111 protein-coding genes (2 of these 111 cut by a window edge) are annotated in these 112,343 nt (G+C 62.0%); 55 read left to right on the forward strand and 56 right to left on the reverse strand.

The genetic code is table 11. The features are described 5' to 3' along the window. From BM234_RS02970 to BM234_RS03000, 7 genes are all read left to right on the forward strand, one after another. Positions 1-688: the 3' portion of an ROK family transcriptional regulator gene (locus tag BM234_RS02970; protein WP_281247926.1), read on the forward strand. It extends 536 nt beyond the left edge of the window; only the last 688 of its 1,224 coding nucleotides appear in the window; the start codon falls outside the window, past its left edge; its stop codon occupies positions 686-688. Between the two features lie 83 nt (positions 689-771). Next, a complete protein-coding gene (locus tag BM234_RS02975) occupies positions 772-1,842 on the forward strand; it encodes a dipeptidase (RefSeq protein ID WP_092060457.1) in 1,071 nt (356 codons plus the stop codon). Positions 1,843-1,896: 54 nt separating this feature from the next. Continuing rightward, entirely contained in the window at positions 1,897-3,498 is a 1,602-nt protein-coding gene (locus tag BM234_RS02980; protein WP_092060459.1) for an ABC transporter substrate-binding protein, read from the forward strand. A gap of 94 nt (positions 3,499-3,592) precedes the next feature. Continuing rightward, positions 3,593-4,654, forward strand: a complete 1,062-nt coding sequence (locus BM234_RS02985) for an ABC transporter permease (protein WP_092060461.1) — start codon at positions 3,593-3,595, stop codon at positions 4,652-4,654. Between the two features lie 2 nt (positions 4,655-4,656). Further along, complete coding sequence (locus tag BM234_RS02990) at positions 4,657-5,571, forward strand: ABC transporter permease (RefSeq protein WP_092060463.1); 915 nt, start codon at positions 4,657-4,659, stop codon at positions 5,569-5,571. After that, the gene (locus BM234_RS02995; protein ID WP_092060465.1) at positions 5,568-6,428 is read left to right on the forward strand and encodes an ABC transporter ATP-binding protein; all 861 of its coding nucleotides are present in this window, start codon (positions 5,568-5,570) and stop codon (positions 6,426-6,428) included. Before BM234_RS02990 ends, BM234_RS02995 begins: the two co-directional genes overlap by 4 nt. Beyond that, positions 6,425-7,180 carry an ABC transporter ATP-binding protein gene (locus BM234_RS03000; RefSeq protein ID WP_175501202.1) on the forward strand — a complete coding sequence of 252 codons (756 nt, stop codon included), beginning with the start codon at positions 6,425-6,427 and terminating at the stop codon, positions 7,178-7,180. Before BM234_RS02995 ends, BM234_RS03000 begins: the two co-directional genes overlap by 4 nt. On the opposite strand, the gene BM234_RS03005 is transcribed toward BM234_RS03000, so the two are convergent. The 5 genes from BM234_RS03005 to BM234_RS03025 all read right to left on the reverse strand — a co-directional run bounded on the left by BM234_RS03005 (position 7,161) and on the right by BM234_RS03025 (position 11,857). Beyond that, complete coding sequence (locus BM234_RS03005; RefSeq protein WP_092060467.1) at positions 7,161-7,820, reverse strand: aspartate/glutamate racemase family protein; 660 nt, start codon at positions 7,818-7,820, stop codon at positions 7,161-7,163. The two genes, BM234_RS03000 and BM234_RS03005, sit on opposite strands and share 20 nt — an antisense overlap. Then, on the reverse strand, positions 7,820-8,656 hold the full coding sequence (locus tag BM234_RS03010; RefSeq protein ID WP_092060469.1) for an ABC transporter permease: 837 nt from the start codon (positions 8,654-8,656) through the stop codon (positions 7,820-7,822). The genes BM234_RS03005 and BM234_RS03010 overlap by 1 nt, the downstream gene beginning before the upstream one ends. 1 nt (position 8,657) lies before the next feature. Further along, on the reverse strand, positions 8,658-9,521 hold the full coding sequence (locus tag BM234_RS03015) for an ABC transporter permease (protein WP_092060471.1): 864 nt from the start codon (positions 9,519-9,521) through the stop codon (positions 8,658-8,660). Positions 9,522-9,591: 70 nt separating this feature from the next. Then, positions 9,592-10,857, reverse strand: coding sequence for an ABC transporter substrate-binding protein (locus BM234_RS03020; protein ID WP_092060473.1), 1,266 nt, complete (start codon positions 10,855-10,857; stop codon positions 9,592-9,594). A 28-nt stretch (positions 10,858-10,885) separates the two neighbouring features. Further along, positions 10,886-11,857 (reverse strand): ABC transporter ATP-binding protein, encoded by a 972-nt coding sequence (locus BM234_RS03025; RefSeq protein ID WP_092060475.1) that lies wholly within the window; start codon positions 11,855-11,857, stop codon positions 10,886-10,888. Positions 11,858-12,088: 231 nt separating this feature from the next. Here BM234_RS03025 and BM234_RS03030 point away from each other — a divergent pair, with 231 nt between their 5' ends. From BM234_RS03030 to BM234_RS03045, 4 genes are read left to right on the forward strand one after another with little or no spacing between them, the layout of a single operon-like run. Further along, the gene (locus tag BM234_RS03030) at positions 12,089-12,766 is read left to right on the forward strand and encodes a GntR family transcriptional regulator (RefSeq protein ID WP_092060476.1); all 678 of its coding nucleotides are present in this window, start codon (positions 12,089-12,091) and stop codon (positions 12,764-12,766) included. Then, positions 12,763-13,584: a GNAT family N-acetyltransferase gene (locus BM234_RS03035; RefSeq protein ID WP_092060478.1), complete on the forward strand. Its 822-nt coding sequence runs from the start codon at positions 12,763-12,765 to the stop codon at positions 13,582-13,584. The genes BM234_RS03030 and BM234_RS03035 overlap by 4 nt, the downstream gene beginning before the upstream one ends. A 53-nt stretch (positions 13,585-13,637) precedes the next feature. Continuing rightward, complete coding sequence (locus tag BM234_RS03040; RefSeq protein ID WP_092060480.1) at positions 13,638-14,018, forward strand: ExbD/TolR family protein; 381 nt, start codon at positions 13,638-13,640, stop codon at positions 14,016-14,018. Between the two features lie 4 nt (positions 14,019-14,022). Continuing rightward, entirely contained in the window at positions 14,023-14,442 is a 420-nt protein-coding gene (locus tag BM234_RS03045; RefSeq protein WP_092060482.1) for an ExbD/TolR family protein, read from the forward strand. On the opposite strand, the gene BM234_RS03050 is transcribed toward BM234_RS03045, so the two are convergent. Genes BM234_RS03050 through BM234_RS03070 form a run of 5 tightly spaced genes read right to left on the reverse strand, consistent with a single transcriptional unit; the run spans position 14,439 to position 18,859 of the window. Then, positions 14,439-15,170, reverse strand: a complete 732-nt coding sequence (locus BM234_RS03050; protein WP_092060483.1) for an MBL fold metallo-hydrolase — start codon at positions 15,168-15,170, stop codon at positions 14,439-14,441. The two genes, BM234_RS03045 and BM234_RS03050, sit on opposite strands and share 4 nt — an antisense overlap. Further along, positions 15,170-16,207, reverse strand: a complete 1,038-nt coding sequence (locus BM234_RS17820; RefSeq protein ID WP_092060485.1) for an ABC transporter ATP-binding protein — start codon at positions 16,205-16,207, stop codon at positions 15,170-15,172. Before BM234_RS17820 ends, BM234_RS03050 begins: the two co-directional genes overlap by 1 nt. After that, complete coding sequence (locus tag BM234_RS03060; protein WP_092060487.1) at positions 16,204-16,971, reverse strand: ABC transporter permease; 768 nt, start codon at positions 16,969-16,971, stop codon at positions 16,204-16,206. The genes BM234_RS17820 and BM234_RS03060 overlap by 4 nt, the downstream gene beginning before the upstream one ends. Then, positions 16,968-17,816: an ABC transporter permease gene (locus tag BM234_RS03065; RefSeq protein ID WP_092060489.1), complete on the reverse strand. Its 849-nt coding sequence runs from the start codon at positions 17,814-17,816 to the stop codon at positions 16,968-16,970. Before BM234_RS03065 ends, BM234_RS03060 begins: the two co-directional genes overlap by 4 nt. Continuing rightward, on the reverse strand, positions 17,813-18,859 hold the full coding sequence (locus BM234_RS03070) for an extracellular solute-binding protein (RefSeq protein ID WP_092060491.1): 1,047 nt from the start codon (positions 18,857-18,859) through the stop codon (positions 17,813-17,815). Before BM234_RS03070 ends, BM234_RS03065 begins: the two co-directional genes overlap by 4 nt. A gap of 102 nt (positions 18,860-18,961) precedes the next feature. Between BM234_RS03070 and BM234_RS03075 the strand changes: the two genes are divergently transcribed. The 5 genes from BM234_RS03075 to BM234_RS03095 all read left to right on the forward strand — a co-directional run bounded on the left by BM234_RS03075 (position 18,962) and on the right by BM234_RS03095 (position 25,727). Then, entirely contained in the window at positions 18,962-19,585 is a 624-nt protein-coding gene (locus tag BM234_RS03075) for a TetR/AcrR family transcriptional regulator (RefSeq protein WP_092060493.1), read from the forward strand. Positions 19,586-19,668: 83 nt separating this feature from the next. Continuing rightward, a complete protein-coding gene (locus BM234_RS03080) occupies positions 19,669-20,994 on the forward strand; it encodes an aspartate aminotransferase family protein (RefSeq protein WP_092060495.1) in 1,326 nt (441 codons plus the stop codon). 378 nt (positions 20,995-21,372) lie between these two features. Next, positions 21,373-22,332, forward strand: coding sequence for a TAXI family TRAP transporter solute-binding subunit (locus BM234_RS03085; protein WP_092060497.1), 960 nt, complete (start codon positions 21,373-21,375; stop codon positions 22,330-22,332). Between the two features lie 229 nt (positions 22,333-22,561). Then, positions 22,562-25,288, forward strand: a complete 2,727-nt coding sequence (locus BM234_RS03090; protein WP_092060499.1) for a TRAP transporter permease — start codon at positions 22,562-22,564, stop codon at positions 25,286-25,288. 13 nt (positions 25,289-25,301) lie between these two features. Next, positions 25,302-25,727 carry a universal stress protein gene (locus tag BM234_RS03095; RefSeq protein WP_092060501.1) on the forward strand — a complete coding sequence of 142 codons (426 nt, stop codon included), beginning with the start codon at positions 25,302-25,304 and terminating at the stop codon, positions 25,725-25,727. A gap of 2 nt (positions 25,728-25,729) precedes the next feature. Here the strand turns inward: BM234_RS03095 and BM234_RS03100 are convergent, their stop codons facing one another. Beyond that, positions 25,730-26,263, reverse strand: coding sequence for a chemotaxis protein CheD (locus BM234_RS03100; RefSeq protein WP_092060503.1), 534 nt, complete (start codon positions 26,261-26,263; stop codon positions 25,730-25,732). A 103-nt stretch (positions 26,264-26,366) separates the two neighbouring features. After that, complete coding sequence (moaA, locus tag BM234_RS03105) at positions 26,367-27,374, reverse strand: GTP 3',8-cyclase MoaA (protein WP_092060505.1); 1,008 nt, start codon at positions 27,372-27,374, stop codon at positions 26,367-26,369. An 85-nt stretch (positions 27,375-27,459) separates the two neighbouring features. Between moaA and BM234_RS03110 the strand changes: the two genes are divergently transcribed. Then, on the forward strand, positions 27,460-27,912 hold the full coding sequence (locus tag BM234_RS03110) for a D-galactarate dehydratase (protein ID WP_175501184.1): 453 nt from the start codon (positions 27,460-27,462) through the stop codon (positions 27,910-27,912). On the opposite strand, the gene BM234_RS03115 is transcribed toward BM234_RS03110, so the two are convergent. From BM234_RS03115 to mazG, 12 genes are all read right to left on the reverse strand, one after another. After that, positions 27,909-28,643, reverse strand: a complete 735-nt coding sequence (locus BM234_RS03115; RefSeq protein WP_245752460.1) for a hypothetical protein — start codon at positions 28,641-28,643, stop codon at positions 27,909-27,911. The genes BM234_RS03110 and BM234_RS03115 overlap by 4 nt on opposite strands. A gap of 26 nt (positions 28,644-28,669) precedes the next feature. Further along, entirely contained in the window at positions 28,670-29,962 is a 1,293-nt protein-coding gene (gene serS / locus BM234_RS03120; protein WP_092060506.1) for a serine--tRNA ligase, read from the reverse strand. A gap of 205 nt (positions 29,963-30,167) precedes the next feature. Then, positions 30,168-31,223, reverse strand: a complete 1,056-nt coding sequence (locus BM234_RS03125; RefSeq protein ID WP_092060507.1) for a dihydropteroate synthase — start codon at positions 31,221-31,223, stop codon at positions 30,168-30,170. Then, the gene (locus tag BM234_RS03130) at positions 31,220-31,888 is read right to left on the reverse strand and encodes an HAD family hydrolase (RefSeq protein WP_092060509.1); all 669 of its coding nucleotides are present in this window, start codon (positions 31,886-31,888) and stop codon (positions 31,220-31,222) included. Before BM234_RS03130 ends, BM234_RS03125 begins: the two co-directional genes overlap by 4 nt. Beyond that, complete coding sequence (locus tag BM234_RS03135; protein WP_245752462.1) at positions 31,881-32,840, reverse strand: methylenetetrahydrofolate reductase; 960 nt, start codon at positions 32,838-32,840, stop codon at positions 31,881-31,883. Before BM234_RS03135 ends, BM234_RS03130 begins: the two co-directional genes overlap by 8 nt. Further along, positions 32,824-33,120, reverse strand: a complete 297-nt coding sequence (locus BM234_RS03140; RefSeq protein WP_092060511.1) for a virulence factor — start codon at positions 33,118-33,120, stop codon at positions 32,824-32,826. The genes BM234_RS03135 and BM234_RS03140 overlap by 17 nt, the downstream gene beginning before the upstream one ends. 164 nt (positions 33,121-33,284) lie before the next feature. Next, on the reverse strand, positions 33,285-33,980 hold the full coding sequence (locus BM234_RS03145) for an endonuclease/exonuclease/phosphatase family protein (RefSeq protein WP_092060513.1): 696 nt from the start codon (positions 33,978-33,980) through the stop codon (positions 33,285-33,287). Position 33,981: 1 nt separating this feature from the next. Beyond that, the gene (locus BM234_RS03150; protein WP_092060515.1) at positions 33,982-35,400 is read right to left on the reverse strand and encodes a protein adenylyltransferase SelO; all 1,419 of its coding nucleotides are present in this window, start codon (positions 35,398-35,400) and stop codon (positions 33,982-33,984) included. A gap of 46 nt (positions 35,401-35,446) precedes the next feature. Then, positions 35,447-35,899, reverse strand: a complete 453-nt coding sequence (locus tag BM234_RS03155) for a GNAT family N-acetyltransferase (RefSeq protein ID WP_092060516.1) — start codon at positions 35,897-35,899, stop codon at positions 35,447-35,449. Then, positions 35,896-36,837 carry a nucleoside hydrolase gene (locus BM234_RS03160; RefSeq protein ID WP_092060518.1) on the reverse strand — a complete coding sequence of 314 codons (942 nt, stop codon included), beginning with the start codon at positions 36,835-36,837 and terminating at the stop codon, positions 35,896-35,898. The genes BM234_RS03155 and BM234_RS03160 overlap by 4 nt, the downstream gene beginning before the upstream one ends. Positions 36,838-36,993: 156 nt before the next feature. Beyond that, on the reverse strand, positions 36,994-37,998 hold the full coding sequence (locus BM234_RS03165; protein WP_092060520.1) for a Fe(3+) ABC transporter substrate-binding protein: 1,005 nt from the start codon (positions 37,996-37,998) through the stop codon (positions 36,994-36,996). 80 nt (positions 37,999-38,078) lie between these two features. Next, entirely contained in the window at positions 38,079-38,897 is an 819-nt protein-coding gene (mazG, locus tag BM234_RS03170) for a nucleoside triphosphate pyrophosphohydrolase (protein ID WP_092060522.1), read from the reverse strand. 192 nt (positions 38,898-39,089) lie between these two features. Between mazG and speB the strand changes: the two genes are divergently transcribed. Beyond that, a complete protein-coding gene (gene speB / locus BM234_RS03175; RefSeq protein WP_092061338.1) occupies positions 39,090-40,055 on the forward strand; it encodes an agmatinase in 966 nt (321 codons plus the stop codon). Here the strand turns inward: speB and miaA are convergent. Continuing rightward, positions 40,046-40,909 (reverse strand): tRNA (adenosine(37)-N6)-dimethylallyltransferase MiaA, encoded by an 864-nt coding sequence (gene miaA, locus BM234_RS03180; protein WP_092061340.1) that lies wholly within the window; start codon positions 40,907-40,909, stop codon positions 40,046-40,048. The genes speB and miaA overlap by 10 nt on opposite strands. Positions 40,910-40,987: 78 nt before the next feature. Here miaA and pyrH point away from each other — a divergent pair, with 78 nt between their 5' ends. From pyrH to rseP, 6 genes are all read left to right on the forward strand, one after another. After that, positions 40,988-41,722 (forward strand): UMP kinase, encoded by a 735-nt coding sequence (gene pyrH, locus BM234_RS03185; RefSeq protein ID WP_092060524.1) that lies wholly within the window; start codon positions 40,988-40,990, stop codon positions 41,720-41,722. A 64-nt stretch (positions 41,723-41,786) separates the two neighbouring features. Further along, entirely contained in the window at positions 41,787-42,353 is a 567-nt protein-coding gene (gene frr / locus BM234_RS03190) for a ribosome recycling factor (RefSeq protein WP_092060526.1), read from the forward strand. Between the two features lie 42 nt (positions 42,354-42,395). Beyond that, positions 42,396-43,121 (forward strand): polyprenyl diphosphate synthase, encoded by a 726-nt coding sequence (gene uppS / locus BM234_RS03195; RefSeq protein ID WP_092060528.1) that lies wholly within the window; start codon positions 42,396-42,398, stop codon positions 43,119-43,121. 3 nt (positions 43,122-43,124) lie between these two features. After that, positions 43,125-43,919 carry a phosphatidate cytidylyltransferase gene (locus BM234_RS03200; RefSeq protein WP_092060530.1) on the forward strand — a complete coding sequence of 265 codons (795 nt, stop codon included), beginning with the start codon at positions 43,125-43,127 and terminating at the stop codon, positions 43,917-43,919. Beyond that, positions 43,916-45,091, forward strand: coding sequence for a 1-deoxy-D-xylulose-5-phosphate reductoisomerase (gene dxr / locus BM234_RS03205; protein WP_092060532.1), 1,176 nt, complete (start codon positions 43,916-43,918; stop codon positions 45,089-45,091). The genes BM234_RS03200 and dxr overlap by 4 nt, the downstream gene beginning before the upstream one ends. 7 nt (positions 45,092-45,098) lie before the next feature. Beyond that, on the forward strand, positions 45,099-46,430 hold the full coding sequence (gene rseP / locus BM234_RS03210; protein WP_245752463.1) for an RIP metalloprotease RseP: 1,332 nt from the start codon (positions 45,099-45,101) through the stop codon (positions 46,428-46,430). Between the two features lie 40 nt (positions 46,431-46,470). Here rseP and truA read toward each other — a convergent pair whose 3' ends face one another. After that, positions 46,471-47,250 carry a tRNA pseudouridine(38-40) synthase TruA gene (gene truA / locus BM234_RS03215; RefSeq protein ID WP_092060536.1) on the reverse strand — a complete coding sequence of 260 codons (780 nt, stop codon included), beginning with the start codon at positions 47,248-47,250 and terminating at the stop codon, positions 46,471-46,473. A 116-nt stretch (positions 47,251-47,366) separates the two neighbouring features. Here truA and BM234_RS03220 point away from each other — a divergent pair, with 116 nt between their 5' ends. The 3 genes from BM234_RS03220 to BM234_RS03230 are packed head-to-tail and all read left to right on the forward strand — an operon-like array spanning position 47,367 to position 50,253. Then, positions 47,367-48,782 carry a YcjX family GTP-binding protein gene (locus BM234_RS03220; RefSeq protein ID WP_092060538.1) on the forward strand — a complete coding sequence of 472 codons (1,416 nt, stop codon included), beginning with the start codon at positions 47,367-47,369 and terminating at the stop codon, positions 48,780-48,782. Beyond that, the gene (locus BM234_RS03225; protein ID WP_092060540.1) at positions 48,779-49,207 is read left to right on the forward strand and encodes a GNAT family N-acetyltransferase; all 429 of its coding nucleotides are present in this window, start codon (positions 48,779-48,781) and stop codon (positions 49,205-49,207) included. Before BM234_RS03220 ends, BM234_RS03225 begins: the two co-directional genes overlap by 4 nt. Next, a complete protein-coding gene (locus BM234_RS03230; RefSeq protein WP_092060542.1) occupies positions 49,204-50,253 on the forward strand; it encodes a YcjF family protein in 1,050 nt (349 codons plus the stop codon). The genes BM234_RS03225 and BM234_RS03230 overlap by 4 nt, the downstream gene beginning before the upstream one ends. A gap of 4 nt (positions 50,254-50,257) precedes the next feature. Here BM234_RS03230 and BM234_RS03235 read toward each other — a convergent pair whose 3' ends face one another. Beyond that, positions 50,258-52,753, reverse strand: a complete 2,496-nt coding sequence (locus tag BM234_RS03235) for a penicillin-binding protein 1A (RefSeq protein WP_092060544.1) — start codon at positions 52,751-52,753, stop codon at positions 50,258-50,260. Positions 52,754-52,869: 116 nt separating this feature from the next. After that, positions 52,870-55,455: an aminopeptidase N gene (gene pepN / locus BM234_RS03240; protein ID WP_092060546.1), complete on the reverse strand. Its 2,586-nt coding sequence runs from the start codon at positions 55,453-55,455 to the stop codon at positions 52,870-52,872. Between the two features lie 153 nt (positions 55,456-55,608). Here pepN and BM234_RS03245 point away from each other — a divergent pair, with 153 nt between their 5' ends. The 4 genes from BM234_RS03245 (at position 55,609) to BM234_RS03260 (ending at position 59,469) form a co-directional block, all read left to right on the forward strand. After that, complete coding sequence (locus BM234_RS03245; protein WP_092060548.1) at positions 55,609-55,845, forward strand: hypothetical protein; 237 nt, start codon at positions 55,609-55,611, stop codon at positions 55,843-55,845. A gap of 129 nt (positions 55,846-55,974) precedes the next feature. After that, the gene (locus BM234_RS03250) at positions 55,975-58,113 is read left to right on the forward strand and encodes a malate synthase G (RefSeq protein ID WP_092060550.1); all 2,139 of its coding nucleotides are present in this window, start codon (positions 55,975-55,977) and stop codon (positions 58,111-58,113) included. An 89-nt stretch (positions 58,114-58,202) separates the two neighbouring features. After that, positions 58,203-58,631: a GlcG/HbpS family heme-binding protein gene (locus BM234_RS03255; RefSeq protein ID WP_092060552.1), complete on the forward strand. Its 429-nt coding sequence runs from the start codon at positions 58,203-58,205 to the stop codon at positions 58,629-58,631. Between the two features lie 61 nt (positions 58,632-58,692). Then, a complete protein-coding gene (locus BM234_RS03260; RefSeq protein WP_092060554.1) occupies positions 58,693-59,469 on the forward strand; it encodes a gamma-glutamyl-gamma-aminobutyrate hydrolase family protein in 777 nt (258 codons plus the stop codon). A gap of 3 nt (positions 59,470-59,472) precedes the next feature. Here BM234_RS03260 and kynU read toward each other — a convergent pair whose 3' ends face one another. Continuing rightward, positions 59,473-60,666 (reverse strand): kynureninase, encoded by a 1,194-nt coding sequence (kynU, locus tag BM234_RS03265; protein WP_092060556.1) that lies wholly within the window; start codon positions 60,664-60,666, stop codon positions 59,473-59,475. A 347-nt stretch (positions 60,667-61,013) separates the two neighbouring features. Here kynU and BM234_RS03270 point away from each other — a divergent pair, with 347 nt between their 5' ends. After that, on the forward strand, positions 61,014-62,588 hold the full coding sequence (locus BM234_RS03270; RefSeq protein WP_092060558.1) for a Re/Si-specific NAD(P)(+) transhydrogenase subunit alpha: 1,575 nt from the start codon (positions 61,014-61,016) through the stop codon (positions 62,586-62,588). A gap of 12 nt (positions 62,589-62,600) precedes the next feature. Further along, positions 62,601-64,034, forward strand: a complete 1,434-nt coding sequence (locus BM234_RS03275) for an NAD(P)(+) transhydrogenase (Re/Si-specific) subunit beta (protein ID WP_092060560.1) — start codon at positions 62,601-62,603, stop codon at positions 64,032-64,034. Between the two features lie 91 nt (positions 64,035-64,125). Here the strand turns inward: BM234_RS03275 and BM234_RS17405 are convergent, their stop codons facing one another. Together BM234_RS17405 and purB are read right to left on the reverse strand one after the other, a co-directional pair. Beyond that, on the reverse strand, positions 64,126-64,284 hold the full coding sequence (locus BM234_RS17405) for a hypothetical protein (RefSeq protein ID WP_175501185.1): 159 nt from the start codon (positions 64,282-64,284) through the stop codon (positions 64,126-64,128). Between the two features lie 88 nt (positions 64,285-64,372). Then, positions 64,373-65,677 carry an adenylosuccinate lyase gene (gene purB / locus BM234_RS03280; RefSeq protein ID WP_092060562.1) on the reverse strand — a complete coding sequence of 435 codons (1,305 nt, stop codon included), beginning with the start codon at positions 65,675-65,677 and terminating at the stop codon, positions 64,373-64,375. A 75-nt stretch (positions 65,678-65,752) separates the two neighbouring features. Between purB and BM234_RS03285 the strand changes: the two genes are divergently transcribed. Further along, positions 65,753-66,196: a DUF6314 family protein gene (locus BM234_RS03285; RefSeq protein WP_092060564.1), complete on the forward strand. Its 444-nt coding sequence runs from the start codon at positions 65,753-65,755 to the stop codon at positions 66,194-66,196. Here BM234_RS03285 and BM234_RS03290 read toward each other — a convergent pair. Further along, positions 66,186-67,394: a bifunctional alpha/beta hydrolase/OsmC family protein gene (locus BM234_RS03290; protein ID WP_092060566.1), complete on the reverse strand. Its 1,209-nt coding sequence runs from the start codon at positions 67,392-67,394 to the stop codon at positions 66,186-66,188. The two genes, BM234_RS03285 and BM234_RS03290, sit on opposite strands and share 11 nt — an antisense overlap. A 139-nt stretch (positions 67,395-67,533) precedes the next feature. Here BM234_RS03290 and BM234_RS03295 point away from each other — a divergent pair, with 139 nt between their 5' ends. Together BM234_RS03295 and uvrA are read left to right on the forward strand one after the other, a co-directional pair. Then, positions 67,534-68,730 (forward strand): MFS transporter, encoded by a 1,197-nt coding sequence (locus tag BM234_RS03295; RefSeq protein ID WP_092060568.1) that lies wholly within the window; start codon positions 67,534-67,536, stop codon positions 68,728-68,730. A gap of 80 nt (positions 68,731-68,810) precedes the next feature. After that, positions 68,811-71,669: an excinuclease ABC subunit UvrA gene (uvrA, locus tag BM234_RS03300; RefSeq protein WP_092060570.1), complete on the forward strand. Its 2,859-nt coding sequence runs from the start codon at positions 68,811-68,813 to the stop codon at positions 71,667-71,669. Between the two features lie 6 nt (positions 71,670-71,675). Here uvrA and BM234_RS03305 read toward each other — a convergent pair whose 3' ends face one another. Together BM234_RS03305 and mmsB are read right to left on the reverse strand one after the other, a co-directional pair. Further along, entirely contained in the window at positions 71,676-71,873 is a 198-nt protein-coding gene (locus BM234_RS03305; protein ID WP_092060572.1) for a YgaP family membrane protein, read from the reverse strand. Between the two features lie 69 nt (positions 71,874-71,942). After that, a complete protein-coding gene (mmsB, locus tag BM234_RS03310; protein ID WP_092060573.1) occupies positions 71,943-72,818 on the reverse strand; it encodes a 3-hydroxyisobutyrate dehydrogenase in 876 nt (291 codons plus the stop codon). A 98-nt stretch (positions 72,819-72,916) separates the two neighbouring features. Here mmsB and BM234_RS03315 point away from each other — a divergent pair, with 98 nt between their 5' ends. Next, the gene (locus BM234_RS03315; RefSeq protein WP_092060575.1) at positions 72,917-73,891 is read left to right on the forward strand and encodes a glycosyltransferase family 2 protein; all 975 of its coding nucleotides are present in this window, start codon (positions 72,917-72,919) and stop codon (positions 73,889-73,891) included. Here BM234_RS03315 and BM234_RS03320 read toward each other — a convergent pair whose 3' ends face one another. The 5 genes from BM234_RS03320 to BM234_RS17410 form a co-directional block, all read right to left on the reverse strand. Further along, positions 73,892-75,010 (reverse strand): carboxylate-amine ligase, encoded by a 1,119-nt coding sequence (locus BM234_RS03320; protein WP_092060577.1) that lies wholly within the window; start codon positions 75,008-75,010, stop codon positions 73,892-73,894. It lies immediately after the preceding gene. 305 nt (positions 75,011-75,315) lie between these two features. After that, on the reverse strand, positions 75,316-76,623 hold the full coding sequence (locus tag BM234_RS03325; RefSeq protein WP_092060579.1) for an HlyC/CorC family transporter: 1,308 nt from the start codon (positions 76,621-76,623) through the stop codon (positions 75,316-75,318). A gap of 187 nt (positions 76,624-76,810) precedes the next feature. Beyond that, a complete protein-coding gene (locus BM234_RS03330) occupies positions 76,811-77,782 on the reverse strand; it encodes a site-specific tyrosine recombinase XerD (protein ID WP_092060581.1) in 972 nt (323 codons plus the stop codon). Next, positions 77,779-79,314 (reverse strand): hypothetical protein, encoded by a 1,536-nt coding sequence (locus BM234_RS03335; RefSeq protein ID WP_092060583.1) that lies wholly within the window; start codon positions 79,312-79,314, stop codon positions 77,779-77,781. Before BM234_RS03335 ends, BM234_RS03330 begins: the two co-directional genes overlap by 4 nt. Further along, positions 79,304-79,453 carry a hypothetical protein gene (locus BM234_RS17410; protein WP_175501186.1) on the reverse strand — a complete coding sequence of 50 codons (150 nt, stop codon included), beginning with the start codon at positions 79,451-79,453 and terminating at the stop codon, positions 79,304-79,306. Before BM234_RS17410 ends, BM234_RS03335 begins: the two co-directional genes overlap by 11 nt. 116 nt (positions 79,454-79,569) lie before the next feature. Here BM234_RS17410 and BM234_RS03340 point away from each other — a divergent pair, with 116 nt between their 5' ends. Together BM234_RS03340 and aroB are read left to right on the forward strand one after the other, a co-directional pair. Beyond that, complete coding sequence (locus BM234_RS03340) at positions 79,570-80,121, forward strand: shikimate kinase (protein WP_092060585.1); 552 nt, start codon at positions 79,570-79,572, stop codon at positions 80,119-80,121. After that, entirely contained in the window at positions 80,118-81,233 is a 1,116-nt protein-coding gene (gene aroB / locus BM234_RS03345; RefSeq protein WP_092060587.1) for a 3-dehydroquinate synthase, read from the forward strand. Before BM234_RS03340 ends, aroB begins: the two co-directional genes overlap by 4 nt. 39 nt (positions 81,234-81,272) lie before the next feature. Here the strand turns inward: aroB and ssb are convergent, their stop codons facing one another. Then, positions 81,273-81,827 carry a single-stranded DNA-binding protein gene (ssb, locus tag BM234_RS03350; RefSeq protein ID WP_092060589.1) on the reverse strand — a complete coding sequence of 185 codons (555 nt, stop codon included), beginning with the start codon at positions 81,825-81,827 and terminating at the stop codon, positions 81,273-81,275. Positions 81,828-81,975: 148 nt separating this feature from the next. Here ssb and BM234_RS03355 point away from each other — a divergent pair, with 148 nt between their 5' ends. After that, positions 81,976-82,554: a lytic transglycosylase domain-containing protein gene (locus BM234_RS03355; protein ID WP_092060591.1), complete on the forward strand. Its 579-nt coding sequence runs from the start codon at positions 81,976-81,978 to the stop codon at positions 82,552-82,554. Positions 82,555-82,602: 48 nt separating this feature from the next. Here BM234_RS03355 and BM234_RS03360 read toward each other — a convergent pair whose 3' ends face one another. After that, complete coding sequence (locus tag BM234_RS03360; protein ID WP_092060592.1) at positions 82,603-84,102, reverse strand: CoA-acylating methylmalonate-semialdehyde dehydrogenase; 1,500 nt, start codon at positions 84,100-84,102, stop codon at positions 82,603-82,605. Between the two features lie 99 nt (positions 84,103-84,201). On the opposite strand from BM234_RS03360, the gene BM234_RS03365 reads away from it, so the two are divergent. The 3 genes from BM234_RS03365 to coaD all read left to right on the forward strand — a co-directional run bounded on the left by BM234_RS03365 (position 84,202) and on the right by coaD (position 86,181). Further along, entirely contained in the window at positions 84,202-85,089 is an 888-nt protein-coding gene (locus BM234_RS03365) for a LysR family transcriptional regulator (RefSeq protein WP_092060593.1), read from the forward strand. A 58-nt stretch (positions 85,090-85,147) separates the two neighbouring features. Next, the gene (locus tag BM234_RS03370) at positions 85,148-85,582 is read left to right on the forward strand and encodes a CBS domain-containing protein (RefSeq protein WP_092060595.1); all 435 of its coding nucleotides are present in this window, start codon (positions 85,148-85,150) and stop codon (positions 85,580-85,582) included. Positions 85,583-85,686: 104 nt separating this feature from the next. Beyond that, complete coding sequence (gene coaD, locus BM234_RS03375; RefSeq protein WP_092060597.1) at positions 85,687-86,181, forward strand: pantetheine-phosphate adenylyltransferase; 495 nt, start codon at positions 85,687-85,689, stop codon at positions 86,179-86,181. A gap of 86 nt (positions 86,182-86,267) precedes the next feature. Here the strand turns inward: coaD and BM234_RS17205 are convergent, their stop codons facing one another. The 3 genes from BM234_RS17205 to BM234_RS03380 all read right to left on the reverse strand — a co-directional run bounded on the left by BM234_RS17205 (position 86,268) and on the right by BM234_RS03380 (position 87,472). Beyond that, positions 86,268-86,435 carry a YjiS-like domain-containing protein gene (locus BM234_RS17205; RefSeq protein WP_139226761.1) on the reverse strand — a complete coding sequence of 56 codons (168 nt, stop codon included), beginning with the start codon at positions 86,433-86,435 and terminating at the stop codon, positions 86,268-86,270. A gap of 25 nt (positions 86,436-86,460) precedes the next feature. Further along, on the reverse strand, positions 86,461-86,622 hold the full coding sequence (locus BM234_RS17210; protein WP_139226762.1) for a YjiS-like domain-containing protein: 162 nt from the start codon (positions 86,620-86,622) through the stop codon (positions 86,461-86,463). Positions 86,623-86,779: 157 nt separating this feature from the next. Continuing rightward, positions 86,780-87,472: a M48 family metallopeptidase gene (locus BM234_RS03380; RefSeq protein ID WP_092060599.1), complete on the reverse strand. Its 693-nt coding sequence runs from the start codon at positions 87,470-87,472 to the stop codon at positions 86,780-86,782. 202 nt (positions 87,473-87,674) lie between these two features. Between BM234_RS03380 and BM234_RS03385 the strand changes: the two genes are divergently transcribed. Further along, the gene (locus tag BM234_RS03385) at positions 87,675-89,315 is read left to right on the forward strand and encodes a BCCT family transporter (RefSeq protein WP_092060601.1); all 1,641 of its coding nucleotides are present in this window, start codon (positions 87,675-87,677) and stop codon (positions 89,313-89,315) included. Between the two features lie 55 nt (positions 89,316-89,370). Here the strand turns inward: BM234_RS03385 and BM234_RS03390 are convergent, their stop codons facing one another. Next, positions 89,371-90,570: a cytochrome b/b6 domain-containing protein gene (locus tag BM234_RS03390; RefSeq protein WP_092060603.1), complete on the reverse strand. Its 1,200-nt coding sequence runs from the start codon at positions 90,568-90,570 to the stop codon at positions 89,371-89,373. A 154-nt stretch (positions 90,571-90,724) separates the two neighbouring features. On the opposite strand from BM234_RS03390, the gene fabD reads away from it, so the two are divergent. The 3 genes from fabD to BM234_RS03405 all read left to right on the forward strand — a co-directional run bounded on the left by fabD (position 90,725) and on the right by BM234_RS03405 (position 92,962). Further along, on the forward strand, positions 90,725-91,657 hold the full coding sequence (fabD, locus tag BM234_RS03395) for an ACP S-malonyltransferase (RefSeq protein WP_092060605.1): 933 nt from the start codon (positions 90,725-90,727) through the stop codon (positions 91,655-91,657). Positions 91,658-91,707: 50 nt separating this feature from the next. Continuing rightward, a complete protein-coding gene (gene fabG, locus BM234_RS03400) occupies positions 91,708-92,445 on the forward strand; it encodes a 3-oxoacyl-[acyl-carrier-protein] reductase (protein WP_092061342.1) in 738 nt (245 codons plus the stop codon). 283 nt (positions 92,446-92,728) lie between these two features. Further along, on the forward strand, positions 92,729-92,962 hold the full coding sequence (locus tag BM234_RS03405) for an acyl carrier protein (RefSeq protein ID WP_092060607.1): 234 nt from the start codon (positions 92,729-92,731) through the stop codon (positions 92,960-92,962). A 16-nt stretch (positions 92,963-92,978) separates the two neighbouring features. Here BM234_RS03405 and BM234_RS03410 read toward each other — a convergent pair whose 3' ends face one another. Then, positions 92,979-93,962 (reverse strand): PilZ domain-containing protein, encoded by a 984-nt coding sequence (locus tag BM234_RS03410; RefSeq protein ID WP_092060609.1) that lies wholly within the window; start codon positions 93,960-93,962, stop codon positions 92,979-92,981. A gap of 191 nt (positions 93,963-94,153) precedes the next feature. On the opposite strand from BM234_RS03410, the gene fabF reads away from it, so the two are divergent. The 4 genes from fabF to BM234_RS17215 all read left to right on the forward strand — a co-directional run bounded on the left by fabF (position 94,154) and on the right by BM234_RS17215 (position 99,475). Next, positions 94,154-95,413, forward strand: a complete 1,260-nt coding sequence (gene fabF, locus BM234_RS03415) for a beta-ketoacyl-ACP synthase II (RefSeq protein WP_092060611.1) — start codon at positions 94,154-94,156, stop codon at positions 95,411-95,413. Further along, positions 95,413-96,567, forward strand: coding sequence for an endolytic transglycosylase MltG (gene mltG / locus BM234_RS03420; protein ID WP_092060613.1), 1,155 nt, complete (start codon positions 95,413-95,415; stop codon positions 96,565-96,567). The genes fabF and mltG overlap by 1 nt, the downstream gene beginning before the upstream one ends. Positions 96,568-96,770: 203 nt before the next feature. Continuing rightward, on the forward strand, positions 96,771-98,570 hold the full coding sequence (gene lepA, locus BM234_RS03425) for a translation elongation factor 4 (protein ID WP_092060615.1): 1,800 nt from the start codon (positions 96,771-96,773) through the stop codon (positions 98,568-98,570). Positions 98,571-98,740: 170 nt separating this feature from the next. Further along, positions 98,741-99,475 carry a hypothetical protein gene (locus BM234_RS17215; protein WP_139226763.1) on the forward strand — a complete coding sequence of 245 codons (735 nt, stop codon included), beginning with the start codon at positions 98,741-98,743 and terminating at the stop codon, positions 99,473-99,475. A gap of 248 nt (positions 99,476-99,723) precedes the next feature. On the opposite strand, the gene BM234_RS03435 is transcribed toward BM234_RS17215, so the two are convergent. After that, a complete protein-coding gene (locus BM234_RS03435) occupies positions 99,724-100,023 on the reverse strand; it encodes a hypothetical protein (protein ID WP_092060619.1) in 300 nt (99 codons plus the stop codon). Positions 100,024-100,150: 127 nt separating this feature from the next. Then, on the reverse strand, positions 100,151-101,401 hold the full coding sequence (tyrS, locus tag BM234_RS03440) for a tyrosine--tRNA ligase (protein WP_092060621.1): 1,251 nt from the start codon (positions 101,399-101,401) through the stop codon (positions 100,151-100,153). 64 nt (positions 101,402-101,465) lie between these two features. On the opposite strand from tyrS, the gene BM234_RS03445 reads away from it, so the two are divergent. The 4 genes from BM234_RS03445 to BM234_RS03460 all read left to right on the forward strand — a co-directional run bounded on the left by BM234_RS03445 (position 101,466) and on the right by BM234_RS03460 (position 106,410). After that, entirely contained in the window at positions 101,466-102,554 is a 1,089-nt protein-coding gene (locus BM234_RS03445) for an anhydro-N-acetylmuramic acid kinase (RefSeq protein ID WP_092060623.1), read from the forward strand. A gap of 114 nt (positions 102,555-102,668) precedes the next feature. After that, positions 102,669-103,208 carry a 2Fe-2S iron-sulfur cluster-binding protein gene (locus BM234_RS03450; RefSeq protein WP_092060626.1) on the forward strand — a complete coding sequence of 180 codons (540 nt, stop codon included), beginning with the start codon at positions 102,669-102,671 and terminating at the stop codon, positions 103,206-103,208. Continuing rightward, the gene (locus BM234_RS03455) at positions 103,205-104,227 is read left to right on the forward strand and encodes an FAD binding domain-containing protein (protein WP_092060627.1); all 1,023 of its coding nucleotides are present in this window, start codon (positions 103,205-103,207) and stop codon (positions 104,225-104,227) included. The genes BM234_RS03450 and BM234_RS03455 overlap by 4 nt, the downstream gene beginning before the upstream one ends. Then, positions 104,224-106,410, forward strand: coding sequence for a xanthine dehydrogenase family protein molybdopterin-binding subunit (locus BM234_RS03460; protein WP_092060629.1), 2,187 nt, complete (start codon positions 104,224-104,226; stop codon positions 106,408-106,410). Before BM234_RS03455 ends, BM234_RS03460 begins: the two co-directional genes overlap by 4 nt. 14 nt (positions 106,411-106,424) lie before the next feature. Here the strand turns inward: BM234_RS03460 and BM234_RS03465 are convergent, their stop codons facing one another. From BM234_RS03465 to BM234_RS03495, 8 genes are all read right to left on the reverse strand, one after another. Then, positions 106,425-106,844 carry a cupin domain-containing protein gene (locus BM234_RS03465; protein ID WP_092061343.1) on the reverse strand — a complete coding sequence of 140 codons (420 nt, stop codon included), beginning with the start codon at positions 106,842-106,844 and terminating at the stop codon, positions 106,425-106,427. Between the two features lie 100 nt (positions 106,845-106,944). Then, on the reverse strand, positions 106,945-108,219 hold the full coding sequence (gene eno, locus BM234_RS03470) for a phosphopyruvate hydratase (RefSeq protein WP_092060631.1): 1,275 nt from the start codon (positions 108,217-108,219) through the stop codon (positions 106,945-106,947). Positions 108,220-108,290: 71 nt separating this feature from the next. Continuing rightward, positions 108,291-109,199 (reverse strand): DMT family transporter, encoded by a 909-nt coding sequence (locus tag BM234_RS03475; RefSeq protein ID WP_092060633.1) that lies wholly within the window; start codon positions 109,197-109,199, stop codon positions 108,291-108,293. 62 nt (positions 109,200-109,261) lie between these two features. Further along, the gene (locus BM234_RS03480; RefSeq protein WP_092060635.1) at positions 109,262-109,681 is read right to left on the reverse strand and encodes a Fur family transcriptional regulator; all 420 of its coding nucleotides are present in this window, start codon (positions 109,679-109,681) and stop codon (positions 109,262-109,264) included. Between the two features lie 71 nt (positions 109,682-109,752). Then, on the reverse strand, positions 109,753-110,451 hold the full coding sequence (locus BM234_RS03485) for a DUF533 domain-containing protein (RefSeq protein ID WP_092060637.1): 699 nt from the start codon (positions 110,449-110,451) through the stop codon (positions 109,753-109,755). A gap of 125 nt (positions 110,452-110,576) precedes the next feature. Next, on the reverse strand, positions 110,577-111,758 hold the full coding sequence (locus tag BM234_RS03490) for a vWA domain-containing protein (protein WP_092060639.1): 1,182 nt from the start codon (positions 111,756-111,758) through the stop codon (positions 110,577-110,579). Between the two features lie 3 nt (positions 111,759-111,761). Continuing rightward, positions 111,762-111,926 (reverse strand): hypothetical protein, encoded by a 165-nt coding sequence (locus tag BM234_RS17415; RefSeq protein WP_175501187.1) that lies wholly within the window; start codon positions 111,924-111,926, stop codon positions 111,762-111,764. Positions 111,927-111,978: 52 nt separating this feature from the next. Further along, on the reverse strand, positions 111,979-112,343 hold the 3' end of the coding sequence (locus BM234_RS03495; RefSeq protein WP_092060641.1) for an AAA family ATPase. 475 nt of this gene lie beyond the right edge of the window; only the last 365 of its 840 coding nucleotides appear in the window; its start codon lies beyond the right edge, outside the window — the gene reads right to left on this strand; the stop codon is at positions 111,979-111,981.

Consider the following 112,343-nt stretch of genomic DNA (forward strand, 5'->3'; position numbering starts at 1 on the left):
GCCGGGGACGATGTCGTCATGGCGCGATGTGGATATCCGGGCGGAACTCGGCCGGTTCAGCGACCTTCCCGTGCATCTGAGCAATGATGCCTCGGCGGCCTGCGGGGCGGAGCTTGTTTTTGGGGCCAAGGATCGTCCCTCCAACTTCCTCTACTTTTATATCGGCTACTTCATCGGCGGCGGCATAGTCCTGCGCGACAATCTCTATACCGGGCTGTCGGGCAACGCCGGGGCGCTCGGCTCCATGCCTGTTCCGGGGCCGGATGGGCGTATGGCGCAGCTTATCGACGTGGCCTCGCTGTCGCAGGTGGAATCCGCGATGCAGGCGCAAGGGCTCGCGACGGCCAAGTTATGGTCAGGGGTTGAGGGGTGGGACGTGCCGAAGCCTATCCTCGCGGAATGGACCGAACGGGCTGCGCAGGGCATGGCCTATGCCATCGCTTCCGCGGCGGCCCTGATCGATTTGGATGCGGTTTTGATCGACGGCTGGATCTCGCCCGACTTGCGCCTCGCGCTGGTGGACCGCACCACAGCAGCGCTTGATCACATCGATGTCTCAGGGATCAGCCCTCCGGTAATTCGCCCCGGGACCGTCGGGCATGACGCCCGTGTCCTTGGCGCGGCAAGCTTGCCCTTGTCCGAAAGGTTCCTCGTTGAGGCGGGTGCGGGCTTCAATACCAAGACCTGAACCAAGACCTGAGCGCGTCTTTGCTTGCAGCCCGGGGCGAACCCGTGTGTTATGCCAGCGATAACGACCGCTCAGGAGGCTTCATGACATCCCAGCAGGACGCGCCGCAATGGCCGACTGTCTTCGATGGGCACAACGATCTGCTGTTGCGGATGATGCGCGGGCAGATCACGGCGGAGAATGTGGCGGACGGCTTGCCTGACGGGCATATCGACCTGCCACGTGCGCGCGACGGGGGCTTTGGTGGCGGGTTCTTCGCCATTTTCGTACCCAGCCCCTCCGACAAGGAAGAGCGCTACGCCGAGATGCAGAAGGCGAGCTATCGCATCGACCTTCCCGACCCAGTTCCACAGCACATCGCCGAAGAGTTCGCCGAAGGGGCCTTTGCCGCCATCTCCGCGCTTGAAGCCGCCGGAGCAATCTCCGTCGCCCGGTCGAGCGCCGAGCTTTATGCCGCGCTCAAGGGCGAGCGAATGGCCGCGATCATTCATATGGAAGGGGCAGAGGCCATCGGCCCCGGGCTAGAGCAACTTGCGGATTATCACGCGCGGGGCCTGCGGTCCCTCGGCCCGGTCTGGAGCCGGCCCACGATCTTTGCGGAGGGCGTGCCATTCGCCCATCCCGCGACGCCTGACATCGGCGGCGGGCTGACGGATGCGGGGCGTGCGCTCATTTCTGAATGCAACCGGTTGGGGATCATGATCGACCTGTCGCATCTCAACGAAAAGGGGTTCGACGATGTGGCCGCGATCAGCGACGCGCCCCTTGTGGCCACGCATTCCAACGCCTGGAGTGTCACACGCCACGCGCGGAACCTGACCGACCGGCAGCTGGAGGTGATCGCCGAGAGCGATGGGATGGTGGGGATCAACTTTGCCTCGGCCTTCCTGCGGCCCGATGGGCGCATGCAATCGGATGTGCCGGTGGAGGATTTTTTGCGCCACCTCGACCATTTGATCGATAAGGTCGGCGAAGATCGTGTCGGCTTTGGCTCCGATTTCGATGGGGCGCTTGTTCCTGACTGGCTTGTGGATTGCGCAGGTCTGCCGAATCTTTGGGCGGCGCTGTCAGATCATGGGATAGGTGCACGGCTTCGGGCCAAGCTTGGTCATGAAAACTGGTTGAGGGTCCTTTCCCAAACGTGGAAGGACTAACGACGAAGGCGCCGGGAAACGGCGCGAAACGAAGACCAACAGGGGAGTAATTTTATGAAACAGTTCAAATCGTTGGGGGCCGCGGCGGTGATTGCCGCATTGATGAGTTCCGCAGCACTTCCGGCCTTCGCGGAAACGCCGCCCAACATGCTCGTCATCGCCAACCGCATTGACGATATCAAGACGATGGATCCGGCCGAAAGCTTTGAGTTCGCCGGGGCGGATGTGTCGCGCAATGTCTATCAGAAGCTGGTCAACTTCGACCCGCTGGACCTTGATGCGGGTTATCAGCCTGACATCGCCGAAAGCTGGGAAATCAGCGAGGATGGCAAAACCATCACCTTCCAGATCGCCGAGGGCAACACATTTGCGTCCGGCAATCCGGTAACGGCCAAGGATGCGGAATTCTCGCTCCGCCGGGCGGTGCAACTGGACAAGACGCCCTCCTTCATCCTGACGCAGTTTGGTTTCACCCCTGACAACGTCGAGGAAACCATTGTCGCCACGGATGACAGCACGCTCACGCTGGTGCTCGACAAGCAATACGCGGTCTCCTTCGTGCTCAACTGTCTCACGGCGACAATCGGCGGCATCGTCGATAGCGAGACGGTCATGGCCAACGAGGTCGACGGCGATATGGGCAACGAATGGCTGCGGACGAATACCGCCGGCTCCGGCCCTTATGTTCTGTCCTCATGGAAGCCCAACGAAAGCGTTCTGCTGGATCTCAACCCCAATTATGGCGGCGAGAAGCCCGCGATGGAGCGGGTGATCGTCCAGCATATTCAGGAAAGCGCCACGCAGCGGCTCCAGCTTGAGCGCGGCGATATCGACGTGGCACGAAACCTGTCACCAGAGGACGTGGCCGGCGCACTCGAAGTCGATGGCGTCAAGATCGTTGACGAATTGCGCGGGCGGCTGATGTATTGGTCGGCGAACCAGAAGGCCGAGCCGCTGACTGACCCCAAGGTGATCGAGGCGCTGAAACTCGCCACCGATTATGAGGGCATGGCGAACAGCTTCCTCAATGGGCAATACACTGTTCATCAGGCGTTCTTGCCGCGCACCTTCCTCGGCGCGCTGGAGGATACCCCCTACAGCTATGACATGGATGCGGCCAAGGCGGCGCTGGCGGAATCGGGCTATGCGGATGGTTTCCCGCTGAAGATCTCCGTTCGTGATGCTCAGGAGCGTATCGATATCGCCCAGTCGCTTCAGAATACATGGGGCCAACTTGGGATCGACGTGGAACTCATCGTCGGAACCGGGGCACAGACGCTTGATCGTTACCGTGCGCGGGAGCATGACATCTATCTGGGGGCGTGGGGCCCGGACTATCCCGACCCCAACACCAACGCAGGGACTTTCGCGTATAACCCCGACAACTCCGACGAGGCCGGCGCAACAGGTCTTCTGGCGTGGCGCAATGCTTGGGGCATCCCGGACATGAGCGAAGAGACACTTGCCGCCGTGGTCGAAAACGACACTGAAAAACGTGCCGAGATGTACCGAGCGATCCAGACCGAGCATCAAAAGATCAGCCCCTTTGGCGTGATGTTCCAGCAGGTCGAACAACACGGGCTGCGTGAGAATGTCGAGAATTTCGTCGCGGGCGGCGCGACGACGGCGGTTTCCTACTGGGTCATCACCAAGTAAAACTGCCCTGAAATAAGCGCCGGCGGCACGGCTGTGTCTCCGGCGTTTCCCCTTCTTCTTGCAGAAGGTGGGAAAAGAAAGAAAGCGCCAGTCCATGACGCAAAGATCCTCTGTCCTCCAAGCCGCGCGACGTGCGCCTCTGGCGCCTCGCTGGCCCAAGAAGGTGGCCTCCACGCTGCTCACCATGGCGGTCACCGTGCTTGGCCTTCTGTTCGTGACCTTCATGATTGGCCGGGTGATGCCCATTGATCCGGTTCTTGCCGTGATCGGCGAACGGGCGACGCAGGCTCAATATGACGCGACCTTTCGCGAACTGGGGCTCGACAAGTCATTAGTGTCGCAATTCTTCATCTACGTGCGCGATGTGCTGCACTGGGATTTCGGCACTTCGATCCGCACCGGTCAGCAGGTCTCTACCGACATTGCGCGGGTGTTTCCGGCCACGCTGGAACTGGCCACCCTCGGTACGTTGATCGGCGTCATCATCGGCGTCCCGCTTGGCGTTGTCGCTGCTGTTTATCGCGGAAGCTGGATCGACCAGACGGCGCGCGTGGTCGGTCTTGTCGGCTATTCGATGCCCATCTTCTGGCTTGGTCTGATGGGGTTGTTGATCTTTTACGGGATCCTCGGGTGGGTCGCAGGGCCGGGGCGGCTTGGCGTCTTTTATCAGGGCGTGGTGCCCACGGTGACGGGCCTCATGCTGATCGACACCCTGCTCGCCGGGGAGTGGACGATCTTCAAGGATGCCTTCTCGCACATCATCCTGCCCGCCAGCCTTCTGGGGTATTTCAGCCTCGCCTATATCTCGCGGATGACGCGCTCCTTCATGCTCGAACAACTCAACGCAGAGTATATCACTACCGCACGCGTGAAGGGCCTGAGCGAATGGGAGGTTGTCTGGAAACATGCGTTTCGCAATATCCGCATCCAACTCATCACGGTGATCGCGCTCGCCTATGCCAACTTGCTGGAGGGCTCTGTTCTGACGGAAATCATCTTCGCCTGGCCGGGGCTTGGGAGCTATATAACCACCTCGCTGTTGTCCAATGACATGAATTCGGTTCTTGGGGGCACGGTGGTGATCGGCACGATCTTCGTGGCACTCAACATCTTTTCGGACCTGCTTTACCGGTTTTTTGATCCGAGGGCGAAATGAAGATGACCGATCCTTCGACCCTGCGGGCATGGTTGCTCGCAGAGGCACCGACCTCGCGCCGGCAGGCCCGCGCCTCTGCGTGGTATGTCGGCTGGCTCAACCTGCGCAGCAACACGCTTGCGATGGCCGGGTTGATCTTCCTCGCGCTCTTGTTGCTCGCCGCTGTTTTCGCGCCGTTCTTGGCAAGCCACGATCCCTTCGCGCAGGATCTGGGGGCGCGCCTGCTTGCGCCGGGCACCGACGGGCATCTCTTCGGGACCGACAGTCTGGGGCGCGACATCTACTCCCGCGTTCTCTATGGCGCGCGCATTTCGATCTATATCGTCCTTTTGGTTGCGCTGGTCGCGCCGCTGCTGGGACTGATCATCGGGACGGTCGCGGGATACGCGGGCGGTTGGCTCGATGTGGTGCTCATGCGGGTCACCGACATTTTTCTAGCCTTTCCACGGCTCATCCTCGCGCTTGCCTTTGTCGCCGCGCTCGGGGCGGGGATCGAGAATGCCGTTCTGGCGATCTCCCTCACCGCGTGGCCCCCCTATGCCCGGATTGCTCGGGCGGAGACCCTGACGATCCGCAATTCCGATTTCATCCACGCGATCCGGCTTCAGGGCGCAGGACCGGTGCGCATCGTGATGCGGCACATCTGGCCGCTCTGTATCTCCTCTCTCGTCATCCGCGTCACTCTCGACATGGCCGGGATCATCCTGACGGCGGCGGGCCTCGGGTTTCTTGGCCTTGGCGCGCAACCGCCCAGCCCCGAATGGGGGGCAATGGTTTCTGAGGGACGCAAATTTATCCTCGATCACTGGTGGGTCGCGACTGTGCCCGGCCTCGCCATCTTCTCCATCTCGCTGGCGTTCAACCTGTTGGGCGACGGGCTTCGCGATGTGCTTGATCCGAAGGAGGGCGGCGCATGACCCCTCTGCTTGATGTGCAAAACCTCTCCGTGAAATTCCCCACCCGTGGCGGGATCGCCGAAGTGGTGCGGGGCATCTCCTTTACGCTGGGCAAGGAACGGCTGGGGATCGTGGGGGAGAGTGGTTCGGGCAAGTCCATGACAGGGCGTGCGATCCTGCGGCTCATCCGCAAACCGGGTCAGGTCACGGCGGACCGGATGAGGATGGGCGAGGTCGATCTTCTCGCCGCGAGCGAAAAGCAGATGCGCGCCATTCGGGGCAGCCATATTTCCATGATCATGCAGGACCCGAAGTTTTCGCTCAATCCGGTCATGTCCGTCGGCCAGCAGATCGTCGAAGCACTGCGGGCCCATGACCGGCGCACTTCCAAGGTCGCGGCCCAAACGCGCGCGATCGAGATGCTGGACGCAGTTGCCATAAGAGACCCCGAGCGCGTCATGACGCTGTATCCGCATGAGGTATCGGGCGGCATGGGGCAGAGGATCATGATCGCCATGATGCTGATCCCCGATCCGGAAATTCTCATCGCCGATGAGCCGACCTCCGCCCTCGATGTCTCTGTGCAGCTTCAGGTGCTGGAAATCATGGACAAGCTGGTGCGCGAGCGTGGCATGGGCCTCATCTTCATCAGTCACGACCTCAACCTCGTGGCCAACTTCTGTGATCGGGTGGCCGTCATGTATGCAGGCAGGATCGTCGAGGTTTGTGAGGCGGGACGCCTTCATGAGGCGGTGCATCCCTATACCGTGGGACTGTTGAACTCTGTGCCCAATCTCCAAAATCCACGCCCGAGGCTTGAAGTGCTCAAGCGCGATCCCGCATGGCGCGACGCGCCGTCGGTGGTGGCGTCATCATGAGCGCGCTGACGATTGAAGGGCTGAACGTCTGGTTTGGCGAAGGGCGCGAGCATGTCTTTGCCGTGCGCGACCTTTCCCTCGATGTGGAGGAGGGCGCCAGCTACGGGCTGGTCGGGGAGAGCGGATCGGGCAAATCCACCGTGCTGCGGGCGATCACCGGCCTCGTTCCGACGTGGCGCGGCTCTATGAGCGTCATGGGAGAGGCGCTTGGCGTCGGGCGAACGCCAGCTTTCTACAAGACGGTGCAGATGGTTTTTCAAGACCCGTACGCCTCGCTTCATCCCCGCCACACCGTCGATCAGGTCCTGTCAGAAGTGCTCAAGCTACACGGGTTTCGCGATATTGACGCCCGCATTGACCAGTTGCTGGTGGATGTCGGTCTTGGGCCGGGATATCGCTTTCGCTATCCGCATCAACTCTCCGGGGGACAGCGACAGCGCGTGGCCATTGCCCGCGCCCTTGCGCCCGATCCGCGCATCCTGCTTCTGGATGAGCCGACCTCGGCGCTCGACGTTTCCGTACAGGCGGAGATCCTGAACCTGTTGACCGACCTGCGCGCGCGGCACGGCCTGACCTATCTCATGGTGTCGCACGATCTGGGTGTGGTCGGGCATATATGTGAGCGGATCGCGGTCATGCAGTCCGGTGAAATCGTTGAGACACTGGGCGTGGAGGAGATGCGCCGGCTGGAGGCCAAACACCCCTATACGCAGCACCTGCTGGACAGCAGCCTCAGAAGCGCGCGGGGCTGAGCCGGGCCAGACCCAAGGCGAGCGCCGCACCGGATCGCACACCGTCGACAAGGGGAACACCGGTGCGCCCGTAGAGCGCCGCCCGGTGCCGCGCCATACCGGCACAACCCAGAACGACGGAGGTGGCCCCGTCCTCCTTCGCCGCCAGAATTTCGCGGGCCAATCGATCAAGGACCGGCGGGGTTCCGGCCTCTACCTGCAACACCCCCAGCCCGCTGGGGCGCACGCCGGTGCAGAGGCGCGTGAAGCCCAAGGCGTCAATGTTTGCCTCTATCACGGGGGCCGCCTCCGGCACGGTGGTGACGACGCCGAACCGCCCGCCAAGCAACGCTGCCATGTGGAACGAAGCCTGTCCGATCCCGATCACGGGGCAATGCGCCGCTGCGCGGGCTTCGGTGAGGGCGACATCGTCGAAACAGGCAATGACGATCACATCGACGCCTGCATCCCGCGCCCGATCCAGTTGTGCGATAACACCGGGGATCGCGGCCTCTCCGTCCTTGGGGCCCTGTATTGCCGGGGGACCGTCGTGATTGGTCCAGCCGAGGATATCCGCCTCCGGCAGGACGTCTCGCGCGGTCTCGGTGATGCTTTGCGTCATGTGGACGGACGAGTTGGGGTTGAGGAAAAGGACCCGCATCACACGCCCCTGCCGGCATCCGATCCGTGCCGCGCACGCCGCCGGGCCATGACCATGAGGGCAAGCATGCAGGCCCCGATGATCACCAGCGAAAAGAGCGTCGTGAGCGTGCCGAGCGCATAGATCACCGGGGTCGTGACATTCGTCGTCATCCCGAAGATCTCCAGCGGCAGGGTGTTGTAGCTGCCCGCCGTGAGCAGGGTCCGCGCGAATTCGTCATAGGACAGCGTGAAGCCGAACAGGGCGACACCGATGAGCGAGGGCGCGATAATCGGCAGGACAACGTAGCGGATTGTCTGCCACGGGGTCGCGCCCTGATCTCTGGCGGCCTCCTCATAGCTTTTGTCGAAGCGGTTGAAGACGGCGAACATGATGAGCAGGCCAAAGGGCAGGGTCCATGTCAACTGCGACCCGAAGCCCGACGTGGCCCAGTGGATCTTGAACCCAAGCTGATTGAAGATGAGACCAACCCCGAGGGAGATGAGGATCGAGGGGATCACGAGGCTTGCGATGATCAGATAGAACAAGGCGCCAGAGCCGCGAAATCTCTTGCGAAAGGCAAGGCCGCCCATCACCGAAATGACCACCGTCGTGACCATGACCATCAGGCCGAGGGCGAGCGAACGTCTGAAGGCGCCCCAGATGTCGCCCACTGCCTGCTGCTCGAAGAGGTCGAAAAACCAGTGCATGGAGACACCGTTCATCGGGAAGGTCAGGCCGCCTTGCGGCCCCTGAAACGACAGGATGCCGATGGTCAGCGTGGGCCCATAGAGAAACAGGATGAACAGGGCGAAGAAGACCGTGAGAATGTAGAAGGAGCGGGGGCGCTGTTCCATCTCAGAGTTCCTTGCGAATGTCGACGAAGCGCAGCAGGATCGCGATCGTCAGCAGGACGGTGCAAAGCAGCACCACGGAAGTCGCGGCCGCCGAAGGATATTGCAACAGTGCTATGTCGTTGGAGATGAGCCGGCCCACGTTGGCCTTCTGACTGCCCGACATGAAGCGCACGGTGATGAAATCGCCCATCACCAGCGTGACCACAAAGATCGTGCCGATCATGATGCCCGGCTTGGTGAGCGGAAAGATCACATGCACCAGCGTCTGAAACCCGCTTGCCCCGGCGTCTCGCGCGGCTTCGAGCAGTGATCGGTCGATGCGCATCATGGTGTTGAAAATCGGCACCACCATGAACAGCGTATAGAGATGCACGAAGGCGAGGATCACGGAGAAATCCGAATAGAGCAGCCATTCCAGCGGCTCGTCGATCACGCCCCATGAAATCAACGTCTGGTTGGCGATGCCATTGCGCCCCAAAAAGGGGATCCAGGAGATCATGCGAATGATGTTGGAGGTCCAGAACGGGATCGTGCAAAGCAGAAACAGCGCGATCTGCATCGTCTGGCTGCGGATGTGGAAGGCGAGGTAGAAGGCTACAGTAAAGCCGATCCCGAGAGTCAGCGCCCAGGTGATCGCGGCATATTTGAACGTGGCAAAGAACACCCGATAGGTCACATCGGAGCCGAAGAGGAACGCGTAATTCTCAAGGCTGAAGGCCGGGATGATGGAAAATTCCGTCGCCCGCCAGAAGCTCACCACCGTGATGGTGAGGATCGGCAGGACGAGGAACCCGAACAGGATCAGCGCCAGCGGGCTGGCTTGGGCCCAGCCCATGACATTGCGGCTCTTCAAGATGCGGTCCATCCCGGCCTTTCTTCTTCGCTCTGGTCGTGGAGGGGATGCGGGAGGCCGGTGGCCCCCCGCGTGTACGGCATTACGCCGCGATGAACTCATTCCATTTGCGGACCATGTACTGGTTCTCGTCCATGACGGCGTTCCAGCAGGCAACTTCGCCCATACGCTCATAGAAGGAGCCGCCGTCGCGGACCTCTCCGGGTTGGGCCATCACGTCGCCGAAGGGGTTGGCAATTGGCTCGACCGCTTCCTTGCCCTCGAACCAATAGCCCCACTCGTTGGCGCTCATGTAGTTCTTGGAGGTTTCCGGCACGGCGGAGTAATAGCCTTGCCGCATCAGGAAGCCGCCGACCCAACCATCGAGATACCAGTTGATGTATTCATAAGCCGCGTCCAGCTCCATGCCCGTGAGGGCCTTGGACAGGCCGATGCCACCGCCCCAGCTGCGATAGCCCTCTTCGAGCGGTTGATAGACGCATGGAATGCCGCGGGATTTGACGGCGGTGATCGCCGGGGACCACATCGACTGGATCACCACTTCGCCGGAGGCCATCAGGTTGACGCTCTCGTCGAATGTCTTCCAGAAGGCGCGGAACTGGCCCGCGCGTTTGGCCTCGGTGAAGATCGCAAAGGTCTGGTCGATTTCGTTGCGGGTCATGTTGCCCTTGTCGCCATAGGCGATCTCTCCCATGGATTCGCAGACCATCGCCATGTCCATGATCCCGATGGAGGAAATGTCGAGGATCGACGCCTTGCCCTTGAACTCAGGGTTCAGAAGCTCGGACCAGTTGGAGATTGGGCGCTTGATGAGATCGGGGCGAATGCCAAGCGTATCGGCGTTGTAGATCGTCGGGATGAGCGTCATCCAGTTGGTCTCTTCGCTCGCGAAGGAGGTGGAGCCTTCGCTCTCGACGAAGCCGACGGTATGGGGGGCGGTGCCTTGGGCGACCACGCTCTCGGGGGTCAGCTTGCCGTCCTTGAAGATGCCGACGATCTTGTCGTAGTTCTTGATCTTGCTGACGTCCATCGCTTGCAGGTTGCCCGTCGGCCAGACCTTCTTGCAGATCCAGTATTCGATATCGGCGATGTCAAAGCTGCCCGGTTGTGTCGCGGCGCGCTGTGTCACGCTATCGGAATCGAGCGCGGTCATTTCCAGTGTAAAGCCAAGCTCTTCCTTTACCTTCTGGCCCACCTCGTTGAGGTTGGACACCCCGGTGCCGAACTGGCGCAAGGTGATGTCCTTGATCTCCTGCGCCCAGATCATCGGCGCGGGCAGGGCGGAGGCGGCAACGGCGGCGCCCCCGGATTTCAGGATCGAGCGTCGGCTATAGCGGATCTTGCTCATCGTTGGTCCTCTCTGTTGGTCGGTTGTATCAAGCTTGGAGACGGTGGAGCCGCCCCTCGTCCCAGGCCAGCCCCACGGCATCGCCCGGATTCTTTGGATCGGAAAAGAAGGTCGCCTCGGGAACGAGGGCGAGAATTTCGGTGCCGCTCATCTCGGCCGTGACGGCCACGTGGGCGCCCTGATATTCCACGGTGCGCACGATCGCGGGCCGCCCCGTGGGGCCAAGTCGCACATCATCGGCGCGCAGCGCATAGCGAACCCCGCCTTCCGACAGCACGTTGTGCCCCCCCATGAAACGGGCGACGAATTCGGTGCGCGGCGCGGCAAAGACATCGCGCGGGTTGCCTGCCTGTTCGATAACGGCGTTATTCATTACGACGATTTCGTCCGCGAGGGCGAGCGCCTCATCCTGTCCGTGGGTGACGTGCAGGAAGGAGATGCCCAACTCGCGTTGCAGCTTTTTGAGTTCCGCCCGGACGCGTACTCTCAGGAAAGGGTCGAGCGCTGACAAAGGCTCATCCAGCAGCAGAACCCGCGGTTTCGTGACCAGCGCACGGGCCAGCGCGACCCGCTGTTGCTGCCCGCCGCTGAGTTGCGCGGGAAGTCGTTCCGCATAGGTTCCCATATCGACCAGCTCAAGCATTTCACCCGCCGCCCGGTCCCGTTCGGCGCGGTCGATCCCCTTCATGCGCAGCGAAAAAGCGACGTTGTCGCGCACGGAGAGATGAGGGAAGAGCGCATAGCTCTGGAACATCATCGCCGTGCCACGGCGCGCGGGCGGCAGGTAGGAGACATCCTGTCCTTCCAGCACGATGGACCCGTCGCTGATATCCTCGTGGCCCGCGATCATGCGCAGAGTGGTGGACTTGCCGCAGCCAGAAGGCCCCAGCAGGCAGACATAGCTGCCCCCCTTGAAGACATGGCTGACATCACGGACGGCGACGGTATCGCCGTACCGCTTGGTCACATGCACCAATTCGAGATCTGCTCCGCTGCGCATCTTTGTTCCCCGTATTGCTGCATTTATGTGGAAGCGCCGAAGCCGGATTCGAAAGCAGAATGCGCCGTGATCTCCGTCTGCCGCGCGTGTTGCCTATTTTTTCGGCGCACCACATGCAGGGACGCGCAAAATCTGAACCAGAATTGTATACGATATTGGATTCGAACTGGCGGCGCTTGCGCGGCAATTGGTTTGGTCCCCATGCTCAGGTGAATCACAAGTGGGCGGTATATGGTGGAAATCCGGTCGTCGGGGAGCGAGAGGGTCGCGCAGGAACTGGCGCTGGCCATCCATGAACACCGGGTCGCACCCGGTGCGAAGCTGAACGAAGATGAGGTGGGCGAGGTTTTTGGCGTAAGCCGCACGGTCGTGCGCGCCGCGCTGCAACAGCTCTCTCATCAGCATCTCGTGGACCTACGCCGAAATCGCGGGGCCTTCGTCGCGCGGCCTTCGGTGCGGGAGGCGCGGGAAGTGTTCGAGGCGCGTGCCTTGCTGGAGCCGCGAACCGCGCGCTCTGCCGCCGAAAGGATCACCGGGTCCGACATCCTCGCGCTGCAACGGCATATCGACGACGAACACGCCGCGCTTGATGCGGGCGATATTGGCCGGGCGCTGCACCTCTCTGGGCTTTTTCATATAGAAATCGCGCGCATCGCGGATCAGAGCACGATCGCGGAATTCATCGCACAGCTCGTCGCGCGCTCATCGCTCATCATCGCGCTATATTGGGCGCGGCGCACGGCGCTCTGCGAAAGTCACGCCCATGATGCGCTGTTGCGCGCCTTGGCCGGTGGGGCAGGCGAGGAAGCCGAAGCACTGATGAAAAGCCATCTGCTCGACCTGCTGACCTCGCTCGACCTGCGCAACCGGAGTTCCGCACCGCAATCGCTGAAGGAGGCGCTGTCATGATGCGTGTGGCAAGGCCCGATGATATCGACCTCATGCTCGATTGGGCCGCAGACGAAGGGTGGAATCCCGGACTGGAGGATGCGGCCGCCTTTCGCGCCGCTGATCCGCATGGGTTCTTCGTGACCGAAGCAAAAGGGGTGCCCATCGCCGCCATCTCAGTGGTGAACCATTCGGCCAGTTTTGCCTTTCTGGGGCTCTATCTCTGCAAGCCGGAGTTTCGAGGGCTGGAGATTGGCTATGCGTTGTGGCGGCACGGCCTCGCCCATGCCGGGCCACGTACCGTTGGGCTCGACGGTGTCGCTGCGCAGCAAGGGAACTATGCCCTATCGGGATTTGTCCGGGCGGGGGCGACCCATCGCCTGCACGGCCGTATCGCGGCGCAGCGCGATCCTGCAATCCGCGCGGCGACCGCAGGGGACTTTTCTCGCCTGATGGAGCTTGACCGCCGTGCGACAGGTGTTGATCGGTCGCGGTTTCTCGCCGTCTGGTTTGTGCAAACGGCAACCCGGCGCACGCTTCTGTTGGATACGGCGTATGGGCCGGCTGGGGTAGTGACGATCCGGCAATGCCGGCAGGGGGTCAAGGTGGGGCCGTTGATCGCGCGCGACGCACCGGCGGCTCTGCGCCTGTTGAACGCGGCGGCGGAGATCTTTGACCCTGATCTGATCGTGGATGTTCCGGACAGCCAGAGCGACCTGATCGCCGCGCTCGAGAAGTCGGGATTTACGTGCGGCTTTTCCACGGCGCGGATGTATCGTGGCACGCCGCCCGACGTGAACGGAACGCTCTGGGGCGTCGCCACGCTCGAACTGGGGTGATTGACAAATCTGACTGATTTACTAGGACAAGGGAAACCTCGCAGGGAGCACCGATGTTTCAGCTTGAAAACCCAAGGCCGCGTCGCAAACCAAGCCTGACGCCGATGATCGATGTGGTCTTCCTGCTGCTCGTGTTCTTCATGCTCGCGTCACGGTTCGGGATGGACATGCACCTGCCGCTCAAGGTGGCGGGACAGTCAGGCGGGGAATACACCGGCCCCCCCCGACTGGTGGATGTACTGCCTGAGGGAATACGGCTCAACGGGGTGGAGATTGCCGCCGATGCCTTGGCCGCAGAAATCGAACGCCTGACCGAGAAGCCCGAAGACACGATCATCCTGCGCCCGAGAGATGAGGCGAGCCTGCAACGGATCGTCGAAGTGATGCAGACGCTCGGCGATGCCGGGTTCAATCAGATCGTTCTGGTGGAGTAGCCCCATGCGTTTCACAGAAGCCCCCCGCCGCGCGCCAAGCGAAAACATGGTGCCAATGATCAACGTGGTCTTTTTGCTCCTCATCTTCTTTCTGATGACGGCACAGATCGCCCCGCCGGAACCCTTCGAAGTCACGCCGCCCGAAGCGGCGGAAACCGAACAGCCTGTCGGGGAGTTCACGCTCTATCTCAGTCCCGAGGCGGAGCTAGGCTTTCGCGATGCACTTGGGGAAGAGGCAGCCCTCGCGGCATTGGAGGCGGAACGAGCCGCGTTTTGTGCCGCAGAAGATTGCGAGGGTGAGGCCGCACCGCCCCTGACACTGCGGGCGGATCAGGGGGTTCCGGCGACGGAACTGGCCAAGTTGCTCCCCAAGCTCGGGGCGCTCGGGTTTTCGGATGTGGAGCTTGTGACGGCGACGAACTAGGCGCGGTCCTTGGCGTCGAGCCACGCGCGAATGATTTCCCGGTGCCGCTCAGGGCCGTAGCTGGGAAAATGCCCGCCGTGAACCACCCGCACCGGCAGATCATAGAGCCGAACCATGGAGCTATGATAATCGGCGGCATCGGCGTGATACGTGTCTTCGATCAGCGGGCCATCATAGACGATGTCACCGGAAAACAGGATGCCGGTCGCCGCTTCCCACAGCGCGATGCCACCCGGGGAATGTCCGGGCGTGTGAATCACCTCGAAATGCCGATCCCCCAGATCAATCAGGTCGCCATCCACTACGGTACGTGTCGCGGGTGCGGCTTTCACGGCGTAGGTCGTGGATTGATAGGGTGCCGGCGGTAGCTGGTCGAAAATCTCATCGGTGACGTAAGGATCGGCGAGAGTGGCCCTGTTTGCGGGGCAGGCGAGGATCTCGGCTTCGGCCTCATGCACGAGACGGTCCTGAAATTCATGGTGACAGCCGATGTGATCGAAATGGGTATGGCTCGCCACCGCGCTCAGCGCCCGTTCGGTAACCAGCGGCACCCAGTCGCGCAGGGAGACGACCCCCATACCACTATCGACCAGCATATCGCGGTCGCGGCCACGAACATGCCAACAGTTGCAGCGATAGAATTCCTTGATGTGCGGCTCCGATATGAGCGAGACATCATCGCCCTTTCGCTCGACCTGCCACCAGTCCTCCGGTTTGGCGCGATCCATCACGCTGCCTCAAAGACGCTGGCCGCTGCGGGATCGGCGGCGAGGGTGATCGTCTCTCCCTCCGCCGGGCAGGATGCGGCGGGCAGGTGGGCAATCAGGGTAAGATCGGGCGCGGCCTCGGGCGACAGGTGCGCGCGGCAATGCGTGCCGAAGAAGGCCGCATCCCTGACCGTCGCAGGGCCGATGAACAGCGCCCCCGCACCGGTGCCAATTGCCTCCGGGCGCAAACAGAGGGTCAGCGGACCGGCCCCGGGCGCCGCAAGTGGCAGCTGGCCGAAGGGGGTTTCGATTCCATGCGCGCTGGCCTTGGCGGGGATGCGGTTCATCTCCCCCATGAAGCCAGCGGCAAAGAGGCTGGCGGGCTTTTGATAGATCCGCGCCGGGGGGCCCTGATCCTCAATCTGGCCAGCATTCATCACCACGATCCGGTCGGCAATGGCCATCGCCTCTTCCTGATCGTGGGTGACGTGCACAAAGGTCGTGCCCACGGCGCGCTGAATACGTTTGAGCTCGTCCTGCATCGCCCGGCGTAGTTTGAGGTCGAGCGCGCCAAGCGGCTCATCCAGCAGCAGAACGTCGGGAGACACAGCAAGCGCGCGGGCAAGGGCCACCCTCTGGCGCTGCCCCCCGGACAATTCATGCGGGCGCTTGTTGGCCGCGTCGGCAAGCCCCACTAGGCCCAGCATTTCCTCGGCTTTTGCATGGCGTGCTCGGCGGCCCATCCCCCCCATGCGCAGCCCGAAGCCGACGTTGTCGCGCAGGGTCATATGCGGAAACAGGGCGTAATCCTGAAACATCGTCGTGGTGGGCCGTTTGGCGGGGGGGACATGGGTCATGTCCGCGCCCCCGATCAACACGCGGCCAACCGACGGCGCGATGAACCCGCCAAGAACCGACAGCAAGGTCGTCTTGCCGCACCCGGAGGGGCCAAGCAGCGTGATGTACTCCCCGGCGGCGATCTCCATCTCGATATCGGTGAGGGCCTGATAGGTGCCGAACCAGTGGTCGACATGTTGGATCGAAACGGGGGCGGTCATGGGCGTTTCCTGAAGATGAGCAATTCGGCGAGAAAGACAGCGACGATGGAGACGAGGAAAACGAGGCTGCCGATGGCATTCAGACGCGGCGAGAGGCCAGAGCGCAGCAGTGACCAGATCTCGACCGGAAGCGTGACATCGAAACGGGTCAGCAGGAAAGAGATGATGAACTCATCCCAACTCAGCGTGACCGAAAGGAAGAAGGCCGCGAGCAGGGCGGGCATCAGCATCGGCACGGTCACGAGCGTGACCACCTGCCACTCACGCGCCCCGAGGTCGCGGGCGGCGCGCTCTGCATTCTGTTGCTGCGCCCCCATGGAGGCATAGATGATGGCAAAGCAGAGCGGCAGGTTGATGACCACATGGCCGATCCCCGCCGTCATCAGAGAGAGCGGAAGGCCGAGGCGCTGGAGCACCATCAAAAGCCCAAGGCCGACGATGAGGTAGCTGACGGTGAGAGGCGCGATCAGCAGGCCCCGCACCAGGGCCGATCCCGGCATGACATGCCGCGCAAGGCCGTAGGCGGCAAGGAAGCCCAAGGTGCAGGCCACGGCGGAGGACCCGCCAGCCACCGCGAGTGAGTGCAAAAGCGCGGCGACGAGGTCTTCATCCCCCAGAATGTCCGCATACCAACGCAAGCTCGGCCCGTCGAAGGGCGGCACCGGAAGCCCGCCCCCCTGAAAGGAGAACAGCACCAGTGCCCCGACGGGCAGGTAGATGAAGACGAAGGCGGCGGTGAGGTAGATCCACGGAAGCACTCTCATATCCGGTCAAGCCTCAACCAGCGGGCGCATCCGAGATACGCCAGTGTCACCAGCCCCATCAGCACGATGGCAAGCGCCGAGGCGAGCGGGAAGTCCGCGCGGCGGCCAAGCTGCACCATGATGACCTGCGGCACGGTCAATTCGTTGTTTCCCCCGAGGATCTGCGGCGTGATGTAATCGCCGATACAGAGCACGAAGGTCAGGAAGGCACCGGTCACGATGCCGGGCAGGGTGAGCGGCAGGATGACATGCCGAAACGTTTGAAACGCATTGGCCCCAAGATCCATCGCCGCCCGTCGGTAATTGGGCGAGAGTTGAATGAGGTTGGCAAAGATCGTCAGCGTCAGGAGCATGACGAAGAAATGCACAAAGCCCGTCACCGTCGCGATGCGGGTATTGGCCAGCGTGATCGGCTCCGCGATCAGGCCGAGCGTCATCAGCGCCTTGTTCACCACCCCTTCGCGCGAGAGCACCAGAAGCCACGCATAGGACCGTACCACATAGGAGGTCCAGAAGGGCAGGATCGCAAGCAGCAGGGCAAGCCGCTGCCACCGCGGCGGCACGCGAAAGGCGATGATCCAAGCCAGCGGATAGGCAAGCAGGATAGACAGGACGGTAACCGTGAGGGTGATTTCGAGCGAGACGAGCACCGCGCGCCAGAGGTACGCCTTCTGCGCAAGCTCGGCATAGTTCGCCAGCGAAAACCCCCAGACGAGCGTGCGCCCTTCGAGCGTGGCAAGGCTCATCGCCCCCATCACGACAAAGGGCACGACGAAGAACGCCAGCGTCCAGAGCAGAGCCGGGGCAACAAAGCCCCAACCCTTGAGTGTATCGCGCGCTATCACTGGCTCAGCGTCTCCAGCCACAGGTCCTGCATCTCTATATCGAGATCGATGTCAGGCGCGGGGTAAAGCTGCGTCCGGGCCAGATAGTCGGGCTGATCATCCCAGCGCAAAACAGCTTTCTGCGCGTCCGAAAGATGCGCCCCCGCTTCGGCATTCGCAGGCATCCCCCAGAAGCAGGAGGAGGTCGCAAGCCGCGCTTGCCCCTCTGGGGAGACGATGTATTTCACGAATTCCAGCGCAAGGTCGGGCTTTTCGCTATCGGCCAGCACCCCGATGGATTGCGCCCAGCGCACCGCGCCTTGTTCGGGGATGGTCCAGGTCAGTTCGGGTTGCTCTTCGGCCAGAACGGCAGTCAGCCATTCGCCGCCGCCCACGACGATATCGACCTCACCCGTGGCCAGGGCGGTCTGACTCGCGACGACGCCGGCGACGGAGGCCGCGCGTCCGCGCATGTCTGTCAGAACAGTGCCCAATTCTTCGAGGGTGTCGGCGCTGATGTCGGCGGTGTCGATCCCGGCGGACATGGCCGCGAGCCCCATGACAGGCAGGTAGTAATCGTAGATGGTCAGGCGACCGTCGTATTTCTCGGACCACACCTTGGTGAGGTCTTCCATATCCGCCGGATCGACCTTGTCGGAGTTGTAGGAAATCGTGTTGTAGCCGAACTTTTCGGTGACCGCATAGGTCTTGCCATCCGCGCCGTTGTTCTCCGCCATCACCACTTCGGGAAAGAAATCCCCGGTCGGAAGTTGATCGGCGGGGATCTCTGCCAGAAGGCCCGCATCGACGGCGCGGAACACGTCGATACCGTCGATCACCAGCACATCCCAATCACCGGGGCGCGACTGTTCCAGAAGGGCCAGAGCCGCGCCTGTACCTTCGTATTCGCGCAGGTTGACCTTGACCCCATGCGCCTCCTCAAAGGGTTCGATCAGCGCCGGATCAGTGTGATCGCACCAGACGAGCGCGTTCAATTCCTCCTGCGCCATGGCCGCTGGCGCGAGACAGGTGCTGCCCAGAAGGGCGAATGTCAGTTTCTTCATCGTTGTTTCCCCTGTTGGTGGTCGTTCTTGAGAAAAAAGTTGAACAGGTTCATTTTTATAGTCAACAATAAAATACACAGCGGGCAGGAGAGTTTGAGAAAAATGGCCGGTTTGCGCGAAAAACAGAAAGCGGCGCGGGAGACGCGTATCCTGCGGGCGGCCTCGTCGCAGTTTCGCCGTGAGGGATACCGCAAGGTGCGCATCGAAGATCTCGCCGAGGCGGCGGAGGTCTCTGTGGGGACGGTCTATAATTACTACCGCACCAAGGGCGACATCCTGATCGCGACAGTCGCCATGGAGGTCGAGGAGGTTCTTGCCGCTGGGGAGGGCATCGTCGCGGAGCCTCCCGACGGGGCGGAGGCCGCGTTGCTGGCGTTGATCTTTCAATACTACGACCATTCGCTCGAATACCTCTCCAAGGAGATGTGGCGCATGGCCATGGCCCTGTCGATCGAGGCGCCGGGCACGCCGAACGGTGTGCGCTACAGCGCACTCGACAGCAAACTTGCGGCGCAGGTCACCGACCTGATCGCCGCGTTGCAAGAGCGCGGCGAGGTGCGGGGCGATGTGGATGCGGGGCCGCTTGGCAGGGTCGTCTTCAACACGCTCAATCAGATCTTCATCGACTTTGTCCGCGATGAGGCGATGCCGCTCCATGCCTTGCGCGAAACCCTTGCGGAGCAGATCCGCCCCCTGTCGCGGCTCATGTCCCCCGGCAAGACCTGACGCGGGCGACAGATCCGCGTTGACAGGCGGGGCGGGGCGAATAGGCTGCGCCGAACCACGCGCATCACAGGTCAGGACGCCCCATGTCGCACGTCTTTCCCCGCCATTGTCACAAAACCTTGCCCACGGCTTCGGGCGGTGATGGCTGCTATCTGATCGATTCAACTGGCAAGCGTTATCTTGACGGGTCGGGCGGTGCGGCGGTGTCCTGTCTGGGGCATTCCGATCCGCAGGTTCTGGATGCGATCCGTGATCAACTCGACCGGGTTGCCTTTGCCCATACCGGATTCTTCACCTCCGACCCTGCCGAGAGCCTTGCCGATCTTCTGATTGCCAACGCGCCGGGCGATCTGGATCGCGTCTATCTGGTGTCGGGCGGGTCCGAGGCGACCGAAGCGGCGATCAAGCTGGCCCGGCAGTATTGGGTCGAGAAGGGTGAGCCGGAGCGCAAACACCTCATCGCCCGCAAGCAGAGCTATCACGGCAACACCATCGGCGCGCTTTCGGCGGGGGGCAACGAATGGCGGCGCAAACAGTTCGGCCCGCTCCTGCTGGAGATGAGCCATATCGACCCGTGCTATGCCTATCGCAACCAGCGCGGTGGTGAGAGCGCGGAAACCTATGGCGTGCGCGCCGCCGATGCGCTGGAGACGGAGATCCTGCGGCTTGGCCCAGAAACGGTGATGGCCTTCATCGCAGAGCCGGTGGTGGGGGCCACCGCCGGGGCCGTTCCCGCCGCACCGGGCTATTTCAAGCGGATCCGAGAGATTTGTGACCGCCACGGGGTTCTGCTGATCCTTGATGAGGTGATGTGCGGTATGGGCCGGACCGGCACGCTCTTTGCCTGTGAGCAGGATGGGGTCGCCCCCGACATCGCCTGTATCGCCAAGGGTCTGGGCGCGGGGTATCAGCCTATCGGGGCCATGCTTTGCACCAGTGCGATCTATGAGGCCATCTCTCAAGGATCGGGATTCTTCCAGCACGGGCACACCTATATGGGGCATCCGGTGGCCGCGGCCGCTGGTCACGCCGTACTGTCCGCCATTCTGGAGCGTGATCTTCTGGCCCGTGTCCAGACGCAGGGCGCGCTTCTTGACCGGCGCCTGCGAGAGGTTCTGGGCCCGCATCCCCACGTGGGTGATATTCGGGGGCGCGGCCTCTTTCGCGGGGTGGAGCTTGTGTCGGACCGGGAATCCAAAGCCCCCTTCGATCCCGCGCGCGGGTTGGCCGCCAAGATCAAATCGGCGGCGTTTGAGGCAGGGCTGATCTGTTACCCTATGTCAGGCACCATCGACGGGCGTCAGGGCGATCACATCCTGCTTGCGCCGCCCTTCATCATCTCAGACGCCCAGATCGATGAATTGGTGGGCATCCTTTCCGGGGCCATCGAGACCGCTCTGGCGCACTGAACGCGCCTGTCCCACCCTTTCGCGGTCCACCCGCACCGCGTCGCGAGGCGCGAAAATGGCGGCAACTTGGGCATCGATCACAGGGTTTATCCCCCCATGTCCGGCGCAGTCCTGCGGCGCGACGAGGTGATCCGTTTGGGAAATCCCCGTCGCTGGAACCGGGCGCCCCTAAGCAGGCTGGAGCGCCTTGATCACGGCCCCGCCGAGGCCCGCCGGGCAAGGCTGTGTTAACAAAAGGGTAAATCTTCGTTGCAGGCCAGATTTCCCATGCTATCGTCGGAGTTGTGAAAACGCGTGGGGTTCACGGATCCGGGCTTGCACTGGATGGACACACTCGCCGAACCTGCGAGAACGCCGCGCGCAACCAGGGAGACTTTCATGAAATTTCTAAAGCTGACCGCCCTTGCAGCCACTCTTGCAACCGGCGGCGCGGCCATGGCTCAGGACCAGTTCATCACCATCGGAACCGGCGGCCAAACCGGCGTTTACTTCGTCGTTGGCCAGTCGGTCTGTCGTCTGGTGAATCGCGGCTCCGCCGAGCATGGGCTCAAATGCACGGCCCCGTCGACGGGTGGTTCCATCGCGAACATCAACGCGATCAAGGCCGGTGACATGGATATGGGCGTCGCACAGTCCGACTGGCAGTTCCATGCCTACAACGGCACCTCCCAGTTCGAGGGCAACAAGTTCGACGATCTGCGCGCTGTCTTCTCCGTACATGGGGAGCCGTTCAACGTGATCGCCCGTATGGACGCGGGGATCGAAACCTTCGAGGATCTCAAGGGCAAGCGCGTCAACATCGGCAACCCCGGCTCCGGCCAGCGGGCGACGATGGAAGTCGTGATGAACGCTCTTGGCTGGACCGAGGATGATTTCGCGCTCGCCTCCGAGCTCAAGCCTGCGGAGCAATCCGCCGCGCTCGGCGACAACAAGGTGGATGCGATCATCTACACCGTCGGTCACCCCGCCGGGTCGATCCAAGAAGCGACCACCACGGTCGATGCCAAGCTGATCCCCGTCGAGGGACCGGAGATCGACGCGCTCGTTTCCGAAAACCCCTACTACGCCTATGCCACCATCCCCGGCGGCATGTACAACGGCAACGACGAGGACGTGAAGACCTTCGGCGTGAAGGCAACCTTCGTGACCTCCGCTTCGGTGTCGGATGACGTGGTCTATACCGTGGTCAAGGCCGTCTTTGATAACTTCAACCGTTTCAAAGGCTTGCACCCGGCATTTGCGAACCTCACCGAAGAAGAGATGATCTCGGGCGGGCTGTCCGCGCCGCTGCATCCCGGTGCGGAAAAGTACTACAAAGAGCAAGGCTGGCTCGAGTGATCCTTCCCTTGGATTTCTGAGTCATTCCGGCGGGCCCTTCACGGGGCCCGTCTCTCTGCCCCGCCGTTCGGTGCGGCACAGGTAATTTGCGGGCGGGTGCGTGTCGCCACCGACACGGCACAGGCCCAACCCAAGCCAAGACCCGAAAAACAGGGTCGGACATAACGACTGGACCTGCGACCGCGATACGCGGCGAACTGGACCCGGCGCCAACGATAGGGACGACAAGATGAGTGACCAGAGCCAAGGCGGCAAGCTGAATCAGGCGGAGCTCGATGAGCTTGTAGCCTCCAGCGACACGGGCGGGCGCAGTCCCTCTGGCCCAGTCGGGGCGTTTATCCTCGTGGTGGCGCTGATATGGTCGCTGTTCCAGCTCTGGATCGCATCGCCGATCCCCTTCATGGTCGGCTGGGGCGTCTTCAACGACACCGAGGCGCGGTCCATCCACCTCGCTTTTGCGCTGTTCCTCGCCTTCGCCGCCTATCCCGCGGTTCGATCTCCGGTCCAGCTTGTGCTGGCCATCGGCGTTCCCGCGCTTCTGACATTCCTCTTTATCTACGGCTCCAAGGAAGGGGTTCCCGTCTGGTGGATTCCGCTTCCCGGCATCGTTCTGGTGGGGGCGATCCTGCTCGGCTCCCCCAAGGATCGCATCCCGCCGTGGGAGTGGGCCCTTGCCATCATCGGGGCCTGCGCCGCGCTCTATCTCTATGTTTTCTATGACGGAATTGCAAACCGCGTCGGCGCGCCAATCCTACAGGATTACGTGGTCGCCGTGATCGGCCTGCTGATCCTGCTGGAGGCAACGCGCCGCTCGCTTGGTCCGGCCTTGATGATCGTCGCGACGCTCTTTCTCGCCTATACGTTCCTTGGACCGCTCATGCCGGGGATCATCGCGCACAAGGGCAACAACCTGTCCGAAGTCGTCAATCACCAGTGGATCACCACGGAGGGTGTGTTCGGCATCGCCCTTGGCGTTTCGACCTCCTTCGTCTTCCTCTTCGTTCTCTTCGGCTCGCTGCTCGATAAGGCGGGGGCGGGCAACTACTTCATTCAGGTCGCCTTCTCGCTCATGGGGCACATGCGCGGCGGCCCGGCCAAGGCGGCGGTCGTCTCCTCGGCGATGACCGGTCTCATCTCGGGCTCTTCCATCGCCAACGTGGTGACCACCGGCACTTTCACAATCCCGCTGATGAAACGCGTGGGCTTCTCCTCCGAGAAGGCTGGCGCGGTCGAGGTGGCCTCTTCGGTCAATGGCCAGATCATGCCGCCCGTGATGGGCGCCGCGGCCTTCCTCATGGTCGAATACGTGGGCATCCCCTATTTCGACGTGGTCAAACACGCCTTTGTACCGGCCGTCATCTCCTACATCGCGCTGGTCTACATCGTGCACCTTGAGGCGATGAAAGCGGGCCTTGAGGGTCTGCCCCGGTCCTACACGCCCAAGCCCATCGTCCAGCGGCTCATCGGCATCGCTTTTGCGATCATCGTGATCTGTGTCGTGTCCTTCGCGGTCTATTACCTGATGGGATGGATCCGTCCGGCCTTTGGCTCTTCGGCGGGATATGTTGTCTTTGCCCTGCTGATCGCGGTCTATCTCGGGCTGCTCTGGATCGCTTCCCGCGAAACCGCGCTCGAGATGGAAGACCCCAACGCGCCGGTCAAGGAATTGTCGCCTCCGGGCCCTGTTGTCCGGACCGGCCTGCACTTCATCCTGCCGGTCGTGGTGCTGGTCTGGGCGCTGATGGTCGATCGTCTCAGCCCCGGCCTCTCGGCCTTCTGGGCCTCCGCCTTCATGATCTTCATCCTCGTGACACAGCGCCCGATCCTCGCGGTGATGCGCGGCGTCGGTGATACCGGCACCGCGTTCCGGGGGGGGCTCATCGACCTGCTCGACGGGCTTGTTTCCGGCGCGCGCAACATGATCGGGATCGGCATCGCCACGGCGACCGCCGGCATCATCGTCGGCGCCGTGTCCCAGACCGGGGTTGGCTCCGCGCTTGCGGATGTGGTGGAGGTGCTCTCCGGCGGCAACATCATGGCGATTCTCGTGCTGACGGCGATCCTGTCGCTGATCCTCGGCATGGGCCTGCCCACGACGGCAAACTATATCGTCGTCTCCGCGCTTCTCGCCCCGGTCATCGTGACATTGGGCCAGCAGAACGGCCTGATCGTGCCTCTCATCGCCGTACACCTCTTTGTCTTCTACTTCGGCATCATGGCGGATGTGACGCCGCCGGTCGGGCTTGCCTCCTTCGCGGCGGCGGCTGTTTCGGGGGGTGATCCCATCCGCACCGGTGTCGTGGCGTTCTTCTACTCGCTGCGGACTGCCGCGCTGCCGTTCCTCTTCATCTTCAACACAGAGCTTCTGCTGATCGGGGTGAATTGGTTCCAGGGCATTTTCGTCTTCATAGTGGCGACGGTGGCGATGCTGCTCTTTGCGGCCGCGACCCAAGGGTGGTTCCTGACGCGCAACCGGTTCTATGAAACGCTCGCGCTGTTGCTCGTGGCCTTTACGCTCTTCCGTCCGGGCTTCTGGATGGACATGGTCGCGCCGCCCTATGACGTGATGCAACCGGCCCAGATCGAAGAGGCCATCATGATCGCGGACCCCGGCGAAACCCTGCGCCTACAGGTCAGCGGGCTCAACGCCATCGGGGAGCCGGTCAGCTTCACCGCGCTACTGCCCGTCGAGCAGGGAGAGACCGGGGAAGAGCGATTGCTCAATGCGGGGGTCGAGACGATCATGAATGGCGATGCGGTCGTGATCGACAACGTGGCCTTCGGCTCCGTCGCCGCAGAGGCCGGGTTGGATTGGGATCAGACCATCGAAGAGGTCAAGGTGCCCAAGGACGCGCCGTCGAAATACTGGATGTTCATCCCCGCATTGCTGGTGCTGGCCGGTGTCATCATGCTCCAGCGGGGGCGCGCCGGGCGGCACGTCCCGCAAACGGCTTGAAGGAGGGACGAGGATGTTCAACAAGATTTTGGTGCCCATCGACCTGAACCAGCCTGACAGTTGGGAAAAGGTTCTGCCCGCGGTCGACGCGCTCGCCGGTCCCGAGGGGGAGGTTCACCTGCTCGCGGTGCTGCACGATCTCGGCTCCGCCATGGTCGGCAGCTATCTTCCCGACGGGTTTGAGCGGCACGCGGTAGAAACCGCCACCGCGCAGCTTGAGGCCTTTGTCGCCGAGCATTTCCCGAACAGGAGCAACGTCACGCCGCACCTGTCGCACGGGCATGTGCCGGAGGTGGTGCTCGCCACGGCCAAGAAGATCGGGGCCGATCTGATCGCCATGGCCTCGCATCCGCCCGACGGGTTTCGCACGTTCTTCGTGGGGTCCTATGCCGACAAGATCGTCCACCACGCGCCGATGCCGGTGCTGGTGATGCGCTAGGTTCAGAAGAACTCGATATCGTCCTCTGGGGGCTTCGGCTTCGGGACGGAGATTTCTTCGCGGATCTGATTGGAGGTGAGGCGCTGCTGCGCCTTGCCGCTCGTGGGCCAGAACCGGATTTCCCGCGCCATGCGCCCGCCGGTATCCGAGCTGTCCACCGGAATACCCTCTGCGGCCAGAAACGCTCGGACAAACTCGGCATTCTTGAGCCCGATACCCGAGGCATGGCTCAGCATCTGAGAGCCGCCAAAGATCTTGGCCCGCAAGGATGATTTGCGCGCCCCGAGTTTCAGCAGATCGTTGATCAAAAGCTCCATCGCGTTGACGCCATGCGCCGCCGAGGTCCGGTCGGTCGAGGGGTTCGCGGGCAGGATGATGTGGTTCAATCCACCGACACCGCGATCAGGATCCCACAGACAGGCAGAGACGCAAGACCCCAGTGTGGTCGCGATCACCACATCCGTATCACCGGAGACAGCAAGATCCCCTTGTCGGACATAGACAGTCTTGGGGCGCGTATCCGGCATGTTGATCATCTGGCTGGCTCCCCTGGGTGCGTCGGCTAGAGGCCACCCTAGGGAGGAAAGGGTGAATCTCGCGTAAAGGAGCAGCCGAAAATCTGGGCAAGATCCGCGCGGCCTAGCCCCCGGTATGGCTCATGTGGCGCGAAACGCGGCCATCCACCGTCTGGCGCGAATAGTCGAAATCGTGCCCCTTGGGCTTGAGCCGGATCGCGGCACGGATCGCCTCTTCGAGCGGCGCATCGTCATGAGGAAAGTTGCGCAAGGCAGGGCGCAGATCGGCCATGTCCTCTTGCCCCAAACACATGAAAAGCTCCCCGGTACAGGTCAGCCGGACACGGTTGCAGCTTTCACAGAAATTATGCGTAAGCGGCGTGATGAACCCGATTTTCTGGCCCGTCTCCTCCAGCCGCACATAGCGCGCCGGCCCGCCCGTCCGTTCGCTCAGTTCGGTCAGCGTATAGTGTTGCCGTAAGGTGCCGCGCAGATCTTCCAGCGACCAGTATTGCCCGATGCGGCTTTCGTTGCCGATATCGCCCATGGGCATCACTTCGATCCAGGTCAGATCCATGTCCCGCGCGGCGCACCATTCGGTGATGGAGAAAAGCTCATCTTCGTTGAAGCCTTTCAGCGCCACGGCGTTCAACTTGACCCGAAGCCCGGCCTTTTGCGCCGCATCGATTCCCTTGAGCACCTGTGGCAACCGGCCCCAGCGGGTGACTTCGGCGAATTTCTCCTCGTCGAGCGTGTCGAGCGAGACATTCACCCGGCGCACCCCGGCAGCATAGAGATCGTCGGCAAAGCGCGAAAGCTGCGAGCCATTGGTGGTCAGCGTCAATTCCTTGAGCGCGCCGCTCTCGAGATGGCGGCTCATCGCGTCGAAGAAAGTCATGATCCCGCGCCGCACCAGAGGTTCCCCCCCGGTAATCCGCAGCTTCTGGACCCCCATCCGCACAAAGGCCGAACACATCCGGTCAAGCTCTTCGAGGGTCAGCAATTCCTTCTTGGGCAAGAAGGTCATGTTCTCTGACATGCAATAAACGCAGCGGAAATCGCAGCGGTCCGTGACGGAGACGCGGAGATAATCGATGGCGCGTGCGAACGGGTCAATGAGGGGTGCTGTCATGGGACTCAAACTAGGGCTTCACGAGAGCGGGAACAAGCCCGGACCGCGATTGCCGGGGCGGGCAGGGCGCACTAGATTGCGCCGCATGAACAGATATCTATGGCTCACGCTCCCGCTCATCCTCTCCTCCTGCACGGCGGCGATGACCCCGCAAACAGCAGTGATGCCCCGCGCCGAGATGCCCAAATCCGATGTGCCGCCTCCGCCGGAGACGGCCCGGACCGTCGCGGAATACGACACCACCAGTTCGGAGCAACGCGCCAAGGCCAAGGCGGGCGGCGGCGGGGCGACCTCGCTGGGGCGCACGATTGCCTCCCTCGGCAGCCCCTCTGTCCCCGGCATCTGGATGAAAACCCCGCTTGTGTCCTCCATCCAGCAGGGGGCCGTGCTCTATCCCCAAACCGGAGAGCGTGTGCGGTTGGAATTGCGCCCCGCAGGCACGGAAGCGGGCGCGGGCAGCCAGCTTTCGCTTGCGGCGATGCGGCTTCTTGGCGCGCCGCTCACCGGATTGCCGGAGGTGGAGGTCTTCGCCGACTAGCTCCAGTCGGAGAGGTTGCGCAGCGACATGACCGCCACCGCGATCATGCCCAGCACCGCCAGAATGCCCACAAGCACCGATCCGCCGGTGAGGTTCTGTACCAGCACCCCGATCAGCGCCCAGATGACGGCCGCGCCATAAAACGGCGCGCGCTTGGTGGTGGTAAGAAAGGTGCCCGCGATCGTCACCGCGATGACCAGCGCCACCAGCGCCCAGATCACCTGACCCGCCCCGAGCCAGCCGAAACCCGCCGCCACCAGCCCGAGCGCCACGCAGGATGCCGCCGTGAGCCACCCGGCATAAAGCGCCAACGGCACTTCGCAAAGCCACGGGTTCCCACGCGGCGCGCGCGCCAGCGCCACCAGCGCCGCGCCGAGCATGATCCAGATCATCACCGTGGCCAGCGCCACCGAGACCTGCGCCACCGGTATCCACGCGGCCCCAACACCGAGCGAGACGATCAGCGGCCAGCGCATCGCGTCCCACTCCCGGTCCTGTGCCCGGCGGAGCAGCCCGAACACCGCCGAGACGCCCAGCCAGATATAGATCAGCCCCCAGATCGAAAAGGCATAGCCCGCCGGCTGTACCGGGGGATCGACCTGTGGAATGGGGAATTGATCGGGGGTGAACCCGTTGAACCCGGAGGTGAGAAGCGGGGAGCACATGAAGGCGAGCGTGGCCGCGACCACGAGGATCGCCTTCATGCGGGATGTGTCGGTCTTGTTGTCCATGTGCCAAATATGGCGCGCGCCGTGGCTCAGACCAGAGTGCCCTCGACCGAGAGCGTCGTTTTGCCGCCAAGATAGGGGGCAAGAACCTCCGGCAGCGTGACCGACCCGTCTTCCTGCTGGCCATTCTCCAACACCGCGATGAGGCAGCGGCCGACCGCAAGGCCCGATCCGTTCAGCGTATGGAGGAACTGTGGCTTGCCACCATCGGCGGGCTTGAATCGCGCATTCATCCGGCGCGCCTGAAAATCGCCCGTGGTGGAGACGGAGGAAATCTCGCGATAGGTGTTCTGCCCCGGCAACCACGCTTCGATGTCATAGGTGCGCTTCGCGCCAAAACCCATGTCGCCGGTGCACAGGATCACAGTGCGATAGGGAATGCCCAGCGTCTCCAGAATCCCTTCGGCACAGCGCAGCATCCGCTTTTGCTCCGCATCCGACTCCTCGGGTTTGGTGATGGAGACCATTTCGACCTTTTCGAACTGGTGCTGGCGCAGCATCCCGGAGGTGTCGCGCCCCGCGCTGCCCGCCTCGGAGCGGAAGCAGAGCGTGTGGCTCGTGTAGCGGCGCGGCAGATAGCTTTCGTCCACCGTATGCCCCGCGACGATATTGGTCAGCGTGACCTCGGAGGTCGGGATCAGCCACATGCCCTCGCGGGTCTGATAGCTGTCCTCGGCGAATTTCGGCAGTTGCCCGGTGCCCAGCATGGTCTCATCGCGCACCAGAACCGGCGTGTTGACCTCGGTCAGCCCGTTTTCCGTCACATGCGTATCGAGCATGAATTGCGCAAGCGCCCGGTGCAGCCGTGCGACCCCGCCGGACATCAAAACAAACCGGCTGCCCGACAGCTTGGCGGCGGTTTCAAAATCCATGCCATCCTGCACGGCGGCCAGCTCAAAGTGCTCTTTCGGGGTGAAGTCAAAGCGGCGCGGCTCCCCCCAACGGTTCACCTCGACATTGTTCGCCTCATCCGCGCCATCGGGCACGTCATCGGCGGGCAGGTTCGCGATCCGCATCAGCGCGTCGTTGAGCTTGGCGTCAAGCTCCTTGGCCTCCGTCTGCATCGCGGCGACCTCGGCCTTTTTCTCGGCGACCAGCCCGCGCAACCGTTCGAATTCCGCCTCGTCGCCGCTGGCCTTGGCCCGGCCGATTTCCTTGGAGGCGCGGTTCTGTTCGGCCTGCGCGGTTTCGGCGGCGTGGATCTTGGCCCGGCGCGCCTCGTCGAGCGCGAGCAACTCGGCAGAGACGGGCGCATCGCCCCGACGGGCCAGGGCCGCGTCAAACGCTTCGGGTGCCTCGCGGATTGCGCGGATGTCATGCATGGGTCTTGTCCCTCGCTCGCTCATGAATCGACTGTCGGGGCGTTATGCCCGACTTTTTCGCCAATCGTAAGCGAGCGATGCGAAAGCCCGGCCCCCTGTTGCCCCGCTGCCGGGGCCAAATCGGGCGGCGACCCCCTGTATGCCGCAGGTGGCATACGGGAGTCATACCAATGTCATACAAAAGTCATACCCGCTTTTCAGCAGGTTAGCCCCGGCGGCGGCGGCGTCCGCCCGTCCGTCCGGCCCGCGCGCCTTCGGGCGCACCGGCGATCTTGTTGAATTGAATCCACGCCGCGCCATGCGGGTCGTTGTTGGTCAAAAGGTTGGCCGCGCGGATCGCCTCCATCTCCTTGCCGGGGCGATAAGACGTGCTGCCCAAACCAAAAAGCTGGCACAAGGTCTCATCATCAAGATCCTCCGGCAGGACGATCCCCGCCGCCTCAGCCGCCGCGCGTTTCTCCGCGATCCTGGAGGGCGGAACGGGCAGGGCGCAGGGGTTCATGATCGCAGACGTCATCCCCGCCGCCATCGCCATGGGCAAGAAGGCGTTGTTGATCCCATGACGGTTCGGCAGACCAAATGACACGTTTGAGGCCCCGCAGGTCGTGTTTACGCCCAATTCTTCGCGCAAACGGCGCACAAGGGCGAATACCTGAAGGCCCGCCGTGGCCATCGCACCGATCGGCATGACCAGCGGATCGACCACGATATCATGGGCCGGAATACCGAAATCCGCCGCCCGCTCCACGATCCGCTTTGCAACGGCAAAGCGCACATCGGGATCTTCGGAAATGCCGGTATCGTCGTTGGAAATCGCGACCACAGGCACGTTGTATTTCTTGACCAGCGGCAGGACATATTCCAACCGCTCCTCCTCGCCGGTCACGGAATTCACCAGCGGCCGGCCCTCAGCGGCCTCCAGCCCGGCTTCGAGCGCGGCAGGAACGGAACTGTCGATACACAGCGGCACATCCACCAATCCCTGTACCAGTTCGATGAGCGCTGTCATCAGCGGCGGTTCGGTCTCGTTGGGGTTGGGATTGGAGTTGTAGACAACCCCGGCATTCACGTCGAGCACGTTGGCCCCGGCGGCAACCTGCGCGACCGCGTCCCGCTCCACCGTGCTGTAATCCCCGGCCTCAAGCTGGGCGGCGAGCGCCTTGCGCCCCGTGGGGTTGATACGCTCTCCAATGACGCAGAACGGCTCGTCAAAGCCCAGAACGGCGGTCTTGGTCTTGGATTCCACGACAGTGCGGGTCATGCGGCTGCTCCTTTGAATTGGGTTAGGATCTCCGGCAGGGCGGGATCATCGAAATCGGAAATGACATGGTGCGCCCCGGCCTCTCGCAGCCGGTCCGGCGCAAGCGAAGAGGTAAGCCCGATCACACGGCACCCCGCGCTTCGCGCTGCACGCAAGCCCGAGGGGCTATCCTCAAAGGCAATCGCGCGATGGGGTTTGACGCCAAGTTGCTCGGCACCAATGCGGTAAGGGTCCGGATGCGGTTTGCCGCGCGGGCATTCCTCGCCGATCACGACGACCTCGAACCGGGCGCGTTCACCGATGGCGTCAAGCATGGCCTCGGCGTTGGGGCGCATGGCATTGGTCACCACGCCCATGCGCCAGCCCTCGTTCATCCGCGCCTCAAGAAAGGACTTCAGCCCCGGCATAGGCGGGTAGGGACGGGGCAGGCGGCGCCGAAATTCAGCTTCCTTTTCCTCCGACAGGCCCTGAAGATCAGGCTGATCAGGCAGGAATTCCCGAAAGAAATCAATGTTCAGACGGCCATGTACATGACGCATGTAGAATTGCTCATCCACCTCAATGCCATACGGCGCCATCATGTCGGTGAAGACCGCCATGTGGATCGGATCAGTGTCGAGCATGGTGCCGTCGAGATCGAAGAGAAGCGCGCGATCTTCAGCCATTGGCGGGTACTCCGTGCGGTCCGGCATGAGCCTTCGTCCACTCGGACGCGGCCCGCAGACCGCCGAGCGGAAAGACATGGACCCGGGCGATGTTGAAATCGGGATGCGCTGCCTTGTGCCGTGCAAGCGCGGCGAGGAAGTCGGTCGGCTCATAGGGCAACAACAGCTTGGAGACATCCCCCGCGCGTCGCTGAAGCACCGAGAGTGACGGTCCAACCCCGCAGGCAATGGCGAAGCGTATGAGCGTCTGGAGCTTGGCCGGCCCTGCGATCCCGATATGGATGGGCAACCCGATCCCGGCCTGCTCGACCGAGTGCGCCCAAGTTATGATCGGCTCGGGGTCGAAGGAAAACTGCGTCACGATTGCCATCTGCGCATCGGTGCGCTCCGCAAAGGCGGCTTTCCATTTGAGGGCGGTCTCGACATTGGCCGTACCGCCGTTCGGGTCGATGTCGCGATTGCCCTCCGGGTGCCCGGCCACATGCAGACGGGTGAAACCGGCCTCGTCGAAAAGCCCCGTTTCAATCATGGCGATCGAACTGTCGAACAGTCCCGCAGGCTCCCGCGCGCCGCCCGCAAGCAGCAATCCCTGCTCAACGCCGGCCTCTCCCTGATAGCGTGCGATCATCTCCCGCAGGGTCGCCCGGTCGGGGATGAGGCGCGCCGGGAAGTGCGGCATGGGGCGGAACCCTTCACGCGACAGGCGCGCAGCGGTGGCGACCATGTCCTCGAACTCGGTGCCCTCGATATGGGCGATGTACACGCGGGTTCCGGTAGGAAGCAGGTCGCGGAAATCGTCGATCTTCTCCGCGGTGCGCGGCATGCATTCGATCGAGAAATCTTCGAGAAAGGCGGGCAGGTCCACATCGGACGGGGCGGCTTGCGACCCAGACGTGCCGAGCGCGGACCGGAAGCGATCAAACAGGTTCAAGAGTTCAGGCCCGCCCGTCATTGTCGATCAGGCTGCGCAGGCGCTCCGCGTCGAATTCCGCCTCCAGCCGGGCCGCCTCGGCCTCGACCACCTCGGTTGGCTCCCCATCGACCGTATAGGGTGCGCCCTTGCGCCATTCGGCAAGATAGGCGTCGGTGTCCCGCGCGCCGCCCTTCATCGCGGCCCGGTCAATCGCTTGTTCGAAACGCTCGTGCAAGGCGCGCTTGGTGCCGCGACGCCCCTTTCCAACGATCACCTGCGCGGGGATGTCGCGCCAGTAGACGATTGTGACCTCGGGCATGGGGGTTCTCCTTGCTACACTCTCGCCTGCATATGCCACCCAAACGCCTTTGCGCGTTCTGTTTTCGACAGGTGTGGCGCGACGAGCGACCTCTGCTTAGAGGCTTAGCCGATCACCGGGACGGGTGCCATGGGCGGCTGCCGCAAAAATCCTCATGACGATTATCACCCCGCCGCAACGACTTCGATCCAGACGGGGCGGTGATCGGAGGCGATATGCGCAGGTCGCATGGTGTGTACCCCAAGCCCGGAAACCCGCAGCAACGAACATGTCGCAAACCGGTCCAGCGGACCCATGGGGCGGGCTGCGGGAAAGCTGCGCCCCGGGGTATGGAGGCGGAACGGCGTGCCCGCCATGAGCGGCGTGTCGCGCCGCCATTCGTTGAAATCCCCGGCGATGACAGTGGGCATGGAGGGCAACTCGGCAAGGTGACGGGAGATCTCATGAATCTGCAGCTGACGCCATCGGCGCACCAATCCCAGATGCACGCCGACGATCCGAAGCGGTCCCGCACGCGTATCGAGCTCCGCCATGACGGCCCCGCGCGGCTCCAATCCCGGAAGGCCAAGGCGATCTTGGCGTCGGACCGTCGTGCCGCCACGCAGGAGGATCGCATTGCCGTGCCAGCCTAGGGAAAGGTGATGCCCGCCAAACTGCACCCCGCGCCAGCCCGCCGCGCGCAGCATGTCAAAGGGCAAGGCGGAGGGCCGCGGCGCGATCCGCCGGTCCACTTCCTGCAACACGGCGATTTCCGCGCGGCTGTGCTCCAGCACGTCGAGTATACGGTCGGGTCGCCTTCGCATGTCGTGGCCGACGCATTTCTGTACGTTATAGCTCACGATGCGAAGCGGCTGGGTCATCTCAGGTTCCGCAGAAGGTAGCCTCGATCTCCTCCTCGGGCGTAGGTGCGCTGGCGAGGGCAGGATCATCGGGGTCCGTGTAGGGAGATTGCAACGCACTCATCAGCGCATGGAACGGCGCCATGTCGCCCTCGACGGCCGCTTCGATCATCGCCTCAATTCGGTGGTTGCGGGGGATCACGGCCGGGTTCGCGGCACGCATGCGCTCAATGGGGGCGTCCTCTCCCTTGATGCGCGATTGCCAAAGCTCATGCCACGCGTCGAGTGCTGCCGGGTCGGTGAACTGCTCCCGCAGGGTTCCTTCAGACAGGCTGCGGAAGGTGTTGGTGAAATCCGCGTCCTGATTGGCCATGAGGGTCAGCAAATCCGTGACCAGCCGCGCATCCCCGTCCTGCGGCTCGGCGATCCCGAGCTTTGCGCAAAACACCTGTTCCCACGCTGTTCGGATCTGGTCGGCCATTCCGTGAACTGCGCGGGTATAGCCTTCGAGGGCGCTGTCCCGGTCGTCTTCCAGCACTAGCAGTGCGGTGGCGAGTTGCGCCATGTTCCACACCAGAATGTCCGGTTGGTTCTCATAGGCATAGCGGCCGCCCCGGTCGATGGAGGAAAAGGTCCGCGCCGGGTGAAAGCCATCCATAAAGGCGCAAGGTCCATAGTCGATCGTCTCGCCTGAAATCGAGGTGTTGTCGGTGTTCATCACCCCGTGAATGAAGCCAACACCCATCCATTTCGCCACAAGTTGAGATTGCCGCGCGATAACGGATTCGAGCAGGCCAAGCGGGCCTTCGGCCTTCGGGGCGTGGCGCGCGATGGCATAGTCGGTGAGGGCGCGAAGGCTGTCACGGTCATCCCGAGCGGCAAAATACTGGAACGTGCCCACCCGGATGTGGCTGGCGGCAACGCGGGTCAGAACAGCGCCGGGCATTGGACCCTGCTCGCGCAGAATTTGCTCGCCCGTCGCCACGGCGGCAAGGGCACGGGTGGTCGGGATCCCAAGCGCGTGCATCGCCTCGCTCACGACATATTCGCGCAAGACCGGCCCCATCCACGCGCGCCCATCCCCCATGCGGGAAAACGGCGTGCGCCCGGACCCTTTCAGTTGGATATCCCGGCGCTGTCCCGCCCGGTCGACGACCTCGCCCAGCAGAATTGCGCGCCCGTCTCCAAGCTGCGGATTGAAGGTACCGAACTGATGCCCGGCATAGACCTGTGCGATCGGTTCGGCCCCGTCAGGCACACGGTTGCCGGCGAAAATCTCCGCCATGGCATCGTCATCCGCGCGGGCTATTCCCAACTCCTCCGCCAGACCATCGTTGAACGCCAGCAGTCTTGAGGTGGAAACCGGCGTCGGAACCGTCCGGGAAAAGAGGTTTTCCGGGAGGCGGGCGAAACTGTTGTCGAAGGGAATGTGCAGGGTCATGCCTCTTTAGGTAGAGCGAACGGACGCACACATCAAAGGGGATCGTTCAACGAAGCGTGCGCGCCATGTGAATGCTGCTCTCACGTTTGCGAAATCCGCAGCGACGGTACAGTTTGAAGGCAATCTCGTTCTCGGCTTCGACATCGAGGTTCAGCGCCTTTATCCCGTTCTCACGCAAGGCCATCGCCAACGCGTTGAGCGCTTCGGTCGCCATGCCCCGGCCCCGAACCTTTTCGCGGATGAAGAGCGCGTCAACCCGGCCATCAAGCCCGCCTGCGGCAACTGACCAGCCAAAGCTGATGGACACATAGCCAACCGGCGCGCGGCGCGGGCCAATAAGCCAGATCGCGCCATGCGGGCTGCCCTCCAGCAGGGGATCGACCGCCTCTGCTTGTTCGGCGGGGTCATTGGCCTGGCCGATTTCGGCGTGAAACGCGGCCACGAGCGGAAGGAGCCGATCACGATCTTCGGCGCCAGCGAGGTGAAGGAGGCGGCTCATAGGCGGGCCAACCTCTCTGTCAGCAGGGCAAAGAACCCTTCGGCGTCGATCTGGCCCATGAAGGTTGCGTTTGGCGCGCGATCGGTAACGCCCCACCAATCCGCCACCGTCATGCCAAGCGTAAGCTGGCTGCGGGTTTCGATCTCCACATTGATGAAGCGGCCTTCGAAAAGCTCCGGCTGGAGCAAATAGGCGATCACGCAAGGATCATGCAGCGGTGCCCCGTCGGAGCCGTATTTCTCCTTGTCGAAGCGCTCGAAGAAATCGGTCATCTCTGCCACGGCAACGCCAACGGGTGTGCCGAGCGCGCGGAAAGCGTCATTTCGGGCCGTGGTCACAAGAGCCTTGTGTGTCACGTCGAGGGGCATCACCGTGATGGGAACACCGGCGCCAAAAACGATCTCGGCGGCTTCTGGATCGACATAGATATTGAACTCAGCCGCCGGGGTGATGTTGCCCACTTCGAAATAGGCTCCGCCCATCAAGACGATCTCCTGAATCCGGGTGGCGATGTCTGGCGCTTTCATAAGCGCCGTCGCGATGTTCGTGAGCGGGCCGAGGGGGCAGAGCGTCACGCTGCGGGCTGGCTCCCGGCGGAGCGTGTCGATGATGAACTCCACCGCACCGCGATCCTGCATCGCCATGGTCGGTTCAGGCAAATCAGGTCCATCAAGACCCGTACGGCCATGCACGTGTTCGGCGGTGACGAGGGAGCGTTCGAGCGGGGCATCGCATCCGGCGAAAACCGGAATGTCGCGTCGATCCGCCAATTCGCAGATGATGCGGGCATTGCGCGCGGTCAACTCCAGCGGCACGTTGCCCGCCACGGCCGTGAGGCCCAGAACCTCAATCTCGTCAGGGCTGGCCAGCGCCAGCAAGATGGCAACCGCGTCGTCCTGTCCGGGATCCGTGTCGATGATGATTTTACGTGGCGCCATGGCGTTGCCCTTCGTGATTGGGGCCCGTGTGGCCCGCGGCCTGTCTGACAGAGGGTTGAGCGCGGCTCAAGTGGCTCTCGGCACGAACTCGCCACCGAAACGAAAACGCCCCGCAGATGATCACTGCGGGGCGCCTTTCAACTCTACTCGTTCGGCTTAGCCGTCGAAATCGACCTCTTCCGCGATCCGCAACGCGGCGGGGCGGTGACCGGCGAGTGTCATCAGATTGACATCGTCAGCGGTGAACTCTCCCCAACTGCGCACGATCTCGGAGGCTTGGGTGCCCGGCGCGATGGGGTATTCGTGGTTCGCTTCGGCGTAGATTTCCTGCGCCTTCGGCGACGTGAGGAACTCCATGAACGCAAGCGCCGCATCCTCGTTGGGGGCGCTTTTGGTCATCGCAACGCCCGAAATGTTCACATGCGTGCCGCCGTTCTCAAAGGTCGGGAACAGCACGTTGACGCTATCCGCCCATTCCTTCTGTTCCTCGTCAGAGAGCATGGCGCCCATGTAGTAGGTGTTGCCGATCGAGATATCGCATTCCCCGGCCCAGATCGCCTTGACCTGTGCGCGGTCGTTGCCCTGCGGTTTGCGGGCGAGATTGGATTTCACCCCTTCGAGCCAGGTCTTTGCACCTTCTTCGCCGTGATGTTCGATCACCGCAGAGGTAAGAGCGACGTTATAGGCATGCGTGCCGGAGCGGGTGCAGATGCGGCCTTCCCACTTCGGATCGGCCAGATCTTCGTATGTCGTCACTTCGGAGGGGTCCACGCGCTCCTTGGAGGCATAGACAATCCGTGCCCGCGTGGTGAGACCCCACCAGTGGTTGTCGGGATCGCGGTAAGCCTCGGGGACATTTTCCTTCAGCTTTTCGCTTTCCACAGGCTGCGTGAGCCCTGCGTTCACGACTTCGGCGAGCCGGGAGATATCCACGGTCAGAACGACATCGGCGGGGGAACGGTCACCCTCGGCCTTGAGGCGTTCGACCATGCCCTGATTGAGATAGGCGACATTGACGGCGATGCCGGTCTCTTCGGTAAAGGCGTCGGTCAGCGGCTGAATCAACTCAGGTTGGCGATAGGAATAGACGTTGACCTCATCGGCGAGGGCGGGTGCGGCGGCGAGGGCCACGAGGGCTGTACTAGTCAGAGTGCGGAGCATTCTGTTCTCCCGGAATGTAAAAATCGGCTGAGGGATTTAGAACGGACGAACACCGGCAGGTCAATACATGATTATTTCGCTCAGCTTTTCCGTTCGGCCCGCTTCACCGCATTCCAAAGTGCGTCCATTTCCTCAAGAGTGCTGTCATCCGGGCAGCGCCCAAGACCGCCAAGCGCATCTTCCACGGCGTTGAACCGCCGGGTGAACTTGGCATTCGCCGCGCGTAATGCGCTTTCGGGATCGACATCCAGATGCCGCGCCAGATTGGCCATGACAAAGAGCAGATCACCAAACTCTTCTTCGACCTCGACGTGTGTCAGGGTCTCGCGCGCCTCGTCCAGTTCGCGGGCTTCTTCGATGATCTTGTCCAGAACCTGCGCCGTTTCGGGCCAATCGAAGCCCACGCGCGCCGCGCGCTTCTGTAGCTTCACGGCGCGCATCAACGCGGGCAGGTGAAGCGCCACACCGTCGAGCGTACGGATTTCGTGTTTCGCGGCCCGCTCGGCGGCCTTGATCTTTTCCCAGTCGGCGGTCTGCTGTTCGGCGCTCTTGTCGCGGCTCTCGTCGCCGAACACGTGGGGGTGGCGCGCCACCATCTTGTCGGCGATTTTCCTGACGATGCTGTCGAAGGTGAAATGACCCGCCTCCGCGCCCATTTGCGCGTGATAGACCGATTGCAGCAGCAGATCGCCCAACTCGCCTTCGAGTTCATCCCAAGCGCCGCGCTCGATGGCATCGGCGACCTCATAGGCCTCTTCGATCGTGTAGGGGGCGATGCTCGCGAAGTCCTGTTCGATGTCCCATGGACAGCCTGTCTGTGGATCGCGAAGCCTCCGCATGATCTCTAGCAGGCGGGGCATGCCGCCATCGGGGTCGTGAATCAGGCTGTCATCGGCCATCGGGCATCTCTCCGGGGTGTTTTGCGGCGCAAACTGACCTCTTGGCCAAGAGGAGTCCACCCGGCCCCCTGATTGCAGTTCGTCGAGGACCGGGCAGGGCGAATTTCCCTGCTCGACGGGCATCCGCGCACGCGGTATTTGGGCAAGGCGCGCGCGATTTTCCCGCGCCGCAGGCTGAATGAGGACAGACCCATGGCACTCGAAGATGCAAAGACCCAAGTCGATCAGGCCTTTACGCGCAAGGACCGTAAGGGTCTGTCGTTCGAGAATGCGTTCGGCGGTGCCACATCTTTTCTGCGTCGCCAATACACCAAGGACCTTGCCGGGGTGGAAGTTGCGATAACGGGCGTGCCCTTCGATCAAGCGGTGACGAACCGTCCGGGCACGCGGCTTGGGCCGCGGGCGATCCGCGAGGCGTCGACCCTTCAGCCATATGATCCGCCCTATGGTTGGGGGTTTGATCCGCTGTCGGAATTTGCGGTAGTGGATTACGGCGATCTCGCCTTTGACTATGCGCAGGTGTCAGAGTTTCCCGCCGCCTTGACGGCGCATATCCGCGGCATTCTCAAGGCTGGCGCCGCAAGTATCGTCCTTGGGGGCGATCACTACATCTCTTTCCCCATCCTGCGAGCCTATGCCGAAAAGTACGGCAAGCTGTCCCTCATCCATTTCGACGCGCATTCCGATACCTGGCCCGACGACGACATGAGCCGGATCGACCACGGCACGATGTTCTACAAGGCCGTCAAAGAGGGGATCGTGGATCCCGCCACGTCGGTGCAGATCGGTATCCGGACGGTGAATGATGACCCGCTCGGGGTTAATATCATCGACGCGCGCGAAGTGCATGAGAAGGGGCCGGCCGCCGCTGCAGCGCGGGTTCGAGAGATCGTGGGGGATCGTCCGGCTTACCTGACCTTCGACATCGATTGCCTCGATCCGGGATTCGCGCCGGGCACCGGCACGCCCGTTTGGGGCGGCTTGTCCAGCGGTCAGGCGGCGATCTTGCTGCGCGATATTGCTGGCGTCAATCTGGTCGGCGGCGATGTGGTGGAGGTCTCTCCCCCCTACGATCCATCCGGAGCCACGGCTGTTGCGGGGGCCCATGTCGCGATGGAGATCCTCTGTCTGTGGGCATGGACCCGCCGTCAGGGATAGATCACGTCCCACGTCTTCATGCGGGCGCGGAACCACGTGCGCTGTCGTTTTGCATATTGGCGGGTTGCTATGGTCGCGGCGTCGCGTGCTTCGTCGAGTGTCATGTCCCCCCGAAGATGCGCGATCAACTCGGGGGCGCCGATGGCCTTCATCGAGGGGCGCGAGAAATCCCAGTGCGGCAGGTTCGCGCGCGCCTCATCCAGCGCGCCGGCCTTCAGCATCGCATCGAACCGTCGTTCGATGCGGGGGGTGAGCCAATCGCGCGGCGCATCGAGCACAAAAGCCCGCGCCTGTTCCAAGGGAAGCAGGGGGGGCGGCGTTTCATCCTGCCAGACCCAAAGCGGCTGCCCCGTCGCGTGCAACACCTCCCATGCACGCTGCACCCGGGCGCGGTTTTTCGTGTCGATACGCTTGCGGGTTTCCGCGTCGAGCGCATCAAGCAGGGCCGCCAACTCGAGCGCATCGCCTTTGGCGCGGATGTCCCCCGGCGTCGCCGGAATTGCGGCAAGCCCCTCGGTCAACGCGGTGAAATAGAGCCCGGTGCCTCCGATGATGATCGGCGCGGGACGGATCTGGAGCAAAGGCGCGACTTCCCGGAGCCAGTGCCCCACGGAATACTCGGCATCCCACGCGACATGCCCATAGAGCGCATGGCGCGCACGGGATTCTTCCTCCGCTGAGGGGCGCGCCGACAACACGCGCCAGTTTCCATAAACCTGAAGCGCATCGGCATTCACGACCATGCGTCCTTGGGCTTCGGCCAGTTCCAGGGCGCGCGCGGATTTTCCGCTCGCGGTTGGTCCGGCAAGCAGTATGGGGCATTCTGGCGAGAGATCGGCAAAGGGGTTCTGCATCGGTCCGGTTCGTGGATTGAACATCGCTGCGTTTTCCGACATTTTGCCCGCCAACTGAACCCCCCGAGGATCCGAGCCATGTCCGATGCCGCCACGCGCCCAAAACCCTCCTTCAAACGCGTCCTGCTGAAAATCTCCGGGGAGGCTTTGATGGGGGATCAGGGCTATGGGCTGCACCCTCCCACCGTGCAACGAATTGCCCGAGAGGTACAGGCGGTGCATTCCATCGGGGTTGAGGTTTGTATGGTGATCGGGGGCGGCAATATCTTCCGCGGCCTACAGGGGTCCGCCCAAGGGATGGAGCGGACGACCGCCGACTACATGGGCATGCTGGCCACGGTGATGAACGCGCTCGCCATGCAATCGGCCTTGGAGGAACTCGACGTCTTTACCCGTGTGATCTCGGCGATCCGCATGGACGAGGTGGCGGAACCCTATATTCGTCGCCGGGCCGTGCGGCATCTGGAGAAGAAGCGGGTCTGTATCTTTGCCGCAGGGACCGGGAATCCCTATTTCACGACCGATACCGCCGCCACCCTGCGCGCCAATGAGATGAACTGCGAGGCGATCTTCAAGGGGACCAAGGTCGACGGCGTCTATGACAAGGACCCGATGAAATTCGATGACGCCACGCGGTATGAAACCGTCAGCTATGACGACTGCCTCGCCAAGCGTCTGGGTGTAATGGACGCATCGGCAATCGCTCTTGCCCGTGACAACAACCTGCCGATCATCGTTTTCTCGTTGGACGAGCCGGGCGGTTTTCGGGGGATTCTCGCTGGTGAGGGAACTTATACGCGCGTTCAGGGGTGACCCGCGGGCGCAAATTACGATAAGTCAAGGATAGACGGGTTACGAGCCCGCGAAGGAATGGACCATGTCAGACGACTTCATGCTGGATACCGATGATCTCACCCGCCGGATGGACGGGGCAATCGCCAACCTGCGGACGGAATTTGCGTCCCTGCGCACAGGGCGCGCCAGCGCGAGTATGCTGGAGCCGGTGCAGGTGGATGCATACGGCCAAATGACCCCCATCAATCAGGTCGGTACCGTCAACGTGCCTGAGCCGCGGATGGTCACCATCAACGTGTGGGACAAGGGCCTTGTAAACAAGGTCGAGAAAGCGATCCGCGAAAGCGGCCTTGGCATCAACCCACAGCTGAACGGCACAATCATCATGTTGCCAATCCCGGAACTCAACGAAGAGCGCCGTCGGGAATTGACGAAGGTGGCTGGTCATTACGCCGAGCATGCGCGCGTCGCGATCCGCAATCTGCGCCGTGATGGCATGGATCAGATCAAAAAAGCCAAGAACGACGGCGAAATGTCCGAGGACGACCAGAAAATCTGGGAAGACGAGGTGCAGGAGCTTACGAACACCTACATCGCCAAGGTCGACAAAGCGCTGGAGACGAAGCAAGAAGAGATCATGCAGGTCTGAGGCGGCAGGCGATAGGGGGCTTCTGTGCCCGGAAAGGCGGACATGGCCAAGGACATAGAGCTAACGATGGGGCCAAGGCACGTCGCCATTATCATGGATGGCAACGGTCGCTGGGCCCAGATGCGCGGTCGGCCCCGGCTGACCGGGCATCACGCCGGCGCGCGTCGTGTGCGGCAGATCGTCGAGGCTTGTCCCTCTCAGGGCGTCAAATACCTGACCATCTTCGCCTTCTCGACCGAGAACTGGAAGCGTACCCAGGCCGAGGTTTCCGGCCTCATGACGCTGTTTCGCCGCTATATCGTCAAGGAGTCCAAGGCCATGATGGAGGCGGGCGTCAGGGTTCGTTTCATCGGGGATCGCGTCCGGCTTGACGACAAGCTTGTGGATCTGATGGACGAGCTCGAATTGCTGACCTCCGGCAATGATCTGGTTCACCTTACAGTGGCGCTCAACTATGGGGGGCGGGACGAGGTGGCGCGCGCGACCAAGCGGCTGGCCGAGGATGTCGCCGCCGGGCGGCTTGACCCAAAGGGCATCGATGAAGAGACCCTGCCGCGCTATCTCGATACCCATGTCCTGCCCGACCCCGATCTCGTTATTCGCACCAGCGGAGAGGCACGTGTGTCCAATTTCCTGCTCTGGCAGTCGGCCTATTCCGAATATGAATTCATCGACACGCTGTGGCCCGACTTCACGGCTGAGATTTTTGCCGAAGTGGTCGCCCGATATGCCACCCGCGACCGGCGCTTCGGGGCTGTGAAAGCCTGAGCCATGACAAGACCTGCTCTCTGGAATGATCTGCGTCAGCGGCTGGCCTCCGGCACTGTCATGATCGCAATTGGCGTGGCCGGGGTCTATGCGGGCGGGATCGCATTTCACCTCATGGTCGGGCTGATTTGCGGCCTTATGGCATGGGAGCTTATGTCGATGCTGCGGCCGCAGGGCCGCTTTGGGGCACGCAGCTTTGGTCTGGTCGTGGGGATTGCCGCGACCGTGGTGCCCTATCTGCCTGCGGGGCTCGCCCTTCCGATACTATTCGCGCCGGGGCTTCTCGCCATTGGCATTGCGCCGCAAAAGCGCGTTGCGGGCGCGCTCTATACCCTTGCCATTCTGCTGGGCGGATTCGGCATGATCGGGCTGCGTGACAGTTTCGGGATCCCTTGGATCCTTTGGTTGATCGGTGTCGTGGTCGCCACGGACGTATTCGGATACTTTGCCGGCAGGCTTATTGGCGGGCCGAAATTCTGGCCGCGTGTCAGCCCGAAGAAAACTTGGTCCGGCACTATTGCGGGATGGATTGCCTCCGCGATCGTGGCGGTGGTGGCGATCTCGATGCTTGGGGCGGGGTGGGGCCTTGTAGGCGTGTCCATCGCCATGTCCATGGCCAGCCAGATGGGCGATGTGGCCGAAAGCGCGCTCAAACGCCGGGTAGGGGTCAAGGATGCCTCTTCGCTTATCCCCGGCCACGGCGGTTTGATGGATCGCTTTGATGGCATGATCGGCGCCGCCCTGTTCCTGACCTTGGTTCAAGCCTATATCGACTTTCCGCCCGGGATCGCTTCATGAGGCGGATTTCCGTCTTTGGGGCGACCGGCTCCATCGGCCAGAACACTCTCGATCTTATCTCCCGCGATGCGGAGGGCTATCGGGTCGTGGCGCTGACCGGTGGGAACAATATCTCCCGACTTGCCGAAGATGCGCGGCGTCTCAAGGCCGAAGTTGCGGTGACGGCAAACGAAGACTGTCTGCCGGCGCTGCGTGACGCGCTCGCCGGGTCCGGGGTCGAGGCCGCTGCGGGGCAAGCCGCGCTCCTTGAGGCCGCGCATCGTCCTGCGGATTGGGTCATGTCCGCCATCGTCGGCGCGGCGGGCCTGCAGCCTGGATTAGCGGCGCTGAGACAGCCGGGCATGACATTGGCCCTCGCCAACAAGGAATCGCTCGTCACTGCCGGGGCGTTGCTGATGGAAACCGCGCGCGAGCATAAAGCGCGGGTTCTGCCCGTTGATAGCGAGCATTCGGCCGTGTTTCAGGCGCTTGTTGGAGAGGATATGTCCGCCGTCGAACGGATAATCCTGACGGCTTCGGGGGGTGCGTTTCGCGATTGGCCGCTGGAGGCCTTGGCCGAGGCAACAGTCGAGGAAGCGTGCAATCACCCCAATTGGGACATGGGCCAACGGATCACGATCGACAGCGCCTCTATGTTTAACAAGGCGCTCGAAGTCATTGAAACGCGAGAATACTTCGGGGTTGATCCCGGCGCGATTGAGGTCGTGGTCCATCCCGAAAGCCTCATCCACGCGCTGGTCGGATTTCGTGACGGTGCGCTTATGGCCCATGTGGGGCCTCCCGATATGCGCCACGCCATCGGTTATGCGCTGCATTGGCCGGAGCGGCGCGAATTGCCCGTCTCGCGGCTCGATCTGGTGCAGATCGGCCAACTCAATTTCCGCAATGCCTGTGAGGTGCGCTGGCCCGCTTTGCGCCTTGCGCGTGAAGTGATGGAGGCGGGCGGGCTGGCCGGGGCCGTGTTCAACGCGGCCAAGGATGCGGCGCTGGATGGTTTCATCGCGCGCCAGCTCAAGTTTACCCAGATGGCCGAAGTGGTCGAGGATGTGCTGACGGAACTTTCCGGTGAACCGGGACTGATCGACGCAGCGATCACACTTGATAACCTCGCCCATGTGGACCATCTCGCTAAGGATGCCGCCCGCCGGGCCATCGACACTCGCAAAAGCTGAGGCCCCATTGGATATCGCAACTTTGCTCCCCAACATTGGCGGCACCGCCTTCACCCTTGTGGCCTTCGTCGTGGCGCTCTCTGTCATCGTGGCTGTGCATGAATACGGGCATTACATCGTCGGGCGCTGGTCCGGGATCCATGCCGAAGTGTTCAGCCTCGGGTTCGGTCCGGTCCTCTTCTCCCGCCGGGATCGGCGCGGAACGCTCTGGCAAGTCGCAGCATTGCCCTTTGGTGGCTATGTCAAATTCCTCGGCGACAGCGACGCGGCCAGTGGCAAGGATGCAGGCGCAATCGCAGAGTTGAGCGCGCAGGAGAAGCGCCGCACGATGCACGGCGCACCGCTCTGGGCACGGGCGGCGACTGTCGCGGCCGGGCCTGTCTTCAATTTCATCATGTCTATCGCCATTTTCGCGGGCATCGTCCTTGTCGGCGGCCAGATGCGCGATCCGCTCACGGTGGGGGATATCCGCGCTGTTCCGGCCGAGGTCAACGAACTGCGTCCCGGCGATGAGATCTTGGCCATTGGCGGGGTTTCTGTCGATGAGGGTTTGGGCGTGATACGCGATGACATCCCCAAGGAGGCGGTGGTTGAGTATCGCATTCGCCGCGATGGCACGGAGGCGACCGTTACCGCGCCCTATCCATTTCCCGCGGTTGTGAGTCAGCTTACCCCGCAGTCCGCCGCCTATGACGCTGGTTTGCGCCCCGGCGATGTGCTGATCGAGGTGGATGACCAGCCGATTTTTGCCTTCGATGCGCTCAAGGATGTGGTCGAAAGCTCGGACGGGCGGCCGATTCCGTTGACCGTCTGGTCAATGGGGGAAACCCGCTCAGTGACATTGCTGCCTCGCCGCGTCGATGAGCCGGGCCCCGATGGGGGCTTTGTGACCAATTGGCGGATCGGGATTGCCGGCGGGATGCTGTTTGAGCCTGCGACCGAACGGGCGGGGGTGGTCGATGCGCTCGGCTATGGGGTGACCCAGACCGGCTTCATCATTCAGTCCTCGTTGTCGGGGCTTTGGCACATGATTACTGGTGCCATCAGCACCTGTAATATGTCGGGGCCAATCGGCATCGCAGAGGCCTCTGGCGCGATGGCAAGCCAAGGTGTTTCCAGCTTCATCTGGTTCATCGCGGTGCTGTCGACGGCCGTCGGGTTGCTGAACCTCTTCCCAATTCCGGTGTTGGATGGCGGGCATCTGGTATTTCATGCGTGGGAGGCCTTGACCGGTTCCCCTCCGAGCGACCGGGCGTTGCGTATCCTCATGACGGGCGGCCTTGCGATCATCCTGTCGCTCATGGTCTTCGCGCTGAGCAATGATCTGTTCTGCCCCTAGGTCTTGGGCGCAGAATTGCGATTGTGGCTGAACGCGCCTTTTAGCTTTCGGAGGCGGCGAAGGGATCTTCGTCATATCCCACACGGGCGAGATAGAGGCCCTGTGGCGGGCAAACTGGTCCGCAGGCGGCACGATCAGTCGCTTCCAGCGCCGCTTTGACCTCTTCAGGTGACCAGGAACCCGCGCCCACACGCTCCAAAGTGCCCACGAAACTGCGCACCTGATTGTGCAGGAAGGATCGTGCCTGAACGTGAAAATGTACCTCGGGGCCGCTCGGGCCCATAATTTCCTCCACATCGAGGCGGTCCAGCGTCTTGATCGGGCTTTTCGCCTGACAGATCGTGCTGCGGAAGGTGGTGAAATCGTGTTTGCCCAGCAGGTAGGACGCCCCTTCGCGCATGGCGGCGACATCGAGCTTTTGAGAGACCTGCCAGACAAGCCCCTTCTCCAACGTCGCCGGTGGCCTCCGGGTTAGTAGGCGAAAAAGATACTGGCGGTTGGTGGCGCTAAACCGCGCGTGCCAGGTGTCAGACACTTGCGCGCAGCCGGTGATCGCGACAGGCGCTGGCTTCAGGTGATAGTTCAACGCTTCGGACAGGCGGAATGGATCCCATGCCTTGTCCATGTCGCAATGGGCAACCTGCCCCAAGGCGTGGACGCCGGCATCCGTCCGGCCCGCGGCGGCAATCGCATGCGCGCGCGGCTCCAACCGGCGGAGCGCATCTTCGATCGCGCCCTGCACCGAGGGTTGGTCCTTCTGGCGTTGCCATCCGGAGAATGGCGCGCCGTGATATTCGACGCGGAGAGCATATCGAGGCATGCGCGGGCAGATACCCGAGGCGGGTGCGCGCCGCAATCCCCGGTGTGACACTGGTAAGCGGCCCCTTGCGCCTCTATCTTCGTCAAAGACGGGCAAGCAGGGCAAGGGGCAGCGGTTTGGTCATTTCCACACTGGCGGATGGAATCACGCGCGGGATCGAGAGCGTCGGGGACACCGTGTCGGGCGCATTCTTTGAACCGGTCGTCAGGTTGGGGGTCACCGGGCTGGCCCGGTCTGGCAAGACGGTCTTCATCACGTCGCTGGTGGCAAACATGCTCGACCGGGGCCGGATGGGGGGGCTGCTTCCGCAGGCCAAAGGGGCAATCCGCGCGGCCTATCTACAGCCACAACCCGACGACACCGTGCCGCGTTTCGAATATGAAAGCCACCTCGCGGCCCTCACATCCGCCAATCCTCGTTGGCCTGAAAGCACGCGATCCATCTCTGAATTGCGCCTGTCCCTGCGGGTGCAACCGTCGGGGATTCTGGGGTCGTTTTCGGGGCCGCGCACCGTGCATATCGACATCATTGATTATCCCGGCGAATGGCTCCTCGACCTTGCCCTGATGGATAAATCCTATGCCGAGTGGTCCGCTGAGACGTTGAAGAAAGCCGCCCTCCGGGAGGAGGGTGCGGGCTTCCTTACACAAGCCGGGGATGTGGACGGGGCTCAGCCGCTCGACGAAGTCCAGGCGCAATCCCTGTCGCGCGGGTTCACCGACTACCTGTCGGCATCGCGCGGGGCGGGATATTCCGATTGCACGCCGGGCAGGTTCCTGATGCCGGGTGATCTCGCGGGCAGCCCGGTTTTGACCTTTGCGCCTCTGCCAGTGCCGGAGAAAAAGGCGCGGGGCGGTCTCTACCGAGAGTTCGAGCGTCGATATGAGGCTTACAAGCGAGAGGTCGTTCGCCCCTTCTTTCGGGATCATTTCTCGCGGATCGACAGGCAGGTCGTGTTGGTCGACATGCTTGGTGCGATCCATGCCGGGCCGCGCGCGGTTGAGGATCTGCGGGCGACCATGGCCGATATCCTCGGCGCGTTCCGCCCGGGACGGAATGCTTTTCTGACGCAGTTGTTTCTGGGCCGGCGAGTGGAAAAGATCCTGTTTGCCGCCACCAAGGCGGATCACCTTCATCATACCCAGCACAAGGCGCTGACAGAGATCATGCGCGCCGCAACCCGGGATGCACGCGACCGCGCGGATTTCGCGGGGGCGGAGACCCAAGCGATGGCGTTGGCCGCGCTGCGCGCCACGACGGAGGAGACGATTCTCCACGAGGGCGCGCCGCTCGACTGTGTCCGGGGCACCTTGCTGGAAACGGGCCGTCAGGCGGCGTTTTACCCCGGCGCGCTGCCGCAGGATCCCGCGCAGATCCTCGCGCCAGCGCGAAGTGGTGCGACGGACTGGCTCGATGCCGATTACCAGATCATGAATTTCGCGCCTGCGGCGCTCACGCTCAAGGCGGGTGAAGGGCCGCCCCATATCCGGCTCGACAAGGCGGCGCAGTTCCTGTTCGGAGACGCGCTTTGATCCGGCCCGCTCGGCAAACGGACGCGACGGCGGTGGCGGCAATTTTGTCCGACTACACGGACGGGACGGAGTGGCTGCCCCGGGTGCATTCTCGTGCTCAGGATATCTCGCATGCCGCCGAATTGATCGCGCGAGGGCCAATGTACGTGGCCTCAGAGACCAACGTCCAAGGTTTCATCGCATGGGATGGCCCGCGGGTTCAGGCGCTCTATGTGGCCGAAGCCGCACGTGGCAGGGGGGTGGGCAAGGCGCTTCTTGACCGGGTGAAGCAGCGGCACGGGTGGCTCACGCTCTGGACACTGGAGGCCAACGAGGGCGCGCGGCGCTTCTATGCGCGAGAGGGATTTGCCGTGCTGGCGCGCGGGACGGGGAATGATGAGGGCTTGCCCGAAGTGCAGCTCCTCTGGGAAAGGGACAAACGATGAGCGAGCGCCGCGGACCGGTATTGATCGACATTGATGAAAGCGCCCCGCAGGCGGAAACGCCGCGCGGCCCGGTTGAAGCCCCGACAAATGGACCCGCGCCCAATCCGGCGGATGCGCCGCCAATTCCCGATCCGGGAGAGCCGGGGCCCTCAGGCCAAGCGATGCAGACACTGGCCATCCTAGGGGCGCGGCGCCGATCATGGCTGGGGCGGCTGTTCTGGTCGCTTTTGGGCGCGGTGGTCACGGCGATGATATCTCTGGCCTTTTGGCAGTTTGTCACGGACTTGATAGACCGTTTGCCCGTGCTCGGCTGGGCGTTGTCGGCGCTGCTGGTGGCGTTTCTGCTGACGTGTCTTGGGCTGATCCTTCGTGAGTTCGCTGCCTTCTCCCGCCTCGGCAAGGTGGACGCGCTGCACAGGCGGGCGGAGGCAATTCTCGCCGAAGATGACCTCGAAGGGGCGCGTGGTCTGGTGGCTGATCTCAACCGTTTTTATGCCCATCGGCCGGAAACGGAATGGGGGCGGGATCGGCTTGCCCGGCGCAGTCAGGAGGAGCTTGACGCGGCATCGCTTCTTGCGCTCGCGGATGGAGAGCTGCTGTCGGACCTCGACAAGATGGCAGAGCGCGAAGTACAGGCCGCAGCCCGGCAAGTGGCGACTGTCACTGCGCTGGTCCCGCTTGCCTTTGCCGATGTGGCCGCAGCCGGAGCGGCGAACATGCGCATGATCCGCCGTGTGGCAGAGATCTATGGCGGGCGCGCGGGCGGTTTGGCTACATGGCGGCTGACCCGATCCGTGTTGACCCATCTGGTCGCCACCGGGGCGGTCGCGGTCGGTGACGATATGCTTGAGCCCATTCTGGGCGGAACGATCCTCGCCCGGCTCTCACGTCGCTTTGGCGAAGGGATCGTCAACGGCGCATTGACGGTACGGGTCGGGATCGCGGCGATGGAGGTTTGCCGGCCCTTGCCCTTCGCGGGGCATGCGCGCCCTTCGGTGCGGCGTCTGGTTCGGCGGGCGCTGGCCGGGCTCATCCCCGGCCAGTGAGGGCTCAGTAAAGGCCGCCCGAACTCAGTGTGCCGAAGGTTGCCTTGGGTCCGACAACGCCCTGCTTTCCGGTGGTTGTCGTCACCTGTTTGGACGAGCGCGCCTCATCCACCAGTGGCAGGTTCGCACCCATGGCGAAGCCACCATCGAAGGTGATGCCAAAGATCGGCTCCTGACCATCGCGGAAGAATTCGGCCACGACGTTATCGCCGGTCGCATCATCGGGAAGCCGCGCGCCGGTGAACCTGTCGATCTTGATGAAGCGCCCACCTTCGGGGACTTTGAACGGCCCGCCACCGTATTTCTCGACGGCCTGTTCCATGAACTTCTGGAACACCGGGCCACACATGGCCCCGCCGGAGGCCCGACCACCACCCAGCGGTGTGGGATTGTCGTAGCCGATGAAACAGCCCGCGACGATGTTCGAGGTGAAGCCGATGAACCACACGTCTTTGGCGTCGTTGGTGGTGCCGGTCTTGCCGGCGGTCGGGACGGGCAAGTTGACATACCGGCTCGCCGTGCCGCGCTGTACCACACCTTCGAGCATCGACGTCAGCTGATAGGCGGTGACCGCGTTCATGATGCGCGTGCGCGTGGAGATAATGCGCGGAGCCGTGCCGGGGGGAAGGTCCGCGACATCGCAATCCACACAAGCGCGCGGATCGTGGGAATAAACGGTGTTGCCAAAGCGATCCTGAACGCGGTCAACAAGGGTGGGTTCAACACGTTCGCCGCCATTGGCAAACATCGCATAGGCCGCCACCATCTTGTAAAGCGTGGTCTCATCGGACCCGAGCGCATTCGCAAGATAGGGGCCCATATTGTCGTAAACGCCAAAGCGCTCGGCATATTCCGCGACCACATCCATGCCCACTTCTTGCGCAAGACGGATGGTCATCAGGTTCCGCGACCGTTCGATCCCGGTGCGCAGCGGCGTCGGGCCGTAGTATTCGTTTGACGCGTTCTGTGGCCGCCAGAGGCCCTGCGGGGTGTTCACCTCGATCGGGGCATCAACGATGATGGTCGCAGGGGTATAGCCGCTGTCGAGGGCGGAGGCATAGACGAAGGGCTTGAAGGACGACCCCGGCTGGCGCATCGCCTGCGTTGCGCGGTTGAAGACCGAATGCTGGTAGGAAAAGCCGCCCTGTATTGCGATCACACGGCCCGAATTGACGTCCATCGCCATGAAGGCGCCCTCGACTTTGGGGATCTGCCGGAGGGACCAGTTGCGCAAGTCGCCGTTGTCATCGGTTACCTGCCGGACATGCACCACATCGCCGCGGGTGAAGTTGTCGAAGAAGTCACCCTTCAGCCATTTGATATCCGCGCGAGGCACCTGCTGTTCGCCATCGACGCCCTCGATGCCAACTGTCAGCGCCTGATCGGCAACCTCAAGAACCACGGCTGGCAGCCAAGGATGCTCAAGCACCACATCCCGCGCGACATCGACCGACGACAAGGCCGAGGGCCAATCGGCAAGCTGCTCTTCGGGGAGTGTCTTGCCGGTCCCGTGCCAGTTGCCGAGGTTTCGATCGTAGGTTTCCAACTGCCAGCGCAATGCCTCGGCGGCGGCCTGTTGCATCTCGGCGTCGAGCGTGGCGCGAACACTCATGCCGCCAGAGAAAAATTCGCCCTCGCCAAATTCCACCGAAAGCTGGCGGCGGATCTCATCCGTGAAATAGTCACGCGGGGGCAGGGAGGCGCGGAAACTCTCAAAATCGCCATTCTGGACGGAGCGCAGAGGCTTTTCCCGCTCCGCGAGATACACCGCCTCGGTGATATAGCCGTTCTCCTTCATCTCCCGCAGCACATAGTTCCGCCGTTCGGTCACGCGGTCCTTGCGGCGCACAGGGTGATAGTCGGACGGGGCCTGCGGCATCGACGCGAGCATGGCGGCTTCGTGCGGCTCAAGTTCTGCGAGGGGCTTGTTGAAATAGGTCTGGGCCGCTGCCGCGACGCCATAGGAGTTCTGCCCCAGAAAGATCTCGTTCAGGTAGAGCTCAAGGATCTTCTCCTTGGACAAGGTCTCCTCAAGGCGGGTGGCGAGGATGATTTCCTTCACCTTGCGTTCGATGCGGCGCTCGCCGCCGAGGAGGAAGTTCTTCATCACCTGCTGCGTGATCGTCGATGCGCCCCGCAGGTTTTCGCCGCCCGATTGCACAGCTTCCACCCCCGCGGCGATGATGCCGCGCGTGTCATAGCCGCTATGGCTATAGAAGTTCTTGTCCTCGGCGCTGATGAAGGCCTGCTTGATGAGGTCGGGAATCTCTTCGGCAGGGGCGAAGATGCGGCGTTCCTGCGCGAATTCGTCGATAATCCGACCTTCACCCGAATAGATCCGGCTGATCGTGGCAGGGGTGTACTGGGCCAATGCCTCATGGCTGGGAAGGTCCCTGCCATAGATCCAGAGCACCGCGCCCACCGAGAGCGCGATCATCGTGAGACCGAGTGTGATCAGCGTGAAGATTGCGCCGAAGAAAGAGGTGATGAATCGCAGCACCGTGATTTGGCCTCGTCAAATGGCATGGAGCCCGTCCTATACAGGTCGGGCCCCGATGGGTCAAAACACGATATGGCGCGCTGAGTGGGGCGCGGCAAGCCTCTGCTGAGTAGGTATCAGCCGCCGAGGATGCGGCTGACCATTTCCGTTACGTCCCGCGACAGGTTCGGAGTGGCCCGGATGCGCTCCAACTCCGCCTTGATGAGCGCTTGACGGTCCGCGTCATAGCGGCGCCACGTTTCGAAGGGTGTCGTCATCCTCGCCGTGGTCTGGGGGTTCAGCGGATCAAGCTTGATGAGCCAATCGGCAAGCAGGCGATAGCCGCGACCACCGGGCGCGTGGAACCCGGCCGTATTTCCGGCCAACGCCCCGAGCGTCGCGCGGAACCGGTTGGGGTTCCGGTATTCGAAGGCCGGATGGCGGGTCAGCGCGTCTGCGATTTCTGCGGCGCGGGCGGAATGCGCATGAGCCACCTGCATGCCGAACCACTTGTCCATCACGAGCCGGTCCTGATCCCACTGAGCTTCGAAGGCGGCAAGCTGGTCCTCGCCTTTCTCGATGGAAAGCAGCGCGCCCAGGGCACCGAGTTGCTGCGTCATGTTGTCGGCATTGGCGTATTGCGTCGTGGCCGTCTTACCGCCGTCGAGCCGGCTCAGCAGGCGCAGGGCCGTATTGCCGAGATCCCGTTTCCCGGCATCCTCCGCATCGGGGCGATAGGGCCCGTCGACCGCCATTCCGGCATAAATCCGCGGAAGCGTATCGGCGGCCTGTTCAGCAAAGCTCTGGGCGAGCGTCTCCCGGGCGTCATAGATCGCCATGGGATCGGGGACGATCCCGGCGTCATGCAGCGTCTGGCCGATATCCTCCTGACTTGGCAGGGCCAGCGCCAAGGCCCGAAAGGCGGGATCAAGGCCGTCATCCCGAAGCACGGCAAGCGCGGCGTCGAGATAGGCCTGATCGGGTGCGGCCCCTTGGCTCACCATGCGGCAGAGCACGTCCTTGGCAAGGGCGCGGCCGGCCTCCCACTTGTTGAAGGGGTCGGTATCATGGGCAAGCAGAAAGGCGCGCTCGGCATTGTCCGTTTCCCGGTGGAGGATCACGGGCGCCGAGAAGTCTCGCAGGATCGAGGCGACAGGACGACTCGCCAATCCATCAAAGGAAAAGCTCTGTTCTGCTTCGGTCATCTCGAGAATGCGTGTCGGCACGATCTCGTCGCCATTGGGATTGAGCAGGCCAACCGCGATGGGAATGACGCGGGGGTCCTTCGTCTCCTGCCCCGGTGTGGGTGGAGTTTGTTGTTTGAAGTGAAGGGTATAAGTGCCGTCGTTGAACTCATCTGTTACTTCAAGGCGCGGAGTGCCCGCCTGTTCGTACCAGCGTTTGAACTGTGTCAGGTCGCGGCCCGTCACATCCTCAAAGACCCTGAGCCAATCCTCGATGGTCGCCGCATCGCCGTCATGCCGCATGAAGTAGAGGTCGAGCGCCTTGGCATAAGCTTCGTCCCCCACAAGGGTTTTGAGCATACGGATCAACTCCGCGCCCTTTTCATAGACGGTGGCGGTATAGAAGTTGTTGATCTCCACAAAGCTGTCTGGGCGCACGGGATGGGCCAGCGGGCCGTTGTCTTCGCGGAACTGCCGTGCTCGCAGGTCGATCACGTCGGTGATGCGCTTGACCGGCGCGGAGCGAAGATCGGCCGTGAACTGGCTGTCGCGAAAGACGGTCAGGCCCTCCTTCAGGCAAAGCTGGAACCAGTCGCGGCAGGTGATGCGATTGCCCGTCCAGTTGTGAAAGTACTCATGGGCGATGATCGCCTCTATCCGTTCGAAATTGGCATCGGTCGAGGTTTCGGGGGATGCCAGCACGCAGGAGGAGTTGAAGATGTTCAGCCCCTTGTTTTCCATCGCGCCCATGTTGAAATCATCCACCGCGACGATGTTGAACACGTCGAGATCGTATTCACGCCCATAGATCTCCTCATCCCATTTCATGGACCGCTTGAGCGCCTCCATCCCAAAGGCGCATTTGTCCTCGTCGGGTCCCGGGCGGACCCAGATGTTGAGATCGACGGACTTGCCGGACATCGTGGTCAAACTGCCGGAATGCGCGCGCAGATCGCCCGCGACGAGGGCAAAGAGGTAGGCAGGTTTGGGCCACGGATCATGCCAGACGGCGTATCCGTCCCCCTGTTCCACGGGGTTGCCGTTGGACAGCAGAACCGGCATGTCCCCTTCGATCCGGACGGTAAAAACGCTCATCACGTCGGGCCGGTCCGGATAGTAGGTGATCTTGCGAAACCCTTCGGCCTCGCACTGCGTGCAATACATCGCGCCGGGGTCGGGAGCAGCCCCATCGCGCGCGAGCGGCGACATATAAAGCCCTTCGAGCGCGGTGTTGGTGGCGGGGGAAATTTCCACCTCGGATTCCCAGAGAAACGGCTCCGTTGGCACATCTGCTTCAAGCCCGCCGTCCACCATGCGCGGAGTGACCGGGGTGCCGTCGATTGCTGCCGAGATGAGGGTCATGTCCTCACCATGGAGAAAGAAGCGCCCGTCGCCGTCGAGGCGGGGGCGAAACCGGATCTGTGACAGAACCCGCGTGGCCGTCGGGGAGAGACGGAAGGTCAGCGCGACCTCTTCGACCTCAAAGCCGAACGGCGTGTAGTCGCGAAGGTAGATTGTCTGGGGCGCGGCGTCTCGCATCGAGGTGCTCCTTGGTGGTTTGCGGGCAGGGTATTGCGTGCTGGCGCGGCTGCAAGCGGAAAGGCGCCGTGGTGTAGGCGCACGGGTGATTGAAGGGGCGCACCCCTGAACTAACTCGAGCTGTAGAGATCCAGCAACCGAAGGATTGGACTTATGTCAGCACCAGATACCAACACAAAGACCCAAGAGAAACAGCACCGCGCCCCGCTCAACGGGATGAAGATCGCTGTCGGCTTTGCGCTCTTGCTCCTGATCGTCTGGGTCGGGTGGGAAATCCTCGCCTCTGATGGGCCGGAAGGCGCACAGGAACAGATCGACGGGCGCACCGGAGAGGTGGAACAGGTCGAGGGCACCACATCGGAAGAAGTTGCCGATCCAGCGGGCGACTGACCAGACGCTGCGCAAAACGTGGGTTGGGGGCAAGAATATTACGCCCCCAATCAGAACGGCGGTTGCCTATCGGAAACAGGCATCCTAAACCGGCATGCGATTGTATGCTATTGCGAGGGAGCGGATGCCATGACCGGCCGGATCGACAAACACGGGCTGCAGGTTGACGTGCAGTTGGCGGAGTTCATCACCGACAAGGTGCTGCCGGGAACCGGCGTGGAGGCGGATGCCTTCTGGAAGGGTTTTTCCGACCTCGCGCATACCTACGGGCCCAAAACGGCCGAACTGCTGGAGGTGCGTGAAACGCTCCAGAAGCAGATTGACGACTGGCACATTGCGCATCGCGACCAACCCCACGATCACGAAGCCTACAAGACGTTTCTTCAGGAAATCGGGTATCTCGTTCCCGAGGGGCCAGACTTCGAGATCGAGACCAAGAATGTCGATCCGGAGGTCGCCACGATCCCGGGGCCGCAGCTTGTCGTTCCGGTGACCAACGCGCGCTATTCGCTCAACGCCGCGAATGGCCGTTGGGGCAGCCTGTACGACTGTCTCTATGGTACCGATGCCATGGGATCCCCGGCACCCAAGGGAGGCTATGACAAGGGCCGCGGCGCGCGGGTCGTGGCACGGGCGCGGGTGTTTCTCGATGACGCATTCCCCATTGAGGGTGCGAGCCACGCGGATGTGCGGCGCTATCATATCCGCGACGGCGCGCTTTTGGTGGATGACAAGCCGCTCATGCAGCCGGAGAAGTTCGTCGGCTATCGCGGCAATCCCAAGGCGCCCGATTCCGTCCTGCTGAAAAGCAACAGTCTTCATGTCGAACTGGTCTTTGACCGGGCGCATTTCATGGGGTCGCGCGATCAGGCGGCCTTGGCCGAAGTGCGGATGGAAAGCGCCATCACCTCGATCATGGATTGCGAGGATTCCGTTGCCTGCGTCGATGCCGAGGACAAGGTCCTTGCCTACGACAACTGGCTCGGCCTGATGAAGGGCGATCTGGAGGACACATTCGAAAAGGGCGGTAAGAGCGTCACGCGAAAGTTGGCCGAGGACCGCACCTTTACCGCGCCGGACGGCGGCACGCTGACGGTCAAGGGCCGCGCGCTCATGTGGGTCCGCAACGTCGGTTTGCTCATGACCAATCCCGCGATCCTCACCCGGGATGGCGGCGAAATCTATGAGCACTTGATGGATGCCGCGATCACCGTTCTCATCGGCATGCACGACCTCAAGCGCGAGGGCGGCAACTCTCTCCATGGGTCGATCTACGTGGTGAAGCCAAAGCTGCACGGCCCTGCGGAAACCGCGCTGTCCGATGAGGTCTTTACCGCGGTCGAAGGCTTCCTTGGATTGCCGCAATATACGGTCAAGCTGGGGATCATGGATGAGGAGCGGCGGACTTCCGTCAACCTCAAGGAATGTATTCGTGCTGCAAAGCATCGGTGTGCCTTCATCAACACCGGTTTCCTCGACCGCACCGGGGATGAGATCCATACCTCCATGGAGGCCGGCCCCTTCAGCCGGAAGGATTTCATCAAGCGCAAGGGCTGGATCGGGGCATACGAGAACCTCAACGTGGACATTGGCCTTGAATGCGGTCTTTCCGGCGTTGCACAGATTGGCAAGGGCATGTGGGCCATGCCCGACCTGATGGGCGCGATGATGGAGCAGAAGATCGATCACCCCAAGGCCGGCGCCAATACTGCCTGGGTGCCAAGCCCCACCGCCGCGACGCTTCACGCGCTGCACTATCACCGGATCGACGTCTTTGCCGTGCAGAAGAAGCTAAAGGCAGGCGGACGGCGCGCCCATGTGGATGGCATCCTCGAAATCCCGCTTGCGGCATTCCGCAAATGGACCGACGCACAGATCATGCGTGAGGTGGAAAACAACGCGCAGGGAATTCTCGGCTATGTCGTGCGCTGGATTGATCAGGGCGTCGGGTGCTCCAAGGTGCCTGACATCAATGACGTCGGGCTGATGGAGGATCGGGCAACCTGCCGGATTTCCTCGCAGCACGTTGCCAACTGGTTGCACCACGGCATCGTCTCCGAAGAACAGGTCATGCAGGCCATGCGCAAGATGGCCGAGGTCGTCGACCGCCAGAATGCGGGAGATGCTGCATATAAACCCATGGCTCCGGATTTTGACGAGGTGGCGTTTCAGGCGGCTTGCGATCTCATCTTCAAGGGGCGCGAACTGCCCTCAGGCTATACCGAGCCGGTGCTGCATGCGCGGCGCCTTGAGTTGAAGGCAGGCTGAAACAAACGGGCATGAGGCGGCCGGTGCCCCAGAGGGAGCGCCAGAGCCTCGTGCCCGAACCAAGATTCAAAGAGAAGAGGGAGGCTCAAATGGCATCTGTGACACTGAACAAGGCGCGGACAATCATCCGCAAGACGCTGGCCAAGGCGCGGGAAATGGAACTGAAGCCGCTCTCGGTGGTGGTCCTCGACGCCGGAGGTCACGTCATCGCCTTTGAAAAAGAAGACGGTGCCAGCCCGGGGCGTTTCCCCATTGCTCATGGCAAAGCCTATGGCGCCGTAATGCTGGGGTTGCCGGGATCGGCCCAGATGGCGCGCGCCGAGAGCCAAGCCTACTTCATGGCGGCGGTCAACGGCGTGTTCGGCGGTCAGGTCATCCCCGTTCCCGGCGGTGTTCTGCTCAAGGACAAGCGCGGCGCGGTTATCGGTGCGGTCGGCGCGACCGGAGATACGTCCGACAACGATGCTGCTGCTGCTATGGCGGGCATTGAGCTTGCTGGATACACCGGAGAGGCTTAAGCCCTCTTTTGCCTTTCGATGCGATCCCCTATCTTGAGTGCCAAGCAACGAGAGGTAGAGGATGACACGTCCCGTCGTCGGCATCATCGGCAATCAGTATCTTATCAACAACGAGTATCCTGCCCATGCGGGCGGGACCATGAACTCCGAAGCGGTGGCCTGTGTCTCGGGATGCATGCCGATGCTTGTCCCGGCGGACCCGCGGTTCGTTTCGGTGCAGGAGTTGATGGCGCTCTGTGATGGTTTTCTCTTTACCGGCGGGCGACCGAACGTGCACCCCGAAGAATACGGCGAGGCGGCGACCGAGGCGCATGGCGCTTTTGACCGGGCGCGTGACGCCATTGCCCTGCCGCTCATCCGGGCTTGTGTTGATCGGGGGCAACCCATCCTCGGGATCTGCCGGGGGTTTCAGGAGGTCAACGTGGCGATGGGCGGCTCGCTCTATCCCGAAATCCGGGACCTTCCGGGACGCATGAACCACCGCATGCCGCCCAACGGGACACTGGAAGAGAAGTTCGCGCTGCGCCATCCCGTACGCTTTACCGAAGGCGGGGCCTTTCACGATTTGATGGGCGCAACGGAGGTGTTGACCAACACGCTGCACGGGCAGGGGATCAAGGAGCCCGGCAAACGGATCGTCGTTGATGGCCATGCACCCGACGGTACGCCGGAGGCAATTTATGTCGACGGGGCGCCGGGCTTTACCATGTCGGTTCAGTGGCATCCTGAATGGGATGCGGCCAGCGATCCCGTGTCCCGTCCGCTCTTCGCTGCCTTTGGTGACGCGGTGAAACGGTGGGCGCACGGGGATCGGCCGACGGCGCGCCTCACGGCCTGAGCATCACGTTACGGCGGCTTTGCGGCGATACTCCGGAGTGTCCCACAGGCGTTCGGAGATCACCGTTCCGATTTCGCTCGCCGCGCGTGAGATATCCTCGGATGACAGGTATAGCGGCGTGATGCCGAACCGCATGATATCGGGCGCGCGGAAATCGCCGATGACCCTGCGCGCAATCAGCGCCTGAATGGCGGCGTAACCCTCAGTGAACCTGAAAGAGACCTGTGCGCCCCTCGCGGCAGGATCCCGAGGGGAGGCAAGCTCCAGCATCGGAGCGTGTTGCGCGACCTCCGCTATGAATTGCTCCGACAGCGCGATACGGGCCTCGTCCAGCGCGGGCATATCAACCTGATCCCAGACGTCCAGCGCGGTTTCAAGAGCGGCCATCTGCAGAACGGGGGGCGTGCCCACCCGCATTCGCGCGATGCCGGGGGCGGGCCTGTAGGCAGGTTCAAACGCAAAGGGGGCGTCATGCCCAAGCCATCCGGCAAGAGCGGGCTCGACCACTTCGGCGTGCTCCGGAGCGACATAGATGAAGGCCGGCGCGCCGGGACCACCGTTCAGGAACTTGTAGGTGCAACCCACCGCGAAATCCGCCTTTCCGCCCGACACATCCACGGGGAACGCACCCGCCGAATGCGCCAGATCCCACAGAGCAAGCGCGCCTACCGAATGTGCCTTGGCCGTCAGATGCGGCATATCGTGACGCCGTCCGGTGCGGTAATCCACCTCCGTCAGCATGGTCACGGCGACCTCATACGTTATTGCGGCTTCGACCTCTTCGGGGGCGACGATCCGCAATTCGTGCGTGCCCCCCATCGCGCGGATCAATCCTTGGGCCATATAGAGGTCCGAGGGAAAATTTCCGCTATCGCTGAGGATGACCTTGCGTTCGGGGCGCAGCGCGAGGGCGGCGGCCAGCGCCTGATAGACCTTAACCGAGAGCGTATCGCCAAGGACCGTGTGCCCCGGCTCCGCCCCGATCAGCCGGCCTATGCGATCCCCAAGCCGTGCGGGCTGATCCATCCAGCCCGCCTTGTTCCACCCGGTAATGAGCATGTCGCCCCATTCCGCGGCGATGGTCTGGTCAAGCCGTGCGCGTGCGGCGCGCGGCATCGGCCCCAAGGAATTGCCGTCGAGATAGACGGTTCCGTCGGGCAGGTGGAATTGGCTGCGGGTTGCTGCGAAATCGGTCATGAACGCTCCTCTGTCGGGTTTCCCTTAGCGGGAGACAGCGGGCCGATGCAACGCGGCAAAACGCGATTCGGACAGGAGTTTGGATGCAGCTGCACACGGCGCGCGACCGGCCCATTCGCATACCGGGGCATACAGTTCATCGCGATTTCCAATCGGAAACAGTGACAAAAGAGCGCAATAAAATCTGTAATTTACGACCTTTGGCGCAATAATCGAGAAGGCTGTTTATCTCCGCTGCGAGCTATGCTCTATCCGAGGGCAGCGCCTTGTGAGCGAAACCGCGACAAGGTAGAAAACTCGGGCCGGCTTGACGCCGGGTAACGTTCTGACGTGAGGGGGACGGTCATTTGAGAATCGGAACGCCTAGAGAGGTGCTTCAGGGAGAGGCGCGCGTGGCAATGACGCCAGACAGCGCGCTTCAACTACAGAAATTGGGGTACGACTGCGCGATAGAGAGCGGAGCGGGCGACCGCGCGGGCTTCACCGACGCAGCCTATGCCGCCGCAGGGGTCGAGGTTGTCGGCTCGACGGCCGAGCTTTGGGAAAGCTCTGACATCATCGCCAAGGTCCGCCCGCCCACCGAAGAAGAAGTCGGATATCTCAGCAGTGACAAGACGCTGATTTCCTTCTTCTATCCGGCGTCCAATGAAAATCTGATGCAGCTTGCGGCCGACAAGGGCGCCTCCGTCGTCGCGATGGACATGGTGCCCCGGATCTCGCGCGCGCAAAAGATGGATGCGCTGTCGTCCATGGCCAATATCGCAGGCTATCGCGCGGTCATCGAGGCGGGCAACAATTTCGGCCGGTTCTTCACCGGTCAGATCACAGCCGCGGGCAAGGTTCCTCCGGCGAAAGTGCTGATCGTCGGTGCTGGTGTTGCGGGTCTTGCCGCGATCGGGACATCGACGTCACTTGGCGCGATCACCTATGCCTTTGACGTGCGCCCCGAAGTGGCGGAGCAGGTCGAGTCCATGGGGGCAGAGTTCGTCTATCTGGACTTCGAGGAAGAACAGACGGACGGCGCATCGAGCGGTGGCTATGCCGCCGTCTCAAGCCCGGAGTTCCGCGAGGCCCAACTTGCCAAGTTCCGCGAACTGGCGCCAGAGATGGACATCGTGATCACGACCGCGCTGATCCCCAACCGCGAGGCGCCCGAGCTCTGGACCGAGGACATGGTCAAGGCCATGAAGCCCGGATCGGTGATCGTCGACCTCGCCGCCGAGCGTGGGGGCAACTGCAAGCTGACCGTCAAGGACGAGAAGTTCGTGACCGAGAACGGCGTGACCATCATTGGCTACACCGATTTCCCGTCGCGCATGGCAACGCAATCCTCGACGCTCTATTCGACCAACATCCGCCATCTGATGACCGACCTGACGCCCGAAAAGGACGGCATGCCGGTGCACAACATGGAGGACGACGTGATCCGGGGCGCGACAATCGCCCACGCCAATGAGATCACGTTCCCGCCGCCACCGCCCAAGGTCAAGGCCATCGCCGCCGCGCCCAAGAAGGCCGCGGCAAAGGAACTGACCCCCGAAGAGAAGCGCGCGCAAGAAGTCGCCGCGTTCAAGGCGCAGACCAAGCAACAAGTGACGCTTCTGGCAGTCGGCGGTGCGCTTCTGCTCGGCGTGGGGCTTGTCGCTCCGGCCAGCTTCATGCAGCACTTCATCGTTTTCGTCCTTGCCGTCTTCGTGGGCTTCCAGGTGATCTGGGGGGTCTCACACTCCCTGCATACCCCGCTCATGGCTGTGACGAACGCGATCTCGTCCATCATCATTCTGGGGGCGCTGATGCAGATCGGTTCAGGCTCCTTCCTGGTGATCCTCCTCGCCGCGCTTTCGGTTTTCATGGCCGGGATCAATATCTTCGGCGGCTTCCTCGTGACCCGGCGCATGCTCGCCATGTTCCAGAAATCGTAAGGAGGTCAGGAAATGGATTTTGGTTTTACAACAGCGGCTTATGTTGTCGCAGCGGTCCTGTTCATCCTGTCTCTTGGTGGGTTGTCCGGGCAGGAAAGCGCAAAACGCGCGGTCTGGTACGGGATCGTGGGGATGGGCCTTGCGGTCTTTGCCACGCTGATCGGACCGGGATCGGGGCTCTGGCTTCTCTCGGTGCTGCTCATCGCGGCCGGTGGTGCCATCGGCTTTGTCGTGGCGACCCGCGTTCAAATGACGGAAATGCCGCAACTCGTCGCGGCGATGCACTCCCTCGTGGGTCTCGCGGCGGTGTTTGTCGGCTATAACGCCCACATCGAGCTTGCCCGCGTTCTTGCGATGGATGACACGGCGCGCCTCACGCTTGATGGGTTCGCGGGGCTTCTCGCACACAAGTCGTCGGTCGAAATCTCGATCCTTCGGGTTGAGCTTTTCCTCGGTGTGTTCATCGGAGCTGTGACGTTCACCGGGTCGGTCGTTGCTTATGGCAAGCTGGCGGGCAAGGTGTCGTCGGCCGCGACCAAGCTGCCCGGCGGTCACATGCTCAACGCCGCCGCGGCGGGCCTCTCGGTGCTCAGCCTGATCTGGTACTTCAACACCGGCGGTTTCTTCCCGCTCTTCCTGATGACGCTCTTCGCGCTCTTCATCGGGTACCACCTGATCATGGGGATCGGCGGCGCGGACATGCCCGTGGTTGTCTCGATGCTCAACAGCTACTCCGGCTGGGCCGCGGCGGCGATCGGCTTCTCGCTTGGCAACGATCTGCTGATCGTGGTCGGTGCGTTGGTCGGCTCCTCGGGTGCGATCCTGTCCTACATCATGTGCAAGGCCATGAACCGCAGCTTCGTCTCCGTCATCCTCGGCGGCTTCGGCGGTGCGTCAGGTCCGGCGATGGAGGTTGAGGGGGAACAGATCGCAATTGATGCCGACGGCGTGGCGACTGCGCTCGAAGAGGCCGACAGCGTGATCATCATCCCCGGATACGGCATGGCGGTGGCGCAGGCACAGCAGTCGGTTTCCGAACTGACCAAGCGGCTTCGCGCCAAGGGCAAGAACGTCCGTTTCGCGATCCACCCGGTCGCAGGCCGGCTTCCCGGGCACATGAACGTGCTGCTGGCCGAAGCCAAGGTGCCGTACGATATCGTGCTGGAGATGGACGAGATCAACGACGACTTCCCCGACACTGACGTGGTCATCGTGATCGGTTCGAACGACATCGTGAACCCGGCCGCCCAAGACGATCCCAACAGCCCCATTGCCGGGATGCCGGTTCTGGAATGCTGGAAGGCCAAGCAGGTCTTCGTCTCCAAGCGGGGGCAGGGCACGGGCTATTCCGGGATCGAGAACCCGCTGTTCTTCAAGGACAATACGCGGATGTTCTACGGCGATGCCAAGAAGTCTCTCGACGACTTGCTCTCCAAGATCTCCTGAATACAAAAAGGGCGGCCCGGCGGGCCGCCCTCGTCGTTTCCGCGGGTGGTATTTCTAGCCCGTGACGTTCGGCGCGCAGCGTTCGGTATTTCTAGCCCGTGACGTTCGGCACGCAGCGTTCGGTATCCGAATCCCAGACATTGCCGCTTGTGCACGACATCGCCTGCTCGCTATGGGCGGGGCAGGCAGAGAGCGCCGCAGCCGGTCCAAGCGCGAGCAACGACGCGGCGATGAGGGCATAAATCTTCATAGGCATGGTCTCCCTGAAATCTATCTCTGCCCCCATGCTATCACGAAACGTCGTTGCCGCAAAACGCAGGGTTGATCCGCCGGCGACCTCAGTCGCCAAAGACGCGTGCGAAGATCGTGTCGACGTGCTTGGTGTGATACCCCAGATCGAACTTCTCGTTGATTTCGTCCTCGGTAAGCGCCGCGCGGACTTCTTCATCGGCAAGCAACTCTTCACGGAAGTCGGTGCGGTGATCCCAGACCTTCATCGCATTTCGCTGAACCAGCCGATAGGCATCCTCACGCGATACGCCTGCTTGCGTCAGAGCGAGAAGGACACGCTGCGACATCACAAGGCCCGGGAACTTGTTCATGTTGTCCAGCATGTTCTGCGGATAGACCAACAGCTTGTCGATGACCCCTGTCAGGCGGTGCAGGGCGAAATCGAGTGTGATCGTCGTATCGGGGCCAATGTTGCGCTCCACCGATGAGTGCGAGATGTCACGCTCATGCCAGAGAGCCACGTTTTCCATGGCGGGAACCACGGCCATTCGGACAAGCCGCGCAAGACCGGTGAGGTTCTCGGTCAGAACCGGGTTTTTCTTGTGTGGCATGGCCGAGGAGCCTTTTTGCCCCATGGAAAAGAACTCGGCCGCTTCGAGCACTTCCGTCCGCTGCATGTGGCGGATTTCCGTGGCAACGTTTTCAATGGAAGACGCGACAACACCCAGAGTCGCGAAGAAGGCCGCATGACGATCACGCGGAATGACCTGCGTGCTGATGGGCTCGGGGACGAGCCCCAGTTTCTCACAGACGTGCTCTTCGACGAAAGGATCGATATTGGCGAAGGTGCCGACAGCCCCAGAGATGGCGCCGGTTGCAATTTCGGCGCGCGCATCGCGAAGGCGGGACAGGTTGCGATCCATTTCCGCATAGAACCGCGCGAAGGTCAGGCCCATGGTCGTGGGTTCCGCATGGATCCCATGAGAGCGGCCGATGCGGAGGGTATCCTTATGCTCCAGCGCGCGGCGCTTGAGCGCGGCGAGCAATCCCTCCATATCCTTGATCAGAATGTCGGAGGCCCGGACGAGTTGCACATTGAACGTGGTATCCAGCACATCCGACGAGGTCATTCCCTGATGAACGAATCGCGCCTCGTCATTGCCGATGATCTCGGCCAGATGGGTAAGAAATGCGATCACATCGTGTTTGGTCTCGGCTTCGATCTCATCGATCCTCGCCACGTCGAATTCGACGTCTCTGGCCTTCCAAACGGCTTCTGCATTGGCTTTCGGGATAACTCCGAGCTCTGCCTGAGCATCGCAGGCATGCGCTTCTATCTCGTACCATATGCGGAATTTTGTCTCGGGAGACCAGATGTTAACCATCTCGGGGCGGGAATAGCGTGGGATCATGAATCGGCCTTCCGGATTGGGGAACGTCTGGAGCCGGGGTTTAAAAGGTTCAGCGCACGGCGACAAGGTGAGAGCATGGGTATTCAACTGGCGGAACGAAACGGTTTACGGACTCTCTACGAGCTGGAGGGAAAGTGGCGGCTCGCGCGTGTCATCCTTCAGCGCGACGGGACGCAGGCTCATTTCATCGGAACCGCTGCGTTTCTGCGAAATCAAGACGGGCTCGACTACTCCGAAACCGGCAAGCTGCATATGCCGGGGCAGGCCGCGATGAAGGCCGAACGGCGCTACGAATATCGTCAGCGCGGCTCCGCGGTAGAGGTCTTCTATCCTGATGGGCGTCCATTCCACCGCTTCGGTCTGGACGATCCCTATCCCTATGCGGCGCATCTGTGCGGGGAGGACAACTATCAGGTCGTCTATGATTTTGCCAATCTGCCCAACTGGACCGCCGAGTGGCACGTGCGGGGGCCACGCAAGAACTACAACCTGACGAGCCGCTACAGCCTCATGGACTGAGGCTGGTACTGATCTCGGCTCCTGAACTGAGGGTTCGGTGCACCGGGCAGCGATCGGCAATCTCCAGAAGGCGCGCGCGCTGCGCCTCATCGAGCGCGCCGGTCAGGCGGATGTCGCGACAAAAGCGATCAACCTTCTCCCCGGTGGAACTGTCCTGCGCGTGAACCTTCTCGTGCGTAACCTCGACCCTCACGGATTCCAGCGGCCACCCCTTGCGCCGTGCGTACATTCGGATCGTCATGGAAGTGCACGCCCCGAGCCCCGAGGAGAGGAACCCGTAGGGGGACATCCCCCTGTTCGTGCCCCCATAGGCCAGTGGTTCGTCCGCGAGGGCGTGGTGATAGGGGCCGGAGGTCACATCCTGCAAGAACCCCTTGGGATCGGCCTCGGTGACGCGCACGACGCCTTCCGGCGCTCCGGGCGGCGGAGCGGGGGGGCGCACGTCCAGATAGCGCATGGCCCAGCTGGCAATCATTCCGGCGGCATAGTCCGCATCGCAACTTCTGCTGAGAAGGTGGTCCGCGCCATCGAGGGTCACAAAGCTCTTTGGATGGGGCGCGGCTCGAAAGATGCGTCCGGCGTTTTCGATCCCCACCACATGGTCCTCCGGCGCGTGCATGACCAGAAGGGCGGCCTCAAGTCTTGAGAGCACCGGTTCGATCCGTTCTTCTGTCACATCATCGAGAAAGGCGCGCCCGATGCGGAACTTGCGCCCCCCGAGGTCGACATCCCGGTGGGTCTTGGTTCCGAAGTCGTCGTGATTGAGCCCGATTGTGCGGATGACATGGGCAGGCGCAAGCGGCGCATTCAGCGATACGACCCCGCGGATGCCGCTGATCTCTCCCGCGGCGCGCAACACGGCCGCCCCGCCCAGCGAATGCCCGATCAGCAGGCGCGGGGCCATGCCGCGCGCTGTCATGGCATCGGCCGCCGCCTTGAGATCCTCGACGTTGGAACTGAACGTGGTGTTGCCGAACTCCCCCTGAGAGTGGCCAAGCCCGGTGAAATCGAACCGAAGGACCGCGATGCCCATCGCCGCGAGGCGCCCGGCGATCCGGCGCGCGGCGGGGATGTCCTTTCCGCAGGTGAAGCAATGGGCAAAGAGCGCGGTGCCGAGCATCGGCCCTTCCGGCAGATCGAGACGCGCGGCGAGGGAATGGCCGTCATGGCTGGGAAAGGTCAGTCGTTCGGTGGGCATGTCGCACTCCTCGGGATTATCGCCAGACGCTAACCACATGCACCGCCTGAAACCAGCGCGGCAACCCGGCGTCACGCGAAAATGAGCGATTGTCGCTTTCGTACTTTTCCGGTCCATCCATCCGGGATACTGCGGGAATATGTCCCTTTCAGTCGCGCCCGACCGTTCTCGCCCGCTGCTCATCCTGCTGGTGTGGCTGGCGGGGCTTGGCGCGGCTGCGCAATTTGGAAAGGTGGCTGTCGCGCTCCACGTATGGGGCGCGCAATATCCAGTTTCCCCCTCGGGCCTCGGTTTTATCGTGTCCTCCGTTGGCCTTTGCGGCCTTGTTTTCGGAGTGGCCGCCGGCGTGATCGTGGATCGGTTCGGCCTGCGCCGCTCCATCGTGCTGGGGCTGGCAACGGGCGGGCTGTTGTCGTTGCTCCAAGCGAGCCTGCCGCCATATCCGGTTCTCATTGGGCTGCGCCTTGTCGAAGGGGCCGCGCATTTGTTGATCGTGGTCGCCGGGCCGGTGCTTATGTCCGCACATGCCTCGGAGCGGGCGCGCCCCGCCGCCATGACACTCTGGAGCACCTTCTTCGGCGTATCCTACATGCTCGTCGCATTCATCTCGGTACCGGTCGTGGCAAGGTTCGGACCTGGGGGGCTGCTGGTGGGGCACGGTATTTATATGCTGGTGATGGCCGCCATCCTGTGGCGTGCCATGCCCGTTCCCATCCCCAGAGAGCGCGCTCCAGCCCTCACTGTAAGCGAGTGGGTGGAGGTTCACCGCCGCATCTATCGCAGCCCGTGGATATCCGCCCCGGGGCTTGGGTTCGTGTTCTACACACTGATGTATGTCGCGGCTCTGGCCTTTCTTCCGGGGTTTGTATCCGAGCCTATCCGCCCGGCGATGGCGAGCGTGATGCCGCTCGCGTCCATCGCGCTGTCCCTCACGGCTGGCATCTTTGTGCTGCGTTTTCTCGAGCCCATTCGCGTTGTCCAACTGGGGTTCGCCCTCGTGGCCATGAGCACGATCCCGCTGCTTCTTGCGGATACGGACAAGGGCTTCTTTCTCGCAGCGGTCCTGCTGATGTCGGTAAGCGCCTTTTGCGCCGGGGGCAGCTTTGCATCGCTCGCATCGCTAAACACCGATCTTACGGATCGCGCGCATGCCACGGGCGCGCTTGCGCAAATGGGCAACGTGGGCACGTCTACCGGGGCGCCTATTCTCGCATGGTTGATCGCGACGTATGGCCTCAACGGGTTCGTCGGGTTCACGCTGTTTCTCTCTCTTGCCGGCATCTTGATGCATGGCTGGCTTGCACGGCGCCGGAGGCTCTCGACTTTCCGGGGGTAAGTTCTTAGTTTGTTCTGAAATCCGCATTGGAGACTCGGGTCAGTCGCCTTATCTGTTGTCCCGAAGGAAAAAGGTGTCTGATGGCTGAACAGAAGTTCATCGAGGTCCGCGGAGCGCGGGAGCATAATCTCAAAGGGATCGACGTGGATATTCCGCGCGATGAACTGGTGGTGATCACCGGCCTCTCGGGTTCCGGGAAATCGTCGCTCGCCTTTGATACGATCTATGCCGAGGGGCAGCGACGGTATGTCGAGTCCCTCTCGGCCTATGCGCGTCAATTCCTCGACATGATGCAAAAGCCGGATGTGGATCACATCGCTGGCCTTTCCCCGGCGATTTCCATCGAACAGAAAACCACGTCGAAGAACCCTCGCTCGACCGTTGGCACTGTCACGGAAATCTACGATTATCTGCGGCTGTTGTTCGCCCGGGCCGGGACACCGTATTCGCCCGCCACCGGGTTGCCCATTGAAGCGCAGCAGGTGCAGGACATGGTTGATCGTGTGATGACCATGGAAGAAGGTACCCGCGCGTTCCTGCTCGCTCCGATCGTGCGTGATCGAAAGGGCGAATACCGCAAGGAGTTTCTGGAACTTCGCAAGCAGGGGTTTCAGCGGGTCAAGGTCGACGGGCAGTTCTACGAACTTGATGAACCGCCCACGCTCGACAAGAAATTCCGGCACGATATCGACGTTGTGGTTGACCGGATCGTGGTTCGCGATGGGCTGGAGACGCGGCTTGCCGACAGTTTCCGTACCGCGCTCGATCTTGCCGACGGTATTGCAGTTCTGGAAACGGCCCCCAAGGAGGGTGAGCCGGAGCGGATCACATTCTCCGAGAAATTCGCCTGTCCGGTCAGCGGGTTCACCATCCCCGAAATCGAGCCGCGCCTGTTTTCCTTCAACGCGCCCTTCGGGGCCTGTCCGGAATGCGATGGCCTCGGGGTGGAGCTTTTCTTCGACGAAAATCTCGTTGTGCCCGATGTGACGCTCGCTGTTGGAAACGGGGCTATCGCACCGTGGCGAAAGGGAAAATCTCCGTACTTCACGCAAACCATCGAAGCCATCGCCAAGCATTATGAATTCGACAAGACCGCGCGATGGAAGGATCTTCCGGCCTATGTGCAACAGGTCTTTCTGCATGGTTCAGGCGAGGAGGAAATTCCGTTCCGCTATGACGAAGGGGGCCGGGTATATCAGGTCTCGCGCACCTTTGAGGGGGTGATCCCCAACATGGTCCGGCGGTATCGCGAAACCGACAGCAACTGGATCCGCGAAGAGTTTGAGCGCTACCAGAACAACCGGTCCTGCGGCACATGCCACGGCTATCGCCTGCGGGAAGAGGCTTTGGCGGTCAAGGTCGGCGGATTGCACATCGGACAGGTTGTCGAGATGTCCATCCGCGAGGCGTATGCGTGGTGCGCCGAGGTCCCTGAGAAGCTCAGCAAGCAAAAGAACGAGATCGCGCGCGCAATTCTCAAGGAAATCCGCGAGCGTGTCGGATTTCTCAACAATGTCGGGCTCGAATACCTGACGATGAGCCGGAATGCAGGGACGCTTTCCGGCGGGGAATCCCAGCGGATCCGTCTCGCCAGTCAGATCGGCAGCGGACTTACCGGGGTGCTCTATGTCCTCGATGAGCCATCTATCGGTTTGCATCAGCGCGATAATGACCGGCTTCTGACCACACTGAAAAACCTGCGGGATCAGGGCAATACCGTCATCGTCGTCGAGCATGACGAAGAGGCGATCCGCGAGGCGGACTATGTCTTTGACATCGGGCCCGGCGCGGGTGTGCACGGGGGGCGGGTGGTGAGCCATGGCCGCCCGGCCGATATCGCCGCCGATCCAAACTCGGTCACCGGCCAATACCTGTCGGGGGCGCGGCAGATCGAGGTTCCAGCCACGCGGCGCAAGGGAAACCGGAAAAAGATCAAGGTCGTCAAGGCCACAGGCAATAACCTGAAAGAGGTGACGGCGGAATTCCCGTTGGGGAAATTCGTCTGTGTCTCCGGCGTGTCCGGCGGCGGAAAATCCACTCTGACAATCGAGACGCTGTTCAAGACCGCCTCCATGCGGCTGAACGGCGCGCGCCAGACGCCCGCACCATGCGAGACGATCAAGGGGTTGGAGCATCTCGACAAGGTGATCGATATCGACCAGCGACCGATCGGGCGTACTCCGCGCTCAAACCCTGCGACTTATACCGGCGCTTTCACTCCGATCCGAGATTGGTTCGCCGGGCTGCCTGAATCCAAGGCGCGTGGCTATAAACCCGGCCGTTTCAGCTTCAACGTGAAGGGCGGCCGCTGTGAGGCGTGTCAGGGTGACGGTGTCATCAAGATCGAAATGCACTTCCTTCCGGATGTCTATGTGACCTGCGAGACGTGCGGGGGTAAGCGATATAACCGAGAGACCTTGGAAATTACGTTTAAGGGAAAGAGCATAGCGGACGTTCTAGATATGACGGTCGAAGATGCGCAGGGCTTCTTTCAGGCGGTTCCTTCCATCCGCGAGAAGATGGATGCCCTGATGCGGGTTGGGCTTGGCTATATCAAGGTGGGGCAACAGGCGACCACCCTGTCGGGCGGTGAGGCGCAGAGGGTGAAGCTGTCAAAGGAGCTTGCCCGTCGCTCCACTGGACGCACTCTTTATATTCTTGATGAGCCGACCACGGGGCTTCATTTCGAAGATGTCCGTAAGCTTCTGGAAGTGCTGCACGAATTGGTAGACCAAGGTAACACGGTCGTCGTGATTGAGCATAATCTCGACGTGATCAAGACGGCGGACTGGATCATCGACCTTGGCCCCGAAGGGGGCGATGGCGGTGGAGAGATCGTAGCCGTCGGCACCCCTGAGACTGTCGCGGAAGAACCGCGCAGCCACACGGGGCGCTACCTGAAGGACATGCTCAAGCCGCGCAAACTGGCGGCGGAATAGGCCGCCTTACCGACTGCGGGTATCCCAGCCGAAAAAACGATAGATCGGGCAGGTGCCGAAAGCCGAAGTAAACAGCGGTATCAGCCCGATCAGAAAGACCCAACGCCAGCCGCTGTCCGGCAGGGCAAAGAATGCGACAATCATTAGTATCCCGAGCAGACCCCGCAAAATGCGGTCAATGCGCCCCATATTCTGTTCCAACATGACATACCCCCAAAATTACGGTCATGATCCTATCCTGAGCCACGCTTGACGGACGCACCATGATTTGGGTCAAATTGGAGAGAAGCCTGCAGCGCGCAGATATGGAAGCATTGCAGAGAAATCGCGGCCGGTCCCACCTTCATCGATGAAGCGGGCATAGAGATCACGCGCCGCGCGTCCGAGCGGCACAGCCGCATCGACCCTTTCTGCCGCACCAAGCGCCAGGCGGAGATCCTTTAGCATAAGGTCCGCCGCGAATCCCGGCTCGTACCCATTATCGGCGGGCGATGCGGGGCCGACCCCGGGGGCGGGGCAATATGTATTCATCGACCACGACGATCCGCTGGAGGTGCTGACCACGTCGAACATGGCCTGCTGCTCAAGGCCCAACTTGTCGGCAAGTGCAAACGCTTCGCAGGTTGCAATCATCGTGGCGCCAAGGATCATGTTGTTACAGATTTTCGCCGCCTGACCCGCTCCTGCCGGTCCGCAGTGAATTGCCCGAGCTCCCATGATCTCCAGCAACGGGCGCGCTTTTTCAAACGCCTGTTCCGGGCCGCCGACCATGAAGGTCAAGGTTCCAGAGGTTGCCCCAGCCGTGCCGCCCGATACCGGCGCGTCCAGACTGAAAAGCCCCGCTGCGCCGCAAACTTCTGCAAGGTCTCGCGCGGTATCGACTTCAACTGTCGAGCAATCGATGAATACCGCCCCGGGGTCCATCGCGGGGATGATGTCTGTTGCGACATCGCGCAGTATCGTTCCTGATGGCAACATGGTCAGGGCGACATCGGCACCTTTGATCGCCTCCGCTGCGCTTTGTGCCGTCCCCACGCCTTCCGCGCGTACCCCGGCCGGATCGAACCCGATGACCTCGTGCCCTGCCGCCGCGAGATTTGCCGCCATGGGTGAACCCATGTTCCCAAGCCCGATGAATCCAATCTTCATGCCAGTTCCTTCCCATCTCCCGGCTTCGAGATTTCACGCTCAGGTTGCCTTTTGCAAGCGGATCGGGCAGGCATCGCAAAAGATGCGGCGAGGGGCACATGACGAAGCAAATCAGGATAGGCGTAGGTGCCATCACGCGGCAGAGGCCGGCGATGTTCGGTGAACTGCTGGACAGTTTTGCGAAGATGTCCCTGCCCGAGGGCGCGGATGTAATCTTCCTGTTCGCCGAAAACGACGAGCGCCTGAGCATGGAAGCGCAGGTTGCCGCCTTTGCGGAGCGCACCGGGCATCGCGCGCTGATTGAGCTTGAACCGCGGCCCGGCATTCCCATGGCTCGGAACAAGGTGCTCGACATGGCGCTGCGCGAGGGCTGTGATCTTCTGACTTTCGTCGACGATGACGAGCTTGTCCGCCCTGATTGGCTGGAGAGCCTCGTAACCGGTGCTCAGGCTCGGGATCTAGACCTCGCGGGCGGGCCGATCCACTATACCGCGCCGAGTGGGCATATGAGCTATTGGAACCGGGCGTGTTTTGATTTTCTTTTGGACAGAGGGAAGAAGCGCAACCACATTCGTGCCAAAGCAGTGGAAAAGGGCACAGACGAAATCTTTCCCGTCTATACGAACAACTGGTGCGCTCGATTGAGCACGGTCCGCGAGTTGGGACTACGCTTCGACGAACGCCTGCAATTCACAGGCGGCTCAGACACCCGGTTTTCTCTCGATCTCGCGGCTGCGGGGGGGAAGGTTGGATGGGTGCCGGATGCCATCGTCGAGGAGCCGACTCCGCAAAAACGGCTGCTGCCGGGGTATCAGTTCACCCGAGCCCGTGATCAGGCGGCCAACTCTGTTCGGCTGCGCAGTTTGCCTCTGCGGCGCATTCTGCCCTATGCAGTAAGCCGTTATTTCGACGCGATTTTGGTGGCCATCTCGGCGCTGTTTTTAGGGAAGCATCACCTGATACGAGCGATCTACAAGGTCGGTATGGGGACCGGACGGATCAAGGGCTACTTTGGCCGCGAGAGCCAGCACTACGCCCCCGGCACAGAGAAGGTGCACACCGAAGAGGACTGATCACAGGTCTGCGTGGAACTCTTCGATCAAGTGCCGCACGACCGCGCGCATGCCTGCTTCCTTGTCGCCCTCGGCGTTAGCGAGCACCGTCCGCTGGCGCTCTGCGCTTGTTCCGCCGCTGAGGATTTCTCGCAGTCGCTCCAACTCTTCGGTGCAATGCAGGGCTTCGGCATCTTCACCGAGCAGATCAATGAGTTCTGTTCCGAGGACAGTCCAAGGCTTGATGTCGCCTGCACCAAAGTCAATCAGCCCCTCGGTCGTGCCATAACGCTGAGCGCGCCAGCGGTTTTCGGCAATAAGGAATGGTTCGTAGATACGCCACCGTAGGTTTCGCCGGCGCAGCCGGGTCAACATCCGCATCAGGCATTGCACCACCGCCGCCAAAGTCAGCGCATGTTCGAGCCGTGGTTGCACATCCATGATCCGGGTTTCGAGTGTCGGAAAACGGGCGGAGGGCCGCAGATCCCACCAGATCTTGGTGCTGTCCTCGATGATGCCGAGCTTCACCAGGGTATCGACGGAGCGGGCATAATCCGACCATGCGGCGAAGTTGGGCGGCAAGCCTGTGCGCGGCAAGCTGTCGAACACCGACAAGCGGTAGGAAGCAAGCCGCGTATCCTGACCCTGCCAAAAGGGGGAGGAGGAGGATAGCGCAAGCAGATGTGGCAGGAAATAGGCCGCTTGCCGCATCAGGTCGATCCGCTCCGCATCGTCCGACAGGCCGACGTGGACATGCATCCCACAGATCAGCAAGCGTTCGGCGACCCCGCCCATATCCTGATAGATTTCATGGTAACGCGCCTTGTCGGTGTGCGCCTGACTTTTCCAATGGGCGAGCGGGTGGCAAGAAGCGGCGATAGGGGCAAGCCCGTGGCGCGCGGCGGCGGCAGAGACGGTGGAGCGCAGGCGTTTAAGGTCCTCCCGCGCCTCATGGACATCCGCGCAAACGCGGGTTCCCACTTCGACCTGACATTGCAGAAACTCAGGGGAGAATTGCCCCTCCAGAAGCGCCTCGCATTCCGACATGAGGGTGTCGGGCGCTTCGGCCAATGCCATGGTGGAGGTATCGACGAGAAGATATTCCTCCTCGATGCCGATTGTGAATTCCGCGTCACCCATCTCCACGCTCCCCACCGGTATGGATCGTAAGGCCTAGCGTATAACCTAATTCGCTTTTGTACGATTTCATTTCGGTTGGGCCGTGTTTGCGTCCGGGTAGGCTATCCGATCCGTTTGCCGTAGAAGCGCTTCGGCTTCGCCGGAAGTGCGGGGGGCCTGCGGTGGCGCGTTCGCACCCCAGCGGGTTGCCAAGTCACCTTGGTGCCCCGGATATCTACGTTGCTCAGCCTCATTCGACGCGAACAGAGTGTATCGTGGCCGATCGCGATGCTGACCTTAGTGCCATAAGGTATTGATCCGGCAAGTTAAAGCGGGCGCATCTTCAGCCGCGTGATGCGGTTTTCCTTGCGGGCCATGACCTCGAACCGGAAGCCGTGAAAGGAAAAGACCTGACCGACCGCCGGGATCGTCTGGGCCTCATGGATGACCAGACCGGCGACTGTATTGGCCTCTTCGTCGGGCAGGCTCCAGTCCATGGCGCGGTTGAGATCCCGGATGGTCATCGCGCCATCCACGAGGAACTGCCCATCGTCGGATTTGCGGATCTGATGTTCGGCATCAATGTCGAATTCATCGGTGATCTCACCCACGATTTCTTCGAGAATATCCTCCAGCGTGATCAGCCCCTGCAGCGATCCATATTCATCGACCACGAGGGCAAAATGCGTCCGGCGCTTGAGGAATTCGCGCATCTGGTCGTCCAGCGTCGTGGTTTCGGGGATGAAATAAGGCTCCATCGCGACATCTGCGATGTTGAAGCTTTCCAGCCCACCGGGTGCCGGATCGTCGCCGGACATGAGCCGGTGCATGGCGCGCAGGAGATCCTTGGCATGAACAAGGCCCACGATATTTTCATAGTCACCGCGATAAACGGGAAGCCGCGTATGCGGGCTTTCGAGGCATTGCCGCAGGATGTCCTGCGGATCGGCATCGGCGTCCAGCATCTGGATCTGGGAGCGGTGGAGCATGATCTCTTCCACGAAGCGCTCTGAAAGGTCGAGCGCGCCGAGGATCCTGTCCCGGTCCTCCTTTTCGACCACGCCTTCGGAATGGCCGAGGTGCAGGGCACCGGCGATTTCCTCGCGCACGGCGAGGATCTGGCTGTCGGGGTCCGTTTGAACGCCAAAGACGCGCAGCACACCCCGCACGAAAAGGCGGACGGCGCTGACGATCGGGGAAAAGGCGCGTATGATCAGGCCGATGGGCCGGGCGACAAAGGCCGCTGCCGTCTCGGCATTCGTGATGGCATAGGTCTTGGGAAGCACCTCGGCAAAGACGAGCACGAGCACGGTCATTACAATGGTGGCAAGCGCCACACCGCTTTCGCCCCAGAGCCGGGTAAAGAGCGCAGTGGCCAGCGACGTGGCGAGAATGTTGACAAGGTTGTTGCCAAGCAGGACGGACCCGATCAGCCGCTCGTTGTCCTCTGTGATCTCCAGCGCCTGGTTCGCGCCCCGAGAGCCCTTGTCCGCCTGCGCCCGGAGTTTACCCCGCGAGGCCGCGGTGAGGGCGGTTTCGGACCCGGAGAAAAACCCGGACAGGACCAGAAGGCCCAATATCGAGATGCTCGTGATCCAGAATGCAGCGTCTAGAATCGGTGTAGCGGCGTCCATTCAGCGTCTTCCCTTTGGTTGAAGGTGTTATGGAGGTCGTACCGCGCGCAATCAAGGTGGTGGCGGGCAGGAGCACGCGAACTTGGTGCGGGCTTGCCGGTCTTCGCGCCGTTAATCACGGGGGCGCGGCGGACTTTCATCTCTGGCCGAGCAGAACTCACCGTTGATAAAAACTGGACCTGCCTTCTCAAGAGCCCTCGGACGACGAGCTTCCCCCTGAATTCCGCCGTGCGGCCACAGCCAGCGGGTGATGGTCCTCGACCAACTCGCGCAGGCGTTCTTCCAGAACATGGGTATAAATCTCGGTCGTGGCGACATCTGCATGACCGAGCAAAGTCTGAATTGCGCGAAGATCGGCCCCACGCGCCAAAAGATGCGTGGCAAAGGCGTGGCGGAGAGTGTGAGGAGTTACCTTGGCGGGGGAGACGCCGCCTTCAAGCGCGAAGTCCTTGATCAGCACATAGAAACGATGCCGGGTCAGATGGCCGCCCTTGCCGCGTGATGGAAAGAGGAACGGCGAAGGCGGCAAGCCCCGGAGACGGCCATCCTCTTCGGCGGCGTCCCGTTCCCCGAGCCACTGCCCAAGTGCCTCTCTTGCCGGTGGCGTCAGAGGGATCAGGCGTTCACGTCCGCCCTTGCCCCGAACGAGCAGCATGCGCGGATCGCCACGCGCCGCAGCGACCGGCAAACCGACGAGTTCGCTCACGCGCATCCCCGTCGCATAGAGCAGTTCCATCAGGCAGGTATTGCGCGCACGGTCTGCGGGGGCGCGTCCGGTGCTGCGCGCCGCGGCCAGAAGGCGATCCACCTCTTTCTCCGACAGCGTCGTGGGCAGGCGTTTCTCGCGACCGGGGCCGCGAATGCGCAGGGCGGGGTTGTCCTCACGCAGGCCTTCTTCAAAAAGGAAACGATAGAGTTGCTTGATTGCGGACAGGCGGCGGGCTCTGGTGGCGCTGGCGAGCCCCAGCCGGTTGCACTCCACCAGATAGGCCTCGACATCCTCGCGTGTTGCCTTGGCGCAATCACGGCCCGTTCCGGTCAGCCATTCGGAATAGCTGCGCAGATCCCGGGCATAGGCGAGTTGGGTATTCTGCGCGGCATCAAGCTCCGCCGCTTGTGCCTCGATGAAGGCAGAGATCCATTGAAGATCGCGGCTCATGACCGGGTCTTGGGGAGCAGGACGAGTTCCAACGCGGCGCGGCGCGCAACGGTTTCGAGGCCAGCGGCGCGAAGCCCGGCAATTCCGCGCGTCAGGCGGGCAGGGGTGTCGGCGGCATTCATTTCCGCCATGGAGGCGAGAATGGCTTCGCCCTTGCGGCCCTCATCCAACAATCCGGCGACAGCATCAGGGGGAGAGGCCGTGAAGCCTGCGACAACCGCCTTGGCTACGGGGGAGGATGCGGGGCTCTCGGGGGGCGTGCCCTGCGCAAGACCGATCAGCAGGCGATCTTCCGGGTCGGAAATGCGCCGTGCCTCCGCCGCCTCGGCATAGGCGGGACTCAGTAGCGCAAGACGAAACGCCAGATCGGCTGGCGTGCCGGACAGGTTCAGATCGGCCAGCGCTTCGCCAGCCATCGCGGCAAGCGCGCCGCCCAGACCAGCGGTACTCATACGTTCCCATGCAACAGGGAGGGCCTTGATCGCAGCACTTCGATCGCCGGCATCAAGCGCATCGAGAAGGGCCTGCACCGCATCGACCCGGTCCCAGACCCCGCCCGAAGCCGCCGCATCGCGCACCCTGTAGCTGGAGGCGAGCCGACCGGCGGGGATCGCACCGGCCTGAGCCAATCGCTCCGCCGCTGAGAGTTGCGCTTTCCAACCGCTCAGGCCGCGCAGGTCGGAATAGGCATAGGCGCGGGGCAGGGTGGCCGTGGGCAGAGGCTCCCCGATGGCTTCCAGCAGCCGGAATTTGAGCGGCGTTGCCGTCTTGGGGCGGGAAATGGCCGGGGCGTCTTCTGCGAAATCTGCATGGAGAAACCGAGCCAGAAGCGCGTCTTCCTCCTGATCGAGCTTGCCAAGCGCCTTGCCGATCTCCAGCGACAGTGCCGCCGCCGACCAGTCACCCGCCCGAGCCAGACAGAAAATCCGCGCCGGCAAGGATGGGGTCAATTCGGGATGCGCTTCGAGCCGTTTACAGGCCTCATCCTCCGCGCCGCGCAAAAGCGCCACATCGAAATCGCGGCTCAGAATCTGTGCATCCCGAGGCCCCGCCTGTTCCACAAGGGCGGCGACCTCGTCGAGTGCGCCCAGCTCGATGAGCACATCAATACGTGCCAGCAAAAAGCTGGACCCGTCAGATGAGGTCGCGGGCGGCTGCGCTTCGGTAAGCAGAAGCGCGCGCAGCAGGCGCTGCATCGCCGGAAGGGAGGGGCTTCCCGCCCGCTCCAGAGCCTGCGCGATATCCGCGGTGTCACTTGCTGACCAAAGGTCGGCGGGCAAGCCGCTGGAGTCCGGGGAAAACAGGCCCGCGGCCTCGGCATCGGGCACGCCCAGCGGCGTCACCGTGATTTCCGGTGTGATGATCCCCTTCGCGGTTTCGGTCCCTCGGGGTGGCACGCCCGGCGCGCGCGGAGCGTCCTTGGACAGCCAGTCGATCGCCGACAAGGGTGCCCCGCCACGCGCCGGAACTGGCTCTGCTACCAGAGGTCCCGCAGCCGCGATCAGCGCCAAAGCGATGGCCCTAATCGGCATCAAGCTCCACCGGGGTTCGGATCTCCACCTGTCGCGGAGAGAAGTCGGCACCGATGAACGGGCCGATATAGGCGTATGCGACAAGCGCGATAGCCGCGAGGATGAGGAGATAGAAGAGATATTTGAGAATCCGAAACATGCCTGTCCCTGCCCGTTCTTTTTCCCGATTTATATATGGCCTTTTCCCGGAGTTCACGTCATTCAAGTCGACGGAATGCAGAACAGGCGGAAAGAAACCGACCGCGCGGGGGATAAATGACCTGCAGCCTTGAAAAAACCATCGTCATGGTCGGCATGATGGGGGCAGGAAAGACGGCAATCGGCAAGGCGTTGGCCAATCGTCTTGGGGTCAAGTTCGTCGATTCGGACGCTGAGATCGAATCTGCCGCCACCATGAGCATCGCTGAAATCTTTGCACGCGACGGGGAGGCTTTCTTTCGGGAGCGGGAAAGCGCGGTGATCGCGCGCCTGCTTGAAGGGCCTCCAATGGTGCTATCAACCGGCGGCGGAGCGTTCCTTCGGGAAGAGAACCGCAAGATGGTCGCCGAGCGCGGTGTGTCCGTCTGGCTTGATGCGGGTCTGGACCTGCTGTGGAACCGCGTTCGCCACAAGACGACGCGCCCCTTGCTGCGCACCGCAAATCCCAAGGAAACGCTCCGCGAACTTTATGAAGCGCGTGTGCCCATCTATGCGCAGGCCGAAATCCGGGTCGAGGCGCTGGACCACTATTCCATCGAAGCCATGACAACCGCCGTGCTGCGCGCGCTACATGCGCGGCCCGACATCTTGAAGGAGAGCAATCCATGAGCGAAACGGTACGGGTAGCACTTGGGGCGCGATCCTATGATGTTCGCATCGGCAGCGGTCTTATCGCAGGAGCGGCCGAAGAGATCGCGCCGATTCTGTCGCGGCCCCATGTGGCCATCGTGACGGATGCGAACGTGGCAGAGATACATCTCGGCCCGCTGCGCGCTTCGCTCGCTGCGCAGGGCATCGAGGCAAGGGCGCTGATCCTTCCGGCTGGCGAGGCAACCAAATGCTGGTCCGAGTTGGAGCATGTGGTCGAATGGCTACTGGCGGAGCGGATCGAGCGGAACGATGTTGTAGTCGCACTTGGCGGGGGCGTGATTGGAGATCTCGTCGGGTTCGCGGCAGCCATCATGCGCCGTGGCGTTCGATTTGTGCAGATCCCGACGTCACTTCTGGCACAGGTCGACAGTTCCGTCGGCGGCAAGACCGGCATCAACTCTCCGCATGGCAAGAATCTCGTCGGGGCCTTTCATCAACCCAGCCTCGTCCTCGCCGATATCGATGCGTTGGAAACCCTGACCGAACGCGACTTTCTCGCAGGATATGGCGAGGTGGTGAAATATGGCCTGCTCGGGGACGCGGAGTTTTTCGAATGGCTGGAGACCGAGGGGCCGAACCTCAAGGCGGGGGATCCGGAGGCGCGGGCCTACGCCGTGCGCCGGTCGGTCGAGATGAAGGCAGAGATCGTCGCGCGGGATGAAACCGAGCAGGGCGATCGCGCGCTTCTGAACCTTGGCCATACCTTCTGTCATGCGCTGGAGGCCGCGACCGGGTACTCGGACCGACTGTTCCACGGCGAAGGGGTGGCTATCGGCTGCGCGCTCGCGTTCGAAGCCTCCTCGCGGTTGGGGCTTTGTTCTCAGGAAGAGCCAAGCCGAGTGCGCGCGCATCTGCGCGATATGGGCATGAAGACCGATCTGGCGGACATCCCCGGCGATCTGCCGGACGCAGATGCCCTCTTGGCGCTCATGGGCCAGGACAAAAAGGTTCTGGATGGCCAGATCCACTATGTCATGGCGCGCGGTATCGGGGATGCGTTCGTGAGCCGCGATGTGCCGAGCGATGTCGTGCGGTCGGTCTTACAGGACGCGCTCGCGGCACGGCGCTAACAAAAAGCTCCGCGGGCGCAACCGCGGAGCTTTTGAAGTTTAGAACGGGATTTCGTCGTCAAGATCACGGTTGGAGCCGCCGCCCTGACCGCCACCGCCCTGACCGCCGCCACCTTGGCCGCCGCTCGGGCCACCACCATAGCCGCCCTGATCGCTGCCGTAGCGATCGTCGCCGCCATAGCCGCCACCCCCGCCGCCGCTGCCGCCAAAGCTGCCGCCACCGCCGCCGCCTTGGCCATCGCTCCGCCCGTCGAGGAGGGTCAATTCCCCGCGGTAGGGGCGCAGAACAACCTCGGTCGAATAGCGATCCTGACCGGACTGATCCTGCCATTTGCGGGTTTCAAGCTGGCCTTCGATATAGACCTTGGACCCCTTGCGCAGATACTGCTCCGCGATACGTGCCAGCGGTTCAGAGAAAATGGCGACGCTGTGCCATTCTGTCTTCTCTCGCCGTTCCCCGGTGGTGCGGTCCTTCCAGTTTTCGGAGGTCGCGATCCGCAGGTTGCAGACCTTTCCCCCATTCTGGAACGTGCGCACTTCGGGGTCGCGCCCGAGATTACCCACGATGATCACTTTGTTGACGGAACCGGCCATGTCGCCCCTTTCGAATCTCTGTCGTGCTCGTTTGGCTGGACCCTATACCAGAGCAGCGGCTGAGCGCCACGGGCACTGGCCATATGGTCCATGCCATGTATTATGCGCCCCGGATCGCGCAAGAAACGGCCAGTCGACGAGGGACCAGATGAAACCAATCGCAACGATCCTTGTGGGGCTGCTGATGGCTGCGCCCGCATCCGGGGACGTATTGTCATCAAAGAACCGGCTGAGCCTGTTCAAATCGCAAACCGACCTGCTCGATGATCGCGCAAGTTCGCAATATGCCAATTCCGTTCGCCTGCAACCGGCGCGCGTCCATACCCCGACCAAGTGGGGTGGTCCGGCCTATAGCGGTCGTTACAAGGGGCCGTATCTGTCGCTTGCGCGGACGGCTGCGCGGCAACATGGCGTGCCGGAGGATCTCTTTCTCAGGTTGATCCAACAGGAATCGGGTTGGAACGTTGCGGCGCGATCTCATAAGGGGGCGCTTGGACTGGCCCAACTCATGCCGGGGACGGCGCAACTCTTGCGGGTCGATCCCCACAACCCGGTGGAGAATCTGCAAGGCGGTGCGCGGTATCTGGCCGAACAATACCGCGAGTTTCGCGACTGGCGGCTTGCGCTGGCCGCGTATAACGCAGGTCCGGCGGCCGTCCGGAAATACGGCGATGTTCCACCCTACCGCGAAACCCAAGGCTACGTGAAAGTCATTCTCGGCAGATAAGCCGAGAAGCGCCGCCGCGAGAAATATCCCGCGGCGGCCGGATTCGGATCAGTCCATCTGCTTGAAGTGGAACTCTCCGCCATCCTTGATGCCGGAGAACCAGCGGGCTGTGACGGTCTTGGTCTTGGTGTAGAACTTGAAGGCATCAGGGCCGTATTGGTTCAGATCGCCAAAGGCCGATTTCTTCCACCCGCCGAAGCTGTGATAGGACAGCGGCACAGGGATGGGGAAGTTGATACCCACCATGCCCACGTTGACCCGGTTGGCAAAGTCACGCGCGGTATCGCCATCGGCGGTATAGATCGCGGTGCCGTTGCCATAGGGGTTGTCCATCGTGAGTTTGAGCGCGTCCTCATAGCTTTCGGCGCGCACCTGCGACAGGACCGGGCCAAAGATCTCTTCCTTGTAGATTTCCATGTCTGGCGTGACACGGTCGAAGAGGCTCGGGCCAATGAAATACCCGTTCTCATAGCCTTGCAGGCGGAAATCGCGCCCATCGATGAGAAGCTCCGCGCCTTCTTCCACGCCCTTGTCGATCAGGCCGCGAATACGGGTTTCGGCCTGCTTGGTGATGACGGGGCCATAGTCCACATCGTCGCCCGCGGTATAGGGCCCAACCTTGAGCTTTTCGATCCGTGGCACGAGCCGTTCGATGAGCGCATCAGCCGTCTTTTCCCCCACGGGCACAGCCACCGAAATCGCCATGCAGCGCTCGCCGGCTGCACCATATCCCGCACCCACCAGCGCATCCGCCGCCTTGTCGAGATCGGCATCGGGCATGATGATCATGTGGTTCTTCGCGCCGCCAAAGCACTGCGCGCGCTTGCCGTTGGTCGCCGCGCGGCCATAGATATACTGGGCAATCGGGGTCGACCCGACGAAGCCCACGGCAGCAACCGTTTCGTTATCCAGGATGGCATCGACGACTTCCTTGTCGCCATTCACGACCTGCAGAACACCATCGGGCAGGCCCGCTTCGGTCAGCAGCTCCGCAAGGCGCAGTGAGGTCGAGGGGCATCGCTCGGACGGCTTCAGGATCATCGCGTTCCCGCTGACGAGCGCCGGAGCCATCTTCCACAGCGGGATCATGGCGGGGAAATTGAACGGGGTGATGCCCGCGACCACGCCAAGGGGCTGGCGCATGGAATAGAGGTCGATGCCGGGGCCACCATCGTTGGTGAATTCGCCCTTGAGCATGTGGGGCGCGCCCATGCAGACCTCAACGACCTCGAGGCCGCGCTGCACATCGCCGCGCGCATCGGGGATCGTCTTGCCGTGCTCACGGCTCACCAATTCGGCCAACTCGTCCATGTGCTCATTGATCAGCGCGCCGAACTTCATCATGACGCGGGCACGCCGTTGTGGGTTCGTCGCCCCCCACCCGATCTGCGCTTCCGCAGCACTAGCCACGGCGGCATCCAGTTCGGCAGCGGTGGCGAGCGGTACGCGCGCCTGCACCTCGCCGGTCGCCGGGTTCATCACGTCGGCATAGCGGTCGGAGCCGCCTTCTACCCGTGCGCCGCCAAGATAGTGGGTGAGATTCTGCATGGTCCATCCTCCTGAGATTTGCCTGCACCCTAACTTTGCAGTTATCTATGTAGAAGAGCGAATATCCCAAACCCGTTTTGCAAAAATACTGGAGCGCCGATGAACTGGGATGACATGAAGGTTTTTCTCGCAGTCGCGCGAACCGAAAGCCTGACCGCTGCGGGCAAGTCGCTGCGCGTTGATCCGGCCACCGTAGGGCGGCGCGTGGCGCGGTTGGAGGAAGAACTGGGCGCGGTTCTTTTTGCAAAATCGCCGCAAGGGTATGCTCCGACAGATGCGGGGCAACGGCTGCTGTCCCACGCAGAACGCGCGGAGCAGGCGATGCAGGGCGGTGCGGATGCGGTTTCGGGAACTCCGGGCGAACTCTCGGGCCAGATCCGCGTGGGGGCACCCGACGGTTGCGCAAACTATGTGCTGCCGCAGGTCTGTGCGCGGATCATGGATGCGAACCCCGAGCTGGAAATTCAGATTGTCTCGCTGCCGCGTGATTTTAACCTGACGAAGCGTGAGGCTGATATGGCCATTACCGTCTCCGCACCCACTGCCGGGCGGCTCACCGTGCAGCGTATCACCGACTATCACCTGACGCTGGGGGCCTCTGAGCAGTATCTTGCGCACGCGCCCGCCATAGAGCGTCTTTCGGATCTCTCGGCCCATCGGATCGTCGGGTACATCTCCGACATGATCTTCGATAAGGAGTTGGATTACCTTGCAGAATTCGGGATCGGGAGAGTGCATCTGGCCTCCAATTCCGTCAGCGTTCAACTCAACTGGATCCGGGGCGGCGCGGGGATCGGCGTGGTGCATGCCTTTGCTCTGCCTGCGGCTCCTGGCGTCGTGACTGTCCTGCCAAAACACCGACTGAGCCGCAGCTTCTATCTTGTACGCCATGCGGATGACCGGCGCCTTGACCGGCTGAACCGTTTTTCCGCGATCCTGACGGAAGGACTGCGACAGGAAGTGGCTCTGCTTGAGGCCGCGACTTGACAGAATCCCCGATTGCGGCAACGCTTTCCCTCGAAACAAAAAATCGTGGAGGTTCCTCATGCTGGTCCAGCAGATCCTGAAGTCCAAGGGAGACAGCGGTGTTGTCACCGTCAAACCGGGATCACTGGTGGCGGAGGCGGCCCGCATATTGGCAGAGCGGCGTATCGGTACGGTCGTCATTTCGGCCGACGGGCGCACCGCCGAGGGTATCCTGTCGGAGCGCGATATCGTGCGGGAACTGGGCGAAAATGGGGCAAGCTGCCTCAACCAGAAGGTCGATGACCTCATGACGCGCAAGCTCAAGACGTGCCGCCGGGATGAAACCGCCGATCGCGTGCTGGAACAGATGACCGAGGGACGTTTCCGCCACATGCCGGTGGTCGAAGGGGGCGAACTCATCGGTCTGATCACCCTTGGTGACGTGGTCAAGGCAAAGCTCTCAGAACTGGCCATGGAGAAAGATGCCCTCGAGGGCATGATCATGGGGCACTGAAGACGCAGTGCCGACGCGGGCTGAGCGCGCGCCAAAGCGTCGCCTTGCATTCTCTTTCGCAATAATGTTGCGTTGCGCGAACGGCTAGCAAAGCGGAGGATGCGATGCGCGTTGGTCTTTACCCCGGGACATTCGACCCGGTCACGCTTGGGCACATGGATATCATCGAACGGGCCGCCCGGCTCGTGGATCGTTTGGTGATTGGCGTCGCAATCAATCGGGATAAATCACCGCTTTTCACCTTGGAAGAGCGTGTGGGGATGATCGAATCCGAATGCCACGACCTTGGGGTGAACACTGGCACCGAGATCGTGGTGCATCCCTTCGAGAACCTGTTGATCGATTGTGCCCGCGATGTCGGGGCGCAGGTGATCGTGCGCGGATTGCGCGCCGTGGCGGACTTTGAATACGAATATCAGATGGTGGGGATGAACCGTGCTCTCGATAGTTCGATAGAGACGGTGTTCTTGATGGCCGAAGCCCGCCATCAGGCAATCGCATCAAAGCTGGTGAAGGAAATCGCGCGTCACGGCGGCGATGTATCCAAATTCGTGACCCCGAAGGTCGATCGCGCGCTGCGGTCCAGACTGGGCGGTTAGCGCAAGGAATTTGGAGCAAAGCTTTTGACCGGCTTCACATCGGCATAGCAGGCGCCCGTTCCCAAAGATCGGGCGCCTTGCTTCGGTCAGTGATCGCCGTAAACGGCCTCGCGGGCGATACGGTGCGCGTCGCTGCGGAAAATCCCGAGGTCCAGCGCGGTTTCATTGGACATGCCGCGGATCTCGTTGACGAGGCGGCTATATTCGGCGCGACGTGCGAAGGCGCTGCGCAGTTTGTTCATGGGGTTGGTCATCGTCTATATCCTTTAGTGTCGTATCTCAGCCGTAGATTGCCTGTGCTGCGGTCCGGCGTGCCTCATCGGGGTTGATCCCAAGATCGGTCGCGGTGCGCTGCGGCATGTCACGGAGAGCGGACAGGGTGCGGTGGTAGTTCACGCGGCGGTTCATTGCGGCGCGGAGAGTTGTAAAAAGCTGTGCCATCTGGGCATCCTTCGAGTTGGTCGTTTGTCCTCTGTTGCCGCTAACATAGGCGTGCTGCGGCGCAGCACAATTGCCGCTGCTGCCGTAGCGCCATGCAGTAATCGCAACGCTGAAGGAGAATTAGCCTCGTCGGGTAGGATGTTGATAATGCATTAACTTAATTGGCGCTTCCGCGCCAGGTGCCCTCGTTTTTTTCGATGGCAGCTATGCGTTCTGCGACCTTCGGATGGCTCATGAGCCACGCTGGAACGGCGCCGCCCCGGCTTTGGGTCAGGGCTTCGAGTTTGTGGAACAGGGTCTTTTGCGGATCGGTGCCGATCCCGGCCTTGATCAGCAGCGCAGAGGCATATTCGTCCGCCTCATATTCATCACCCCGAGAAAGCCGCGCCGCCAGAAGGGATGTAATGCCATTCGCGATCCAGATCCCGATGCCGGGAAGGAAGCGGCTGAGAACCATGGCGAGGGCGGTCCGCAGGGCATTCTGCCCGGAAAAGTCGATCATCCGTTTCCGTGCGTGGCCCAATGCTACATGCCCAAGCTCATGAGCGATCACCGAGGCCAGTTCCTCCGCGGTCACATCACCCTTGCGGTACTTGTCGAAGAAACCCCGCGTGATGAAGATCCGCCCATCCGGAGCCGCCAGACCGTTTACCGGATCGATCTCATAGATATTGACCCGGATACGTGGCAATTCCAGCGCCGCAGCCATCCTGTCGGTCAGGCGGGCGAGCACCGGATCGGCCAGTTCGGTGGAGCGCGCATCAAGCTCTCGCCGCGTTCGCCACGCCGAGAAATGGTACATGGCCACCGCATAGAGCAGCGCAAGCAGGATGGGTGTAAACTTCAACATGTATCGGATATGGCCCGCCGTGGCGCGCGGGGCAAGCTTCGCTGATTGGTGGACACAGCCGCCTGATGCCCTAATGTGATGCGAGCAAGCAAAAAACAAACGGTCCAGCGCGCATTGCCGCGTGGGACAGATCCCGGCGGGCCAATCGGCCCGGATCCCGGGCCACATGCACAGCGCGTGGGACCAGACAGGAGACAGTGACATGAGCGACGTATCAAGTCAGGGGATCCCGGAGCCAGAAGGCGCGGTGAACCCTGTCGATACCGACTACGAAATTGGCCAGGACAATATCGAAACGAGCATCGGTCCCTTCGGGATCGACATTCACAACCCCGTATTTCTGATCTCAGGGCTTACCATCATCGCCTTTGTGGCCTTTGCGCTTCTGGCGCCGGGACAGGCCGGGGATTTCTTCGGATGGCTGCGCCCGGCGCTGACGAGCACCTTTGACTGGTTCCTGATGTGGTCAGCGAACATCTTTGTCGTCTTCTGCCTCGCGCTCATCGTCTCCCCATGGGGATCGGTGAGACTGGGCGGTACGGATGCGACGCCGGATTATACCTATACCGGGTGGTTCGCGATGCTCTTTGCGGCGGGCATGGGCATTGGCCTGATGTTCTTTGGGGTGTTGGAGCCGGTCTATCACATGGCGGTGTCGCAACCGTTGGGCACGCCGTCGCCGATTGCCGAGGATGGCAGCATCATTGCGGCGAACGTGGATGAGGCGCGGCGTATGGGCCTTGCCGCGACTTCCTATCACTGGGCACTGCACCCGTGGGCGATCTACGCGGTGGTGGCTCTGGCGCTGGCGCTTTTCACCTATAACAAGGGCTTGCCGCTTACGATCCGGTCGGCTTTCTACCCTATCCTGGGCGAACGTGTCTGGGGTTGGTGGGGCCACATCATCGATACGCTTGCGGTCTTTGCGACATTGTTCGGGCTGGCGACATCGCTCGGTCTTGGCGCGAAACAGGCAAACGCCGGGTTGGAGCATGTCTTCGGTGTTCCGATCAGCATCACGGCGCAGGTCATCATCATCTGTTTCGTGACGGCGATCGCGCTCATCTCCGTCCTGCGCGGGCTTGATGGTGGCGTGAAAGTCCTCTCGGAGATCAACATGGGTTTGGCGCTTTGCCTGCTGCTCTTCGTGCTCTTCACAGCGGGGGCCGTGAGTATCCTGCGTGAGTTTGGCGAAGGATTGCTCGGCTATGTAAAAGAGGTCATCCCGCTGTCGAACCCGCATGGGCGTGACGATACCAGCTATATGCAAGGTTGGACGGCGTTCTACTGGGCCTGGTGGATCAGCTGGTCACCCTTCGTCGGGATGTTCATCGCGCGGGTCAGCCGTGGCCGTACAGTGCGCGAATTCCTGACATGCGTTCTGCTGATCCCCTCGGTGGTCTGCCTGTTCTGGATGGCAGTGTTCGGCGGTGCGGCAATCGAGGACGTGCTTGCCAATCCCGAAACATCGGCGGTCAAGGCGCAGGTGATCGACGCCTACAGCCCTGAGCTTTCACTGTTTGCCATGCTGGAAAGCCTGCCGCTGTCGATGATCACCTCGACGCTCGCCATTGTGCTGGTCATCGTGTTCTTCGTGACTTCGTCGGATAGCGGCTCGTTGGTGATCGACACGATCACCGCAGGCGGCAAGATGGATGCCCCGGTGCCGCAGCGCGTGTTCTGGGCGACCTTCGAAGGGTTGGTGGCCATCGCGCTTTTGATCGGCGGGGGGCTGAACTCGCTACAGGCAATGGTGATTTCGACCGGCCTGTTGTTCACGGTGATTCTGCTCTTCATCTGCGTGGCTATCGTCATCGGATTGCGCTCCGAACGGCGCGCTTGAACTGAAGCCTTCCCGCGCCCCCGAGAAATCCGGGGCGCGGGTTATCACGTGCGGGTCAGGGCGCACCTCGCGCCGCTGTGAGCGAGACCGTGACGGGAACCGTCATCCCGAGCGATCCTTCCGCGACGCCGTCACCGATGCCGTAATTGGCCCTCTCGAGCGTCGTGCTCCCCTCCATGACCGCTGTTTGTCCGTCGATCTGAAGATCAAATGGCATGTCCACGGGGACAGTCACGCCCTTCATGGTCAGGTCGCCGCGTGCGACGTGCTGCCCATCCTCACGGGTGATTGCTGCGGTGAAGGTGGCGGTGGGGTATTCTTCGGCTGCGAAATAGTCAGGGCCCATGGCCTGCGACGTGACGGACCCGAGCGTCAGGGAAGAGATATCGATTTCTACCGTAACTTCGCCGGTTCCACTCTCTGGGTCATAGCTGATATCCGCGGACCATTGCGCGAAGCTGCCTGTCACCGTCTGACCCATCTGCGTAATTTCGATGCCAAGCGTACCCTGCTGGACCTCCCACTCTCCGACGCTTTCGGTCCGGGCACTTTGCGCGGTTTGCGTGCCTGGCAGGGTGACTGCACCGGCAGCGATCCCGATCCCCACGACGCCAGCCCATATGGCAGCCGCGCTGAGGAGCGCAAAGCCATGGGGGCCGGACCCCGCACCGCCGGGAAGCCCTCGGACCATCCGCGCGAGCGTGCCGTCGCGATCGACAACCGCGTGCTTCATCGCGCCGGCGATGTGAAGCGCCAGGCTGATCAGAAGCACCCACATGAATAGCACGTGCAATCCGCCAAACAGGCGCGCAATCCCGCGATCCTCGGGCACGAATGGCAAGGTTTGACCGAAGGGCCACCAGATCGGGGCAAAGCCGGTCGAAGCGGCATGGTCGATCCACCCCGTCAGCGGCACAAGCACCAGCGATCCATAGAGCATCCAGTGAACCGTTTCGGCAAGCCACGTCTCAGCCCGGCGTTCGGCGTGCAGTGGGGCGGGGCGCGGTTGAGTCAGGGACCACAGGATGCGGAGAAGCGCGGTGAAGAAAATGGCGATCCCTACAGTTTTGTGCAGAGAGAAGAGAAGAACCACACGGTCGATCACCGCCTGATCTGCGCCGCCCCCCCGTATACCCTCGGAGAGCCAATCGGCGATGAAGCCGAGAGGGACGACGGTAAGGATCAACAGCGCGGTCAGCCAATGCAGGCCTCTCGAGATCAGTCCATAGTGGCGTGCGGAATTGGTCAGGCTCATGGCGGCGGGCTCCGGCGAAAGGGATCGTTTGGGGGTATATGCACGCAGCCCGCGACCGACGCAAAGCGCAGCCACTGCGCGTGAAAGCACAGCCGGACGTTGCGGGCGGTGGTCTGCATTGGTAAACAGGCCGTCAAAAGACGTGAGGGGTCACATGAGCACAGCATTCGTATTTCCGGGGCAGGGCGCCCAGACCATCGGCATGGGCCGGGATCTGGCTGAGGCCTATCCCGAGGCCAAGGCCGTCTTCGAGGAAGTCGACGAGGCACTCGGGGAGGCGCTTTCGGCGTTGATCTGGGAAGGCGCGGCCGAGGATCTTGTGCTGACGCGCAATGCTCAACCCGCGCTGATGGCCATGTCGATGGCGGCGATGCGGGCACTGGAAGCAGAAGGGATCGGGATCGACCGGGCGAGCTTTGTCGCGGGGCATTCCTTGGGGGAGTATTCCGCGCTGGCGGCGGCGGGGGCGCTGACTTTGGGGGATACGGCGAAGCTTCTGCGGTTGCGCGGGCAGGCGATGCAGGAGGCCGTTCCTGTTGGCAAAGGGGCCATGGCCGCGCTTCTCGGTCTCGACTTCGAGGCTGCACGCGCGGTCGCGGAAGAGGCCTCTCAGGGAGAGGTTTGTCAGGCGGCGAATGATAACGATCCCGGACAGGTCGTGGTTTCGGGCACCAAGGCGGCGGTCGAGCGGGCGGTGGAACTGGCCAAGGCGAAAGGCGCGAAGCGGGCGCTTTTGCTGCCGGTTTCGGCTCCGTTCCACTGTGCGTTGATGGCCCCGGCGGCGGAAAAGATGGCCGCAGCTCTTGAAGAGGTGGAGATTATCGCGCCCAAGGTGCCGGTCGTGGCCAATGTATCCGCCGAGGCGGTGTCTGACCCTGCACAGATCCGCGCGCTTCTTGTGGAGCAGGTGACAGGTTCGGTTCGCTGGCGGGAGTCTGTCGTATGGATGGCGGGCCAAGGCGTGACGGAAATCTGGGAAATCGGCGCGGGCAAGGCGCTGTCTGGTATGATCCGGCGCATCGACCGGAGCGTGGCCACACGCGCCGTCGGCACACCGGATGATGTGAAAGCTGCCGCGGCGGGCTGACTCGCCCAACGGAATTTGGCCCTCTGAGGGGTCTGCAAAGAGGGAAAATGATGTTCGATCTGAACGGAAAATGTGCGCTGGTGACGGGAGCTTCGGGCGGTATCGGTGGGGCGATCGCCCGCACGCTGCACGAAGCGGGGGCCACGGTGGGCCTGTCGGGAACGCGGGAGGAACCGCTCAAGGCGCTGGCCGCTGACTTGGGTGATCGTGCGCACGTACTGCCATGTAACCTCGGCGACCCCGAGGCGATCGAAGCCCTGCCCAAGCAGGCGATCGCGGCCATGGGCGGGCTCGACATTCTGGTGAACAACGCCGGTATTACCCGCGATCAGATTTTCATGCGGATGTCGGACGATGACTGGCAATCGGTGCTGGATGTGAACCTGACCGCCGCCATGCGTCTTTGCCGGGGCGTGATGCGCCCCATGATGAAGGCGCGGTGGGGCCGCATCATCAACATCTCGTCCATCGTGGGGGCGACGGGCAATCCCGGTCAGGCGAACTATGCAGCCGCCAAGGCAGGGCTTGTCGGCATGACGAAATCCATTGCCTATGAGGTCGCCTCTCGCGGGATCACGGCGAATGCCGTGGCACCGGGCTTTATCGCGACAGCCATGACCGACAAGCTTTCCGACGATCAGAAGGCCACGATCAACGCACAGATTCCCGCATCCCGCATGGGCACACCGGAGGAGATCGCGGCGGCTGTGCTCTACCTTGCGAGCTCCGAGGCGGGGTATGTCACCGGAACGACCCTGCATGTCAACGGCGGCATGGCGATGCTCTGAGGCGCAAAGCATATGAAGATCAATGTTTTGCCACGATCGGGCCGCACCGGGAAATTGGCGCGGGATGTTGCGTTCGCAGCGCAACGCCCCGTTTCGTGAAAGCGTTTGCGTCGGCCCGTGCATATGCTATAGGCGGCGCAGTCTGGCCGATCTGCCCCTCTGGGTGGAGCGGTCCCCGTGCCCGTCGAGGGACAAAAGCGCCCGCAAGGGCAGAGGAACGCCAGCCCGGCCGGGCAAGGGCAGAACAAGCGGGCGCAAGCCCGGATACGATGAGGATTAACAGATGAGCGACGTCGCAGACCGCGTGAAGAAAATCGTTGTGGAGCACCTTGGTGTTGAAGAAGAGAAGGTGACAGAGTCCGCCTCGTTCATCGACGACCTGGGCGCGGACAGCCTTGATACGGTCGAGCTTGTGATGGCCTTCGAGGAAGAGTTCGGGATCGAGATTCCCGACGATGCGGCAGAGACCATCCAGACGTTCGGCGATGCAGTGAAGTTCATCTCCGAAGCGACCTGAGCCAGCACTCGGCCTATCAGCGAAATTCAGGAGCGGCTCCGAACACTCGGGGCCGCTCTTTTTCTGTCGAGAGAAGCTCCTTGGCCGCCTGAGAGAAATCGGCGGATCGCCGTGGATCCGCGGCGCGCAAACCGTTCTCTTCCATCACCAGTTCGAGTTCTTCTTCGCTGAGCCGTGGCAGCAAGCGCACCGCACCAGTCTGATCGCGTTGCCAGACCTGACGGATATGGCGCTGTACGCCGCCGGGCAGGGTGATCACCGCATATTCCGGAAGGTCGACCGCGCGGGCCATGGCAAAGCGGCATCCATGTCGAGAGATATCGAGCACCCGCAGACTGACAGACATGTCGCCCACACCAAGTTCGGCCGGCAGGTTGCACGGGATACGGCCTTCGTCGCGCCCGTCGATGATCGTGATCGCGGGCAGGTTCTCTTGCCGCTTTGTCCTTCGACGTGCCCAAGCGATCATTCCGAAACAGATCGCCCAGAGCATGACGGGGCGCATACGCTCCACATCCCACAACCGTTCGACCGGGTAGAATATCATCAGCGCCCATTCGAGCTTTTCGCGCCATCCGGGAGGGGCACAGCTCAGCGCGCGAATACCTGCCCTGATCTTTGCATCGCGTTCGGCGAAGGCATCGGTCGAGATGCCGGATAGCGCGGGCGCGAGGCCCATGATTTCCGCTGTCTTGACGATATCCTGATGCGCGCGCAGGTGCAGTTCCAGAAGTGCGCGTCCCGGCGCGCCTTCGGGCGGCGGGCCGGCAATGTCGAGCGCCGCATTCGCCTTCAGTACCGCGAAACGGTACGCAATGTTCAGATCGTAATGCGTTTCCGCAGACGCAATCCGGTCCGAAAAATCCGCGAGACTGGCGGCCCTGAGCAGGGCCTCGCAATAGGGCGGAGGCACCGCATCCTGCGCGGCGACGGGCGCGGCGAGGAGGTGGAAACCGGCGGCGAGGAGGGCCCCGCGAAGGAGATGCTTTACGTTGCGCATTAATCCCTTCTGAGGGGCAAATATTGACGCATCCTTTGCCGGAGCCTCGATGCCACTTACTATTTCAATAAAATGCACCAGATATGCGAGCGGGCGCGTCTTTGCCGCCTGATGCAGTGTCCCGCCCTTGCGGGCCGGCGGGTTTTCCCTGTATTCACGGGCGCGAACCAAGGTTGCGAAAGGGCAGTGAAATGCGGCGAGTGGTTGTGACGGGGCTGGGGCTTTTGACCCCGCTGGCGTGCGGTGTTGAGGAAACTTGGAAGCGGCTGCTCGACGGCCAATCCGGGGCGGGCACGATCACGCGGTTCGATGCCAGCAACCTTGCCACCAACTATGCCTGTGAAGTGCCTTTCGGCGATGGGTCGGATGGCACATTCAACCCTGACGATTGGATGGCCCCCAAAGAACGCCGCAAGGTGGATGACTTCATCTTGTACGGCATGGCAGCGGCGCAACAGGCCGTGATAGATTCCGGCTGGATGCCCGAGGATGACGAAAGTCGGGAGCGAACCGGCGTCATGATCGGATCGGGCATCGGGGGGCTGCAATCCATCGCCGAGACGGCGGTTCTCATCAAGGAACGTGGGCCACGGAGGGTTTCGCCCTTCTTCATTCCCGGCTCGCTGATCAACCTGATTTCGGGGCAGGTCTCCATCAAGTACGGCTTCAAGGGGCCGAACCATGCGGTGGTCACGGCTTGCTCCACGGGCGCACATGCGATCGGCGATGCAGCGCGGCTCATCATGTTCGGGGATGCCGATGTCATGGTCGCGGGCGGGGCTGAGGCCGCGATTTGCGAAGTTGGGATCGCGGGCTTCAACGCCTGCAAGGCGCTCTCCACCAAGCGGGGGGATGAGCCCGAGAAGGCCAGCCGCCCATATGACGCGGACCGCGACGGGTTCGTCATGGGCGAGGGTGCCGGTATCGTGGTGCTTGAGGAATACGAACATGCCAAGGCGCGCGGCGCAAAGATCTATGCCGAGGTGCTTGGGTACGGGCTCTCGGGGGATGCCTATCACATCACCGCGCCCAGCGAGGATGGCGATGGGGGCGAACGTTCCATGCGCTCGGCGCTGCGTCACGCGGGGCTGGAGCCGGCCGATCTTGACTACATCAACGCGCACGGCACCAGCACCATGGCGGATGTGATCGAACTTGGCGCGGTTGAGCGGCTCATGGGCGATGCGGCGACCGCCGTTACGATGTCCTCCACGAAATCGGCCACTGGCCACCTTTTGGGTGCCGCGGGCGCGATTGAGGCGATCTTCTCCATTCTGGCGATCCGCGATCAGGTCGCGCCGCCGACGATCAACCTCGATAACCTCGCGGTGGAGACGTCTGTGGATCTGGCTCCCAATGAGAAGCGTGAGCGGGAAATCAACGTCGCGCTGTCCAACTCCTTCGGCTTTGGCGGCACCAACGCCAGCGTCATCTTCGGGAAAGTCGGCTGATGTGGCGAAACATTGCGTCCAACGCCCTGACCATTCTTGTCGTCGGGGCGTTCCTCCTTGGTGGGGTCGTGATCTGGGGGCAGAAGCGATACGAAGCCGCCGGACCGCTTGAGGCCGCAATCTGTGTGCAGGTTCCCAGCGGAAGCACCATGGCCGCCGTGTCTCGGGATCTGGCCTCACAAGGGGCCATAACCAGTGATCGGATTTTCCGGATCGGCGCGGATTACACCGACAAATCCGGCGCGCTCAAGGCCGGGAGCTTTCTCGTTCCCGAAGGCACGAGCATGGCGGAGATCGTCGACATCATCACGCGGGGCGGGCCGAGCACATGCGGCACCGAGGTCGTCTTTCGCGTCAGCGTCTCGCGCATCTTCGGCGAAGTGCGGGAGCTTGATCCCGCAACTGGCGTCTATGTCGAAACCGCAGAATTCAACCTGAATGAAGAGGATCGCCCGGACGCCTATACCCAGGTGCGCGCGGAGCCTTTTACCGATTACCGGCTTGTTGTCGCAGAAGGCGTTACGAGTTGGCAGGTCGCTCAAGCGCTTGGAATGATTGACTTGCTTGAGGGTGATATCGCCGAAACGCCCGCCGAGGGCAGTCTTGCACCCGCAAGCTATGATCTCTCCGAGGGGCAGGATCGGGCGGATATTCTCGCACGAATGCAGGCGCGCCAGAGCGCGATATTGGCCGCCGCATGGGAATCCCGTGATGACGATCTGCCGGTGTCGACGATGGAAGAGGCGCTTATCCTTGCCTCCATCATCGAGAAGGAAACAGGGGTTCCCGAGGAACGCAAACAAGTGGCGAGCGTGTTTGTGAACCGGTTGCGCATGGGGATGCGTCTGCAGACCGATCCGACGGTGATCTATGGGATCACCAAGGGTGAGGGCGTTCTGGGCCGTGGGCTCCGCCGCAGCGAGCTTGATGCCGAAACGCCTTACAACACCTATGTGATCGCCGGCCTGCCGCCGACCCCGATTGCCAACCCCGGTCAGGCCAGCATCGAGGCGGCCTTGTCGCCTGCCGAAACCGACTACGTCTATTTCGTGGCGGATGGCAGCGGAGGGCATGCCTTTGCCGAAACGCTTGATGAGCACAATCGCAATGTGGCCCGCTGGCGCGAGATAGAGCAGGGTGCGAGCGGTCAGTAGCGTCGCCTGACACGTGGGGCGGCGGCGTCCCACGTGTACGTGAAGCAGGGTTTCTTGCCCCGGCGTTCAGCGGCGCCGGGATTGCGCAGGGAAAGCCACCGGGCTTGCTCAGGGCATATAGAGGCTTCCCACCGTTGCCAGACAACCCCGGCGACGATCAACCACCATTGACGCGCCACACAAACAGCAGCATATCCGGGCCCATGACAGACCTTTCACATATCCGCAATTTCTCCATCGTCGCCCATATCGACCACGGGAAAAGCACGCTCGCCGATCGCCTGATCCAGATGACCGATACGGTCGCGGAACGGGACATGAAGGAGCAGATGCTCGACGCGATGGATATCGAGCGTGAGCGCGGGATCACCATCAAGGCCAACACCGTTCGGATCGACTACACCGCGGTCGATGGTGAGCAATATGTGCTCAACCTCATCGACACGCCTGGCCACGTCGATTTCGCCTATGAGGTCTCCCGCTCCATGCGCGCGGTCGAAGGGTCCTTGCTCGTGGTGGACAGCACTCAAGGGGTCGAGGCGCAAACCCTCGCCAACGTCTATCAGGCGATCGATGCGAACCATGAGATTGTGCCCGTCCTCAACAAGATCGATCTGCCGGCCACCGACTGTGATCGTGTCGCCGAACAGATCGAGGATGTGATAGGTATCGATGCCTCTGATGCGATCCGTGTCTCCGCCAAGACCGGCGTCGGTATTCGCGAGACGCTTGAGGCCATCATCCACAGGCTCCCCGCTCCGACGGGGGATCGCGACGCCCCGCTCAAAGCGATGCTGGTGGATAGCTGGTATGATGCTTACCTCGGCGTTGTCGTGCTCGTGCGTATCATGGACGGTGTGCTCAAGAAGGGCGACCGCGTGCGCATGATGCAGAACGGCTCCGTCCATCATGTCGACCGGATCGGCGTTTTCCGCCCCGCGATGACCGTTGTGGACCAGCTTGGCCCGGGGGAGATCGGCTTTCTCACCGCGTCGATCAAGCAGGTGCGCGATACCAAGGTCGGCGACACCATCACCCATGAAAAACGCGGCACCGACAAACCGCTGCCCGGCTTCAAACCCTCTGTCCCGGTCGTTTTCTGCGGCCTTTTCCCGGTCGACAACGCCGAGTTTGAGGACCTGCGCGACGCGATTGAGAAACTCGCCCTCAACGACGCCAGCTTCTCCTACGAGATGGAGACCTCCGCTGCCCTCGGCTTCGGCTTCCGCTGCGGCTTTCTCGGTCTGCTGCACCTTGAGGTGATCCGCGACCGGATCGAGCGCGAGTACGACATCGACCTCATCACCACCGCACCCTCCGTGATTTATCACATCTATGGCCGCGACGGTGAGGTGACTGAGTTGCACAACCCCGCCGACATGCCCGACCCCTCCACGATCGACCACATCGAGGAGCCCCGCATCAAGGCCACCATCCTTGTCCCCGACGACTTTCTCGGTGACGTGCTCAAACTCTGTCAGGATCGCCGCGGTATCCAGATGGACCTGACCTATGCCGGCTCCCGCGCCATGGTGGTCTATGATCTGCCGCTCAACGAGGTGGTTTTTGATTTCTACGACCGGCTCAAATCGGTGACAAAGGGCTATGCCTCCTTCGATTACCAACTGCTCGGCTATCGCACCGACAACCTCGTCAAGATGCAGGTCCTCGTCAACGATGAACCGGTGGACGCGCTCTCCACCATGGTGCACCGCGACCGTGCGGAACAACGCGGCCGCGCCATGTGTGAAAAGCTCAAGGACCTCATCCCGCGCCACATGTTCAAGATTCCGATCCAGGCAGCCATCGGCGGCAAGGTCATCGCCCGAGAGACGCTGGCGGCCCTTCGCAAGGATGTGACCGCGAAATGCTACGGCGGCGACGTGACCCGGAAGAAGAAGCTACTGGAGAAGCAGAAGGCTGGTAAAAAGAAGATGCGCCAGTTCGGAAAAGTGGAGATCCCGCAGCAGGCGTTTATTAGCGCGCTGAAGATGGACTCTTGAAAACGTCTGTCCTCAAGTCCTGAACCGGGGCCCCGCGCGGGGCCCCGTTTTCGTTTGGGTATTTTTGGACAGCGACGGATGAGATGAGCGACTAAAACTACGGCAAAGCTATTCACAGAAATAGCTTTCAGTTTTGCCAAGACGCTTAGACCCCCCTTTAGAGGCCCAATATGTCAGGTAAAACAAACGACGGCGAGCTACAGCAGTTTCTGGCTAGCTGCCAGCATAACTTAAGCGCTCATCTAAGTTCCATTCCTGCTTTCGTCAGAGCGTTCGATCAAGACAATCATAAACTTGTTGGATTGCTTTCCAGCCCCCGTCACGTCGAATGTGCCAAATTGATGATTCAAGCGCAAGCGAGTTTGAGATCAGCTATTGTGTGTTCTAGGATTGGAATGTCTATTGCAGTTAATGCGATACTCCGACAAGCGATTGAGTATTCCGCACATGCATATCTTCTTCGCTTCGACGAGAAGTTTTCTGAAGCGTGGGGGGCTGTCGAACCCAGTTCAAAGCAGAGGGATATTCTTCGTCGTTGGAAGTCTAGATTTCGACATATGTTAGAGAATCGTGATCCGAAGCTTTGGAAGCTTTTCGAGGGGAACTACTCTGATTGGATTGATTTTGGGGCACATCCAAGCTCGATAGCGCTAGAGACCGTAATTCAATACAAATTTGAACCGAACTCCCGCGATGGAGATATGATTTTTGGTATCTTAACTAGCGAAGAAGAGCGCAAATACGCTTGGTTCAGTTTTGGTAATGCGAGTTTGATATTTTCTGATATTTTTTCTTATATTTGGCCAGACAGATATAATTTAGTCGACGGAAGTAAAATGAAAGCAAATTCTTCGCGTTATTTTTATGTGTGGATGCAGAAGCACCCCCTCGTAGAAGAAGAATAGGAGGGTAGGTGAAAGACGCGCGGAATGAAGGTCAAAGGCCGTCGGGCGAGCGACGCATAGCCCTGCCGCACCGGCGCTTCCGCAACCGTCCCGAGCAACCCAACCCATCCACGGACGCGGCACCATAAATCAACCTGATCATCCCAACCGCCCCCCAAACACACCCAAGCGCATACGCAAAAACGCCCGCCGAATGGCGAGCGCTGTGAGCCGATCAAAAGCTGAGCCTTGGGATCAAACGCCCTAGATCAGGCCGCTGTGGTGTTCTTGTCGCGGGGAGATTGCGGGGCGACTTCCGTTGTGGCGCGTTCGGCGAGGGTGAACTGTGCATCAAGCAGAAGCTCTTCATCCAGAAGGTCCTCGGCGTGCAAATCCTCCTGTTCCTCTTCCTTGCGTAACAGCACGGGGGCAGCGACAAGGCCCATACCGGCCCAGCCACCCAGCACATAGGCCGAAAGGCAGGCGAGAATGCCGTATCCCGAATAAGCTGCAGTTCCCGCAGCGACAGCACCGCCGCCGACACCGCTGAGAAGAAACAGGATCATCATGAAAAGGCACTCCTTCGCCGGGATCACCGCGGACACACACCCGCGCAATGACCTCAGCCTGACGCCCAAATCCTAACGAAGCCTTAAATCCCCCCGGCAGTCGGAAAGAAGGGTTAACCTTGCGTTGTCAGCCGAGCCGGACAAGCGCGTGGCGCTTGCGGCCCGCGCTGAGCTTGATCGGCTGGCTCAGATCGGCGACCGTAATGAGGCGGCCCGCATCCGCCAGTAGGTCGTCGTTGAGCCGCGCGCCATTTTCCGCGATGAGGCGTTTGGCGTCCTTTCCGGACTTGGCGAGCCCCGAGCGCGTCAGAAGCTGTACCACGGAAATCCCGTCGCCAATCTCCGCCGCGTCGAGCGATAGGGTTGGCAGGTCATCCCCGACGCCGCCCTGTTCAAAGACCTCCCGCGCGGTATCCTGCGCAGCTTTCGCCGCCTCGGCCCCGTGGAGAAGCGCCGTCACCTCATTGGCCAGACGGATCTTGGCCTCATTGATTTCAGCGCCATCGAGCGATCCAAGACGCTCACATTCATCCACCGGCAGCTCGGTGTAGAGCTTGAGGAACCGGCCCACATCCGCGTCGGTGGTATTGCGCCAGAACTGCCAGAACTCATAGGGGCTGAGCATCTCGGCGTTGAGCCAGATGGCCCCGCCCGCGCTCTTGCCCATCTTGCGCCCGTCGCTTGTGGTCAGCAGCGGGGAGGTCAGCCCATAAATCTCATGGTCCAGCACCCGGCGCGTCAGGTCGATCCCGTTGACGATGTTGCCCCACTGGTCCGAGCCGCCCATCTGAAGCAGACAGCCGTAGCGGCGGTTGAGTTCCAGAAAATCGTAGGCCTGCAGGATCATGTAGTTGAATTCGAGGAAGGAGAGCGATTGCTCCCGATCAAGGCGCGATTTCACGGATTCAAATGACAGCATACGGTTCACGCTGAAATGGCGCCCGATATCGCGCAGGAACTCAAGGTAATTGAGCCCGTCGAGCCATTCGGCATTGTCGAGCATGATCGCGTCGGCAGGGGCGTCGCCATAGGACAGGTAGCGCGCGAACACCCGGCTCATCCCCTCTATGTTGTCCGCAATCTGCTCGGGGCCGAGCAGCGGCCGCTCATCTGACCGGAAGGAGGGATCGCCCACCTTGGTGGTGCCGCCGCCCATGAGGGTGATCGGCTTGTGCCCGGTTTTCTGCAACCACCGCAGCATCATGATGTTGAGCAGGTGCCCGACGTGGAGAGACTTCGCCGTCGCATCATAGCCGATGTAGGCCGGAACGACCCCGGCGAGCAGAGCCTCGTCCAGCCCCTGAAAATCGGTGCAGTCCGCGAGGAAGCCGCGCTCCTTCATCACGTGGAGGAAATCCGATTTGGGCTGATAAGTCATCTTGCTTGTCCCTGTTTGCATCTCGGCGCTACCTATAGGCGGGCAGTGGGCAAAGGAAAAGACCATGCGGGACGAGCGGATCATCACGGCAATGGGCACGATGTCGGGCACGTCGCTCGATGGTGTGGACGCGGCCATTCTGCGAACCGACGGGCGCAGGATCGACGTCTTTGGCGAAGGGGCGTATCGGCCTTACTCGGAGGTGGAACGCGCCACGCTGCGCGCTGCGCTTGGCCGGTGGCCCGGAACGGGTCTGAACGATGCTGCACGGGTGGTGCTTGACGCACATACCGAGGTCATGAACAGGCTCGGGCCGGCTGAAATCTGCGGGTTTCATGGCCAGACACTCGCGCATGATCCGCGCGGGCAGGGAACGCACCAGCTTGGGGATGGGGAAGAGCTGGCTGCGCGGCTTGGGTTGCCCGTCGCGTGGGATTTCCGGAGCGAGGACATTCGGCAGGGGGGCGAGGGCGCGCCGCTTGCCCCAGTGTTTCATCACGCCTGCGCTATCTGGGCAGGGGTGTCGGAGCCGGTCGCATTTCTCAATCTGGGCGGTGTGGGAAACCTGACTTACGTCAACCCGACCTTTGAGCCGGAAAATGCAGGTGCCCTTCTCGCGTTCGACACCGGGCCGGCCAACGCCCCGTTGAATGATCTGATGCAGTCGCGCTTTGGTCGCGACATTGATGTCGGCGGGGCGCTGTCCGCGTCTGGCGTCACAGACGCGGAGGTGATGGCCGCCTTCGCAGCGCATCCATATTTTCGCCGCCCTCCACCAAAGTCGCTGGACCGCGACGACTTTCCAAGCCTTCTGGCGGCTGTTGAAGGGCTTGGGGACGCGGATGCGGCGGCGACGCTGGCGGCGGCGGCTGTGCATGGCGTGATCGTTGGTCTCAAAGCCTGCCCATCCGCGCCTACGAGACTGCTGGTGACGGGGGGCGGGCGGCACAACGCGGCCCTCATGGCCGGGCTGTCCGCCGGGGCTGATTGTCCGGTTGAGCCCGTTGAAGCGATCGGATTGGATGGGGACCTGCTGGAGGCGCAGGCCTTTGCATTTCTGGCTGTAAGAGTGCTGCGCGGCCTGCCGAATTCCTTCCCTTCAACCACCGGCGCGCGGCATCCTGTGTCGGGGGGGCGGATCTCCTCTCCCTGATCGACAGATGGGGCGGAACCTCGGGGTGCCGGGCGCGTTGAGCAACGACCCAGCCAAGGGCGCGTGCCACGTGCCCCAAACCGAATACCGGACAGCAAGCGAGGATCCCCTACGATGGCCGAGCGAAATCCCCCCCAAAGCGTAACTCTCAATGTGAACGGCACGAGCGAAACTCTGGAGGTCGACACGCGGGTGACACTCCTTGATGCCTTGCGTGATCATCTGAACCTGACCGGCACCAAGAAGGGCTGCGATCACGGGCAATGCGGTGCCTGCACCGTCATGGTCAACGGCCGGCGGATCAACTCCTGCCTGACGCTCGCAGTCATGCATGAGGGTGACGAGATTACCACGATCGAGGGGATCGGCACACCTGAGGCGCCGTCAGATATGCAGCGCGCCTTTGTGACCTGCGACGGGTTCCAGTGTGGGTACTGCACGCCGGGTCAGGTCATGTCGGGCACTGCTGTGCTCGAAGAATTTCGTCAAGGCTGGCCCTCGCATGTGTCCAAAGACCTCACCGGGAATGCTGACTTCAATGACGAGGAGTTGGCTGAGCGGATGAGCGGGAATCTCTGCCGGTGCTCCGCGTATCCCGGCATACGCCAGGCGATTACTTCAGTCGCGACGAAGACAAAGGAGGCGGCGGAATGAGACCCTTCGATTATCACCGCGCCACCGACCTTGACGATGCGTCCGGCCATCTGAATGCGAGCACACAGATCATCGCGGGCGGGACCAACCTGCTCGACCTCATGAAACTGCAGGTCATGACCCCCCAGCAGTTGGTCGATATCAACCGCATCGACGGGCTGGACCGGATCGAACCGGAGGGCGAGGGGCTGCGCATCGGGGCGCTTGTGCCCAACTCGGATCTGGCAGGCGATGAGCGTATCCGTCGCAATTATCCGGTGCTCTCCCGCGCGCTGCTTGCTGGTGCATCGGGGCAACTTCGGAACAAGGCGACAACTGGCGGCAACCTTCTGCAGCGCACGCGGTGCCCATACTTTTACGAAACAGCGATGCCCTGCAACAAGCGCGATCCCGGTACGGGCTGCGCCGCACGCGGGGGCGCCACACGGATGAACGCCGTCTTGGGCGTATCGGAGCACTGCATCGCCGCCCATCCTTCGGACATGGCCGTGGGCATGCGGGTTCTGGGGGCCGAGGTGGAGATTCGCCGCGCCGATGGAAGCCATACACGTAAAACGCTGGACGAGCTTTACTCGCTGCCCGGCGAGCGGCCGGATATCGAAACCACCTTGTCTCCCGACGATATCATCACCGCCGTGATCCTCCCTGCGCCGGTCGCGCCTTCGGTCCAGAGCTACCGTAAGGTTCGGGATCGTGCGTCTTATGCCTTTGCGCTCGTGTCTGTGGCGGCTGTGGTGCAGGTCGAGGGTGGCAAGATCACCCGGGCCGATCTTGCCTTCGGGGGCATCGCCTCACGCCCTTGGCGCGACCCGGCTGTGGAAGCCATGCTGGTTGGGGAAACCCCGAGCATCGATCTCTTCCGTGCCGCCGGCAAGCGGCTTGTCGCAGCGGCAGAGACCCAACCCGGAAACGCATTCAAATTGCCCATGGTTCGCCGCACGCTCGCGGGCGTTCTCGCCGAAGCGACAGGCCTGAGCGAACCTACGACCGGCACCGACAACGTGGGAGAGATCGCATGACCGACATGTTCCGCATGGACAAACCCCAGCCCCGGCTTTTCGATGAGACGGTACAGGGCGTCATCGGCAAGCCCCTTGACCGCCCCGAAGGATTGCTCAAGGTCACCGGCCGCGCGCCCTATGCGGCTGAGGTTCCCGAGGCAAACATGGTTCATGGTGTCCTTGTTCGATCAACCATCACGCGGGGTCGTCTGACGGGCATCGACAAGAGCGCGCTGGAAGGGCTCAGCGGGATCCTCGGGGTAATCCGCAGCCCGGAATTCGTTCGCAACTCGGCCCAAGGCATGGCGAACGAAGCACCGATTCAGCCCGAGGACCACGTCGCCTATTTCGGTCAACCTATGGCGCTTGTGGTCGCCGAAACCTTCGAAGCCGCCCGCGACGGGGCGCACCGCCTCCGGCTCAGCTATGAGACGGAACACGCAGAGATCGACCCCACTACGACAAGCGAGATCGACACCAAACCGGACAGTTTCGGTGATCTCGATTCCGCAATGGCCCAGGCCGACGTCACGATCGATCAGAAATACAGCACGCCGGGGCAGGTATCCGCCGCGATGGAACCGCACGCGTCGATCGCGTGGTGGGAGGGCGACAATGTTACTCTGCGCGGATCGTATCAGATGCTGCGATTCAATCGGAACGAGCTTGCCGATTCCCTTGGGATAGATCCCGAAAATGTCCGCATTCTGTCGCCCTATGTCGGGGGCGGATTTGGCTCCAAACTTGGTATCGGGTCAGAAGCGGTCGCCGCAGCAATCGCGGCCCGAGAGCTTGGGCGCCCGGTACGCGTCGTCATGAGCCGTCAGCATGTATTCGATATGGTCCTGCGCCGAAGCGAGACGCATCAGCGCTTGCGGCTTGCCGCGAAGGCCGACGGCACGCTTCTCGGGATCGGACACGAAGACCGTGTCTCCAACCTGCCGGGTGAAGAGTTCTCCGAGCCGACAGCCATGGCGACCCATTTCATGTACGGCGGGGAAAACCGGCTCTATAATCACGAGATTGCACGCATACATCGCACACCTTCGGGGTCGGTTCGAGCACCGGGCGAGGCGGTCGGGATGCTGGCGCTGGAATCCGCGATGGACGAATTGGCAGAAGTCGCGGGCATAGATCCGGTCGAACTGCGGCTGCGCAACCTGCCGGAAAAGCATCCGGAAAAAGGGGTCCCCTTTTCTTCGCGGCGCTTCGAGGATTGCCTGCGCGAAGGCGCGAAGGAGTTTGGATGGGAAAACCGCACTCCGACAGCATCACGCCGCGAGGGTGATTGGTTCATCGGTTGCGGCATGTCCGGAGCGGGTCGCGCCAACATGCTGGTCCCATCAGAGGCGCGCGTCACCCTTGAGGGGGATCGCGCGATCGTCGAGACGGACATGACCGACATCGGCACCGGCAGCTATGCCATCCTGACCCAGATTGCCGCGGAATTGCTGGGGCTTCCCATGGACCGGGTGGAGACACGTCTTGGCGACACGCGCTTCCCCGGCGCCTCGGGCTCCGGCGGTTCGGTCGGGGCGGGGTCCTCGGGCTCTTCGGTATTTCTTGCCGCGAAGAAGATCCGCGCGCGACTGGCCGAAGCGATGGGCTGCGCCGAAGAGGACCTGACCCTTCAGGACGGTATCGCCAGAAGCGGCAATATCCAAAAACCTCTCTCCGAATTGGCCGCAACGGCGATGACCGAAGAGGGCGGGATCAAACCCGGTGCAATGGGCAAGGAATTTTTCCAAGCTGGCTTCGGCGCGCATTTCGTGGAAATCGGTGTCAACGCGATCACCGGGGAGGCACGCGTACGGCGCATGCTGGGGGTCTTTTCCGCCGGGCGCATCCTCAACGAGAAAACCGCGACATCACAGTGTATTGGCGGCATGGTCTGGGGCCTTGGCGCTGCGCTGACCGAAGAGTTGCAGCACGACCCGCGCACCGGGGGTATCGTATCCCGCGATTTGGCCAACTATCACGTGGCGAGCCATGCAGACGTGCCGATGATCGACGTGCGGTTGCTTCCCGAACGGGATGATCAAGCCAATCCGATGCAGGCGAAGGGCATCGGGGAATTGGGCATCTCAGGCGCGGGCGCGGCAGTGACCAACGCCATTTACAACGCTTGTGGTGTGCGGATCCGGGATTTCCCGGCGACACCTGACAAGATCATCGCCGGGCTCGAAGCGCTCGGTCGATAAAACCTAAGGTTCCGTCAGACGATATCGACGTCTGGCGGGGCCAACTCAAACCCCTCGAACTGAAATGCGGGCGAGACCGTACATCCGACCAACGTGTATGCCCCTGTGCTGCGGCAGCTCTGCCAGCACCCGGCCGGAACGATGATTTGCGGTGCTTGGTCCATGCCGAGGTTGGGCCCGAGCACCTGCTCTCGCTTCGGACCGTCGAGGGTTTTCGACGTGCTGAGGATGATGGGTGCACCAGAGTAGAAGTGCCAGATCTCGGCGGCATCGACGCGGTGCCAATGGGATACCTCGCCAGCTTGCAGCAGAAAATAGATGCAACTGCCGGACGCACGGCCGGCTTGTGTATCGGCGCGCCAAGTCTCGCGGTAGTGGCCGCCCTCTGGGTGCGGCTGCAGACCAAGCTGAGCAATTAGATGTGATGGCGTCATCATGGGCAATCTCCCGCAGGGATCATCCCAGTGTAGCGCGGGCCGGACAATTCGCCCAGCCCCACGCCATTTTAGCCTCCGCTAGGGGTAGCCCTCTCGCTTAGCGAAGGATGGAACGGCCGGCAAACTCAGCGGCTTCGCCAAGGATTTCGTCGATGCGGATCAACTGGTTGTACTTCGCGAGGCGGTCGGAGCGTGACAGCGAACCGGTCTTGATCTGACCGCAGTTTGTCGCCACCGCAAGATCGGCGATTGTCGCATCTTCTGTCTCGCCGGAGCGGTGGGACATCACGTTGGTGAACCCTGCGCGATGGGCCATCTCCACGGCCTTGAGCGTCTCGGTAAGAGATCCGATCTGGTTCACTTTCACCAGCATGGAGTTTGCCGATCCCTTGGCGATCCCATCAGCGAGGCGCGCGGGGTTGGTCACGAAAAGATCGTCCCCCACAAGCTGTACCTTGCTGCCGATCTTGTCCGTCAGCATCTTCCAGCCGTCCCAATCATCCTCTGCCATGCCGTCTTCGATGGAGATGATCGGGTAATCCGAAACCAGCTGCGCAAGATAGTCGGCGTTCTCCTCGGACGAGAGCGATTTGCCTTCACCCTTCATCTCATACTTGCCGCCCTCATAGTATTCGGTAGAGGCGCAATCGAGGGCAAGGTAGATATCCTGACCCGGTTTGTAGCCGGCCTTCTCAATGGATTTCAGGATGAAATCAAGGGCTTCTCGTGTGCTGCTGAGGCCCGGCGCGAAGCCACCCTCGTCGCCGATTCCGGTGTTGTGACCGGCGGCTGACAGCTCTTTCTTGAGGGTATGAAAGACTTCGGCCCCCATGCGGATGGCTTCGCGGATATTCTCCGCCGCCACCGGCATGATCATGAATTCCTGAAAGTCGATGGGGTTGTCGGCATGTTCGCCGCCGTTGATGATGTTCATCATCGGAACCGGAAGAACCCGCGCCGAGGTACCGCCGACATACCGGAAGAGGGGTTGGCCCATGTATTCCGCAGCAGCCTTTGCCGTGGCAAGCGACACGCCGAGGATCGCGTTCGCGCCCAGCCGACCCTTGTTGGGTGTGCCGTCCAATTCGATCATGGTTTCGTCGATGGCGACCTGTTCAGTCGCATCGAATCCGACGAGCGTTTCGGCAATCTCACCGTTCACCGCGGCAACGGCGTCAAGCACGCCTTTGCCCATGTAGCGGCCCTTGTCGCCATCGCGGCGCTCAACGGCTTCATGCGCACCGGTGGAGGCGCCAGACGGCACCGCGGCGCGGCCCATGGTGCCGTCTTCGAGTGTGATGTCGACCTCGACGGTTGGATTGCCCCGGCTATCAAGAATTTCGCGGGCGTGAATGTCGATGATGGTGCTCATGAGCGTCCTCGCGGAGGTTGTGGTTTCGTGCTTGGTCTTACAGGGCTGCGGTAAAATGTAAATATCGGCCCTTACCGCGTATGCGCGACCGGCGTATTCGGATGACCTATGGCGACACCTCGGCGGGCCAGTCTCCGTTCCCGCAGAATGGTATAGAGACCCGACCCGATGATAAGCGCCATCCCGATCCACGTGAAGCTGTCGGGCCGCTCACCGAAAACGAAAGTCCCGATGATCAGCGCAAAGATGAGCCGCGAATAGCGAAAGGGCGTGATGACAGAAACGTCGCCGAGCCGTGTGGCAACCGTAATCGCATAGTAGGAGACCGCGCCGAAAACGATGGCCCCGAGGATGCAGCCCCATTCGAACGCCGATGGCCAAACAGCGGGGCCCGAAATTCCCAGCAGGATGACCCCGGTGGGGATCAGCATCAGGAATCCATATGCGGCAAGCTGCAGGTTTGGCACGCTGCGTGGCACCGCGCGGGCTGCGAGATCTCGACCGGCAAGACCAAAAACGGCCAGAACCGCCAGGAGCGACAAAGGATCAAAGCCTTCCAGCCCCGGCCGAATGATGACCATGACCCCGAGGAACCCGACCCCGATCGCGCTCCATCGCCGCCACCCGACCTGTTCGCCAAAGATCAGTGCCGCGCCCATGGTGACGACAAGCGGCATTGCCTGCGCGATGGCGGAGGCCGTTGTCAGGGGGATGAGGGCAATCGCGCTGACAAATCCGCAGGTACCGATGATTTCCGCAAGGTTTCGCAGCACCACGGGGCGCTGCAACAGGACGGGGCTCAGGAGACGTTGCCCTTGCCGCCATGCCAGAAGCGCAAAGACCGGACCGCCGCCAAATCCCAGCAGCAACAGGATCTCGCCCACAGGGACGCCCTGCGAGGCGGCCTTGATGAACATGTCCTCGACCGCGAATCCGGCCATGGCAAATGTCATGAAAAGAATGCCGCGCAAATTCTCCATCGAGGTCCCCTTCGCTGTGGCGTGAGCGCCGCCCTAGAGCCTCGCGCAGAGGGCCACAAGGGTCACTGTTTGGATTTCTTGATCGGCACTCCGTACAGTTCGAGCCGATGCCCCTTGAGGTGGTAACCGAGTTTCTGGGCAATCCGTTCCTGCAGAGCTTCGATTTCGGGATCACAGAACTCTATGACCTTGCCGGTGGCGAGGTCGATGAGATGGTCGTGGTGGTCGCGCTCTGCATCTTCATAGCGGGCGCGGCCGTCGCCGAAATCGACTTTCTCCAGAATACCCGTCTCTTCAAATAGCTTCACGGTGCGGTAAACCGTGGCGAGCGATATACCGGGGTCGGCGGCATTCGCACGGGCGTGCAACTCTTCGACATCGGGATGATCCTCGGCGCGCTCCAGCACTTCGGCGATCACGCGCCGCTGCCCTGTCATACGCAGGCCCTTACGCTCCAGTCGGTGAATGATCGTCTTGGCCATGATCTCTCGTCGCGGTGGTCCCGAAGCCTCGGTCTAGCCCAAGGCTTCGGGTGAGAAAAGCCGCGATCGTCTCAGGGCTGCGGCGCGCTCATCTGCATATGCAGGGCCGTGACGGTGGCCGGATCGAGCGACAGTGCTCTGCCGAGGTCGCGCAGATAGGCGCGCTCCGCGTCGGTATCGACGTTGATGGCCAGCAGAGAGGCCGAATAAACCTGCGCCGCCTGCGCAGGGGGCGTGTCTCCGGCAAGGCTGTCCACATCCACGGGTGCGGCAAGCTGGGTACGCAGGAAGGTGATGTCGCTTTCCTCCGCATCGTCGCCCACCATTTCCAAGATGCGCTTCTGTTCGGCCTCGTCGATCTTGCCGTCGGCCTTGGTTGCCTGAATCATGGCGCGTAGCATGAGGCCGGCCTGCATCTCCATTTCGTCGTTGGCGCGTTCATTGCCCGTGCTCTTGAGCATGTCTTGCATGCCAGATTGGCCCGAGGCCGCGAGCCCGCCAAACGCCGCGAGCATACCGGCAAGCCCGGTTCCGCCTCCGCCGCTCGACATCATCTTGGTGGCCATATCCTGCAACGAGCCGCCAAACGGATTGTTCCCGGCGGAGAAACCGGGAAACGCGCCCGTATTCGCACCGGCGTCTTTTGCTCCAAAGCTGGTTTGAAGCTGCTTCATGATGTCCTGAAGTCCGCCCCCACTGGAGAGCCGATCAACACCTTTCGCCGTGGCATAACCAACGGCGACTTTCGTCAATGTTCCAAGCAAACCCATAGCTGATAATCCCCTGATGTAATAAAATTGGGTCAATGGAACCAACTTTACATATCTTGGCCACAATTGAACTAAAACTTTAGGCTGAAATGCAGGCCAACGTCAAAAGCTATGGTTGAGTGGTCTCAGGCGAGGATCTTGATTCCGCGGCTCAGACCGTCAAGCGTCATGGGCACCATCCGGTCTTCGAAGATGTCCCGGATCATGCCGACCGACTGTGTGTAGTCCCAATGCGCCTCGGGCAGGGGGTTGAGCCAGAGCGTATCTGGCCACTGCTGCCGCGCGCGCTCCAGCCAGATGTATCCGGCCTCGGCGTTCCAGTGCTCATTCGCGCCTCCGGGGATCGCCACCTCATAGGGAGACATCGCGGCGTCGCCGACAAAGATACACTTGTAGTCTGACCCATAGGTGTGGAGCAGATCCCATGTCGGGATTTGGTCATTCCAACGACGGGAATTGTCGCGCCAGACACCCTCATAGAGGCAGTTGTGGAAATAGTAGTGTTCGAGATGTTTGAACTCGGACCGTGCAGCGGAAAACAGCTCTTCCACGACCTTTACATGCGGATCCATCGACCCGCCAACATCCAGCAGCAGCAGAACCTTCACGGCGTTGTGGCGCTCTGGCCGGGTCTGAACGCTCAGGTATCCCTGCTCGGCCGTGGCACGGATCGTGCCATCCATATCCAGTTCGTCCTCTGCGCCGGTGCGCGCCCATGTACGCAAGCGTTTGAGCGCGACCTTGATATTGCGCGTGCCCAGTTCGACCGTGTCGTCGAGGTTGCGGAACTCCCTCTTGTCCCAAACCTTTACGGCGCGCTGGTGGCGGGACTTGTCCTGCCCGATCCGTACACCCTCGGGGTTGTAGCCATAGGCCCCGAAAGGAGATGTGCCTGCCGTGCCGATCCACTTGCTGCCGCCCTGATGGCGCCCCTCTTGGTCCTTCAACCGGTCGCGCAGCGTTTCCATCAGTTTGTCGAACCCGCCGAGCGCTTCGATCTCGGCCATTTCCTCGGCGCTCAGATGCTTCTCCGCCATGCGTTCAAGCCAATCGGCTGGAAGGTCCACCGCCTCCATGACCTGCTCGGCACTGATCGCCTCCAGACCCTTGAAGGCTTCGGCAAAGGCGCGGTCAAAGCGATCTATGTTGCGCTCATCTTTGACCATCGCGGTCCGGGCCAGATAGTAGAAGGCGTCGATGTCATAGGTCGCAATCCCCGCCCGCACCGCCGACAGGAACGTCAGGTACTCCCGCAGGCTGACCGGAACGCCGCCTTTCCTCAATGTATCGAAGAAGGGCAGGAACACAGATCAGACAGCCCGGATGATGAAGATATTGATGAAGAGCCCCAGAAGCGCGAAGGCGATGGCATAGGCCGCCGCGTATTGCGCGATATCGAGGCCCGACCCCTTGCGCCGCCGGGCGGTAAATCCGCCGATCAGGGCACCGGCGAGACCGAAGAGAAGAACGAACATGAGCGTTTCCTTTTGTTCGGGGATCTAGGCCCCGTGGGGCGCGCTGTCCAGATCAGCGCCCGCGCCGCGCCATGAAGGCGAGCCGCTCGAACAGGTGCACATCCTGTTCGTTCTTGAGCAGGGCGCCGTGCAATTTGGGGAGGGCATTCGCGCCGTCCCGCCGAAGGTCTTCGGCCGTCAGATCCTCGGCCAGAAGAAGCTTGAGCCAGTCGAGCACCTCCGAGGTGGAGGGGCGTTTCTTGAGGCCCGGCTGTTCGCGAAGCTCGTAGAATTGGGTCAGCGCGGTTGTCAGCAGTTCGGCCTTGATACCCGGATGATGCACTTCGACGATGGCGCGCATCGTTTCCATGTCGGGAAAGCGGATGTAGTGAAAGAAGCAGCGCCGCAGAAACGCATCCGGCAGCTCCTTTTCGTTGT

Origin of the sequence: Poseidonocella pacifica, from assembly GCF_900111875.1 — a bacterium.
In the GTDB taxonomy this organism is placed as follows: Bacteria; Pseudomonadota; Alphaproteobacteria; order Rhodobacterales; family Rhodobacteraceae; genus Poseidonocella; species Poseidonocella pacifica.

Excerpts from the sequence above, each read along its gene's own strand:
- BM234_RS02975 (WP_092060457.1), top strand. The coding sequence starts at position 772 with ATGACATCCCAGCAGGACGCGCCGCAATGGCCGACTGTCTTCGATGGG.
- BM234_RS02980 (WP_092060459.1), top strand. The coding sequence starts at position 1,897 with ATGAAACAGTTCAAATCGTTGGGGGCCGCGGCGGTGATTGCCGCATTG.
- BM234_RS02985 (WP_092060461.1), top strand. The coding sequence starts at position 3,593 with ATGACGCAAAGATCCTCTGTCCTCCAAGCCGCGCGACGTGCGCCTCTG.
- BM234_RS02990 (WP_092060463.1), top strand. The coding sequence starts at position 4,657 with ATGACCGATCCTTCGACCCTGCGGGCATGGTTGCTCGCAGAGGCACCG.
- BM234_RS02995 (WP_092060465.1), top strand. The coding sequence starts at position 5,568 with ATGACCCCTCTGCTTGATGTGCAAAACCTCTCCGTGAAATTCCCCACC.
- BM234_RS03000 (WP_175501202.1), top strand. The coding sequence starts at position 6,425 with ATGAGCGCGCTGACGATTGAAGGGCTGAACGTCTGGTTTGGCGAAGGG.
- BM234_RS03005 (WP_092060467.1), bottom strand. The coding sequence starts at position 7,820 with ATGCGGGTCCTTTTCCTCAACCCCAACTCGTCCGTCCACATGACGCAA.
- BM234_RS03010 (WP_092060469.1), bottom strand. The coding sequence starts at position 8,656 with ATGGAACAGCGCCCCCGCTCCTTCTACATTCTCACGGTCTTCTTCGCC.
- BM234_RS03015 (WP_092060471.1), bottom strand. The coding sequence starts at position 9,521 with ATGGACCGCATCTTGAAGAGCCGCAATGTCATGGGCTGGGCCCAAGCC.
- BM234_RS03020 (WP_092060473.1), bottom strand. The coding sequence starts at position 10,857 with ATGAGCAAGATCCGCTATAGCCGACGCTCGATCCTGAAATCCGGGGGC.
- BM234_RS03025 (WP_092060475.1), bottom strand. The coding sequence starts at position 11,857 with ATGCGCAGCGGAGCAGATCTCGAATTGGTGCATGTGACCAAGCGGTAC.
- BM234_RS03030 (WP_092060476.1), top strand. The coding sequence starts at position 12,089 with ATGGTGGAAATCCGGTCGTCGGGGAGCGAGAGGGTCGCGCAGGAACTG.
- BM234_RS03035 (WP_092060478.1), top strand. The coding sequence starts at position 12,763 with ATGATGCGTGTGGCAAGGCCCGATGATATCGACCTCATGCTCGATTGG.
- BM234_RS03040 (WP_092060480.1), top strand. The coding sequence starts at position 13,638 with ATGTTTCAGCTTGAAAACCCAAGGCCGCGTCGCAAACCAAGCCTGACG.
- BM234_RS03045 (WP_092060482.1), top strand. The coding sequence starts at position 14,023 with ATGCGTTTCACAGAAGCCCCCCGCCGCGCGCCAAGCGAAAACATGGTG.
- BM234_RS03050 (WP_092060483.1), bottom strand. The coding sequence starts at position 15,170 with ATGGATCGCGCCAAACCGGAGGACTGGTGGCAGGTCGAGCGAAAGGGC.
- BM234_RS17820 (WP_092060485.1), bottom strand. The coding sequence starts at position 16,207 with ATGACCGCCCCCGTTTCGATCCAACATGTCGACCACTGGTTCGGCACC.
- BM234_RS03060 (WP_092060487.1), bottom strand. The coding sequence starts at position 16,971 with ATGAGAGTGCTTCCGTGGATCTACCTCACCGCCGCCTTCGTCTTCATC.
- BM234_RS03070 (WP_092060491.1), bottom strand. The coding sequence starts at position 18,859 with ATGAAGAAACTGACATTCGCCCTTCTGGGCAGCACCTGTCTCGCGCCA.
- BM234_RS03075 (WP_092060493.1), top strand. The coding sequence starts at position 18,962 with ATGGCCGGTTTGCGCGAAAAACAGAAAGCGGCGCGGGAGACGCGTATC.
- BM234_RS03080 (WP_092060495.1), top strand. The coding sequence starts at position 19,669 with ATGTCGCACGTCTTTCCCCGCCATTGTCACAAAACCTTGCCCACGGCT.
- BM234_RS03085 (WP_092060497.1), top strand. The coding sequence starts at position 21,373 with ATGAAATTTCTAAAGCTGACCGCCCTTGCAGCCACTCTTGCAACCGGC.
- BM234_RS03090 (WP_092060499.1), top strand. The coding sequence starts at position 22,562 with ATGAGTGACCAGAGCCAAGGCGGCAAGCTGAATCAGGCGGAGCTCGAT.
- BM234_RS03095 (WP_092060501.1), top strand. The coding sequence starts at position 25,302 with ATGTTCAACAAGATTTTGGTGCCCATCGACCTGAACCAGCCTGACAGT.
- BM234_RS03100 (WP_092060503.1), bottom strand. The coding sequence starts at position 26,263 with ATGATCAACATGCCGGATACGCGCCCCAAGACTGTCTATGTCCGACAA.
- moaA (WP_092060505.1), bottom strand. The coding sequence starts at position 27,374 with ATGACAGCACCCCTCATTGACCCGTTCGCACGCGCCATCGATTATCTC.
- BM234_RS03110 (WP_175501184.1), top strand. The coding sequence starts at position 27,460 with ATGAACAGATATCTATGGCTCACGCTCCCGCTCATCCTCTCCTCCTGC.
- BM234_RS03115 (WP_245752460.1), bottom strand. The coding sequence starts at position 28,643 with ATGGACAACAAGACCGACACATCCCGCATGAAGGCGATCCTCGTGGTC.
- serS (WP_092060506.1), bottom strand. The coding sequence starts at position 29,962 with ATGCATGACATCCGCGCAATCCGCGAGGCACCCGAAGCGTTTGACGCG.
- BM234_RS03125 (WP_092060507.1), bottom strand. The coding sequence starts at position 31,223 with ATGACCCGCACTGTCGTGGAATCCAAGACCAAGACCGCCGTTCTGGGC.
- BM234_RS03130 (WP_092060509.1), bottom strand. The coding sequence starts at position 31,888 with ATGGCTGAAGATCGCGCGCTTCTCTTCGATCTCGACGGCACCATGCTC.
- BM234_RS03135 (WP_245752462.1), bottom strand. The coding sequence starts at position 32,840 with ATGACGGGCGGGCCTGAACTCTTGAACCTGTTTGATCGCTTCCGGTCC.
- BM234_RS03140 (WP_092060511.1), bottom strand. The coding sequence starts at position 33,120 with ATGCCCGAGGTCACAATCGTCTACTGGCGCGACATCCCCGCGCAGGTG.
- BM234_RS03145 (WP_092060513.1), bottom strand. The coding sequence starts at position 33,980 with ATGACCCAGCCGCTTCGCATCGTGAGCTATAACGTACAGAAATGCGTC.
- BM234_RS03150 (WP_092060515.1), bottom strand. The coding sequence starts at position 35,400 with ATGACCCTGCACATTCCCTTCGACAACAGTTTCGCCCGCCTCCCGGAA.
- BM234_RS03155 (WP_092060516.1), bottom strand. The coding sequence starts at position 35,899 with ATGAGCCGCCTCCTTCACCTCGCTGGCGCCGAAGATCGTGATCGGCTC.
- BM234_RS03160 (WP_092060518.1), bottom strand. The coding sequence starts at position 36,837 with ATGGCGCCACGTAAAATCATCATCGACACGGATCCCGGACAGGACGAC.
- BM234_RS03165 (WP_092060520.1), bottom strand. The coding sequence starts at position 37,998 with ATGCTCCGCACTCTGACTAGTACAGCCCTCGTGGCCCTCGCCGCCGCA.
- mazG (WP_092060522.1), bottom strand. The coding sequence starts at position 38,897 with ATGGCCGATGACAGCCTGATTCACGACCCCGATGGCGGCATGCCCCGC.
- speB (WP_092061338.1), top strand. The coding sequence starts at position 39,090 with ATGGCACTCGAAGATGCAAAGACCCAAGTCGATCAGGCCTTTACGCGC.
- miaA (WP_092061340.1), bottom strand. The coding sequence starts at position 40,909 with ATGCAGAACCCCTTTGCCGATCTCTCGCCAGAATGCCCCATACTGCTT.
- pyrH (WP_092060524.1), top strand. The coding sequence starts at position 40,988 with ATGTCCGATGCCGCCACGCGCCCAAAACCCTCCTTCAAACGCGTCCTG.
- frr (WP_092060526.1), top strand. The coding sequence starts at position 41,787 with ATGTCAGACGACTTCATGCTGGATACCGATGATCTCACCCGCCGGATG.
- uppS (WP_092060528.1), top strand. The coding sequence starts at position 42,396 with ATGGCCAAGGACATAGAGCTAACGATGGGGCCAAGGCACGTCGCCATT.
- BM234_RS03200 (WP_092060530.1), top strand. The coding sequence starts at position 43,125 with ATGACAAGACCTGCTCTCTGGAATGATCTGCGTCAGCGGCTGGCCTCC.
- dxr (WP_092060532.1), top strand. The coding sequence starts at position 43,916 with ATGAGGCGGATTTCCGTCTTTGGGGCGACCGGCTCCATCGGCCAGAAC.
- truA (WP_092060536.1), bottom strand. The coding sequence starts at position 47,250 with ATGCCTCGATATGCTCTCCGCGTCGAATATCACGGCGCGCCATTCTCC.
- BM234_RS03230 (WP_092060542.1), top strand. The coding sequence starts at position 49,204 with ATGAGCGAGCGCCGCGGACCGGTATTGATCGACATTGATGAAAGCGCC.
- pepN (WP_092060546.1), bottom strand. The coding sequence starts at position 55,455 with ATGCGAGACGCCGCGCCCCAGACAATCTACCTTCGCGACTACACGCCG.
- BM234_RS03245 (WP_092060548.1), top strand. The coding sequence starts at position 55,609 with ATGTCAGCACCAGATACCAACACAAAGACCCAAGAGAAACAGCACCGC.
- BM234_RS03250 (WP_092060550.1), top strand. The coding sequence starts at position 55,975 with ATGACCGGCCGGATCGACAAACACGGGCTGCAGGTTGACGTGCAGTTG.
- BM234_RS03255 (WP_092060552.1), top strand. The coding sequence starts at position 58,203 with ATGGCATCTGTGACACTGAACAAGGCGCGGACAATCATCCGCAAGACG.
- BM234_RS03260 (WP_092060554.1), top strand. The coding sequence starts at position 58,693 with ATGACACGTCCCGTCGTCGGCATCATCGGCAATCAGTATCTTATCAAC.
- kynU (WP_092060556.1), bottom strand. The coding sequence starts at position 60,666 with ATGACCGATTTCGCAGCAACCCGCAGCCAATTCCACCTGCCCGACGGA.
- BM234_RS03275 (WP_092060560.1), top strand. The coding sequence starts at position 62,601 with ATGGATTTTGGTTTTACAACAGCGGCTTATGTTGTCGCAGCGGTCCTG.
- BM234_RS17405 (WP_175501185.1), bottom strand. The coding sequence starts at position 64,284 with ATGAAGATTTATGCCCTCATCGCCGCGTCGTTGCTCGCGCTTGGACCG.
- purB (WP_092060562.1), bottom strand. The coding sequence starts at position 65,677 with ATGATCCCACGCTATTCCCGCCCCGAGATGGTTAACATCTGGTCTCCC.
- BM234_RS03285 (WP_092060564.1), top strand. The coding sequence starts at position 65,753 with ATGGGTATTCAACTGGCGGAACGAAACGGTTTACGGACTCTCTACGAG.
- BM234_RS03290 (WP_092060566.1), bottom strand. The coding sequence starts at position 67,394 with ATGCCCACCGAACGACTGACCTTTCCCAGCCATGACGGCCATTCCCTC.
- BM234_RS03295 (WP_092060568.1), top strand. The coding sequence starts at position 67,534 with ATGTCCCTTTCAGTCGCGCCCGACCGTTCTCGCCCGCTGCTCATCCTG.
- uvrA (WP_092060570.1), top strand. The coding sequence starts at position 68,811 with ATGGCTGAACAGAAGTTCATCGAGGTCCGCGGAGCGCGGGAGCATAAT.
- BM234_RS03305 (WP_092060572.1), bottom strand. The coding sequence starts at position 71,873 with ATGTTGGAACAGAATATGGGGCGCATTGACCGCATTTTGCGGGGTCTG.
- mmsB (WP_092060573.1), bottom strand. The coding sequence starts at position 72,818 with ATGAAGATTGGATTCATCGGGCTTGGGAACATGGGTTCACCCATGGCG.
- BM234_RS03315 (WP_092060575.1), top strand. The coding sequence starts at position 72,917 with ATGACGAAGCAAATCAGGATAGGCGTAGGTGCCATCACGCGGCAGAGG.
- BM234_RS03320 (WP_092060577.1), bottom strand. The coding sequence starts at position 75,010 with ATGGGTGACGCGGAATTCACAATCGGCATCGAGGAGGAATATCTTCTC.
- BM234_RS03325 (WP_092060579.1), bottom strand. The coding sequence starts at position 76,623 with ATGGACGCCGCTACACCGATTCTAGACGCTGCATTCTGGATCACGAGC.
- BM234_RS03330 (WP_092060581.1), bottom strand. The coding sequence starts at position 77,782 with ATGAGCCGCGATCTTCAATGGATCTCTGCCTTCATCGAGGCACAAGCG.
- BM234_RS03335 (WP_092060583.1), bottom strand. The coding sequence starts at position 79,314 with ATGCCGATTAGGGCCATCGCTTTGGCGCTGATCGCGGCTGCGGGACCT.
- BM234_RS17410 (WP_175501186.1), bottom strand. The coding sequence starts at position 79,453 with ATGTTTCGGATTCTCAAATATCTCTTCTATCTCCTCATCCTCGCGGCT.
- BM234_RS03340 (WP_092060585.1), top strand. The coding sequence starts at position 79,570 with ATGACCTGCAGCCTTGAAAAAACCATCGTCATGGTCGGCATGATGGGG.
- aroB (WP_092060587.1), top strand. The coding sequence starts at position 80,118 with ATGAGCGAAACGGTACGGGTAGCACTTGGGGCGCGATCCTATGATGTT.
- ssb (WP_092060589.1), bottom strand. The coding sequence starts at position 81,827 with ATGGCCGGTTCCGTCAACAAAGTGATCATCGTGGGTAATCTCGGGCGC.
- BM234_RS03355 (WP_092060591.1), top strand. The coding sequence starts at position 81,976 with ATGAAACCAATCGCAACGATCCTTGTGGGGCTGCTGATGGCTGCGCCC.
- BM234_RS03360 (WP_092060592.1), bottom strand. The coding sequence starts at position 84,102 with ATGCAGAATCTCACCCACTATCTTGGCGGCGCACGGGTAGAAGGCGGC.
- BM234_RS03365 (WP_092060593.1), top strand. The coding sequence starts at position 84,202 with ATGAACTGGGATGACATGAAGGTTTTTCTCGCAGTCGCGCGAACCGAA.
- BM234_RS03370 (WP_092060595.1), top strand. The coding sequence starts at position 85,148 with ATGCTGGTCCAGCAGATCCTGAAGTCCAAGGGAGACAGCGGTGTTGTC.
- coaD (WP_092060597.1), top strand. The coding sequence starts at position 85,687 with ATGCGCGTTGGTCTTTACCCCGGGACATTCGACCCGGTCACGCTTGGG.
- BM234_RS17205 (WP_139226761.1), bottom strand. The coding sequence starts at position 86,435 with ATGACCAACCCCATGAACAAACTGCGCAGCGCCTTCGCACGTCGCGCC.
- BM234_RS17210 (WP_139226762.1), bottom strand. The coding sequence starts at position 86,622 with ATGGCACAGCTTTTTACAACTCTCCGCGCCGCAATGAACCGCCGCGTG.
- BM234_RS03380 (WP_092060599.1), bottom strand. The coding sequence starts at position 87,472 with ATGTTGAAGTTTACACCCATCCTGCTTGCGCTGCTCTATGCGGTGGCC.
- BM234_RS03385 (WP_092060601.1), top strand. The coding sequence starts at position 87,675 with ATGAGCGACGTATCAAGTCAGGGGATCCCGGAGCCAGAAGGCGCGGTG.
- BM234_RS03390 (WP_092060603.1), bottom strand. The coding sequence starts at position 90,570 with ATGAGCCTGACCAATTCCGCACGCCACTATGGACTGATCTCGAGAGGC.
- fabD (WP_092060605.1), top strand. The coding sequence starts at position 90,725 with ATGAGCACAGCATTCGTATTTCCGGGGCAGGGCGCCCAGACCATCGGC.
- fabG (WP_092061342.1), top strand. The coding sequence starts at position 91,708 with ATGTTCGATCTGAACGGAAAATGTGCGCTGGTGACGGGAGCTTCGGGC.
- BM234_RS03405 (WP_092060607.1), top strand. The coding sequence starts at position 92,729 with ATGAGCGACGTCGCAGACCGCGTGAAGAAAATCGTTGTGGAGCACCTT.
- BM234_RS03410 (WP_092060609.1), bottom strand. The coding sequence starts at position 93,962 with ATGCGCAACGTAAAGCATCTCCTTCGCGGGGCCCTCCTCGCCGCCGGT.
- fabF (WP_092060611.1), top strand. The coding sequence starts at position 94,154 with ATGCGGCGAGTGGTTGTGACGGGGCTGGGGCTTTTGACCCCGCTGGCG.
- mltG (WP_092060613.1), top strand. The coding sequence starts at position 95,413 with ATGTGGCGAAACATTGCGTCCAACGCCCTGACCATTCTTGTCGTCGGG.
- lepA (WP_092060615.1), top strand. The coding sequence starts at position 96,771 with ATGACAGACCTTTCACATATCCGCAATTTCTCCATCGTCGCCCATATC.
- BM234_RS17215 (WP_139226763.1), top strand. The coding sequence starts at position 98,741 with ATGTCAGGTAAAACAAACGACGGCGAGCTACAGCAGTTTCTGGCTAGC.
- BM234_RS03435 (WP_092060619.1), bottom strand. The coding sequence starts at position 100,023 with ATGATGATCCTGTTTCTTCTCAGCGGTGTCGGCGGCGGTGCTGTCGCT.
- tyrS (WP_092060621.1), bottom strand. The coding sequence starts at position 101,401 with ATGACTTATCAGCCCAAATCGGATTTCCTCCACGTGATGAAGGAGCGC.
- BM234_RS03445 (WP_092060623.1), top strand. The coding sequence starts at position 101,466 with ATGCGGGACGAGCGGATCATCACGGCAATGGGCACGATGTCGGGCACG.
- BM234_RS03450 (WP_092060626.1), top strand. The coding sequence starts at position 102,669 with ATGGCCGAGCGAAATCCCCCCCAAAGCGTAACTCTCAATGTGAACGGC.
- BM234_RS03455 (WP_092060627.1), top strand. The coding sequence starts at position 103,205 with ATGAGACCCTTCGATTATCACCGCGCCACCGACCTTGACGATGCGTCC.
- BM234_RS03460 (WP_092060629.1), top strand. The coding sequence starts at position 104,224 with ATGACCGACATGTTCCGCATGGACAAACCCCAGCCCCGGCTTTTCGAT.
- BM234_RS03465 (WP_092061343.1), bottom strand. The coding sequence starts at position 106,844 with ATGACGCCATCACATCTAATTGCTCAGCTTGGTCTGCAGCCGCACCCA.
- eno (WP_092060631.1), bottom strand. The coding sequence starts at position 108,219 with ATGAGCACCATCATCGACATTCACGCCCGCGAAATTCTTGATAGCCGG.
- BM234_RS03475 (WP_092060633.1), bottom strand. The coding sequence starts at position 109,199 with ATGGAGAATTTGCGCGGCATTCTTTTCATGACATTTGCCATGGCCGGA.
- BM234_RS03480 (WP_092060635.1), bottom strand. The coding sequence starts at position 109,681 with ATGGCCAAGACGATCATTCACCGACTGGAGCGTAAGGGCCTGCGTATG.
- BM234_RS03485 (WP_092060637.1), bottom strand. The coding sequence starts at position 110,451 with ATGGGTTTGCTTGGAACATTGACGAAAGTCGCCGTTGGTTATGCCACG.
- BM234_RS17415 (WP_175501187.1), bottom strand. The coding sequence starts at position 111,926 with ATGTTCGTTCTTCTCTTCGGTCTCGCCGGTGCCCTGATCGGCGGATTT.